Origin of the sequence: Thermanaerovibrio velox DSM 12556, from assembly GCF_000237825.1 — a bacterium.
GTDB lineage: Bacteria > Synergistota > Synergistia > Synergistales > Synergistaceae > Thermanaerovibrio > Thermanaerovibrio velox.
Window position 1 is genome coordinate 1 of record NZ_CM001377.1, and the last position, 115,343, is coordinate 115,343.

The 115,343-nt window shown below is 60.1% G+C and carries 103 protein-coding genes, 3 pseudogenes and 3 riboswitches (1 of these 109 running past the window's edge); of the genes and pseudogenes, 53 read left to right on the top strand and 53 right to left on the bottom strand.

What is annotated here, in order from left to right; genetic code table 11:
- Positions 1-661: 661 nt before the first annotated feature.
- The 22 genes and pseudogenes from dnaA to citF all read left to right on the top strand — a co-directional run bounded on the left by dnaA (position 662) and on the right by citF (position 24,113).
- Entirely contained in the window at positions 662-1,981 is a 1,320-nt protein-coding gene (gene dnaA, locus THEVEDRAFT_RS00005; protein ID WP_006582681.1) for a chromosomal replication initiator protein DnaA, read from the top strand.
- Between the two features lie 248 nt (positions 1,982-2,229).
- Positions 2,230-3,369, top strand: a complete 1,140-nt coding sequence (gene dnaN, locus THEVEDRAFT_RS00015; protein ID WP_006582682.1) for a DNA polymerase III subunit beta — start codon at positions 2,230-2,232, stop codon at positions 3,367-3,369.
- Positions 3,359-4,489: a DNA replication/repair protein RecF gene (gene recF, locus THEVEDRAFT_RS00020; protein WP_006582683.1), complete on the top strand. Its 1,131-nt coding sequence runs from the start codon at positions 3,359-3,361 to the stop codon at positions 4,487-4,489. Before dnaN ends, recF begins: the two co-directional genes overlap by 11 nt.
- A gap of 4 nt (positions 4,490-4,493) precedes the next feature.
- Positions 4,494-6,380, top strand: coding sequence for a tRNA uridine-5-carboxymethylaminomethyl(34) synthesis enzyme MnmG (mnmG, locus tag THEVEDRAFT_RS00025; protein WP_006582684.1), 1,887 nt, complete (start codon positions 4,494-4,496; stop codon positions 6,378-6,380).
- Complete coding sequence (locus THEVEDRAFT_RS00030) at positions 6,377-6,844, top strand: DciA family protein (RefSeq protein WP_006582685.1); 468 nt, start codon at positions 6,377-6,379, stop codon at positions 6,842-6,844. The genes mnmG and THEVEDRAFT_RS00030 overlap by 4 nt, the downstream gene beginning before the upstream one ends.
- Before the next feature lie 177 nt (positions 6,845-7,021).
- Positions 7,022-8,015, top strand: a pseudogene (locus THEVEDRAFT_RS00035) (NAD(P)H-dependent flavin oxidoreductase).
- Between the two features lie 135 nt (positions 8,016-8,150).
- On the top strand, positions 8,151-8,543 hold the full coding sequence (locus tag THEVEDRAFT_RS00040; protein WP_006582687.1) for a class II SORL domain-containing protein: 393 nt from the start codon (positions 8,151-8,153) through the stop codon (positions 8,541-8,543).
- A 104-nt stretch (positions 8,544-8,647) separates the two neighbouring features.
- Entirely contained in the window at positions 8,648-8,794 is a 147-nt protein-coding gene (locus THEVEDRAFT_RS09405) for a hypothetical protein (protein WP_156787066.1), read from the top strand.
- Positions 8,795-9,113: 319 nt separating this feature from the next.
- Positions 9,114-10,719, top strand: a pseudogene (locus THEVEDRAFT_RS00045) (ABC transporter substrate-binding protein).
- Between the two features lie 246 nt (positions 10,720-10,965).
- Positions 10,966-12,597 (top strand): ABC transporter substrate-binding protein, encoded by a 1,632-nt coding sequence (locus THEVEDRAFT_RS00050; protein WP_006582689.1) that lies wholly within the window; start codon positions 10,966-10,968, stop codon positions 12,595-12,597.
- A gap of 87 nt (positions 12,598-12,684) precedes the next feature.
- Positions 12,685-13,611 carry an ABC transporter permease gene (locus THEVEDRAFT_RS00055; protein ID WP_006582690.1) on the top strand — a complete coding sequence of 309 codons (927 nt, stop codon included), beginning with the start codon at positions 12,685-12,687 and terminating at the stop codon, positions 13,609-13,611.
- 12 nt (positions 13,612-13,623) lie between these two features.
- Positions 13,624-14,025: an ABC transporter permease gene (locus THEVEDRAFT_RS09625; protein ID WP_245522668.1), complete on the top strand. Its 402-nt coding sequence runs from the start codon at positions 13,624-13,626 to the stop codon at positions 14,023-14,025.
- 25 nt (positions 14,026-14,050) lie between these two features.
- Positions 14,051-14,548 (top strand): ABC transporter permease, encoded by a 498-nt coding sequence (locus tag THEVEDRAFT_RS09630; protein ID WP_245522669.1) that lies wholly within the window; start codon positions 14,051-14,053, stop codon positions 14,546-14,548.
- Between the two features lie 12 nt (positions 14,549-14,560).
- Entirely contained in the window at positions 14,561-15,556 is a 996-nt protein-coding gene (locus THEVEDRAFT_RS00065; protein ID WP_006582692.1) for an ABC transporter ATP-binding protein, read from the top strand.
- The gene (locus THEVEDRAFT_RS00070; RefSeq protein ID WP_006582693.1) at positions 15,549-16,517 is read left to right on the top strand and encodes an ABC transporter ATP-binding protein; all 969 of its coding nucleotides are present in this window, start codon (positions 15,549-15,551) and stop codon (positions 16,515-16,517) included. The genes THEVEDRAFT_RS00065 and THEVEDRAFT_RS00070 overlap by 8 nt, the downstream gene beginning before the upstream one ends.
- 171 nt (positions 16,518-16,688) lie before the next feature.
- Positions 16,689-17,402: a hypothetical protein gene (locus THEVEDRAFT_RS00075; protein ID WP_006582694.1), complete on the top strand. Its 714-nt coding sequence runs from the start codon at positions 16,689-16,691 to the stop codon at positions 17,400-17,402.
- A 168-nt stretch (positions 17,403-17,570) separates the two neighbouring features.
- Positions 17,571-17,739: riboswitch (cobalamin riboswitch) on the top strand.
- A 170-nt stretch (positions 17,740-17,909) separates the two neighbouring features.
- The gene (locus THEVEDRAFT_RS00080; RefSeq protein WP_006582695.1) at positions 17,910-19,844 is read left to right on the top strand and encodes an aconitate hydratase; all 1,935 of its coding nucleotides are present in this window, start codon (positions 17,910-17,912) and stop codon (positions 19,842-19,844) included.
- A gap of 235 nt (positions 19,845-20,079) precedes the next feature.
- Positions 20,080-20,262: a hypothetical protein gene (locus THEVEDRAFT_RS09635; protein ID WP_245522670.1), complete on the top strand. Its 183-nt coding sequence runs from the start codon at positions 20,080-20,082 to the stop codon at positions 20,260-20,262.
- Complete coding sequence (gene icd, locus THEVEDRAFT_RS00085) at positions 20,189-21,334, top strand: isocitrate dehydrogenase (NADP(+)) (protein WP_245522671.1); 1,146 nt, start codon at positions 20,189-20,191, stop codon at positions 21,332-21,334. The genes THEVEDRAFT_RS09635 and icd overlap by 74 nt, the downstream gene beginning before the upstream one ends.
- 73 nt (positions 21,335-21,407) lie before the next feature.
- On the top strand, positions 21,408-21,695 hold the full coding sequence (locus tag THEVEDRAFT_RS00090; RefSeq protein ID WP_245522741.1) for a citrate lyase acyl carrier protein: 288 nt from the start codon (positions 21,408-21,410) through the stop codon (positions 21,693-21,695).
- A complete protein-coding gene (locus THEVEDRAFT_RS00095) occupies positions 21,682-22,551 on the top strand; it encodes an HpcH/HpaI aldolase/citrate lyase family protein (RefSeq protein WP_040825051.1) in 870 nt (289 codons plus the stop codon). The genes THEVEDRAFT_RS00090 and THEVEDRAFT_RS00095 overlap by 14 nt, the downstream gene beginning before the upstream one ends.
- 5 nt (positions 22,552-22,556) lie before the next feature.
- Positions 22,557-24,113, top strand: a complete 1,557-nt coding sequence (gene citF, locus THEVEDRAFT_RS00100; protein ID WP_006582699.1) for a citrate lyase subunit alpha — start codon at positions 22,557-22,559, stop codon at positions 24,111-24,113.
- 111 nt (positions 24,114-24,224) lie between these two features.
- On the opposite strand, the gene THEVEDRAFT_RS00105 is transcribed toward citF, so the two are convergent.
- From THEVEDRAFT_RS00105 to THEVEDRAFT_RS00150, 10 genes are all read right to left on the bottom strand, one after another.
- Positions 24,225-25,097 (bottom strand): ATP-binding protein, encoded by an 873-nt coding sequence (locus THEVEDRAFT_RS00105; RefSeq protein WP_006582700.1) that lies wholly within the window; start codon positions 25,095-25,097, stop codon positions 24,225-24,227.
- A complete protein-coding gene (locus THEVEDRAFT_RS00110; protein ID WP_006582701.1) occupies positions 25,094-25,993 on the bottom strand; it encodes a 4Fe-4S binding protein in 900 nt (299 codons plus the stop codon). The genes THEVEDRAFT_RS00105 and THEVEDRAFT_RS00110 overlap by 4 nt, the downstream gene beginning before the upstream one ends.
- On the bottom strand, positions 25,981-26,367 hold the full coding sequence (locus THEVEDRAFT_RS00115) for a NifB/NifX family molybdenum-iron cluster-binding protein (protein ID WP_006582702.1): 387 nt from the start codon (positions 26,365-26,367) through the stop codon (positions 25,981-25,983). Before THEVEDRAFT_RS00115 ends, THEVEDRAFT_RS00110 begins: the two co-directional genes overlap by 13 nt.
- Complete coding sequence (locus THEVEDRAFT_RS00120) at positions 26,368-26,601, bottom strand: DUF5320 family protein (protein WP_006582703.1); 234 nt, start codon at positions 26,599-26,601, stop codon at positions 26,368-26,370.
- A gap of 146 nt (positions 26,602-26,747) precedes the next feature.
- On the bottom strand, positions 26,748-27,581 hold the full coding sequence (locus tag THEVEDRAFT_RS00125; RefSeq protein ID WP_006582704.1) for a P-loop NTPase: 834 nt from the start codon (positions 27,579-27,581) through the stop codon (positions 26,748-26,750).
- Between the two features lie 36 nt (positions 27,582-27,617).
- A complete protein-coding gene (locus tag THEVEDRAFT_RS00130; protein WP_006582705.1) occupies positions 27,618-27,944 on the bottom strand; it encodes a NifB/NifX family molybdenum-iron cluster-binding protein in 327 nt (108 codons plus the stop codon).
- A gap of 113 nt (positions 27,945-28,057) precedes the next feature.
- Positions 28,058-28,603: a Fur family transcriptional regulator gene (locus tag THEVEDRAFT_RS09035; RefSeq protein WP_006582706.1), complete on the bottom strand. Its 546-nt coding sequence runs from the start codon at positions 28,601-28,603 to the stop codon at positions 28,058-28,060.
- On the bottom strand, positions 28,593-29,042 hold the full coding sequence (locus tag THEVEDRAFT_RS00140; RefSeq protein WP_006582707.1) for an MOSC domain-containing protein: 450 nt from the start codon (positions 29,040-29,042) through the stop codon (positions 28,593-28,595). The genes THEVEDRAFT_RS09035 and THEVEDRAFT_RS00140 overlap by 11 nt, the downstream gene beginning before the upstream one ends.
- Before the next feature lie 345 nt (positions 29,043-29,387).
- Positions 29,388-30,509: a M20/M25/M40 family metallo-hydrolase gene (locus tag THEVEDRAFT_RS00145; protein WP_006582708.1), complete on the bottom strand. Its 1,122-nt coding sequence runs from the start codon at positions 30,507-30,509 to the stop codon at positions 29,388-29,390.
- 175 nt (positions 30,510-30,684) lie between these two features.
- Positions 30,685-32,226 (bottom strand): AbgT family transporter, encoded by a 1,542-nt coding sequence (locus tag THEVEDRAFT_RS00150; RefSeq protein WP_006582709.1) that lies wholly within the window; start codon positions 32,224-32,226, stop codon positions 30,685-30,687.
- 514 nt (positions 32,227-32,740) lie between these two features.
- Here THEVEDRAFT_RS00150 and rocD point away from each other — a divergent pair.
- Entirely contained in the window at positions 32,741-33,949 is a 1,209-nt protein-coding gene (gene rocD / locus THEVEDRAFT_RS00155) for an ornithine--oxo-acid transaminase (RefSeq protein ID WP_006582710.1), read from the top strand.
- Between the two features lie 200 nt (positions 33,950-34,149).
- Here rocD and THEVEDRAFT_RS00160 read toward each other — a convergent pair whose 3' ends face one another.
- Positions 34,150-35,436 (bottom strand): dicarboxylate/amino acid:cation symporter, encoded by a 1,287-nt coding sequence (locus THEVEDRAFT_RS00160; RefSeq protein ID WP_006582711.1) that lies wholly within the window; start codon positions 35,434-35,436, stop codon positions 34,150-34,152.
- A 187-nt stretch (positions 35,437-35,623) separates the two neighbouring features.
- On the opposite strand from THEVEDRAFT_RS00160, the gene THEVEDRAFT_RS00165 reads away from it, so the two are divergent.
- On the top strand, positions 35,624-37,345 hold the full coding sequence (locus THEVEDRAFT_RS00165) for a methyl-accepting chemotaxis protein (RefSeq protein WP_006582712.1): 1,722 nt from the start codon (positions 35,624-35,626) through the stop codon (positions 37,343-37,345).
- Between the two features lie 98 nt (positions 37,346-37,443).
- Here THEVEDRAFT_RS00165 and THEVEDRAFT_RS00170 read toward each other — a convergent pair whose 3' ends face one another.
- The 10 genes from THEVEDRAFT_RS00170 to THEVEDRAFT_RS00215 all read right to left on the bottom strand — a co-directional run bounded on the left by THEVEDRAFT_RS00170 (position 37,444) and on the right by THEVEDRAFT_RS00215 (position 50,146).
- Positions 37,444-38,442 carry an ABC transporter ATP-binding protein gene (locus THEVEDRAFT_RS00170; protein WP_006582713.1) on the bottom strand — a complete coding sequence of 333 codons (999 nt, stop codon included), beginning with the start codon at positions 38,440-38,442 and terminating at the stop codon, positions 37,444-37,446.
- Entirely contained in the window at positions 38,423-40,147 is a 1,725-nt protein-coding gene (locus THEVEDRAFT_RS09040; RefSeq protein WP_006582714.1) for an ABC transporter permease subunit, read from the bottom strand. Before THEVEDRAFT_RS09040 ends, THEVEDRAFT_RS00170 begins: the two co-directional genes overlap by 20 nt.
- The gene (locus tag THEVEDRAFT_RS00180) at positions 40,131-40,937 is read right to left on the bottom strand and encodes an alkaline phosphatase family protein (RefSeq protein WP_006582715.1); all 807 of its coding nucleotides are present in this window, start codon (positions 40,935-40,937) and stop codon (positions 40,131-40,133) included. Before THEVEDRAFT_RS00180 ends, THEVEDRAFT_RS09040 begins: the two co-directional genes overlap by 17 nt.
- Positions 40,924-42,009 carry an ABC transporter substrate-binding protein gene (locus THEVEDRAFT_RS00185; protein ID WP_006582716.1) on the bottom strand — a complete coding sequence of 362 codons (1,086 nt, stop codon included), beginning with the start codon at positions 42,007-42,009 and terminating at the stop codon, positions 40,924-40,926. The genes THEVEDRAFT_RS00180 and THEVEDRAFT_RS00185 overlap by 14 nt, the downstream gene beginning before the upstream one ends.
- 82 nt (positions 42,010-42,091) lie before the next feature.
- Positions 42,092-45,184 (bottom strand): efflux RND transporter permease subunit, encoded by a 3,093-nt coding sequence (locus THEVEDRAFT_RS00190; protein ID WP_006582717.1) that lies wholly within the window; start codon positions 45,182-45,184, stop codon positions 42,092-42,094.
- Positions 45,184-46,368, bottom strand: coding sequence for an efflux RND transporter periplasmic adaptor subunit (locus tag THEVEDRAFT_RS00195; protein WP_156787068.1), 1,185 nt, complete (start codon positions 46,366-46,368; stop codon positions 45,184-45,186). The genes THEVEDRAFT_RS00190 and THEVEDRAFT_RS00195 overlap by 1 nt, the downstream gene beginning before the upstream one ends.
- Positions 46,369-46,553: 185 nt before the next feature.
- Positions 46,554-47,303 carry a DUF3298 and DUF4163 domain-containing protein gene (locus THEVEDRAFT_RS00200; protein ID WP_006582719.1) on the bottom strand — a complete coding sequence of 250 codons (750 nt, stop codon included), beginning with the start codon at positions 47,301-47,303 and terminating at the stop codon, positions 46,554-46,556.
- Positions 47,304-48,593: a histidinol dehydrogenase gene (gene hisD / locus THEVEDRAFT_RS00205; RefSeq protein WP_006582720.1), complete on the bottom strand. Its 1,290-nt coding sequence runs from the start codon at positions 48,591-48,593 to the stop codon at positions 47,304-47,306.
- A 58-nt stretch (positions 48,594-48,651) separates the two neighbouring features.
- A complete protein-coding gene (locus THEVEDRAFT_RS00210; protein WP_006582721.1) occupies positions 48,652-49,578 on the bottom strand; it encodes a carbohydrate kinase family protein in 927 nt (308 codons plus the stop codon).
- A 4-nt stretch (positions 49,579-49,582) separates the two neighbouring features.
- The gene (locus THEVEDRAFT_RS00215; protein WP_006582722.1) at positions 49,583-50,146 is read right to left on the bottom strand and encodes a DsbA family oxidoreductase; all 564 of its coding nucleotides are present in this window, start codon (positions 50,144-50,146) and stop codon (positions 49,583-49,585) included.
- A gap of 499 nt (positions 50,147-50,645) precedes the next feature.
- On the opposite strand from THEVEDRAFT_RS00215, the gene THEVEDRAFT_RS00220 reads away from it, so the two are divergent.
- From THEVEDRAFT_RS00220 to THEVEDRAFT_RS00275, 13 genes are all read left to right on the top strand, one after another.
- The gene (locus tag THEVEDRAFT_RS00220; protein ID WP_006582723.1) at positions 50,646-52,193 is read left to right on the top strand and encodes a lipid II flippase MurJ; all 1,548 of its coding nucleotides are present in this window, start codon (positions 50,646-50,648) and stop codon (positions 52,191-52,193) included.
- Positions 52,194-52,433: 240 nt separating this feature from the next.
- Positions 52,434-53,414, top strand: a complete 981-nt coding sequence (locus THEVEDRAFT_RS00225; RefSeq protein WP_040825055.1) for an NAD-dependent 4,6-dehydratase LegB — start codon at positions 52,434-52,436, stop codon at positions 53,412-53,414.
- A 22-nt stretch (positions 53,415-53,436) separates the two neighbouring features.
- A complete protein-coding gene (gene neuC / locus THEVEDRAFT_RS00230; RefSeq protein ID WP_050802076.1) occupies positions 53,437-54,645 on the top strand; it encodes a UDP-N-acetylglucosamine 2-epimerase in 1,209 nt (402 codons plus the stop codon).
- Positions 54,646-54,726: 81 nt separating this feature from the next.
- Entirely contained in the window at positions 54,727-55,167 is a 441-nt protein-coding gene (locus THEVEDRAFT_RS10020) for an N-acetylneuraminate synthase family protein (protein WP_281054542.1), read from the top strand.
- A complete protein-coding gene (locus THEVEDRAFT_RS10025; RefSeq protein ID WP_281054543.1) occupies positions 55,164-55,745 on the top strand; it encodes an N-acetylneuraminate synthase family protein in 582 nt (193 codons plus the stop codon). Before THEVEDRAFT_RS10020 ends, THEVEDRAFT_RS10025 begins: the two co-directional genes overlap by 4 nt.
- Positions 55,746-55,758: 13 nt before the next feature.
- Positions 55,759-56,409: an acetyltransferase gene (locus THEVEDRAFT_RS00240; RefSeq protein ID WP_006582727.1), complete on the top strand. Its 651-nt coding sequence runs from the start codon at positions 55,759-55,761 to the stop codon at positions 56,407-56,409.
- A 52-nt stretch (positions 56,410-56,461) separates the two neighbouring features.
- Positions 56,462-57,580: an N-acetyl sugar amidotransferase gene (locus tag THEVEDRAFT_RS00245; RefSeq protein ID WP_006582728.1), complete on the top strand. Its 1,119-nt coding sequence runs from the start codon at positions 56,462-56,464 to the stop codon at positions 57,578-57,580.
- The gene (locus THEVEDRAFT_RS00250) at positions 57,580-58,647 is read left to right on the top strand and encodes a nucleotidyltransferase family protein (protein ID WP_006582729.1); all 1,068 of its coding nucleotides are present in this window, start codon (positions 57,580-57,582) and stop codon (positions 58,645-58,647) included. The genes THEVEDRAFT_RS00245 and THEVEDRAFT_RS00250 overlap by 1 nt, the downstream gene beginning before the upstream one ends.
- Before the next feature lie 44 nt (positions 58,648-58,691).
- Complete coding sequence (locus THEVEDRAFT_RS00255; RefSeq protein WP_040825057.1) at positions 58,692-59,372, top strand: acylneuraminate cytidylyltransferase family protein; 681 nt, start codon at positions 58,692-58,694, stop codon at positions 59,370-59,372.
- A 150-nt stretch (positions 59,373-59,522) separates the two neighbouring features.
- On the top strand, positions 59,523-60,845 hold the full coding sequence (locus tag THEVEDRAFT_RS00260; protein ID WP_006582731.1) for a glycosyltransferase family protein: 1,323 nt from the start codon (positions 59,523-59,525) through the stop codon (positions 60,843-60,845).
- Between the two features lie 499 nt (positions 60,846-61,344).
- Entirely contained in the window at positions 61,345-62,265 is a 921-nt protein-coding gene (locus THEVEDRAFT_RS09045) for a glycosyltransferase family protein (RefSeq protein ID WP_050802077.1), read from the top strand.
- An 85-nt stretch (positions 62,266-62,350) separates the two neighbouring features.
- Complete coding sequence (locus tag THEVEDRAFT_RS00270) at positions 62,351-63,496, top strand: DegT/DnrJ/EryC1/StrS family aminotransferase (protein WP_006582733.1); 1,146 nt, start codon at positions 62,351-62,353, stop codon at positions 63,494-63,496.
- 35 nt (positions 63,497-63,531) lie between these two features.
- Positions 63,532-64,644, top strand: a complete 1,113-nt coding sequence (locus tag THEVEDRAFT_RS00275; RefSeq protein WP_172634012.1) for a glycosyltransferase — start codon at positions 63,532-63,534, stop codon at positions 64,642-64,644.
- A 49-nt stretch (positions 64,645-64,693) separates the two neighbouring features.
- On the opposite strand, the gene THEVEDRAFT_RS00280 is transcribed toward THEVEDRAFT_RS00275, so the two are convergent.
- The 21 genes from THEVEDRAFT_RS00280 to THEVEDRAFT_RS10195 all read right to left on the bottom strand — a co-directional run bounded on the left by THEVEDRAFT_RS00280 (position 64,694) and on the right by THEVEDRAFT_RS10195 (position 87,359).
- Positions 64,694-65,335 (bottom strand): acetyltransferase, encoded by a 642-nt coding sequence (locus tag THEVEDRAFT_RS00280; protein WP_006582736.1) that lies wholly within the window; start codon positions 65,333-65,335, stop codon positions 64,694-64,696.
- Positions 65,332-65,946: a sugar transferase gene (locus tag THEVEDRAFT_RS00285; protein ID WP_006582737.1), complete on the bottom strand. Its 615-nt coding sequence runs from the start codon at positions 65,944-65,946 to the stop codon at positions 65,332-65,334. The genes THEVEDRAFT_RS00280 and THEVEDRAFT_RS00285 overlap by 4 nt, the downstream gene beginning before the upstream one ends.
- A gap of 14 nt (positions 65,947-65,960) precedes the next feature.
- On the bottom strand, positions 65,961-67,754 hold the full coding sequence (locus THEVEDRAFT_RS00290) for a polysaccharide biosynthesis protein (RefSeq protein WP_245522674.1): 1,794 nt from the start codon (positions 67,752-67,754) through the stop codon (positions 65,961-65,963).
- A gap of 198 nt (positions 67,755-67,952) precedes the next feature.
- Positions 67,953-68,723, bottom strand: a complete 771-nt coding sequence (locus tag THEVEDRAFT_RS00295; protein WP_281054544.1) for an N-acetyltransferase — start codon at positions 68,721-68,723, stop codon at positions 67,953-67,955.
- Complete coding sequence (hemB, locus tag THEVEDRAFT_RS00300) at positions 68,720-69,706, bottom strand: porphobilinogen synthase (RefSeq protein ID WP_006582740.1); 987 nt, start codon at positions 69,704-69,706, stop codon at positions 68,720-68,722. The genes THEVEDRAFT_RS00295 and hemB overlap by 4 nt, the downstream gene beginning before the upstream one ends.
- Positions 69,706-70,989: a glutamate-1-semialdehyde 2,1-aminomutase gene (gene hemL, locus THEVEDRAFT_RS00305; protein WP_006582741.1), complete on the bottom strand. Its 1,284-nt coding sequence runs from the start codon at positions 70,987-70,989 to the stop codon at positions 69,706-69,708. The genes hemB and hemL overlap by 1 nt, the downstream gene beginning before the upstream one ends.
- A gap of 122 nt (positions 70,990-71,111) precedes the next feature.
- Positions 71,112-72,569, bottom strand: a complete 1,458-nt coding sequence (gene cobA, locus THEVEDRAFT_RS00310; RefSeq protein ID WP_006582742.1) for a uroporphyrinogen-III C-methyltransferase — start codon at positions 72,567-72,569, stop codon at positions 71,112-71,114.
- Positions 72,566-73,507: a hydroxymethylbilane synthase gene (gene hemC / locus THEVEDRAFT_RS00315; RefSeq protein WP_006582743.1), complete on the bottom strand. Its 942-nt coding sequence runs from the start codon at positions 73,505-73,507 to the stop codon at positions 72,566-72,568. The genes cobA and hemC overlap by 4 nt, the downstream gene beginning before the upstream one ends.
- Positions 73,504-73,965, bottom strand: coding sequence for a precorrin-2 dehydrogenase/sirohydrochlorin ferrochelatase family protein (locus THEVEDRAFT_RS00320; RefSeq protein WP_006582744.1), 462 nt, complete (start codon positions 73,963-73,965; stop codon positions 73,504-73,506). Before THEVEDRAFT_RS00320 ends, hemC begins: the two co-directional genes overlap by 4 nt.
- Before the next feature lie 24 nt (positions 73,966-73,989).
- A complete protein-coding gene (locus THEVEDRAFT_RS00325; protein ID WP_245522675.1) occupies positions 73,990-74,844 on the bottom strand; it encodes a Rossmann-fold NAD(P)-binding domain-containing protein in 855 nt (284 codons plus the stop codon).
- Between the two features lie 11 nt (positions 74,845-74,855).
- Positions 74,856-75,776 carry a hypothetical protein gene (locus THEVEDRAFT_RS00330; protein ID WP_006582746.1) on the bottom strand — a complete coding sequence of 307 codons (921 nt, stop codon included), beginning with the start codon at positions 75,774-75,776 and terminating at the stop codon, positions 74,856-74,858.
- Positions 75,767-76,453 carry an SAM-dependent methyltransferase gene (locus THEVEDRAFT_RS00335; protein WP_006582747.1) on the bottom strand — a complete coding sequence of 229 codons (687 nt, stop codon included), beginning with the start codon at positions 76,451-76,453 and terminating at the stop codon, positions 75,767-75,769. The genes THEVEDRAFT_RS00330 and THEVEDRAFT_RS00335 overlap by 10 nt, the downstream gene beginning before the upstream one ends.
- A gap of 112 nt (positions 76,454-76,565) precedes the next feature.
- Positions 76,566-76,761, bottom strand: a riboswitch (cobalamin riboswitch).
- Positions 76,762-76,830: 69 nt separating this feature from the next.
- Positions 76,831-78,246, bottom strand: a complete 1,416-nt coding sequence (locus THEVEDRAFT_RS10030) for a precorrin-6A/cobalt-precorrin-6A reductase (RefSeq protein ID WP_040825062.1) — start codon at positions 78,244-78,246, stop codon at positions 76,831-76,833.
- Between the two features lie 4 nt (positions 78,247-78,250).
- A complete protein-coding gene (locus THEVEDRAFT_RS09525; RefSeq protein WP_006582749.1) occupies positions 78,251-79,456 on the bottom strand; it encodes a cobalamin biosynthesis protein in 1,206 nt (401 codons plus the stop codon).
- On the bottom strand, positions 79,453-80,238 hold the full coding sequence (cobM, locus tag THEVEDRAFT_RS00355; RefSeq protein ID WP_156787069.1) for a precorrin-4 C(11)-methyltransferase: 786 nt from the start codon (positions 80,236-80,238) through the stop codon (positions 79,453-79,455). The genes THEVEDRAFT_RS09525 and cobM overlap by 4 nt, the downstream gene beginning before the upstream one ends.
- Entirely contained in the window at positions 80,235-81,494 is a 1,260-nt protein-coding gene (cbiT, locus tag THEVEDRAFT_RS00360) for a precorrin-6Y C5,15-methyltransferase (decarboxylating) subunit CbiT (protein ID WP_006582751.1), read from the bottom strand. Before cbiT ends, cobM begins: the two co-directional genes overlap by 4 nt.
- Before the next feature lie 3 nt (positions 81,495-81,497).
- Positions 81,498-82,580, bottom strand: a complete 1,083-nt coding sequence (gene cbiD, locus THEVEDRAFT_RS00365) for a cobalt-precorrin-5B (C(1))-methyltransferase CbiD (RefSeq protein WP_006582752.1) — start codon at positions 82,578-82,580, stop codon at positions 81,498-81,500.
- Positions 82,580-83,539 carry an ABC transporter substrate-binding protein gene (locus tag THEVEDRAFT_RS00370; RefSeq protein WP_156787165.1) on the bottom strand — a complete coding sequence of 320 codons (960 nt, stop codon included), beginning with the start codon at positions 83,537-83,539 and terminating at the stop codon, positions 82,580-82,582. Before THEVEDRAFT_RS00370 ends, cbiD begins: the two co-directional genes overlap by 1 nt.
- A 108-nt stretch (positions 83,540-83,647) precedes the next feature.
- A complete protein-coding gene (locus tag THEVEDRAFT_RS00375) occupies positions 83,648-84,505 on the bottom strand; it encodes a sirohydrochlorin cobaltochelatase (protein ID WP_245522676.1) in 858 nt (285 codons plus the stop codon).
- A gap of 161 nt (positions 84,506-84,666) precedes the next feature.
- Complete coding sequence (locus THEVEDRAFT_RS00380) at positions 84,667-85,302, bottom strand: precorrin-8X methylmutase (RefSeq protein ID WP_006582755.1); 636 nt, start codon at positions 85,300-85,302, stop codon at positions 84,667-84,669.
- A 103-nt stretch (positions 85,303-85,405) separates the two neighbouring features.
- Positions 85,406-85,573: riboswitch (cobalamin riboswitch) on the bottom strand.
- 10 nt (positions 85,574-85,583) lie between these two features.
- Positions 85,584-87,359 (bottom strand): metal ABC transporter solute-binding protein, Zn/Mn family, encoded by a 1,776-nt coding sequence (locus tag THEVEDRAFT_RS10195; protein WP_006582756.1) that lies wholly within the window; start codon positions 87,357-87,359, stop codon positions 85,584-85,586.
- A 286-nt stretch (positions 87,360-87,645) separates the two neighbouring features.
- On the opposite strand from THEVEDRAFT_RS10195, the gene THEVEDRAFT_RS00390 reads away from it, so the two are divergent.
- From THEVEDRAFT_RS00390 to dapF, 9 genes and pseudogenes are all read left to right on the top strand, one after another.
- Positions 87,646-88,776: an ABC transporter substrate-binding protein gene (locus THEVEDRAFT_RS00390; RefSeq protein WP_006582757.1), complete on the top strand. Its 1,131-nt coding sequence runs from the start codon at positions 87,646-87,648 to the stop codon at positions 88,774-88,776.
- Entirely contained in the window at positions 88,773-90,452 is a 1,680-nt protein-coding gene (locus THEVEDRAFT_RS00395; protein ID WP_245522677.1) for a GAF domain-containing protein, read from the top strand. Before THEVEDRAFT_RS00390 ends, THEVEDRAFT_RS00395 begins: the two co-directional genes overlap by 4 nt.
- Positions 90,424-90,936, top strand: a complete 513-nt coding sequence (locus tag THEVEDRAFT_RS09655; protein ID WP_245522678.1) for an HD-GYP domain-containing protein — start codon at positions 90,424-90,426, stop codon at positions 90,934-90,936. The genes THEVEDRAFT_RS00395 and THEVEDRAFT_RS09655 overlap by 29 nt, the downstream gene beginning before the upstream one ends.
- Positions 90,937-91,080: 144 nt before the next feature.
- The gene (speE, locus tag THEVEDRAFT_RS00400) at positions 91,081-91,926 is read left to right on the top strand and encodes a polyamine aminopropyltransferase (protein ID WP_006582759.1); all 846 of its coding nucleotides are present in this window, start codon (positions 91,081-91,083) and stop codon (positions 91,924-91,926) included.
- 19 nt (positions 91,927-91,945) lie between these two features.
- Positions 91,946-93,205 (top strand): annotated as a pseudogene (locus THEVEDRAFT_RS09660) (cobyrinic acid a,c-diamide synthase CobB); the annotation flags it as partial.
- 274 nt (positions 93,206-93,479) lie between these two features.
- Complete coding sequence (locus THEVEDRAFT_RS09665; protein WP_281054545.1) at positions 93,480-94,430, top strand: cobyric acid synthase; 951 nt, start codon at positions 93,480-93,482, stop codon at positions 94,428-94,430.
- A complete protein-coding gene (locus THEVEDRAFT_RS10035; RefSeq protein WP_050802080.1) occupies positions 94,384-94,857 on the top strand; it encodes a cobyric acid synthase in 474 nt (157 codons plus the stop codon). Before THEVEDRAFT_RS09665 ends, THEVEDRAFT_RS10035 begins: the two co-directional genes overlap by 47 nt.
- A complete protein-coding gene (locus THEVEDRAFT_RS00415; protein ID WP_006582760.1) occupies positions 94,850-95,266 on the top strand; it encodes a translation initiation factor in 417 nt (138 codons plus the stop codon). Before THEVEDRAFT_RS10035 ends, THEVEDRAFT_RS00415 begins: the two co-directional genes overlap by 8 nt.
- A 3-nt stretch (positions 95,267-95,269) precedes the next feature.
- Positions 95,270-96,118: a diaminopimelate epimerase gene (dapF, locus tag THEVEDRAFT_RS00420; protein WP_245522679.1), complete on the top strand. Its 849-nt coding sequence runs from the start codon at positions 95,270-95,272 to the stop codon at positions 96,116-96,118.
- A gap of 4 nt (positions 96,119-96,122) precedes the next feature.
- On the opposite strand, the gene THEVEDRAFT_RS00425 is transcribed toward dapF, so the two are convergent.
- Positions 96,123-97,136 (bottom strand): potassium channel family protein, encoded by a 1,014-nt coding sequence (locus THEVEDRAFT_RS00425; protein ID WP_006582762.1) that lies wholly within the window; start codon positions 97,134-97,136, stop codon positions 96,123-96,125.
- 95 nt (positions 97,137-97,231) lie between these two features.
- Between THEVEDRAFT_RS00425 and xth the strand changes: the two genes are divergently transcribed.
- From xth to THEVEDRAFT_RS00440, 3 genes are read left to right on the top strand one after another with little or no spacing between them, the layout of a single operon-like run.
- A complete protein-coding gene (gene xth / locus THEVEDRAFT_RS00430) occupies positions 97,232-98,011 on the top strand; it encodes an exodeoxyribonuclease III (RefSeq protein WP_281054546.1) in 780 nt (259 codons plus the stop codon).
- Positions 98,008-98,886, top strand: a complete 879-nt coding sequence (locus THEVEDRAFT_RS00435) for a GHMP family kinase ATP-binding protein (protein WP_006582764.1) — start codon at positions 98,008-98,010, stop codon at positions 98,884-98,886. The genes xth and THEVEDRAFT_RS00435 overlap by 4 nt, the downstream gene beginning before the upstream one ends.
- Positions 98,849-99,313, top strand: coding sequence for a DUF4234 domain-containing protein (locus tag THEVEDRAFT_RS00440; RefSeq protein ID WP_245522680.1), 465 nt, complete (start codon positions 98,849-98,851; stop codon positions 99,311-99,313). Before THEVEDRAFT_RS00435 ends, THEVEDRAFT_RS00440 begins: the two co-directional genes overlap by 38 nt.
- Before the next feature lie 118 nt (positions 99,314-99,431).
- On the opposite strand, the gene THEVEDRAFT_RS00445 is transcribed toward THEVEDRAFT_RS00440, so the two are convergent.
- The 8 genes from THEVEDRAFT_RS00445 to THEVEDRAFT_RS00480 form a co-directional block, all read right to left on the bottom strand.
- Positions 99,432-100,274, bottom strand: a complete 843-nt coding sequence (locus THEVEDRAFT_RS00445) for a transglycosylase SLT domain-containing protein (protein ID WP_006582766.1) — start codon at positions 100,272-100,274, stop codon at positions 99,432-99,434.
- A 227-nt stretch (positions 100,275-100,501) separates the two neighbouring features.
- Positions 100,502-102,250, bottom strand: coding sequence for a sensor histidine kinase (locus THEVEDRAFT_RS00450; protein WP_006582767.1), 1,749 nt, complete (start codon positions 102,248-102,250; stop codon positions 100,502-100,504).
- Between the two features lie 4 nt (positions 102,251-102,254).
- Positions 102,255-102,941 (bottom strand): response regulator transcription factor, encoded by a 687-nt coding sequence (locus THEVEDRAFT_RS00455; RefSeq protein ID WP_006582768.1) that lies wholly within the window; start codon positions 102,939-102,941, stop codon positions 102,255-102,257.
- Entirely contained in the window at positions 102,938-103,633 is a 696-nt protein-coding gene (phoU, locus tag THEVEDRAFT_RS00460) for a phosphate signaling complex protein PhoU (RefSeq protein WP_006582769.1), read from the bottom strand. The genes THEVEDRAFT_RS00455 and phoU overlap by 4 nt, the downstream gene beginning before the upstream one ends.
- Before the next feature lie 15 nt (positions 103,634-103,648).
- A complete protein-coding gene (pstB, locus tag THEVEDRAFT_RS00465) occupies positions 103,649-104,452 on the bottom strand; it encodes a phosphate ABC transporter ATP-binding protein PstB (RefSeq protein ID WP_006582770.1) in 804 nt (267 codons plus the stop codon).
- Positions 104,449-105,309: a phosphate ABC transporter permease PstA gene (pstA, locus tag THEVEDRAFT_RS00470; RefSeq protein WP_006582771.1), complete on the bottom strand. Its 861-nt coding sequence runs from the start codon at positions 105,307-105,309 to the stop codon at positions 104,449-104,451. The genes pstB and pstA overlap by 4 nt, the downstream gene beginning before the upstream one ends.
- Positions 105,306-106,175, bottom strand: coding sequence for a phosphate ABC transporter permease subunit PstC (gene pstC / locus THEVEDRAFT_RS00475; RefSeq protein ID WP_006582772.1), 870 nt, complete (start codon positions 106,173-106,175; stop codon positions 105,306-105,308). The genes pstA and pstC overlap by 4 nt, the downstream gene beginning before the upstream one ends.
- A 112-nt stretch (positions 106,176-106,287) precedes the next feature.
- Positions 106,288-107,115: a phosphate ABC transporter substrate-binding protein gene (locus THEVEDRAFT_RS00480; protein WP_050802113.1), complete on the bottom strand. Its 828-nt coding sequence runs from the start codon at positions 107,113-107,115 to the stop codon at positions 106,288-106,290.
- Positions 107,116-107,385: 270 nt separating this feature from the next.
- Here THEVEDRAFT_RS00480 and THEVEDRAFT_RS09065 point away from each other — a divergent pair, with 270 nt between their 5' ends.
- From THEVEDRAFT_RS09065 to THEVEDRAFT_RS00495, 3 genes are read left to right on the top strand one after another with little or no spacing between them, the layout of a single operon-like run.
- Positions 107,386-109,077, top strand: a complete 1,692-nt coding sequence (locus tag THEVEDRAFT_RS09065) for an HD domain-containing phosphohydrolase (protein ID WP_006582774.1) — start codon at positions 107,386-107,388, stop codon at positions 109,075-109,077.
- Between the two features lie 52 nt (positions 109,078-109,129).
- Positions 109,130-111,118: a sensor domain-containing diguanylate cyclase gene (locus THEVEDRAFT_RS00490; protein WP_006582775.1), complete on the top strand. Its 1,989-nt coding sequence runs from the start codon at positions 109,130-109,132 to the stop codon at positions 111,116-111,118.
- A 5-nt stretch (positions 111,119-111,123) separates the two neighbouring features.
- Positions 111,124-112,170: a mannose-1-phosphate guanylyltransferase gene (locus THEVEDRAFT_RS00495; protein WP_006582776.1), complete on the top strand. Its 1,047-nt coding sequence runs from the start codon at positions 111,124-111,126 to the stop codon at positions 112,168-112,170.
- A 131-nt stretch (positions 112,171-112,301) separates the two neighbouring features.
- Here THEVEDRAFT_RS00495 and pepF read toward each other — a convergent pair whose 3' ends face one another.
- A complete protein-coding gene (gene pepF / locus THEVEDRAFT_RS00500) occupies positions 112,302-114,161 on the bottom strand; it encodes an oligoendopeptidase F (protein ID WP_006582777.1) in 1,860 nt (619 codons plus the stop codon).
- Between the two features lie 204 nt (positions 114,162-114,365).
- Here pepF and THEVEDRAFT_RS00505 point away from each other — a divergent pair, with 204 nt between their 5' ends.
- Positions 114,366-115,139 carry a transporter substrate-binding domain-containing protein gene (locus THEVEDRAFT_RS00505; RefSeq protein ID WP_006582778.1) on the top strand — a complete coding sequence of 258 codons (774 nt, stop codon included), beginning with the start codon at positions 114,366-114,368 and terminating at the stop codon, positions 115,137-115,139.
- Positions 115,140-115,150: 11 nt separating this feature from the next.
- Here THEVEDRAFT_RS00505 and trpB read toward each other — a convergent pair whose 3' ends face one another.
- On the bottom strand, positions 115,151-115,343 hold the 3' portion of the coding sequence (trpB, locus tag THEVEDRAFT_RS00510; protein ID WP_006582779.1) for a tryptophan synthase subunit beta. It continues 1,016 nt past the right edge of the window; only the last 193 of its 1,209 coding nucleotides appear in the window; its start codon lies beyond the right edge, outside the window; its stop codon occupies positions 115,151-115,153.

Genomic DNA, 115,343 nt, shown 5'->3' on the forward strand with positions numbered 1-115,343 from the left:
CTTAGAAAGATATGTAAAAGGGGAAGCTGAAATCCAGGGACGTGGTCTATGGGGCTGCAGCAGAAGGAGCTCCAGGGACCAAGGCGAGGGACCTCGGCGCCCTCTATGGATCTACCGTCCCCCGCCCTGGGCTTTTTGTCCACAAAAGTTATCCACCGCGGTGGATAACTTTCCACATCTCAACGCCTCCAAATACCTTGAGCTTGGTTCGTCATCGTCAAATTGTCTAAATCCACATGATCCACATGAATCCACTGGTTGCAAGGGCTCAAGAAATCCACAAATCCAACGGCATACTGTGGAAATGTGGAAAACCACTGTGGATAATTTCGTGGTAAAATGATACGCCTTGATTCCACGTGGGTGGAAAGCGAACTTTTAGGGTAAACTTATCCACATGGGGCGGCGGTTCAATGGGCCGAAAAGCGGTGCCACATCCCCAGGATAAACCACGGCGAAAGGGCTTTGTGGATCTTGAAAGGCCGCGAACTGGGCGTTTCGATGTTATCCACAGATGGCAACATAACAACGCGGCAGCGCTTCAATCCGGCAATCAGGTCGGTCCCTTGGGGTCTTGGCCTGTGTTTTGTTTTTCGTATTTTCGTCTCATGAGATTCGTTGAAAGCAGAAGGGGCCCCAAGGCCCGGTGAGGTGAGGAGAATTGGAAGACCTTAAGGTCCTGTGGAACGAGATACTGGAGAAGGGTAAGGACGTGCTGCCCCCTGGGGCCGCGAGCACGTGGCTCAAGACGTGTCTGCCCTTGGAGATATCCGCGGGGGTGCTGGTGCTGGACGTTCCAAACGTCTTCATAAAGGAACAGATCCAGAGCCGGTTTCTCACGCCCCTAAAGGATCTCATAAGGGCGTTGGGCGTGGCGGAGGACGTGGAGCTCCGGGTGGGTTCCGAGATAAGGCCCAACGAGCAGAAGAGGGCGGAGGCGGCGGCGATGCCCCAGTCCCCCAACAGGAGCGGTTTAAACCCCAACTACGTGTTCGACACCTTCGTGGTGGGCAAGTCCAACCGGCTGGCCCATGCGGCGTCGCTGGCCGCCGCGGAGTCCCCGGGCGTTGCCTACAACCCGCTCTTCATATGGGGAGGGGTGGGGCTTGGGAAGACCCACCTGATGCACGCCATAGGGCACTACGTGTGCGACAACCAGCCGGGGGCCAAGGTGGTGTACGTGAGCTCCGAGAAGTTCACCAACGAGCTCATATCCGCCATACAGAACAACAGGACCCAGGACTTCAAGGCCAAGTACAGGAGCATCGACGTGCTCTTGATAGACGACATCCAGTTCTTGGCGGACAAGGAGAGCACCCAGGAGGAGTTCTTCCACACCTTCAACAGCCTGCACGACGCCAAGAAACAGGTGGTCATAAGCTCCGACCGACCGCCTAAGGACATACAGCGGGTGGAGGAGAGGCTGGTATCCCGGTTCGAGTGGGGGCTTGTCACGGACATACAGCCCCCGGACCTTGAAACAAGGGTGGCGATACTGCAGAAGAAGGCGGAGCTCCGGGGATATCACGTGCCCGAGGACGTCATCTTCTTCCTCGCCCAGAACATACCAAGCAACATAAGGGAGCTGGAGGGGGCGCTTAACCGAGTGGTGGCCTGTTCGGAGCTGAACGACGAGCCCATATCGGTGGAGAACGCGGCGGAGTGGCTGAAGGACATCATCCGGAACGTGATGAAAGGCCCGGTGAGCATCGACCTGATACAGCACCTGGTGGCGGAGAGCTTCGGGATCTCCGTGGATGAGCTCCTGTCAAGCAAGAGGACCTCGGACCTGGCCCTGGCAAGACAGGTGGCCATGTACCTCTGCAGGGAGCACACGGAGGCGAGCCTTCAGCAGATAGGCTACGGCTTCAACAAGAAGGACCACACCACGGTCCTCCACGCCTGCAGGAAGATAGACGAGCTGCTCAAGACGGATCTTAAGGTCAAGAGCGTTGTGGATAACGTACGGAAAAAGCTGTGATGACGCGGGGTATCCACAGTGTACAACCCTGTGGATGAAATGACATCGAAAGTGTTCCACATAGGGATTGTGGAAAAAGTGGATAACTTAGGCGATCCTTCTCTACAGGCGATCCACAGGATGAATGTGGAAAAAACTCGCTTAAATACGGGGTTTTTCAGGGTTATCCACAGTCTCCACACCCCCTACTGCTACGGCTTCTAGGTTCTTAAGAAAAAGAAAAAGCAACAGAGGAAGGGGAGGATAACTTGAAACTGGAGATAGAGAAGAGCAGCTTCATAAAGTCCTGGGGTATGGCGGAGCGATGTGCCGGAACCTCTTCAGCCAGCGCGTCCTCCAGCGTGCTCATAAGGTGCTCAAGCGGATCCGTGGAGCTCCTGGCCACGGACATGAAGACCAGCATAAAGTGTCCGGTGGAAGGGGTCCGGTCCAACGGGGACGGGGAGGCCCTGCTCCCGGTCAAGGTGCTAGGGGACCTCTTTAAGAAGTCCCCGGAGGGGACCTTCACCATAAGCCTGGAGGACGGGAAGGGGATCATGACCTCCGGAAGGAGCAGGTACCGTTTCATGACGTACCCACCGGAGGAGTTCCCGAAGATACCCTCATCCTCCGCAGCCCAGGAGATGGGTGTCATCTCCGCCCAGGACCTCAGGACCGCCATAGCTGAGGGCGCCATAGCGGCCTCCACCTCCGAGGAGTACCCACCCTACCTCTCTTGCGCCTACTTCCAGGGGGACAACGGGGCGATCCGGGTTGTTTCCACCGATTCGAGGCGTCTTGCCTACTCCAAGGTGCCCATGATGGGGGAGTCCTCGGAGGCGATGCTGCTGCCCATGAAGGCGGTGAGGGAGCTGGACCGCATGCTGGCCTCCCTGGAGGGTGAGGCGGAGGTTAGGATACTGTCCGACGGCGTCCAGGGGTACTTCGTCTGCCGGGAGTTCGAGTTCTCCATAAGGCGGGTGGAAAGCAAGTTCCCCCAGTACGAGCGGATCCTTCCGAAGTCCTGCACCACCTTCATGGAGACCTCTAGGTCCCAGCTGCTTGGGGCGCTGGAGAGGCTGGACCTGGTGGTGAGGGACTTCAACAGGATGGTGGCGGTGACCCTTTCGCCCGGCGGAGGCTGCACCCTAAGGAGCCGTTCGCCCGAGTTCGGAGAGGCGGTGGAAGAGGTGGAGGCCCTCATAGAGGGAGAACCCTTGAGGATAGCCTTCAACGTCCGGTTCCTGATCGAAGGGGTCAAGGGACTTCAGGACTCCCTGGTGCGGCTTGAGTTCAACGGTCCTGGGGGACACGTGTGCATAAAGCGCACAGGTTCCGACGGCTACCTCTACCTCCTGGCTCCGCTCGCCATAGACGAGGCGGAACTGCCGGGGGAAGATGCGATTTAAGTCGATAAAGCTGTACAACTACAGGAACCTCAAGGACCAAGCCCTGGGGCTGTCCGGGGGGCTCAATATATTCTCGGGCCCCAACGGGGCGGGCAAGACCAACCTCCTGGAGGCCTTCTGCGTTTGTTCCGGCTGGGGGGCCTTCGACAGGACCTCCCGGGTGGTGAGGATAGGAAGTCCCATGGGGGCGGTCCGATGCGAGGCGGAAGGGGAGGAGGACCTCGCCTGTGCCGTGAGGCTTTCCGGCCGGGCCTCGTTGAGGCTGAACGGTGAAAGGGCCAGCGGGTGGGACGTGAGGAGCAGGATGCCGGTGCTGGCGTTCCTGCCGGAGAACCTGACCATGGTGGAGGGGCCCCCGTCCTGCAGACGGCGCCTTATGGACCTGGTGTGCGCCATATGCTATCCCGATTACGCCAAGGCGCTCCATCGGTACGGCAGAGCTCTAAGGCAGCGGACCGCGTCCTTGAGGTCCATGAAGCGGGAGGTTTACACGCTCAGGCTCATGGCGGCGGAAGCGGCGGTCATATGGGCCTCAAGGATCTCCGTGGGTGGGCTATTGACCGAGTCGTCGGTCCGCTGGGCGGGGAAGCTGGGAATACCGGTGGAGGCGGACCTGTCCTGCCAGATGGCCGTGAGGTCCCGATGGGATGTGGGGCGTCGGCCCTTTCTGTCCCAGGAGGAGGTGTTCAACCTCATGATGGGCGGCTTGGAGGTGGAGAGGCGCCTTATGAGGCCCCCGGTGGGGCCCCACAGGGACGACCTGCGCCTTACCTCCCGTGGAAGGGAGGCCTCATGGGCCTTGAGCCGGGGACAGCGCCGAAGGCTTTCTTACGCCCTGGTCATGGGGGCCGCGGAGACGGTCCTCAGGGTGACCGGCAGGTCCCCGGTGGTGGTCCTGGACGAGGTCTTCTCGGAGCTGGACGGGGAGGGCAGGAGGTCTTTGTTCCTTGGGCTCCGGGAGCTCTCCTGTCAGGTGCTGGCCTCCACCGCGGAGGATCTGTCATCCCTGGGATTGCGGGAGTTTCTAGGCCCCGGATCCGCCGATGGATGGGCCCTTTACCGGGTGGAGGACGGTTCAGTGGCCCCTTTGCAGGAGCTAGAGCAGGAGGACTTAGGGTGATCATATGAACGCTGGGTTTGAGGATTGGTATCCCGTTGTGGTCCTGGGGGGCGGACATGGGGGCTGTGAGGCCGCCCTGGCGTCCGCCAGGATGGGGGTTCCCACGCTGCTTTTGAACATGAACCTGGAGAACACCGCCCTCATGGCGTGCAACCCCTCCATAGGGGGCCCCGCCAAGGGGCACCTCACCAGGGAGGTGGACGCCATGGGGGGCTTTCAGGCCCTGGCGGCGGACATGTCGGCCCTGCAGGTACGGTGGCTCAACACCTCCAAGGGGCCCGCGGTCAGGACCTTAAGGGTTCAGTGCGACATGTGGGACTTTCACCGGGCCTACAGGACCAAGGTGGAGTCCCAGGAGAACCTCCAGGTCCTTCAGGCGGAGGGGGTGGACATATGGGTAGAGGACGGGGCCGTGAGGGGGGTAAGGACCTCCCTTGGCAACGTCATAGGCTGCAGATCCCTGGTGCTGGCCCTTGGGACCTATACCGGCGCTGCGGTGTACGTGGGGCTCAACAGGTTTGAGGCGGGGCCCATGGGTAACCTGGGGTCCTACCGGATAGCGGAGTCCCTCAAGGGGCTTGGTCTGAGGATGGGAAGGCTCAAGACCGGTACCCCCCCTAGGATTCACAAGGACACGGTGGACTGGGGCTCCATCCCCCTGCAGGAGGGGGAAGCGGAACCCTGTGCCATGAGCATCTTCTCCGCCCCCCGGGTGGTGGAGGGGTTCAAGTGCGGCTGCACCAGGACAAGCCTCGAGACCCACAGGATAATAGAGACCTCGTTGGACAGGAGCCCCCTTTACACCGGGATGATACAGGGGAAGGGACCCAGGTACTGTCCGTCCATAGAGGACAAGGTGGTTCGTTTTCCCCATAGGGAGTCCCACCCGGTTTTCCTGGAGCCGGTGAGCCGGTGTTCCAACGAGGTGTACGTTCAGAACATGTCCACCTCCCTGCCCTACGACGTGCAGGTGAGGATGATACGGACCCTTCCGGGCTGCGAGAGGGCCCGGATACTTAAGCCCGGTTACGCCATAGAGTATTTCTTCGTGGACCCCACCCAGCTTGAGCCGTGGCTTGAGGTGAGGTCCGTGAGGGGGCTTTTCCTGGCGGGCCAGATAAACGGCACCTCCGGCTACGAGGAGGCGGCGGCACAGGGGCTCTTGGCGGGGGCGAACGGGGCGCTGTACGCCATGGATTCCGAGGACAGGTTGGTGCTGGGCCGTCACGAGGCTTACGCCGGGGTCCTGGTGGACGATCTTGTGACCAAGGGTACGTGGGAGCCCTATCGGATGCTCACCAGCCGCTGCGAGCACCGGCTGAGGTTGAGGCATGACAACCCGGACCTGAGGCTGTCCGAAAGGGCCAGGTCTTTGGGGCTTCTCGGGGACCAGGAGTGGCGGGTGGTGCTCTCCCGGAAGGCAGAGAGGGACAGGATAAGGGAGGCCTTGAGGGGGACCACGGTACATCCCACCGACCGGGTGAGGGAGCTGCTGATGTCCATAGGGTCATCGCCAATAGAGGAGCCCGTGAAGGCCATAGAGCTGGCCAGGAGGCCGGAGGTGCTGTGGGAGCACCTGTCGGAGATCACCGGCATCCCCGGGGACCTAGAGGCGGGGTACCACGTGGTGGTGGAGGAGAAGTACCGGGGTTACGTGGAACGGGAGGAGCGTCACGTGGAGAGGCTTAAAGGGCTGGAGGGGCTGCCCATACCGGATGACTTGGATTACGACCGGGTGGAGGGGTTGCTGTCCGAGAGCCGGGAGAAGCTCAAGGCGGTTCGTCCCAGGACCTTGGGGCAGGCGGGACGGATATCCGGCGTCACCCCTGCGGACCTGCAGGTGCTTTGGATGAACCTCCTTCAGCGCCGAGGGGGGGGCAAATCCAGGTGAGGTCCTTCAAGGAGGTCTTGAGTTCCTGCGGCGGGGCGGTGAGGCTTGGGCTCATGCTGGAATCCCTGAGGACCGAGTGGGCCTTCTTGGTGAGTCCCGCACTGGCCCGTCGCACCAGGCCCGTGGCCTATGAGGAGGGGGTTCTGATCGTTTCCTGCTCCAGCCCATCCGCCGAGACCGCCCTTAGGATGGAGAGGCGGGGCATACTCACCGCCCTTGGAAGGCTTGGGTACCCCATAAAGGACATAAAGGCCGTGAGGGGCGGCGGTTATCAGGAGCGTCCCATAGAGGTTAAGGTCTTCTCGGGTTCAAGGGCTAAGAGGACTGTGAGGACCGAGCCGGACCCTTTGGCGATGGAGAGGGCGGAGGAACGGCTCAAGCAGTACGTGCCGGACCCGGAGATACTGAGGGCCATGGCCCGGGCCATGGCCCTTTGGTCCAAGTCTAAGGGGCGGGGTGTTTAAGGTTTTCGGAATATTATATAATGGTCCGGTATCCCTTGGGACCGGTTTCCCCCCGGGGGTTGAGAGGGTTAGAAAAATAAACAGCGAAGGGGTTATGAGGATTTGAGTTCTTTTCCAGAACTTAGGATAGGAAAGCACAGTCCCAGGTATCCGCTGATCCAGGGTGGCATGGGGGTTATGATATCGGGGCCCAAGCTGGCTGGGGCGGTGGCGGCGTGCGGAGGGGTTGGCACCATAGCCAGCGTTGGGATTGCCTGTGAGTCCCCCTATTTTGACGGCAGGAACTACTTTGAGGCCAACCAGGAGGCGCTTAAGGACGCCCTGAGGGAGGCCAGGGCCAAGGCCCCGGATGGGGTGTTGGCGGTCAACTGCATGTGTGCCCTCACGGACTACGATACCCAGGTGAGGTCTGCGTGCGAGGGGGGGGCGGACGTGATAATATCCGGAGCGGGACTTCCCCTTAAGCTTCCGGAGCTCACGGTGGACTTCCCCGACGTGGCGTTGGTGCCCATAGTGAGCTCCCTGAAGGCGGCGGACCTCATAGTGCGTCGTTGGGAGAAGCAGTACAAGCGTCTTCCCGACGCGGTGGTTGTGGAGACCCCGCTTCACGCGGGGGGTCACCTTGGGGCCACCAGGATGGAGCACGTGACGGACCCGGTGTTCTCCCTTGAGACCGTGGTTCCTCAGATAGTTAAGTACTTCGAGGAGGAGGTTAAAGCCCCCGTGCCGGTGATAGCCGCTGGGGGGAGTCTTCGACAGGGCCGACGTGGAGAGGGCCTTCTCCCTTGGGGCCAAGGGGGTTCAGATGGGGACCAGGTTCGTGTGCAGCGAGGAGTGTGATGCGTCGGACCGGTTCAAACAGGCCTACTTGGAGGCCCGGGAGGAGGACGTGGTGGTGATCATGAGCCCCGTCGGCATACCCGGCAGGGCCTTGAGGAATCCGTTCGTGGAGCGTTACCTGGCCGGTTCCGTGGAGAGCAAGCCCTGCATAGCCCGGTGCCTCTCCCACTGCACCTACATAAAGACCCGGGAGACCTTCTGCATAGCCCAGGCCTTGGTGGATGCATACCGGGGCAACTGGGAGACCGGGCTCTTCTTCTGCGGCGATAACGTGGTGAGATGCTCGAAGATCGAGCGGGTGGAGGACATATTCCGGGAGATATTCGGTTGAGCTTCGAGGCGTTTTGAGCGGTTCCCCCTGTGGATGGTTAATCTAGGTTTACGGTTGACAGGTCCACCTCTTTCGGTTTCAATTAAAGTGCTTGGTTTAAACTAAACTGGTTTTAGTGAGGAGGGGGAACACATCATGAAGGTGTCCGATCTGGTGCAGAGCGGCGATTGGAAGGGTGAGAAGCACGTTCCGGTCATAGAGGCCCCTGAGACTGTCAAGGCGGGGGATGCGTTTGAGGTCAAGGTCTCGGTGGGCAAGGAGATACCTCATCCGAACACCACGGAGCACCACATCCGTTGGATCCAGCTGTTCTTCAAGCCCGAGGGCGCTAAGTTCCCCTACGAGGTGGGCAAGGTTAGCTTTGAGGTCCACGGTGAGTCCGTGGAGGGGGCCAACCAGGGGCCTGTTCATACCGAGCCGTTCGGGGTGTTCAAGGTCAAGGCCGGCAAGGGTGGGACCTTGGTGGCGCTGTCCTACTGCAACATCCACGGCCTTTGGGAGAGCAGCTTGGAGCTCAAGGTGGAGTAGCCCTTTTGCGGGCCTTCCTGGGCTAGGTGTCCGGTCACGGGTATGAGGGTATCCGACGGGGCCTGGAAGGCCTTGAAACCTTAAAATCAATGGGCTGAAGCGGTTTGACGGGCGGGTCTTTAAGGACCCGTCCTTTTTTTATCGTTCCGTGGGGTGTGTTCGCGTCCCCCATGGGCACCGGTGAGGCGGTGAAGGCCCGCCGGGGGCTTAGGCATCACGAGCCTGCGGGCAAAGGGGCCTTGTTCTTTTGAGGGCTTGGGGTTTTACATGGACCTCGCCTTACCGGCTGGGTCCGTTGGCGCAGCGGTCAGCTCCGTGGACCCATGGGGGTGGTTCTGTGGATGGGATGCTTTAATGTATATGATTTTAAGACTTTTCCATCTTGGATATATTGAATGTAGTACTTTTAATTTTTCTTGTCTTATAGTTGGCCGTGGTGATAGACCACGAGGGGAGGAGGCGGTGGTTTTTTAGGTATTTATGAGTTTGAATCGATGTTTTGGTGTAGTTGTGGGTTGGTTTGCCTTTAGAGAGGAGGAAGTTTTCGTGCGGAAGGTTTCTTTTCTTGTTATGTTGGCGGCTTTCTGTCTTTTCTCCCTACCGGCTTTGGCGGCGGAGAAGCCGGTTTACGGGGGAACTTTGGTTTATCGGGAGTCCGCTGACCCGCCCAAGATAGACCCTGCTTTTGCAACTGACACCACCTCGGACAGGGCTCTCAACCTGATCTTTGAGACCTTGGTTATAAACGACCCGAACGGCAAGAAGATACTTCCCGGCCTTGCGGAGTCCTGGAGCATAAACAAGGACGCCACGGTGTTCACCTTCAAGCTCCGCAAGGGTGTTAAGTTCCACAGCGTGAGCGAGGGTAAGCCCACCCTGAACAAGGGGCGTGAGATGAGGGCGGAGGACGTCAAGTACTCCTTCGAGCGTTTGGTCCGCCTTAAGACGCCCCCGGGCCTACTTCGCGGAGCAGATAAAGGGTTACAAGGCCTTCAGCGATGGCAAGGCCAAGGAATGGGCGGGCATAAAGGTGATAGACCCCTACACGGTGCAGTTCACCCTGGACTATCCGTTCGCCCCGTTCCTGTCGGTGCTGGCGTACTCGGCGTTCAGCATAGTGCCCAAGGAGGACGCGGAGAAGTGGGGCAAGGACTTCAACTTCCACCCGGTGGGGACCGGTCCTTTCGTGTTCAAGGAGTGGAAGCACGACCAGAAGTTCGTGGTGGAGCGGAACAAGGACTACTGGGGGAAGGACGCCCAGGGCAACAAGCTGCCGTACCTGGACCGGGTGGAGCTAAGGATAGTGCCGGATAACTCGGTGGCCTGGATGGAGTTCAAGAAGGGGAACATAGACATATTCCCGGCGGTTCCCAATGAGTTCTACAAGGATTGTGTGGCCCAGTACGGTCCTAAGGGGCTTCTGATGGAGAAGCCCGGGTTGGGAACTTTTTACATAGGCATGAACATGTCTAAGTCCCCCTTCAAGGACAACCAGAAGCTCCGTCAGGCCCTCAACTGGGCTATCGACAGGAAGGCCATATCTGACATGATCCTGAATGGCCGTAACAAGCCGGTTAAGGGGGTCCTTCCTCCCGGCATGCCGGGCTACAACCCGAACCTCAGGGGTTACGGTTACGATCCTGCGAAGGCCAAGAAGCTCCTGGCGGAGGCGGGTTACCCCAAGGGGCTTGAGGTGGAGTTCCAGTTCAATGCTGGCGCTGGTCACAAGTCCATATGCGAAGCGGTGCAGGCCCAGCTGTCCCAGATAGGGGTGAACGTGAAGCTGAAGGAGCTGGACTGGGGTGCCCACCTTGACACCTGCGACCGGGGGGAGACCCAGATGTTCCGGATGACCTGGGTGGTGGACTACATGGACCCGGACAACTTCCTCTTCGTGAACCTCCACTCCTCCAACGCGGGTTCCAAGGGCAACTACTCCTTCTACAAGAACCCCAAGGTGGACAAGCTGCTGGAGGCGGCCCGCAGCAACCCCAGCTGGGATCAGCGGATGAAGCTCTACCGGGAGGCGGAGCAGCTCATTGTGGACGATGCCCCCTGGATCTTCATGCTGGCCACCACTATAAGCACGGTGAGACAGGATGGCGTGAAGGGTTACGTGTTGTCCGCCATGGGGGATTACAAGACTGACTTGAAGACGGTATGGAAGTCCAAGTGATCTACTGGTTGTAGTGATTTGGGGTCGGGGTATCTCGGCCCCAAATTAATAATATTTAATCTCAGTCTCTTGTGGTACAGTTTTTTGTCCTCTGCGTTTTATCGGTATAGACATTTAATTATTATGGTTCTATAGTTTGAAAAGTGAAACACCACGTTGCGGGAGGTGGTTTATGGCTTTTGTTTCGAGGTAGGTGGGCGTCAAAAAAAATGAGTTTGAGTTGAGACTTGAGGGGAGGTTCCTTGGATGAAGCGAGGAGTATTTTTTGTAGGTTTATGTCTGATCCTTTGTCTTGCTATTCCCGCTTTTGGAGCTGAGAAGCCGGTGTATGGTGGTACCTTGGTTTACCGGGAGGCCAGTGATCCCCCTAAGGTAGATCCCGCCTTTGCGACTGACACCACGTCCGATAGGGCTCTCAACCTGATCTTTGAGACCTTGGTTGAAAACGACCCGGACGGCAAGAAGATACTCCCTGGCCTTGCGGAGTCCTGGAGCATAAACAAGGACGCCACGGTGTTCACCTTCAAGCTCCGCAAGGGTGTTAAGTTCCACAGCGTGAGCGAGGGTAAGCCCACCCTGAACAAGGGGCGCGAGGTTAGGGCGGAGGACGTCAAGTACTCCTTCGAGAGGCTTGTTAGGGTTAAGAGCCCCCGGGCCTACTTCGTGGAGCAGATAAAGGGTTACAAGGATTTCAGCGAGGGGAAGGCCAAGGAGTGGGCAGGCATAAAGGTGATAGACCCCTACACGGTGCAGTTCACCCTGGACTATCCGTTCGCCCCGTTCCTGTCGGTGCTGGCGTACTCGGCGTTCAGCATAGTGCCCAAGGAGGACGCGGAGAAGTGGGGCAAGGACTTCAGCTTCCACCCGGTGGGGACCGGTCCTTTCGTGTTCAAGGAGTGGAAGCACGACCAGAAGTTCGTGGTGGAGCGCAACAAGGATTACTGGAAGAAGGATTCTAAGGGTAACAAGCTTCCTTACCTGGACCGGGTGGAGCTGAGGATAATACCGGATCAGTCAGTGGCCTGGATGGAGTTCAAGAAGGGTAACATTGACATCTTCACCGCTGTGCCTGATGAGTTCTACAAGGATTGCGTTGCCCAGTACGGTCCCAAGGGGCTTTTCATAGAGAAGCCTTGGGTTGGTACCTACTACATAGGTATGAACATGTCTAAGCCCCCCTTCAAGGACAACCAGAAGCTCCGCCAGGCCCTCAACTGGGCTATCGACAGGGAAGCCATAAACCAGATGATTCTCAACGGCCGTCGGAAGGTCAACAAGGGAGTCCTTCCTCCCGGCATGCCGGGCTACAACCCGAACCTCAGGGGTTACGGTTACGATCCTGCGAAGGCCAAGAAGCTCCTGGCGGAGGCGGGTTACCCCAACGGGCTTGAGGTGGAGCTCCAGTTCAATGCTGGCGCTGGTCACAAGTCCATATGCGAAGCGGTGCAGGCCCAGCTGTCCCAGATAGGAGTGAACGTGAAGCTGAAGGAGCTGGACTGGGGGGCCCATCTTGACACCTGCGACCGGGGGGAGACCCAGATGTTCCGGATGGGGTGGGTGGTGGACTACATGGACCCGGACAACTTCCTCTTCGTGAACCTCCACTCCTCCAACTTCGGCTCCAAGGGTAACTACACGTTCTACAAGAACCCCAAGGTGGACAAGCTGCTGGAGGCGGCCCGCAGCAACCCCAGCTGGGATCAGCGGATGAAGCTCTACCGGGAGGCGGAGCAGCTCATCGTGGACGATGCCCCCTGGATCTTCCTCTTCGCTTACACCACCAGCCTGGTTCACCAGGATAACGTAAAGAACGTGAAGCTCCCCGCCATGGGGGACTACAAGACCGACCTTGCCACCGTATGGAAGGTGAAGAAGTAGCTTTGCTGGTACCGTAACCGGGGCCCCGGGGGCTCCTCTTGGCTCTCGGGGCCTAATCTCACTGGGCTATCCTTAGGAGGTGCGGCTTTGTTTCAGTATGTCCTAAGAAAGTTGTTGGTATCCATCCCGGTGGTATGGGGAGTGGTTACCGTGATATTCATACTTATGGCGGTGGTGCCTGGGGATCCGGCCAGGATAATGATGGGCCAGCGGGGGGATCCCGAGACGCTGGCCCGCATAAGGGCGGACCTGGGTTTGGACAAGCCCCTGACGGTTCAGTACATGGACTTCATGGGTAAGCTTGTGAGGGGGGACCTCGGCAAGTCCTACAGGACCAACGAGCCGGTTACGAAAGCCATAGGGGAGAGGTTCGGTTCCACCATGAGGCTGGCGCTGTGGGCCATGGTGGTGGCCACGATAGTTGGGGTGGCGGCGGGGATAATGTCCGCGGTCAAGCAGTATTCCCTCTTCGATTACTCCGCCATGTTCATTGCCATAGCGGGTGTTAGCGCCCCGGTGTTCTGGTTCAGTCTTCTTCTCCTTTTGGTGTTCGCTTACGGCCTTCACTGGGTTCCTGGGGTTGGTTATGGGGATGGTTCCTTCAAGTATCTGATACTTCCTGTGGTGGCATTGGGACTTAGGCCCGCGGCCATCATAGCCCGTCTTACTAGGTCCTGCATGCTGGAGGTCTTGAGCATGGACTACATAAGGACCGCCAGGGCGAAGGGGCTTTCGGAGTGGAAGGTCATAGCCAAGCACGCCCTCAAGAACGCCATGATCCCGGTGGTAACCATAGTGGGGGCGGAGATGTCGGGGCTCCTGTCCGGGGCGGTGCTCACCGAGACGGTTTTCGCCTGGCCTGGCATAGGGCGCCTTGCGGTGGAGGCCCTGGTGGCCAGGGACTTCCCCATGATAAGGGGGACCGTCATAGTTATAGCCCTCATCTTCCTGGTGGCCAACCTCATAGTGGACCTCTCCTACGGGCTTTTCGACCCGAGGATTCGCTACGACTAGGGGGTGCGGTTCGTGAGCGTGAGCGACAACGTTCAGGTTAACGTGTGCAATGCCGTGTCCGAGGAGCCGAAGCCGAGGAGTCTTTGGCACGATGCGTGGCTCAGGTTTAAGCGCAACAAGCTTGCCATGGCTGGGCTCTTCATGACCATAACGATAATCTTGGCGGCCCTCTTGGCTCCGGTCATAGCCCCCTACGATCCGGTGAAGCAGCTCATCTGGACCGAGGGGATGGACGTGCGGCTTGCGGCACCGTCCGCCAAACACATAATGGGCACGGACCTCTATGGCCGGGACATATTCAGCCGCATTCTCTACGGGGCGAGGATATCCCTTCAGATAGGCATATTCGCCACGATGGTATCCCTTTTAATAGGCATACCTATGGGTGCCATATCGGGATACGGTGGGGGGTAAGGTGGATGACGTGATCTCCTGGTTCATGAACGTCATCTACGCATTCCCGTTCCTGCTGTTCGTGATGGCGGTGGTGGCGGTCTTTAAGGACCCAGGGCTCACAACGGTTTACGTGGCCATAGGCCTTATAAGCTGGGTTACCATCGCTAGGGTGTTGAGGGCACAGTTCATGCAGCTCCGGGAGATGGAGTTCGTGGAGGCCGCCAAGGCCCTGGGGCTTCCCACCTGGAAGATCCTGTTTGGGCACATACTTCCCTCCGCCATGGCGCCGGTTATAGTCCAGGCCACCATGGGGATGGGGGGCATCATAATGATAGAGGCGGGGCTTGCGTTCCTCGGTTTCGGCGCCCAGCCCCCCACGCCGTCCTGGGGGCTCATGATATCCGAGGGACAGCAGTACCTTGCGTCGGGCAAGTGGTGGTGGTCCATATTCCCCGGCCTTGCAATCATGTACACCGTTCTGGCCTTCAACTTCCTTGGGGACGGCTTGAGGGACGCCCTGGACGTACGGATGAAGCGATAGGAGGTGCCTTAGATGCTGCTTTCGATAGAGTCCCTTAAGACCTCCTTCCATACGGATCACGGGGTGGTAAGGGCGGTAGACGGGGTCAGCTTCTCGATAAATCACGGGGAGACCCTTTGCGTGGTGGGTGAGTCCGGGTGCGGTAAGTCCGTCACCGCCCTGTCGGTTATGGGCCTTCTTCAGAAGCCCTCCGGCAGGGTGGACGGGGGCCGGATAGTTTTCGAGGGCACCAACCTTCTGGAGCTGCAGGAGCATGAGATGAGGAAGGTCCGGGGCAACTCCATATCCATGATATTCCAGGAGCCCATGACCAGCCTCAACCCGGTCTTCACCGTTGGTGACCAGATAAGGGAGCCCTTGATGCTTCACCAGGGGCTTAACAAGCAGCAGGCGGATGAGCGGGCCCTGGAGATGCTGGTGAAGGTTGGCATATCGGAGCCCAAGAAGCGGCTGGAGTCCTATCCGCATCAGATGTCCGGGGGCATGAGGCAGAGGGTGATGATAGCCATGGCCCTGGCGTGCAATCCCAAGCTGCTGATAGCCGACGAGCCCACCACCGCGCTGGACGTCACCGTTCAGGCCCAGATACTGGACCTTATGAGGAACCTGAAGAAGGACTTCGGGTCCGCCATAATGCTGATAACCCACGACCTTGGGGTGGTGGCGGAGATGGCGGACCGGGTTGTGGTCATGTACGGCGGCCAGGTGGTGGAGGAGGCCATGGTTCGGGAGGCCTTCAAGGACCCACTTCATCCCTATACCAGGGGGCTTCTGGAGTCCATCCCAAGGCTCGACGAGGACCGGGAGAAGCTGCCGGTGATACCCGGGGCCGTGCCTGACCCAAGGTACTTCCCCAAGGGATGCCGGTTCTCAAACCGTTGCTACCACTGCTCCAGCCGCTGCGTGAACGAGAACCCTCCCCTGTACCTTTTGGAGGACGGGCGCAAGACCAGGTGTTTCCTGTACGATGGGGACAAGAGGGTCAAGGGGGTAGAGAAGCATGAGTGAGCCGATACTGGAGGTGCAGGGTCTTTACAAGCACTTCCCCATCAAGAAGGGGCTTTTCCGATCCGTGGTGGGACACGTTAAGGCGGTGGACGGGGTATCCCTGAGGATACCCAAGGGCAAGACCTTGGGTTTGGTTGGTGAGTCCGGCTCCGGTAAGACCACCACCGGAAGGGCGCTGCTGCACCTCATAGAGCCCACCGGCGGCACCGTTAGGTTCCAGGGGGTTGACGTGTCCCAGAAGCTGAAAGAGGACCCCAGGTGGGTCAGGCGGTCCATGCAGATCATCTTCCAGGACCCCTACGGCAGCCTTAACCCCAGGCGGACCGTTATGGACATAGTGGGGGAGGCGCCCCTCTACCACGGGATCGTGGACAGGTCGAACCTCCAGGATTACGTGGGGCAGGTGCTGGAGATGAGCGGCCTTAAGAGGACCGACGCCATGAGGTATCCCCACGAGTTCTCCGGGGGCCAGCGGCAGCGCATAGGCATAGCCAGGGCCCTGGCGGTGAAGCCGAGCTTCATGGTTTGCGACGAGCCCGTGTCCGCCCTGGACGTGTCCATAAGAAGCCAGATATTAAACCTGCTCAAGGACCTCCGGGACCAGTTGGGGCTTACGTACCTCTTCATATCCCATGACATGTCGGTGGTCCGCCACATATCGGATCACGTGGCGGTCATGTACCTGGGCAAGCTGGTGGAGTCCGCCCCGAAGGGGGATTTCTTCAGGGAGCCCCTGCACCCGTACTCCAAGGCCCTTCTCTCCGCGATACCCCTTCCGGACCCGGAGGCCAAGAGGGACCGCATAATCCTGGAGGGGGACGTGCCGTCCCCGGTGAACCCCCCGTCGGGATGCCGGTTCCACCCCCGGTGCTCCTACGCCATGGAGAGGTGCCGTTCCGAGGAGCCCCCGTTGGCGGACGTGGGGGGGAGAGAGGTTGCCTGCTGGCTCCACTGCCGGTAGATCTGACCTTTCAGGTTGGGTTATTTCAGCTCTTTCAGCGCGGGGGACGGGGTGCCGTTCCCCGCTTTTTGCGTCCTTGCATGCGTTCCCGCCGTCCTGTGCCTTTCCTTTTACCCATTGGGGGGCTATATTAATGGCTGGACTAAAAATTATTCGAAAGGGGGCATGGGGATGAGGAGGTTTTTAGCCGTTCTGTCCGCCACCGTCTTCATAGTATTAGGTGCTTCGTCCTTTGCCTTTGGGGCCATGAGCAAGAGGGACCAGGGCGTAAGGCTTGGCATGGAGGTAAGGGCCAGGATAATGTCCGAGTCATATCACTCCAGGAGCGACCTTGCCCTTTGGAAGAGGCTGTTGAACGACCCGCCGTCGAAGTTGGAGGACCGCATAGGGGCCGGGCTCGCATTGGTGGACCGCATATTCCCCGGAGGGGACCCTTCCAGGTGGGAGGAGATAAGGGGGTTCATCGATGACTCGGGTGTTCCAAAGTCCCTTGCGGCGGCGGACGCGGTGCTCTTCACGTCTTACCTGGCGGTGAAGGCCCTGCCGGGCAACGAGGGCATGTGGCTCGCCTACGTGCTGATGGAGCCCTTCTTCCGGTCAGACCTTGCGAGGTTGGTCTACGGCAGGACCTGTCCTGTGCCGGTGGCGGAGATGATGAAGAAGATGGCCGAGGCAGGGGTTGAGCCCCCGGAGGGCTGGCCCGAGCCATTTGAGGTGGTGGGCTTCCTTCCCCTGGGGGCCCCGGTTTCTGGGTCCGTTTCCCAAGAGCAGGTGGCCCTCTACGGCATGTGGAGGATGGATCGGGAGGGAAGGATTAAGATGGACGCCAAGGACCTCGCCTGGGACCGGGAGGAAGGGGCGGTCTACAGGATATCCGGGGAATGAAAGAATATAGTTATTTGAAAAGTTAGAAATAGACAGGATAATATTGACAAAATATCTCGTATGGTGCTTGAATACCCCCAAGCCTCGCCGCTTGGGGGTTTTTAGGTTTCCGACGGCAGTTTTGTCGGGGGCCTGGGGCGGCGGGATGTTATAGGCTTTTAGATGTGTAAAACCTAAACTTCCTCGGGTGAACGGGAAGCCGGTGAAAGTCCGGCGCGGACCCGCCACTGTGAGCCTGACCTCGTGCACGTTATCCACTGGGGGCCTTTGGCCCCTGGGAAGGGGTGCTTGGGGGATGAGGGTTAGCCAGGAGACCGGCCCGGGGGAGCGGCGGGAGATGTCCGCGGAGATCGGACTTTCGCCCGGGCGCGTCCGTTGGGGCGTGGGGCCTTTTGGGGGTCCTTCGGTCCGTCCCATGCGGCATTGCACGGTTGAAAGGGGTCTTCGCTATCGAGCGAAGACCCCTTTAATTTAGGGCCTCATGGCCTTGGAAGGAGCTGGTGCACCGTGGGACTTACGTTAACCGAGAAGCTGCTTAACGGTCACTTGGTGGAGGGAGAGCCCAAGAGGGGCTCCAGGGTGGGGATAAGGATAGACCAGACCCTGACCCAGGACGCCACCGGAACCATGGCCTACCTGGAGTTTGAGGCCCTGGGGGTCCCAAGGGTTAAAACCGAGCTTTCCGTGAGCTACGTGGATCACAACATGATCCAGGAGGACTTCAAGAACCCCGATGACCATCGGTACCTGATGGACGTGGCTCGGAGGTGCGGGATCATCTTCTCCCCTCCGGGGAACGGCATATGCCACCAGCTGCACGTGGAGCGCTTTGCGGCCCCCGGTAAGACCTTGCTTGGCAGCGACTCCCACACCCCCACCTCCGGCGGGGTGGGCATGCTTGCTATAGGGGCGGGGGGCATGGACGTGGCCCTCGCCATGGCGGGGGAGCCCTTCTACCTTACCTATCCGGCGGTGGTCAAGGTCCATCTTACAGGGCAGCTCTCCCCCTTCGTGTCCGCCAAGGACGTGATACTTGAGGTCCTCCGCCGCATAGGGGTTAAGGGCGGCGTGGGGAAGGTTTTGGAGTACTGCGGCCCCGGTGTGGGGACCTTAGCGGTTCCAGACAGGGCCACCATCGCGAACATGGGGGCGGAGACCGGGGCCACCTCCTCGGTGTTCCCCAGCGACGAGGTGGCCAGGGAGTGGCTTAGGGCCCAGGGGAGGGAGCATCAGTTCGTACCCCTGGAGGCGGACCCGGACGGGGTTTACGACCAGGTGATAGAGATAGACCTTTCCAGGGTTGAGCCCTTGGTGGCCCTGCCTCATCAGCCGGACAACGTGATCCCCGTGCGCGAGGCGGCGGGGATGGAGATCCAGCAGGTGATGTTCGGTTCCTGCACCAACTCCTCACTCCGGGACCTGGAGGCGGTGGCCTACCTCCTCAGGGATATGTCGGTGCACCCGGAGGTGGACTGCGGGGTATCTCCTGGGAGCCGTCAGGTGCTTCATCACATGGCCAAGTCCGGTGCCCTTGAGTCCATCCTATCCGCGGGGGTGAGGATCCTGGAGGTGAGCTGTGGGGCCTGCATAGGCATGGGTTTCGCCCCTCCCACCGACGGGGTGTCCTTAAGGACCATAAACCGCAACTTCCTGGGCCGCTGCGGGCACAAGACCGGCAAGGTGTGTCTTGTGAGCCCCGAGACCGCCGCGGCCTCCGCGGTGGAAGGCCGTATCACGGACCCCAGGGATTTCGCGTCGAAACACTCAAAGGCCCCGTTCGTGTTCCTCCAGCCCGAGCGGTTCCACATAGAGGACCGCAGGTTCGTGATGCCCTCCGATGACCCTGAAAAGGTGGTGATCCGAAGGGGTCCCAATATAGCCCCCCTTCCTGAGATGGGGCCCATGGAGGAGGTCATATCGGGTACGGCGCTCCTCAAGGTGGGGGATGACATAACCACGGACCACATAATGCCCGCGGGGGCCAAGGTGCTCCCGTTGAGGAGCAACGTTCCCGCCATATCCAAGCACGTCTTCGAGGTTGTGGATCCCACCTTCCCGGAAAGGGCCCTTGCCGCCAAGGGGGGCTTCATAGTGGGAGGCGCCAACTACGGTCAGGGTTCCAGCCGGGAGCACGCCGCCCTTGCGCCCAGGTACCTGGGAGTAAAGGGGGTTTTGGCCAAGAGCTTCGCCAGGATCCACCTGGCTAACCTGGTCAACTTCGGGATACTGCCCCTGGTCTTCGAGGACCCGTCGGACTACCAGAGGGTAGACCAGGGGGACCAGTTGGAGATCCGGTCCCAGGACGTGGTCCCCGGCAGGGCGTTTCAGGTTTTGAACCTCACCAAGGGGTTGACCATCCGGTGTGTTACCCCGGTTGGGGAGGGGGACCTGGAGATCATAAGGGCGGGAGGCAAGCTGAACCACGTGAGGTCCAAGGGATAGGACGATAGCACCAAGGCTTCCCCGGGGGCGGCAACTTCCGGAAACGTGTAAACCCTGCCCAGATTTACCCCTTCCGGATATGGACAAGTGTTTTTAGCTGATGAACAACGCGCCTCCGCATCCGACCCCCGGGGTTTTCCCATACATGGAGTCGTCGATTTTAGTACCAATGGTTCCCGGTCGCTGGCCGCGGCACGGGTCTTAAGGTTGGCAAGGTGCAGAAGGAGGGTGAAGCATGAGGTTCGAGGGTTTGGAGCTTGAGAGGTACCGGGAGCCCCAGGAGGGAAGCAGGATCGTCTTTCGGGATGGGAAGATGGAGGTCCCGGACGATCCGGTGATACCCTATGTGGAGGGGGACGGCGATAGGGGTGGACATAACCCCGGTGATGAAGAGGGTTTTGGACCGGGCGGTTCATAAGGCCTATGGCGGGAAGAGGCGTCTTGTCTGGTGGGAGATATACGCGGGGCAGAAGGCCATGGACCTGTTCGGCACCGCAATACCCAAGGACTCCTTCACCGCCCTTAGGTACTTTCGGGTGGGCATAAAGGGGCCCCTCACCACCCCGGTGGGAGGGGGTTTCAGGAGCCTCAACGTGGCTTTTCGCCAGGAGCTGGATCTATTTGCCTGTGTGAGGCCCGTGCGCTGGTTCGACGGGGTACCCGCTCCCCTTAAGAGGCCCCAGGACGTGGATATGGTGGTTTTCCGGGAGAACACCGAGGACCTGTACGCCGGTATAGAGTGGGAGATGGGGACCGAAGAGGCCGGGAAGGTGATAAGGTTCCTCCGGGATATGGGGAAGGAGGTGCGGGAGGACTCCGGGATAGGTATAAAGCCCATATCCAAGACCGGCACGGAGAGGCTCGTCCGGATGGCCATAAGGTACGCCTTAGATAACAAGAGGAAGTCGGTCACCCTGGTTCACAAGGGGAACATAATGAAGTTCACCGAGGGGGCCTTCATGAAGTGGGGGTACGAGCTGGCCAAGAGGGAGTTTGGGGACCTCACGGTGACCGAGCAGGAGGTGATGGAGCTCCACCAGGGGGTGGTTCCGGAGGGCAAGGTGGTCATAAAGGACCGGATCGCGGACGCCATGTTCCAGCAGATACTGCTCCGGCCCTCGGAGTACCACGTGCTTGCCATGCCGAACCTTAACGGGGACTACATGTCCGACGCCCTGGCCGCATCGGTGGGTGGTCTTGGGCTGGCCCCTGGGGCCAACATGAACGACCAGGTGGCGTTCTTCGAGGCCACTCACGGCACCGCCCCCAAGTACGCCGGGCAGGACAAGGTTAACCCGGGTTCCCTGATCCTATCCGGGGTTCTCATGCTGGAGCACCTGGGGTGGCGTGAGGCGGCGGAGCTCGTGGTTAGGGGCATGGAAGGGGCCATAAGGGATGGCATCGTGACGTACGACCTGGCCCGTCAGCGTGAGGGGGCCAAGGAGGTCTCCTGCTCCGCCTTCGGGGAGGCGGTTTGCGAGAGGATGTAGGGCAGAGGCCCTAGTGGTCATATCGGGGCGTTATGGCGGGGGGGCGGGGCTTCCCCGCCGCGTTTCAATGGGGGTGTTGAGGTTGGAGGTAAGGGAGTCCAGGGCAGGGACGTTGGAGTCGTCGGACTGTCTTGTGAGCGTTTATCCGTCCGAGGGGTTGGAGGTGGTCCTCAAGGGTGTGTGCGCCCGGATGTACCCGGAGAGGACGAGGCGTATGGTGGAGGAGGCGCTGAGGGAGGCCGGCATAGTGGCTGCGGTGGAGGTTCAGGACCAGGGGGCGCTGATGGCCACCATGAGGGCCCGTCTTAGGACCGCCGTAAGGCGTGCTGTTTCGGGGGGTGGCTGCGGTGAGGCCCGTTAGGTCCATGCTTTACGTGCCGGGCAACAGCCCGGGGATGCTGCAGCACTGTCCTAGGTTTGGGGCGGACAGCGTGCTTTTGGACCTGGAGGATTCGGTGGCCCTGTCGGAGAAGGACGCAGCCCGGGACCTGGTGGTGGAGATGCTCAAGGGCTTGGACTTTGGGTCTTTGGTGGTGACCGTTAGGGTAAACGGTGCGGACAGCTGTTTTTTTGAGGAGGACCTGAGGGCAGTGGTGCCCCTCAAGCCCCATGCGGTGAGGGTTCCCAAGTGTTCGAGCCCCGAGGACGTGCTTTTGGCGGACCGGTTGATAGGCGCCATAGAGGAGGAGCACGGGATAGAGGTTGGTACGGTGAAGATCCACGCCATGCTGGAGACCGCGGAGGGTGTTGTGAGGGCCCGAGAGATAGGTGGCAGCTGCGGCAGGGTATCGGCGCTGACCCTTGGGGGTCAGGATTTGACGGCGGACATGGGGGTGAGCAAGACCCGGGAGGGTTGGGAGCTGTTCGTGGCCCGCTCCCAGGTGGCCCTTGCGGCCAGGAGCCTTGGGCTGGAGGCATTCGACACGGTGTACGCGGACGTGGAGGACCACCAGGGTCTTTACGAGGAGGCCCGTCGGGTGGTGGGTCTTGGTTTCACCGGTAAGGCGGCGATACACCCGTCCCAGATAGAGTGGATACACCGGGCCTTTGTGCCGGAGGAGGAAGAGGTTAGTCGGGCCCGTCGGATAGTGGAGGCGGCTCGTTTGGCGGAGGCGGAGGGAAGGGGAGTGGTATCGGTGGACGGCAGGATGGTGGATGCGCCGGTGGTGAGGCGGGCGCTTCACACCTTGAGCCTTTGGGAGATGCGGGAGGTATAGGGGTCATGAGGTTTGCGAGGAACTCCATAGGCCGTCTGGTGCCCGTTGAGCTGCCCGGCATGGGTGAGATTAGGCCCTACATGGGTCCCTGGAGCCGAGTGGGAGAGGAGGCGGAGCGCCGCTGTGCGCCGTTAAGGGGTACGCCCAGGGGCAAGGAGAAGGTGACCTACGACCTGAAGGAGGCCATAAGGAGGAGCGGTCTTGAGAGCGGCATGACCGTTTCGTTTCATCATCACTTGAGGAACGGTGACCGGGTTCTGTGTCCCGTGCTGGAGGCCTGCCGGGAGATGGGGATAAGGGACCTGGTGCTGGCGCCCAGTTCCCTGACGGACTCCCACGAGGAGGTGGCGGATTTCGTGAGGGATGGGGTGGTGAGGGGTATTCACACCTCTGGTGTTAGGGGAGAGGTTGGGAAGGCCATAAGCAGGGGGGAGCTGGAGGTGCCTGTGGTGATCCACAGCCACGGCGGCCGGGCCAGGGCGGTGGAGGAGGGGGGCATATCGATAGACGTGGCGTTTCTTGCAGCTCCCCTGTGCGACCGTTACGGGAACTTCACCGGAGTGATGGGTAAGTCCGCGTGCGGTTCGCTGGGTTACGCCCAGCTGGACGCCCGTTATGCCCGTCACGTGGTGGCGGTGACGGATAATCTTTCGGAGGAACCACTGGGTTACGTGTCGGTGCCCCAGTACCTGGTGGACCAGGTGTTGGTGGTGGACAGCATTGGGGATCCCCGGAAGATAGCGACTGGTGCGGCCCGGATAACCCGGAACCCCGTGGATTTAAAGATAGCGAAGGACGCGTTCAAGGTGATTTTGGCGTCGGGATTGATGGAGGATGGGATGTCCTTTCAGGTTGGGGCTGGGGGTGCGAGCCTTGCGGTGGCCCGTTACGTGAGGGATTACATGAAGGAGAAGGGGATAGTGGGCAGCTTTGGGTGCGGTGGAGTCACGGGCTACATGGCGTCGATGCTGGAGGAGGGTCTGTTCAAGGTTTTGTACGACGTGCAGAGCTTTGACGCCGCGGTGACCGGTTCTTTGGTGAGGAACCGTAACCACGTGGAGATAGACCAGTCGTGGTACGCGAACCCGTTGAACCGTGGCTGTGTGGTGCATGAGTTGGACGTGGTGGTGTTGGCGGCGCTGGACGTGGACGTGGATTTCAACGTGAACGTGCTGACCGGTCACGACGGGGTGCTGCGAGGGGCGTCTGGCGGTCATTGCGACACCGCGGCGGGTGCGAAGCTGTCGTTGGTGGTGCTGCCGTCGTTCCGGGGAGGGGTGCCCTCCATAAGGGATAGGGTTGGTGCGGTGGTGACCCCTGGGGAGACGGTGGACGCGGTTGTTACGGAGCGGGGGGTTTGCGTGAACCCCCGCAGGAAGGACCTTGAGGAGTCCTGTAGGGCCATGGGTCTTGAGGTGAAGGACATAAGGGAGCTCAAGGAAGAGGTGGAGGGTTTGACCGGTGTCCCCGAGGAGGTGGAGGTTGACAGGTCCCGGGTTGTGGCCCTGGTGGAGTACCGGGACGGTACGATCATAGACAGCGTGTTCCGGGTGGACTGTTAGGTCCTTCGGGGCAAGGTGAAAGGGTAACGGCGGGAGATAGATTGAAGCCCGGGGTGGGGAAGGGACGGGAGCTTATCCCCGGGCTTCGGCTTTTCTCGTTGGGTTTCGCGTTCACTCCCCTTGGGTGATCCTTTGTATGCCTTGCAGGATTTGGTCCACCAGTTCCTGGGGGATGGAGGACGGGATGTTTCCCATGGAGAGGTCCCTCACCACCTCTTCCTGGAAGGGAATCTCTGCCAGCACTGGTGTTCCCGTGTCTTCGCAGGCCTGCCGTATCCTATTTGAGCCCTCTTGGGAGAGGTCCCATCGGTTTATGACCACTCCGGAGGGTACCCGGAGCTGTCTTGTCACCTCCAGGAGGCGGAGCAGGTCGTGAAGGCCGCTTTTGGAGGGTTCGGTGATGATGAGCCCGAGGGATGCGCCGGTCAGGGCGGATATGGCGGGGCATGCGATGCCCGGCGGTCCGTCCAGGAGTATCCACTCCTTGCGGAGCTCGCCGGCGGACTTCCGGGCCCTCTCCCGCAGGATCTGAACCAGCCGGCCGGAGTTCTCCCCCCCGGGGTTCAGCTTTGCGTGGAACATGGGGCCGAAGGAGGTCTGGCTTTCGAAGACGTGTCCCTGCTTGGTCCGCAGGAGTTCCACCGCCCCTTTGGGGCAGAGGATGGAGCAGACGCCGCAGCCCTCGCAGGCGGTGGGGTCCACATGGGCCCCCGAGGGCGTCATCGTGATGGCCTTAAACCGGCAGTGGCGGGAGCATAGTCCGCAACCGTCGCATGGGGGGGTGTTAACCTGGGCTTTATGTCCCCCCACGAAGAGGTCCTCCCTTTGGACTACGGGCTTAAGCAGTATCCAGAGGTCCGGGGCGTCCACATCGGCGTCGCATATGACGCACCTTTCGGACAGGGCCCTTGCGAGCATGGCGGTGACGGTGGTCTTTCCGGTCCCCCCCTTTCCGCTCACCACCGCTATTTCCCGGGGTCTCATGACAAAACCCTCCTCGCCCATTCCCAGGCTGATACGGCGGCTTCCCGCCAGTGTTCGTCCAGTTCGGAGGGGGGTATGCCCTGGGCGGATCCCTCCGCCACCTTCCTAGAGAAGGGCAGCCTGGCTATGAGGGGGAGGCTTCCCAGGATGCCCTCCAGGGGAGGCTCTTCCTCCAGGATCCCGGACCGGTTGAGCACCAATCCGGTCGGTTTGCCCATGTCCTTGAGCAGCTGGGCCACCACCTCTCCGTCCGCCCTGCCGAAGGGGGTGTTCTCGGTTATGAGTATCGCCCCCTGGGCTTGGCGCAGGGCCGCCACGGTGGGACAGGCCGCCCCCGGGGGGGCGTCTATTACCACTGCCGAGCCCGTGCCCTCCGCAAGGCCAACCTCCACCGCCCGGTCTATCACCGGCACCGGATTGGGCATCCCCACCAGGAGCCGGCCTTCGAGGATCACGCCCCTGCGGTGCCTGATCACGCCCCGGTTGAGCACCCCTATGGGCCGCGGCGTCTCCGAAAGGGCCCCGTTGGGGCAGGCCATGACGCAGGCCCCGCAGCCGTGACAGAGCTCGTTGAAAGTGGGCAGGGACCTGCCGAAGCAGAGGACCCCGCCGAACCGGCAGGTCCTGGAGCATATCCCGCAGCGGGAACATCTCTCCGGGTCCACCATCGGGATCGGAAGGGTGACAGGGGTGCTGTCCATCCCGGGAGCGCCTTGGTGGTTATCCTCCTGGACCAGCAGCGCCAAGTTGGGTTCCTCGACGTCGCAGTCTATGGCGGTCACCGGGAGGTCCGGGGGGCTGCAGAGGGCCATGGAGGCGGCGAAGGAGGTCTTGCCCGCCCCTCCCTTGCCGCTCACCACCGCTATGACCATGGGGCTTGAACCTAGTGTCCGCACCCGCTGCCTCCGGGGCCGCACTCACCGGGATGTTCGTGGCCGCTGCCATGGGAACACAGGCTGGCTCCGCCGGCCAGCTTGCCCCTTAGGAGCGCCTCCACCGCGAGATCCGCGGGACCGGTCACCCCCATGTACACCTGGATCCCCTGGGCCCTGAACAGGTTGACCGCCCTTTCCCCCATGCCCCCGGTTATGATGGCTTCTATGCCCATGTCACCCAGCCACTTGGGCAGCCTGCCGGGCTCGTGCCCGGGGTTGTCAAGCATCTCCTTTTTGACCACGGTCCCCTGGTCCGCGGTTACCAACATGAACTGGGGGGCATGGCCGAAGTGGGCACACACGTTACCCCCTTCTAACGGTACGGCTATCTTCACCTAGATCTCCTCCTCCTGTTCGGTGTCTTGGGGGTTGGCTCTCACCTGCCCCTTGAGCTCCATTAGCTGGTCCTCCAGGGCCTTGAGCCTTCCCAGAATGCCCGACCCCCTGCCGTCGACCGCGCAGATACGGCGGCGCAACCTAAGCCCTCTTCCGCCTCCGCAGCACATGCCCCGTCCGCGTCCGGTCATGGGTCCGTTTCCCACGGGTCCCGTTCCGTCCATTCCTGGCATGAGAATCCCCCCGATCTATTAATGATATTGATTATCATTATATTCTTGCCCGACCGGAAATCAAGCCCCAAGGCCCATGGGAAGCCGTGGGAGATAGGAGGGCAGGAGGGACGGTGGGTTGGCCCGGGGCCTGTCCCCTATTAAGATCAAGGCTTACGCCCGAGGAAACCCTCCACCAGATCGTCCAGCACCGACTGGTTGTGGTACTCCTCCAAGAGCCCCCGGTCGGACAGGTTGGACAGCACCGGGTCTATCGGCAGGCTTGCAAAGCTTGGGACCCACCACTTTTTCGACAGCTCCTCTATCCTGCTGGGTCCGAAGAGCTGGATCCTCTGGCCGCAGTGGGGGCACAGGGCGTAGGCCATGTTCTCCACCAGTCCCAGGATGGGGACGTTCAGCATCTGGGCCATGTGCATGGCCTTTTCGACCACCATGCCCACCAGGTCCTGGGGGGATGTAACCACCACGAAGCCGTCGAGGGGCAGGCTCTGCATCACCGTCAACGGTGCGTCCGCCGTGCCCGGAGGCAGGTCCACGATGAGGGTGTCCAGGCCGTCCCACAAGACCTCCTCGTAGAACTGCTTGATGGTGTTGGATATTACAGGTCCCCTCCAGACCACCGGCTTTGTGGCGTCCTCGAGGAGCAGGTTTATGGACATCACCGATATGCCAAGGGTGGGTGACTTTGGGGGAACTATGCCAAGCGGGGAACCCGTTGGTAGCCCCTTTACCCCAAGCATGGCCGGGATGGAGGGGCCGGTGATGTCCCCGTCGAGGATCCCCACCTTCTGTCCCCTCCTGGCGAGCCCCACGGCCAGGAGGGCGGACACGGAGCTCTTGCCCACCCCGCCCTTGCCGCTCCCCACCGCCACTATCATCCCTATGCCCTTCCTCTGCCCCTTTTGGGGCATGCCGCACTTGTCCGTGGTTGAATCGCAGGTCCCCTTGCTGTTGCAGCCTTCGCACCGGCTATCTGACACTTGGTCCTTCCCCCTTGTGTTCGATGTGATCTTGGGTTACGCCAGCCTCTCCAAATCTCCCGACAGGTACAGCTTAACCGCCTCCTGAGCGGTGGCCGCACTGCAGGCGTACGCCTTGATGTCCCCCTGCCTAAGCGCCGTTACCGCATTTGGCCCCAGCTGGGGGGCTAAGACCACTTGGACCCCGTTTTCCGCCAGGAGCCCCACCGCCATGGCGGCGGCCCCGTGTTCCGACGGATCGGTCTTCAAGGCCTTGAGGAACCTGCCGTCCTCGCTGAAGAGGAGGAACCAAGGGGATCTGGCGAACCGGTCAGAGGTCTTGGAGTCCCCGGTGTTTCCTTCTGCGGCGACTGCTATGGTCATGTAACCGCCCCCTATAGGTATAGATATTCATTATCAATAACCGAGCCGATTGTACACCCCCCAGCGTAAAAGGCAAAGCCTAGGCACCACCACGGGAGATGCGGATGGGGACTCTACCCTGGCATTCCCCTTCTTCTCCTGCCGCAGCAGGTCATGTGATACCCCGCAGGTTTGGTGGGCTCCTCCTCACAGGTGGGGCATACCCCGTAGAGCTGAACCGTCTGAGGGGTTGGGGCCAAGCCCCCTCCTCTTATCCACGAGGCTATGGTGCCCTGCAGGTCCTCCCGGTCCTCCAGGTGGACGGTATTGCCGCATACCCTGCAGGTCACGTGGACGTGGATGTCCCCGTCGGGGATGTGGAACCTGGCGAACCCCTCCCCCCGGTCGAAGGAGTGCACCAGCCCCATCTCCTCCAGCACCACAAGGGTCCGATAGACCGTGGCGAACCCCACCGACGGGTCCTTGGCCTGCACCCGCTCCATTATCTGCCGGGCGTTCAGGTGCTCCCCCTGGCTTTCCAGAAGGGTCTCTATGATGAGCCTCCGCTGTTCCGTCCGGCGGCATCCCTTGTGCTTGAGGGCTTCCAGGTACTCCTCCGCCCTCAAGCGGAGCTCCTCCAGGCCCCGGGGGTCCCCGGAGCGTCCCCGCCTACCCGTCAAGGTCCCCATCCTCCAGCACCACCTTCGCCGGGGTCTTGACCCGTCCCCCCTGGAGCACCTCGAGGAAGAAGCCCTTGCTGGGCAAGAGGCACCATCCCCGGTAGTCGTAGGTGTGGGGCTCCCCGGGCTTCTTGCCCTTCTCGACCACCCGGAGCCTCACGGATCCGATCGACAGGATCTGCCCGGGCCTTATGTCCTCCCCAAGGCCCTCTACCACCAGGTTCTCCGCGAGGCTTCCCGGGGGGAACGGGAAGCCCGCCTCCCCTTGGGCGGTTAGGATGTCCTCCAGCCTCAGCAGGCTCACCTGCCTTTCCCCTATCCCGAAGTGGGAGTCCCCCTCTATGCCCTTGCCCTGGACGAACAGCGCCTCATCCACCGGCCTCTTGGGCTCCCGCCTGTCCTCGCTTACGCACACCGCCGTGAGCCTTGCAGAACTCATAGGTTAAACACCCCTTGCGTTGATCAGCGTTGAAAACTGGAAACTGTGAAAAACCGTAAAAGAACCGAAGAGGGCTGGGACAAACCGGCTCCTTCCCCCCGATGGCCCCGTAGGACTTTGGACCGGAGGATCGGTGTTTTTTTCCAGCTTCAGCTTCAGTCCTCAAGCCCTTCAGGTTCAGGACCTCTTCGGGAGATTATAGATCATGGGGGAGGGTAGATGGGCCATGGGATCCGCTGGGTTCCGCGGGGGGCAAGGGGGGAAGGCAGGACCGGTGGGTGAGAAAACGGGGTCCGGGAAGCTTGCTCCCCAGACCCCGACGTCTCGATCCTATGCCCTTTTTCCCTAGCGACCGGCGGCGAAGGACCTTACTATCTCCAGGACCAGTGCGGAAGTGTTCTCCAGGTCCTTTATGTATATGTGCTCCTCCAGCGTATGGGGCTTCCTCTCCCCTATGCCCAGGTTGACCGCGGAGATCCCCTTGGAGTTCAGTATGTTGGTGTCGCTTCCCCCGCCGGTGGAGCAGGTCTTGGGGGCAAGCCCCATCCGTTTCGCCGCCTCCTTGACCATCCGGACCGTGAGGCTCTCCTCGTCCACGTTGAAGGGCGGGTAGGCCCTGGCAACGGTGACCTCGGCGGTACCTCCCATCTCCTCCGCCGCCCGCTTGAAGCGCTCCGCCATGTGGGCGCTCTGCCGGTCCAGCTTGGCCTCGTCAAGGCTTCGGGCCTCCGCTTTTATGACCACCTCGGGGGTGACTATGTTGGTTGCCCCGCCGCCGGATATGTAGCCCACGTTTGCGGTGGTCTCGTGGTCTATCCGAAGTAGCCTCATGCCCTCGATGGCCCTGGCGGCTATCATGATGGCGCTTACCCCCTCCTCCGGGGCCACCCCCGCGTGGGCGCTCCTGCCCTTTATGACCACGTCTATCCTGTCCTGGGCGGGGCCCTTTATCACTATCTCCCCCACGTCCCCGCCGCTGTCCAGCACGTAGGCGTGCCTTGCGGTTATGAGGGAGGTGTCCAGGTTCTGGGCCCCCCTAAGCCCCCCCTCCTCCCAGACGGAGAAGACCACCTCCACGGGGCCGTGGTCCTCCTGGGACTCCTTGAGGCACCTCAGGGCCTCCAGGACCGCCGCTATGCCCGCCTTGTCGTCCGCCCCGAGCACGCTGGTGCCGTCGCTGTAGATCGCGTTGTTCTTAACGATGGGGACTATCTTCTCGCAGGGGGACACGGTGTCCATGTGGCAGCTGAAGAGCACCGGCTCCGCGTCAATGGTCCCATCGAGCCGGGCGATCACGTTGCCGGTCTGCCCCCCGATCTTGTCCCCCGCATCGTCCACCGTCACCTTAAGCCCCAGGTCCCGGAGCTTCTCCGTCAGCAGGTCCGCCAGCGCCTTCTCCTTGCCCGAGGGACTTGGCACCTTAACCAGCTCCAGGAACTCCTCCAGCAGCCTATCACGGTTGATCATGACTATACCTCCTCAAGGGATAGGGGGTTCGCGCCCTTGTGCAGGGCGGGAACCCCCTTTGCATTGCGTCACCCGGGCGATCTGATCCAGATGGGCCCAGATGCGGCCGTCTAGATTTTTGACCTCCACAAGGCATTTAGCCCCCAGGGGTCCCAAACTGCCCGGGGTGGCTTAATTATAGCCTTATTAAAGCCCCTGGTCCTATGGGGAGTCCGAGGAAGAACCAGACGATCATCAGCAATGACCACCCCACCAGGAACGCCAGGGAGTAGGGGAGCATGATGGATATGAGGGTTCCCATGCCTATGTCCTTCCGGTACTTCTGGGCAAAGGCCACGATGACCGCGAAGTAGGACATGAGGGGGGTGATGATGTTGGTGCAGGAGTCCCCGATGCGGTAGACCAGCTGGGTGAAAGCGGGGGTGTAGCCGAGGCCCATGAACATGGGGACGAACACCGGCGCCATTATGGCCCACTTGGCGGAGGCGCTGCCTATGAAGAGGTTGATGAACGCCGCCACCAGGATGAAGCCTATCATCAGGGCTATGCCGGTCATGCCGGTGGCCTTTAGGAAGTTAGCCCCCTTTACCGCCAGGATTATGCCCAGGTTGGACCACTTGAAGTAGCTCACGAACTGGGCGGCGAAGAAGGCCAGGACTATATAGCTTCCCATGGAGGACATGCCCTTGCCCATGAGGGAGGCCACCTGCTTGTCGTTCTTCACCTTGCCGGTGCAGATGCCGTAGACCACGCCGGGGATGAGGAAGCCCATGGCGATTATGGGCACCAGGGCCATCATGAAGGGGGTGTGTCCCAGGATCTTGCCCTGGTCGTCCCTCAGCACCCCGTTGGAGGGCAGAACCAGCGCCAGGATGAGGGCGGTGAAGAGGATGAGGCTGAGACCCGCCATCCGGAGCCCCCGGCGCTCCTCTTCGGTGAAGCTGGAGAGGTCGTGGTCGTCGTGGTGGTCTCCGTGGTAGGTGCCGAGCCGGGGCTCCACCACCTTCTCGGTTATCCAGGTGCCTATTATGGAGATCACGATGGTGGAGACCGCCATGAAGTAGTAGTTGTCCGTGGGGTTCACCACGTAGCCGGGCTGGAATATGCGGGCCGCCTCCTGGCTTATGCCGGAGAGCAGGGGGTCTATGGTGCCCACCAGCAGGTTGGCGCTGAAGCCCCCGGAGACCCCGGCGAAGGCCGCCGCCAGCCCCGCCAGGGGATGGCGCTTGAAGCCCAGGAACACTATGGCCCCCAGGGGCACCAGCACCACGTACCCCGCGTCGGAGGCGATGTTGGACATGACCCCGGCGAAGACCACCACGAAGGTGATGAGCTTCTTGGGGGTGCTTAGAACCAGCTTTTTAAGGCACGCCTGGATGAGCCCGGTGCCCTCCGCCACCGCCACGCCCAGCATGGCCACCAGGACGGTGCCCAAGGGGGCGAAGCCGGTGAAGTTGCTTACCGCCTCGGAGAAGATCTGCCGCAGCCCCTCCTTGGACATGAGGCTCACCGCCGCCACGGTGACCTGCTCCGCCTTGCCCTCGGAAACCCTCTCGTAGGTCACCTGGACGCCGCTGGAGGCGGCGATGCCGGATATGACCACCACCAGCACCGCCAGGATCAGGAACAGGGTCGCCGGGTGGGGCAGCTTGTTGCCCCCCTTTTCTACCACGTCCAGGAAACGGTTGAAGAAGCCCTTTCGCTGCTTGTCGCTCAAGTGCTAAACCTCCATTCTTTGGGATTTTCCCAGGTTAAGATGCTTAGGTTTATGAAGCTGATAAGACCGCTCGCCGATGGTAAATAGGCTGGTTCGAACCACCTCCTGTGTTTTGAAGGACAAATCAAATTAGGAGCATTTTTTTGCCTTTTGTGTTCCATTGGAATGGTAGCATGAATCGAACGGTTAGTGGTGTAAAATTCTTAATTTTTACTATTAAGAGCTTTCTTGAGTTTATGCTCATATATTGCTCCTTTGTATAATATATGTCGAACCTTTTGCGGTTTTCTGCGGGTTCTTGTGGCCGTAACGTTGGTCTTTTTGGGCCGTCGGGGCCCTTGTGTGGGGGCTAGGGCCCTCCCTCTTTTTTCGTTAATCAACCCGGGGCCCCGGGGGGTTGCATAGCAATATCAAATGGTATAAACTTTCCGAAGAAAAAGGTTTAATGCCCCGCCGTCCCGGATTCTCTGGTCTGTGCTAGAGGGGCTAGATGCAAAGGAGGAGGAGAAGCCAGATGTACACGTCCAAGGAACTCATGGAGATGGAGCACAAGTACGGGGCCCACAACTACCATCCCCTGGAAGTGGTGATATGCAAGGCCGAGGGGATATGGGTGGAGGACCCGGAGGGCCGCAGGTACATGGACATGCTCTCCGCTTACTCGGCGGTTAACCAGGGGCATCGGCACCCCCGAATAATAAAGGCCCTCAAGGACCAGGCGGACGTGTTGACCCTCACCTCCCGGGCCTTCTACAACGACAAGTGGCCCCTCTTCGCCAAGAAGCTGGCGGAGGTGACCGGTAAGGACATGGTGCTTCCCATGAACACCGGTGCCGAGGCGGTTGAGACCGCCATAAAGACCATGCGCAAGTGGGGTTACATGGTGAAGGGAGTGGAGGAGAACAAGGCGGAGATAATCGTCTTCGAGGAGAACTTCCACGGCCGTACCACCACCATAATCTCCTTCTCCGTAGACCCCGATGCCAGGGATTACTACGGTCCCTTCACCCCCGGCTTCGTGGTGGTGCCCTACGACGACCTGGAGGCGGTTAAGAAGGCGATAAACAAGAACACCGTGGGCATCCTGGTGGAGCCCATTCAGGGTGAGGCGGGAGTTCGGGTTCCCAGCGATGGGTTCCTCAAGGGGCTTGAGAAGCTCTGCAAGGAGAACAACGTGCTCCTGGCGGTGGACGAGGTTCAGACGGGCTTCTGCAGGACCGGCAAGACCTTTGCCTTCCAGCACGAGGACGTGGACCCGGACATAATCATCATGGGCAAGGCCTTGGGCGGCGGGGTGTTCCCCGTGTCCGCGGTGGCGGCGAACGAGAACGTGCTTGGGGTTTTCAAGCCCGGCACCCACGGCTCCACCTTCGGCGGCAACCCCCTGGCCTGTGCGGTGGCCATGGCGGCCATCGACGTGCTCATGGAGGAGAAGCTGGCGGACCGGGCGGCGGAGCTCGGCAAGTACTTCATGGACGGCCTTAAGGCCATCCAGGCCAAGACGGACAAGATAAAGCAGGTCCGGGGCAAGGGGCTCCTGATCGGCGTGGTCCTCAACGAGTCCGCCGGGAAGGCCAGGATCTACACCACCGCCCTCAAGGACCGGGGGCTCCTCTGCAAGGAGACCCACGGCTGGATCATCCGCTTCGCTCCCCCCTTGGTGATCACCAAGGAGGAGATCGACGAGGCCCTGAAGAAGATCGAAGAGGTTTTCGTCGGGTAGCTTGAGATGCCGAGCGGGAGGGCAAGATAAGCCCTCCCGCTCGGCTATTTCTATTGGGATTATGGATTCGCGCTTCCACCTCTCTAGGTAAGAGTGTCCTAGCCGGTGCTGTAGGTCACGTCGGTTCTGCCGGTTCCTGGGGAGGGAAAGCGCGCCCGTGGATTCATCCCTCTTTTGAGGTCCCCCGGGGTCTTGATCCTCTACCCCTTCCACCTGGACTGGTCCAGCTCTCCCTCCGCCTTGGCCACCATGACGGTGCCAACGATGTCGCCGGTGACGTTGAGCAGCGTGCGTCCCATGTCCATGATGGCGTCTATGCCCAATATCATCCCGTAGGCCGCGGCGGCGCCCCCGGTGAGGGAGATCCCCGCGGAGTTAAGCACCATGAGGAGCATGATGGCCCCGGAGCCCGGGACACCGGCGGTGCCTATGGCCGCCAGGGTGGCGCTAAGGATGACCATGAGCTGCTGGGATATGGTGAGGTTTTGGCCTATGCAGTTGGCCACGAAGAGCACGCAGATGCCCTGGTATATGGCGGTGCCGTTCATGTTTATGGTGGCCCCCAGGGGCAGGGAGAAGGAGTATATGCCCTTTGGAGCCCCCATCTCCTCCGCGGCCTCCATGGACACCGGAAGGGTGGCGCTGCTGCTGCGGGTGACGAAGGCGGTCAGCATGGCGTCCTTGGCGTTCCGTACGAACCATGGAAGCCCGAGCCCCACCAGCTTGAGGGATATGCCGTAGACCACCACGAAGTGGATGAGGAACGCCAGGTACATGGCCATTATGGTCATCCCCAACGGGCCCGCCGCCTTGGCTCCCTGTTGGCCGAAGGCGGTGGCCATTAGGGCGAAGACCCCGATGGGGGCGTACTCCATGGCCCACTTGGTTATCTTGTACATCGCCTCCGCCCCGCCGTCGCAGATCCGAAACATGGCCTCCCCGGAGGATTTGAGGCGCTCGTCGGAGCTGGACATGAGGACGCTCAGGGCTATGCCGAACAGGAGGGCGAAGAAGATTATCTGGAGCATCGTGCCGTTAACCATGGCGGCGACGGGGTTGTCGGGCACGATGTTGAGGAGGGTCTCCACCAGGGACGGGGCCTTGGCGGTTATGTCCACTGCCCCTTCCGCTGGAAGGTCCAACCCCGCCCCGGGCTTGAATAAGTTCCCAACCCCAAGCCCTATGGCCACCGCCACCGCGCTGGTGAGCATGTAGTATCCCACCACCTTGACCCCCACGGTGCCGAGCTTCGAGGGGGTCACGCTGGATGCCCCAACCACCAGGGAGAAGAACACCACCGGTATCACTATCATCTTAAGAAGCCTGATTAGAAGATCCCCAAGGGGCTTTATGGCCGCCATTTCAGGTCCCACCAATAGCCCCGCTCCGGCCCCGAGGACCGTTGCAAGAAGGATTCGAACCACTAGGCTGGACCGGAAGTAGAACCCAAGCAACCCTCCGGATCCGGGGTTTCCGCTGTTAGACATCCCAACACCTCCTTGAAAGTTTAGGGGACCCATGTGGTCCTCTTACTCTTTAATTATACAAAAGATACACCATTTTTTGATTAAACATTGTAGAGCTTGTTTTTGTGAATTTGTTTTGCGTGGATTTTTTACCAAGTAGTTGCGTTTCTGGTACAATGCTTTAAAAAGATGCCAGGGAGGTGGTGCCATGTCCGGAACCAGGAGGATGGGTCTTGGACTTAAGTTTCTGCTGCCCATATTCGCCCTGTTGGGGTTGTCCGCCGCGGTGTTGGTGTTCATCTCCTACCAAAGGTCCTACAGGGATGTCTATGAGGACCGGATCAAGGCGGTGAAGGACATGGTGGACTTCACCTACGGCGTCCTGGAGCACTGGAACAGCCAGGTGGAGGCGGGGAAGCTCACCAAGGAGGAGGCCATGTTCATGGCGGGGGAGGAGATATCAAAACTCCGATTCGAGGGTAAGAACTACATTTTCGGCTACGACATGGAGAACCGGGTTGCCATCCCCTTTCAGGGCAACGAGAGGGGCAAGTTCTTGGACTCCCAGGACAAGAGGGGGGTATGGGTCCAGCGGGAGCTCCGGGATATTGTAAGGTCCAGGGGTGAGGGGTTCCTAACCTATCACTGGCTCAACTCCAACACCGACAGGGTGGAGCCCAAGGTGGCCTACGTGAGGCACTTCAAGCCCTTTGAGTGGTGGTTCGGCACGGGGGTTTACGTCTACGACGTCAAGGCCAAGGCCATGAGGAGCGCCATCTACCAGGGGCTGATCCTGCTGGCCGCCATGGGTTTGATAGGTCTTTGCGTGGCCTGGCTCATGGGGCGTTTGGTGGCCCGTCCCCTGAGGGAGCTTTCCCTGGTGGCGGAGCGGGCCGGGGCGGGGGACCTGAGGATCGACAGGTCCGACCTGCCCCAGGGTAGGTCCGACGAGATCGGGGACCTCTCGGAGTCCCTTTGGTCCATGGTTTCAAACCAGCGAAAGACCTTGGCATCCCTTTCCCAGGCGGTCCAGGACGTTTCGTCCACGGCGGAGAGCCTCTCCGCCCTGAGCGAGGAGTTCAGCGCTTCGGTGGAGGAGATACGGGGGGCGGTGGGAACGGTGAAGGAGATGGCCTCTTCTGACGCCGCCAGCGCTGAGGAGACCAAGGCGGCGGTGGGGGAGGTCACCCTGGGATCCAAGGCGGTGGCAGCCGCGGCGGAGAAGGGGGCCCAGTCGGGTTCGGTTGCCCAGGGAGAGGTTGAAGAGGCGGCGGAGGGCTTCCTTGATGTCATAGGCAACGTGGAGAAAGTGGCATCCCAAGGGGAGGAGAACGCCAGGGTCATCCTGGAGCTGAGCTATTCGGTGGAGAAGATAACCGCCTTCGTGGACACCATCTCCAGGATCGCGGACCAGACGAACCTGTTGGCGTTGAACGCCGCCATAGAGGCCGCCCGGGCCGGGGAGGCTGGCAAGGGCTTCGCGGTGGTGGCGGAGGAGGTCCGCAAGCTTGCGGAGGAGTCAAACCAGGCCTCCCGTTCCATTGGGGACCTCATCGGAGAGCTTAAAGATCGGGTTCATGGGGCGGTGGGCTCCATAGAGTCCTCCGGGGAGGTGCTGAAGAAGGCCTCCCAGACCTCCGAGGGGGCCATGGACAGGCTGAAGGCCGCCACGAGCGCGGTGAGGGGGGTCATAGAGTCCCTTTCGGACCTGGCGGCGGTGTCGGAGGAGCAGTCCGCCCTGGCTTCGGAGATGGAGGTGGCGGTGGACCAAATAGTCTCCTCCACGGTCCAGATATCCTCCACCATGGATTCCGTCTACCGCTCCGTGGAGGATACCTCCAAGGGTTCTTTCGAGATAGCCCAGCAGGCGGAACGCCTCTCCACAAGGGCCAAGGATCTCAATGATCTCATGGATGCCTTCAAGCTCTGAACTCCATCAACCTTTTCTGCGTTCAACGGAAAAAAGCCCCCGGGATCCTAGGGGGCTTTTTTCGCGCTTCATCCGCCGGTTAGGGCCTCTCCGCCTCTCTAGTCTAAGGCCACCAAGTCCTCCGGTGAGCCAGCTATGCCGACCTCATCCCCTATGGAGGGCACCCTTGAACTACGTGGCGTCAAGGTTTCCACCCAAATGCTCCCATGGGCAGTACCCACCCTTATTCGGGCTATGCTCCCCCTTGGGATCACGTCCTCCACAATCCCCTTTGTTGCGCATGCGTAGCCCTCGGGGTCGATTATCCTAAGCCCCTCGGGCCTTATCATCCATTGGTGATCCCCTTGGGCCCCCAGGGCCCTTGCCAGCTCCCGAGAGAGCCGGTTGGCCCGTCCCATGAAGTCCGCCACGAAGTCCCCCTTGGGGGACCTGTAGACCTCCTGAGGGGCCCCCATCTGGACTATCTCGCCGCTCCGCATGACCGCCACGGTGTCCGCCAACTCCATGGCCTCCTCCTGATCATGGGTCACGAAGAGGGTGGTTATCCTGAGCTCCCGCTGTATGGACCTGATGTGTTCCCTGAGACGCTCTCTCACCTTAGCGTCCAATGCGGACAGGGGTTCGTCCAGCAGAAGGAGCTTTGGCCTTATGGCTAAGGCCCTTGCCAGGGCCACCCTCTGCCGTTGCCCCCCGGAGAGCTCCCAGGGCATCCTATCCTCAAGGCCCTCCAGCTCCACCATTGCTATGGCCTCCCGAACCTTCCTCCTGAGGGCGGGTCCTTTGAACCCCCGGGCGGAAAGGCCGAACGCCACGTTTTGGAAGACCGACAGGTTCGGGAAGAGGGCGTAGCTCTGAAAGACCATGCCCACGTTGCGATCTTTGGGGGGCAGGAAGGTGATGTCCCTATCCGCCAGCTTTATGGAGCCGCTGAGCACGTCCTCCAACCCCGCTACGCACCTGAGCAGCGTGGACTTGCCGCACCCCGATGGGCCTAGAAGGGCCACGCATTCCCCTTCCCTAACCCTTAGGGTTAGGTTCCTTATCACCTCCCCGTTTCCGTAGCTCTTCCGCAGGTTCTCAATTTGAAGATGCCACATTCGCTATCCTCCTGATGTTCCTTAAGAGTCTCGTCTTAACCCTCCAGGGATTGCCTCCCCTAGCTCCTCCCCTCACCGCCCTCCATGCGGCGTAGGAGAGGGCGGATGCCATGGCGAAGTGGATGATCACCATGGCGCTCATGAGGTGTCCGCTTACGCCCCGGCGGTTGAATATGTAGACCTGCATGGTCTCGAACCTGGTGCCGATCAAGATGTTAGCCAGGGCGAACTCCCCCATGAGGATGGTGAACGAAAGCAGCCCCCCGGATGCCACGCCCTTCCAGAGGTTGGGCAGTACCGCCGCCGCCAGAGCTCCCGCCTTGGAGCGTCCCAATGTCATCGCGGCCTCCATTAGTTCCCTTGGGTTAAAAGCGTCCAGGGAGGAGGATATCGCCCTGCCAACAAAGGGAAGGCAGAGGGTGGAGTAGCTGAGCAGCAGCAAAACAGGGCTGCCCCCTATGGGGGTGGAGGAGTATATGCTCAAAAGCCCCACCGAAGAGACCACCGGTGGCACCGCCAAAGGAGAAAGGCAAAGGGCCTCCAGGATCCAGGACCATCGGGGGGCGAAACACCTGGTCATCACCATGGGAGGGATGACCAGCGTCAAGGATAGGATCACCGCTCCCAGGGATACCCCAAGGGATCTTAGGATGGACAGGATGAACCTGGGATCCCCCAACAGATCCCGGTACCATATGAGGCTTAAGCCTTCGGGCAGCACCGAGGCGCCCCACCGGTAGCTGAAGGAGTGCACCAGCGTGGCCGCCAGGGGTATCAGGAGAAACCCCATGGTACCCCAGGTTATCCACCTCACGGACCAGTGTGGCAGCTCTCGGGAACCCTTGTGCAGGTATCCAGATGGGTCGTTCCTTCCGAAGGATCTTCCCCCCTTAAGCGCCAGGGCGGTGGCGGTCAGGGTTATGATCAGAAGCAGGGAGCTCATGGCGGAGGCTAAGTTGAAGTCCAGGAAGACGTCCCCCGCCACCATGGCGCTTATCCTCAGCGGAACCAGATTGCTGTTCCCAGAGGTCAGGGCGTACGCGGTGGCGTAGGCCCCCATGGCGTTGGCGAACAGGAGGCAGAAGGTGCCCCTTATGGATCCCATGAGCATCGGTATGCCCACCTTTGCCCAGAAGCGGCCGTCCGAGGCCCCTAAGGTCCTTGAAGCCTCCTTCAGATCCTGTCCCACCGCCTCCAGGGCGGGGTACAACGTCAAGATCCCCAGGGGCAGCTGGAAGTACGTGTAGAGCAGTCCAAGGCCCCTGTTGGAATACAGGTCCCAGGATATGCCAAGTCCCCTTAGAAGGATCGTAAACGCCCCCTGGGTGCCCAGTATCACGATGAACGCGAATGCCAGGGGCACCCCGGAGAAGTTGCTCACGGTGTTGCAGAAGGACAGCATCCTGTCCCTGAAGGGGCTTCTCATTATACCCATGGATGCCCCAAGGGCCAGCAGGGTACCCCAAAGGGAGGACCACAGGGATATGAGGACGGAGTTTTTGAAGCTCTGCCGGAGGAACGGGGACTCCCATATGCGTCGGTAGTTCTGCAAACCCAGTCCCTCCGGCCCCGTAAGGCTCATCCATGCGGTCCACCCAAGGGGAAGGAGCAGGAAGCCAAGGCACAGCAGGAACAGCAGGGACGAGGATGTGAGGACGTAGAACCCCTTCGAGCCCTCCCCGTGGAACTTAACTATCCTTGACATCCCTTCTCACCACCTTGAGGAATTCCAGCATCAGGGCCTTCATGTCCCGTTGTCTTTCCGTTCCCTCAAAGGCCTCCATAAGCATCCCCGGGGGCTTGGGGAAGGCCCAAAGGGGCACCGTGGTCTCATCCTCAGAGGTCCCCCCATGGAGGCCCGAGGGCATCGTGCCGTGGTCGGAGGTCACGATCGCCAAGAAACCCTGGTTCACAAGGCCCTGCAGGAAGCGGGAGATCATCTGATCGCACCTCATGACCGCCTCCACTAGCCTGTCCGAATCCCCCCCGTATAGGTGGGCGGCGTTGTCGACCCCCATGGTGTGCACCAGCGCAAGCCCCGGCCGGTGGCGCTTGATAAGCCATTCCCCGTCCTGCAGCACGTGGCTGTCCGGGTAGGCGTCGTCGAAGTAGTAGATTCCAGCGGAGATGTCCCCGGAGGGCCTATCCTGGAAGCGACCCCTTTGGCCTAAGTCCCACTGCCCAAAGAGCTCGGCGAACCAGTTGTGTGCGGCGGCGCATGTGACAAGCCCCCTCCGTCTTGCCAGGGCGAACAGGTTTTCCGGATCCCTTTTAGGCGCCCCGTGGTGGTTGCCCATCAGCCCCGTCAGCGATGGTTCTGAGCCGGTGAAGATGCAGTGGTAGAGTGGTTTGGATATAGGCGGCAGCTCCGAAGCTATGTCCTTTCTCACCCCCATGGAGCATCGCACCATGCCCTCCAGGCAGCCCATGTGCCGGGCCGCCTTAGAGGACAGTCCATCCACCAGGATTACCACAAGCCCCCTATCGGTTGACATGGATTAGCACGTTCTCCTGCCACATCCGCTGGAGCTGGGCGGTGGTGTTCTCCCAGGCCTTGAAGTCCCTTATGGGTCGGGCCTTGGCGTACTGGGACTGGGGAAGCAGCTTGCGCTTCACGTCCTCCGGCAGCTTCACCGAGGTCCTTATGGGCCTGGCGTAACCCCTGGCCAGGTTTATCTGTCCCCGGTCGCTGAGGATGAACTCCCTCGCCAGCTTCGCGGCGTTGGGGTTCTTGGCCCAGCGGTTTATTATGGTGGCGTAGCCGGATATGAGGCTGCCGTCCGAGGGTATCAGTATCTCGAACTTGCTGCGCCCCACCTTGTCGGCGTAGCTGAGGGCGTTGAAGTCCCATAAAAGCCCCACCGCCACCTCACCCTTCTCTATCATCGCTATGGAGGGGTCGCTGGTGGAGAGCCGCCCCGCCTTGGCAAGCTTGGCGAAGAAGTCCACCGCGGGCTTTATGTTGGTCTCGTCTCCCCCCAGGGCATAGGCACATGCCAAGACCGCGCTGTTAGCCTGGGCTGCCACCCCGACGTCACCAACGGTCACCTTGTAGTCCCCATTGAGCAGGTCCCTCCAGGACCTGGGAGGCACCTTTACCAGATCCTTGTTGACCAGGAACGCTATGGTCCCAGTGTAACCCACTATCCAGTGGCCTTCTTGGTCCTTGGCCCAGGCGGGGATCTCGTCCCAGTAGGAGGTCTTGTAGGGCTGTGTAACCCCCTTCTTGACCGCTATGGGGCCGAAGGCTATCCCCACGTCCCCCATGTCCGCCGTGGCGTTCTTCCCCTCCGCGGCGAACTTGGCTATCTCCTGGGCGGAGCTCATGTCCGTGTCCTGGTGCTCTATGCCGTAAAGGCCCTTGAGATCCCTCCAGGTGTCCTTCCAGTTCGCCCAGTCGTCGGGCATGCCAACGGTGTAGAGCTTCCCCTCTCGCTTTGCCTCCTTGACCAGATCCTTTGGAATATCCTTGGCCTCGGAGGTCCCAGGGTGAGCTAAAAGCACCGCCCCCATGCACAACACCGCCCCAGCTCGGGCAAAACGGGTGATAAAATTAAAAACCCCCATGTGTATCCCCTCCCTCTAGGTTTTGGGGTTCATGATATACATGGGGTGTTAAGGCTTGCTCGTGTTTTTCGTTTGTTTTCAGTTAACGGCCGTTGGCTTGAGACTCCCGGTCCTTGCGTCCCTTCCACTCCTGCCGCACCATGTATATGAGGGGCACCACGAAGAGCGCCAGCGCACCGGACATGGCCACCCCTCCGGCGGAGGCTATCCCTATGCCGTTGGTGAACTCGCTGCCCATCCCCCGGGACACCGCAAGGGGCAGCATGCCCAGCACCGCCGCCAGGGTGACCATGAGCACCGGCCGGAAGGAGTCCCTTAGGGCCGTCAGCATCAGCTCCTCCGGATCCGCCTTGGGGCTGCGGGATCTCAGGCTCCTGAACTCCTCCACCACGAGGATGGCGTTGTTCACCACGATGCCTATGAGCATCACCACTCCCAGGAGCACGAAGATGTTCATGGGGGTCCCGGTTATCCAAAGGGCCCAGAGAACCCCGGTGAGTCCCAATGGTACCGTGGTCAGGATCAGCACCGGCCACTTGAAGGATTCCAATATGGCGGAGAGGGCGAGGAAGGTAAGGATGACCGAGAGGATCCCCGCCTCCGCGAAGGCCTCGTTTGCGTCCGCCATCCGCTCGTAGTCCCCCCTGAAGGCCACCTTGTAGCCCGGGGGCAGAAGCCCTTCCGCTTCGATCGCCTGGGAGATGTTCTTCACCGCGGTTCCAAGGGGGTACCCGGGGACGAGGTCTGAGAAGAACTTGCTTGTCCTCATCTTGTCGGACCGGTATACCTTTATGGGGGACACCCTATCGGAGACCCGAGCCACCGCCGCAAGGGGGATGGTGCTTCCCCCGGGCAGGGGGATCTGGAAGCTCTCCACCTGCTGGCTTCCTGGTTCCTCCTTGAACTTGACACGGATGTCGTAGTTCTTCTCCGACGTCTTGAACACCGCCCCCTTTTCTCCCTCCAGGTTGTTCCTCATCACCGCCCCTATAGCCAGGGGGGATAATCCCATGTCCGCCAGAACTGGGCGGTTGGGTCGGACCAGGATCTCCCTCTTGCCCTCCCGGACGGAGGTGTCGGTGTCCACGAAGCCCTCCATGCCCTGGGCGTGCTTTTGGACCTCCAGGGCGATCCTGTCCAGCTCATCGAAGTCCTCTCCCATTATGTCCATCTGGATCGGGATGTTCTGGCCCCCTATGAAGGACGGCACGCTCACGGTAACCTTGGCGCCCGGGAAGGACTTCATCCTCTGGCGGACCAGGTCGAGCAGCTGAAATATGCTGAGATCCCGCTGGGTCTTCTGGGAGAAGTTGAGCAGCATCTGGGCCAGGTAAACCCCTTCCTCGTTCTCCCCTATGCCCTCCACCCGTCCTATGGTGGAGTAAACGTGGTTGAGGTGGGGAAGACCCCGGAGCATCCCTTCCGCCTCCGCAACCCGCTGGACCGTGGCGTCCAGGTTCTGCCTTGTGGGGAACTCCAGCTTAACGTAGACGTTGCCCTTGTCCACCGTTGGGGCGAAGCTGAAGCCTATCTTGGGCATCAGGGTTATGGAGTGGACGAACAGCACCGCCACCAAGATGAGCACGCCGGTGGCGAGGCCCCGCCGTTTAATCAGGTGCTTCACCATGTCCACGTACCGGTCCGCAATGCCCGAAAGGGCCTGGTTGAATCGAGCCTCCAGCCTTTCCAGCCTTCCTCCGGACGTGGCTTTTAGGAGGAAGGCGGATAGGATGGGGGTTAGGGTGAAGGATATGAATATGGACATGGCGTTCACTATCAGGGAGGTTATGGCGAAGGGCCGGAAGAACTCCCCCACGATGCTTCCCATGAGCCCTATGGGCAGCAGCACCACCACGTTGGTGCCGGCGCTTGCGAGCACCGCCACCAGCACCTCTCCGGTGCCCTCCATGGCGGCCCGCATGGGATCCTGGGTCTCCTTTAGCTTGGAGAGCACGCTCTCCAGCACCACCAGGCTGTTGGACACCAGTATCCCCACCGAGAGCCCAAGGGCCAGCAGGGTTGACGTGTTGAGCGAGTAGCCCAGGAGGTTCATGAAGAACATGGACATGAGGATGGTCAGAGGCATGCTCACCGCCACCACGATGGTGGACCTTAAGTTGTAGAGGAACAGGAACAGTATCCCCGCGGTGAGGGCTATCCCCTGAATGATGCTGGAGATGGTGCCGTTCACCGATGAGCGGATGTAGGAGCCCTCGTCGGTGACCCATACCAGCTTGGTGCCCCCCGGGATCTCCCCCTGGAGATCCCGGAAGACCTCCCGGACCCGGTCCACAAGGGCAACCGCGTTGGCGTCGGATTTCTTGACTATCTGGATGCCTATGGCCTGTTTGCCGTCCAGGAAGACCGCTTGGCGCCTTTCCTTTACGTCGAACCTTACGTCCGCCACGTCCTTCAGGTAGGTCATTGCGCCACCCCTGGAGACCAAGGGCATGGACATGAGGTCCCCAAGGCTCCGGTAGTCCCCGTCGAACCTGACGGCCTCCTCATCCTCCCCTTCCTTTATCCTCCCCGATGGCACCGTGCGAACCCCTTTGGCCAGCGCCTCGGTCACTTGATAGGATGTAAGACCCCGCTGGGCCAGCTTGAAGCGGTCCAGCAGCACGTGGAGCTCCCTCTTTGAACCTCCGGTGAGGCGAACCTCCGCCACGCCGGGCAGGGTGGAGAACCGGTCCTTAAGCTTCCGGTCCACGTAGTCGTAGAGCTCGTCTACCGGCATGTCCCCCACCAGGGCCATGGTGACCACCGGGGAGGCGTTTATGTCGAACTTCTGGATGATGGGCTTTTCCACCCCCTCCGGGAGGTCCGGCACTATGGGGTCCAGCTTCTCCCGCACGTCGTTCGCCGCGGCGTCCACGTCGGTGCCCATCTCGAACTCAAGCCCAACCACCGCCACGTTTTCCATGCAGGTGGTCTTTATGTGCTTTATCCCGTCCACCGAGGATACCGCGTCCTCTATCTTCTTCGCCACGTCGGTCTCAATGTCCCTTGGGGAAGCCCCGGGCCATATGGCCATTACGGTTATGAAGGGGGCATCCACCTTGGGCATCAGCTCCACCCCCATCTTGCGGTAGGCGTTCATGCCAAGCAGGGTGAGGGCGATCAAAAGACATCCCATGGCCACCGGGCGCCTTAGGGAGGCACTGTGAAGGGCCATCAGGGGATCCTCCTTACGATCTTAACCTTTGAGCGGTTGGACAGCATCGAGGCCCCGTCCACCGCAACCACCATCCCCTCCTTGACGTCCCCGGAGGTTATCTCGGTCCATCCGTTGGATCTTAGGGCGGTTGCCACCGGTACTTCGATGGCGGTGTCACCGCTTATGACGTAAACCGCGGGCCCTGCCTCCTTCTGCACAACCCCCTTGGAGGGGACCCCCGTGGACTTCCTGGAGCTTATGTGAACCGTCAATCTCGCCATGGCCCCGGGGACCTTGTAAGGGCTGCCCTGGGTCCTGCAGCGAACCTCAAAGGTCCTGGTGACCGGGTCCACCACGGGGGCCTTCGTGGTCACCGTGAGCTCCTCCCGGTACAGCCCCGAGGGGTCCTCCAGGGTTATCGATGTCTTCCCGGTCCACACCTTTGGGTACAGCTCCGCCGGCAGGAACGCCTGCACCTCAAGGCTTGATGGGTCGTCTATGCGCAGCACCGGCACCCCCGGGCGCCCCATCTCCCCCGGTTCCGCCATTCGCTTGCTCACCATGCCGTCCATGGGGGCGTAGACGGTGGTGTCCCGGTAGTTCTTCTCCTCTATGCCCAGCGCCGCCTGGGCCTTTCTAAGGGACGACCGGGCAGAGCTGAGCATGCTCTCCGCTGAACGAACCATCGCTCGGGCTTGCCGGTACCGGGTGAAAACGTCGTCGAACATGCTCTGGCTTATGGCCCCCTCCTTGAGAAGCTCTGCAAACCTCTGGTAGTCCAGCTCCACCCGCTCCAGATCCGCTTTAGCCCGGATGAGGGCCTCTTGGCGCTCCTCCGTGGCGAAGCTTGCGGCCTCCAGGTCCCGCTGGGCCATCTTGAGGGCCTCCTCCTGGCGCACGTTGTCGCTCTTGAACAGGGGATCCCCCCTTTTCACCCTGTCACCCTCCCGGACGTAGATCTCCAGGATGGTGCCATCCACCTTGGGGGTCACCGAGGCGTAGCGCAGGGCCCTTATGGACCCTTGGGTGGAGAAGTCATCGTTGAACTCCATGACCCGGGCTTGAGACACCGAAACGGGTATGCCCTTGGTTCCTGCCGTTTGGGTCTTTGGGTCCCCAGAAAACTTAACGGCCAGCGCAACCAACAAAAACGAGGCCGCCGCCCCGGCGGCAATCCAGGGGCTCCTCAGCTTAAAACTCATCACTTAACCCATCCCTCCGATCCTCGGATCATGCTGCAAGAAGTAGACAGACCGTTCGGTCTGTATGTTAGATGCCCCCAGGGCCCCTGTCAACGGGGCCCCGGGGGTTGAACTGCAAATGACACCTATCGCAGAGGAACGATCCCCTCCTCGTGGATGCAAGGGGCTGAGGTGGCCAAGGGAGCTCAACGGGGCTTCAGGGCGTTCTCCCTTATGAGGTCCTCCAGGTCCTTAAGGGGTATATGGAACTCCACGTCTCCGTACACCCCGGGGGTGAAACGGTACCGCTCCCAGTACACCACCAGGCTCATGGGGTTGGATTTTAGGTAAAAGGACGAGGCGTAGTCCTCCGGGGAGGGCAGGTCCTGTCCCTCGTTGAGGAGCAGCTCGTCCTTTGCCATCCTCTCCTTGGCGATGCGGTTCACCGCCTCGCCTATTCGCTTTTGCCAACCCTCCTTGAACAGCCGCTGGAGGGTGACCTTCTCGCCGGTGTTGAGGTCGTAGGTGGCGGAGGAGAGGGATGTGAATGGATGTGCCAGCTGAGGGAGGCTGATGAAGCCCCGGTTGACCACGCTGATGAAGTTGCCCTTGAGGAACGTCACCGAGGACCTGCGCTCCCCGTAGAAGGATTTTGGATCTGGGTTCGAGGTCACCCCGTAGGAGCGGACGAGCTGCATCATGTCCTCCATTGCTTTAAGCGCTTCCTGCCGAAGGGCCCGGTTTATCGACAGCTTAGCCGCCCCCTTTGCGCCCCCCTCGACCCTCGGGTACTCCACGGTTAATTTAACCCCGTTTATCTCCCGCCTAATGGTCACGCTGGATGCCCTGGGGGCTCCCTCCGCCGGGGCATGCAGCAGGTTCAGCAGCAGGGCCGCCATCAAGTACAGCAGGGCCGTGCCCTTGGCGGCGCGGTATCCACGGTTTACCTTGGTCATCTAAGATCTCCCTCCTTGAGGAACCCTCGCCAGGGCGGCCCCCCGGTGGGCCCATAGACCCTCCGCCTCGGCCAGCGTTGCCGCCGCCTGGGATAGACGCTCCGCCCCCATTGGGGTTATTCGCTGGTTGGTGAGCACCTTCAGGAAGTTCCCCACCCAAAGCCCCCCGGTGTACCGGGCCGCCCCGGCGGTGGGGAGGGTGTGGTTGGTTCCGGAGGCGTAGTCACCGAACACCTCCGCCGAGTGATCCCCTATGAAAAGGGAACCGTAGTTCCTGAGCTTGGGTATCCACAGGTCCGGGTCCTTCGCCAAGAGCTCCAGGTGCTCCGGCGCCATCCGGTTGGCCATCTCCACCGCCTCCTCCATGGATTCCGCCAAGAGCACCTCCCCGTTGTCCTCCCAGGATCTGCTTGCCACGTCCCGGGTGGGTAGGTCCTGGAGGATACGCTCCACCCTCGACGTCACACGGTCCGCCAGCTCTTCGTCGGTGGTTACCAAAACGGACCTGGCGTCCAGGTCGTGCTCCGCCTGGGCCAAGAGGTCCCATGCTATGAACTCCTCGTTGCCCATTCCCCTTTCCGCTATGACCAAGACCTCGCTGGGCCCCGCCACGAAGTCTATCCCCACCCGGCCGAAGCACTGCCGTTTCGCCTCGGTGACGTACTTGTTGCCGGGCCCCACGATCAGGTCCACGGGCCTTATGGTTTGGGTCCCTATGGCCATTGCCGCCACCGCGTGGGCCCCCCCTGCGGCGTAGACCTCGGTCACGCCGGCCCCCCAAAGGGCTCCCAGCACCGACCGGTCCGGCAAGCGGTCCCCCCGCTTCACCGGGGTGCAGGCGCATATCCGTTTAACCCCCGCCACCTTGGCGGGCACCGCCAGCATCAGCACCGTGGATATCAAGGGGTATGAGCCTCCTGGGATGTAGCAGCCGCAGGAGTCCACCGGCACCACCCGGTGTCCCAGCAGAACCCCGGGGCATATGGGGGTTTCCTCAAGCTCTGCTATGCACCCCATCTGGAGCTCCGCGAATCGGGCTATGTGATCCCTGGCGGTGTTTATGGCCGTCTTTAAATCCTCCTCCAGGGCATAGAAGGACTCCTCAAGGACATCCTCCGGGACCTTCAGCGTGTCCCCCTGGGACAGGTCATAGCGCCGGGAGCCCCTGAGCACCGCTTGGTCCCCCTCCTGGGCCACCTCTTCGATTATCCTGGCCACCTGGTCCCTCACCCCGTATAAATCCCCCCGGATGGCTTGGCGGTCTTTTACAGGAGCCTTTATGTGACGCATGTTGCCTTCCTCCTTCCGTGGATTTGGCGGATCGTTTTGTGGATGAACCGCTCGGCGCTCAGATCGATGACCCAGGCCTTGGCTGGGCCCTTAAGAGGGCCTCCACCTCCTCGCGGATGGGGAAGCTGTCCATGGTGCCCTTTCTGGTGCACGCCAGAGCTCCGGCGGCGCAGGCGAAGCGGGCGGCCTCCTCTATGTCCTTCCCCTCCGCCAGCGCCACCGCCATTCCCGCTGCGAAGGCGTCCCCCGCCCCGGAGTGGTCCTCGGTGTCCACCCGGAATGCCTGGAGGGACCTCGGTCTTGAGCCCTTGGAGTATACGATGGCCCCCAGGGGCCCAAGATGTGCCACCACCGCCTGGGCCCCCCAGTTTATGATGCGCCTTGCCCCCTCGTCGGGGTCGTCCTTTTGGGAGAGCCTCGCCAGCTCCTCCGCGTTTGGCATCACCAGGTCCACCAGGGGCCACAGCTCGTCCGGCAGATTCGCTGGGGGGTATGGGTCCAACAACACCAGGCACCCCGCTCGCTTGGCGCACCTCATCCCCTCCAGCACCGTCTCTGGTTTCAGCTCCAGCTGGAAAAGGGCGCAGTGGGCCCCCTCGAAAAGCTTACCCTGCTCGAGCACGTGCTGCGGAGATAGCATGTGGGATACCCCTGGGTATAACACCTTCCCGTATCCCCCGAAGGACAGGTTTAGGGTCACCTCAAGGGAGGTGTGCCCGCCCCTTATGACCTTAACCCCCCTTGTGTGCACCTTTTCCTGCTCCAGGTCCGTCATGACCGGCCGCTCGGAGCCGTCGGTGCCCACGGCGCTTATGAGGCTCACCTGGGCCTTCAGCCTTGCGCAGGCCACCGCTTGCCTCGCCCCCCGGCCGGAAGTGCGCTCCCTGTAATGGGATGCCTCCACCAGATGATCCACCTTTGGGTAGGAGCTGACATCTATGGATATCTCCCTGCTGGTGGCTCCGAGCACCACTACCCGTGCCAAAGCGTCACCTCCATCGGGCCGTGTGCTCTGCCAGGTCCTGTATGGTGAAGGAGGTGTCCCAGCTCAGCAGGACCGTGTCATCTCTCACAAAGGAGGGGACCACTTCCACCCCGATCTCCTCGGCCATTTTGTCGTTCCTATCCAGCTCAAGGAGTACCCCCTGGTCCTCGAAGGCCTCCGATGGGTCCTCAAGGCCCGCCTTGGCGAACTGGCCTCCGATGACCTTGGGGTCCGATATGTTGAGCCCCTCCTTGAAGAAGGAGAGGAAGAGCACCTCTTGGGCTTTGGGCCCGAAGCCCTTGGACTTGGCCCAGAGGTAAGAGGCGATGGCTTTCCTGGTGTTTGGTACCACCGATAGGTCTGCGAAGGTCGCCCCCGCGGGTTCTCCCAGGGCCCGGAGGTGCGGGATGTTGGACCACCGGCGCTTAACCCCTTCCTCCGGAACCTCCGGCAGGATCTGCCAGGGTACCCAATCCAGGGAGATCTGTGGGTAGCCCAGCTTCCGGAGGAAGCTCCAGGCCAGGTAGCAGTAGGGGCATGAGAAGTCGAAGAAGACCGCAATGGGCACTTGCTATCACCTCGTCAGTTGTTTTAAACAAGTATATTATTAAGCAGATGCGCAAAAGGCAAGGGGTGTTGGTTGGATCGGGGCCTCTTGCCTGGTGAGAGTATGCATGAACGCCATGCACCTTGGAGCGTCTATTTTGCTTTTTTGTAATAGGCTTTATAGGTTGTTTTGCAGTTGATGGATGCCGCGGTTTTACCGCATGGCACGTATATGGTCTCCTAGCGGCCTGGGGCTCGAGCGAGCCGAACGGCCCCGCCGATTGCTCGGCGTTTATTGACGTTCCAGCCTGAACATATGGTGCTGGTGGTCCCTGCGGGAGGGCACGGGGCCCAGGGCGGTTGGGTTTTCGGGGTGTTTCCGTGGTGTGGGGCAAAGGAAGCGTGCGATGCCTGGTGGAGGGCCCATGGATTCCATGGCGTGGATGTGGATTATAATGTGAATCCTGAGGTTTTGTTTTTGCAGTTTCGTGATTCAGCGCTTCCGGGGGAGTTGGTACGATTTGGGGTTTCTTAAGAGGCTTTTTAGGGCCGCAGCGGAGGAGAGGTCTTCTCGCGGGGCGGCGGTTTTGATGTTGCTCTTTAGGCTTGCAAGCAAGCCCTTCGGGTACCTGAGGATGCTTATGATGGCGTGGTTTTTCGGGGCCTCCGCTGGGATGGATGCCTACAACATGGTTATCGGTGTGTCCGGTCTTTTGAGCGGCTTCTTCGTCTCCGGCGTCCAAAGCGCGCTGATGCCAGCCATATCCAGGTGCCACAAGGAGGACGAGCCCAAGGCAAGGGACCTGATGGGCTTTTTCAACCTGGTTATCGTCCTTTTGTCTCTTTTTATAGCCGCTGTCGTTGCCCTTTATCCCGAGCCGGTGATGGGCCTTTTTGCCCCCGGTTTCTCTGGGGAGCGTCTTGCCGTGGCGGTGTCTCTCATGCCCCTAGGCGGGTCTTTCATCGTTCTAAGCGCCATCAACTCGGGGCTTGAGGCTTGGTCGGTTGGGACCGAGAGGTATGCGATGCTTCCTTTATTAGGCGCAGTTTCCAGTGCGATTTCGCTGGTCCTGATGGTTGGTTTGTTGTACTTGGGCTTTGGCATATTTGGAGCCGCGGTGTCCATGGCATCGAATTATTTCTTGCTGGCCTTGTTGAGCTGCATGGCATTGGGGGATGTGCCCCTTAGGTTCAAGAGGGTTCCCTGGGGGGAGGTCAAGGGGATATTGTCCGCCCTGCCCCCCTGTTGGATCATGATCGGGGTTTGGTCGTTGTACTCCGTGGTGGATAGGTATTTTGCGTCCCTTTTGTCCATCGGCGGCATCACCCATGTTTACTATGCGGAACTATTGTTTGGGCTTGGTGCGGGGCTGCTATGCAACCCCCTTATGGTTTACCTTTCAAAGGTGTCGAGGGATGGGGAGGAGGCCTATGGCATATCCAAGGTTCTTAGCATAGGTTTTGCGTACTTCATCCCCCTTGGTTGGTCGGCTTTTGGCGCTGCGGTGCCGGCGGTGGGGCTTTTGTTCGGTCACGGGGCGTTTTCCCCGGAGGATGCGAGGGTTACCGGTATTTGTGCTGCGATATTGTCTGTTTTTCTGCCTTTTTACGTGGCAAACGAATCTTTTTTTAGGTTGGCCCAGGCGAGGGGCTGTTTATACCGTGTGGCTTTCGTGGTGGTTCTCTCCGCGGGTTTGAACGCCTTTGTGGACTGGCTTCTCTATCGTTCTCTGGGGGCCTACGGGCTTATGCTGGCTACGGCTTCCTCCATGGTTTTGGGTTTCTTGGTCTATCCCCGGGTTCTTGAGGGAAGGTGGGTAGTTGGGGTTAAGCTGAGGTGGATGCTGCCGCAAATGCTTTTGGGTGCCGCTTGGGGCGGCGTTTTGATGCGGTTGTCTCTGGGGGCCGAGGGGTTTGGGTCGAGGGTGCTTTGCGTTTCGCTGAGCCTGCTTTGTGCGGTTATGCATCTGTTGGTATTGGATAAGCTCGGCTTTTACGGTGTGCTTCCTGCTGGCTGGAGGCCCAGGGAGCTGATGCGTTTGCTGGGTTTGGGGCGGTTGGGGGTGTAGGGAGAGATAAGTAGGATGTACATCGTATGTTAGGTACGTTACAACCCGAATCGTGCGAATTTTGATATGGGCTTGCGAATGCTTGGCGGTGATCTGGATGCGTAAGACTGACGCTTTTGTCTCGTTTTTGCCTAGGTTGGGGCAGCCCTTCGTGGTGCAGGAAAGGGCAATCCTCAAAGTGAATGGATTTGGTGATTGGATTGTTTTTCTGGTTTTTTGCGTTCGATATAGTTTGAGGGGGTGGAGTTTCTGAAGATCTTGGTTACTGGCGCGGGTGGGTTTATAGGATCCCATTTGGTGGAGGCTCTCGTCAGCAAGGGGCATGATGTGAGGGCCTTTGTCAGATACAACTCATCTAACTCCTGGGGATGGCTGGAAAGCTCGCCTTGCAGGGATCAGTTGGAGATCATTTCCGGGGACATAAGGGACTATGACATAGTGAGGTCCGCTGTAAGGGGTTGTGATATGGTGTTTCACCTTGCGGCTCTCATAGGGATACCTTACTCGTACGTATCACCATTGGCTTACGTGAGAACTAATGTGGAGGGAACATACAACGTGCTTCAAGCTTCTTTGGAGTGGCAGGTAGGCAGGGTTGTCCATACCTCTACCAGCGAGGTCTATGGAACCGCCCAGTATGTGCCTATAGACGAGTCTCATCCAGTCAACCCCCAGTCACCCTATGCGGCCACAAAATCCGGAGCAGATCAGCTGGCCATATCTTACTACCGCTCGTTTGAGCTGCCTGTTACTGTTGTGCGGCCGTTTAACACTTATGGGCCGAGACAATCTGCCAGGGCAATAATCCCAACGGTGATGTCCCAGATTTTAGAGGGTAAACGCAGCATATCATTAGGGAGCCTCTCCCCTACCAGGGATTTAACCTTCGTATCGGATACGGTGTCTGGGTTTATAGCTGCCGCTGAGTCGCCCAATGCCGTTGGGGAGGTGGTGAACCTAGGTACGGGCAGAGAGATATCCATTGGGGATCTTGTTAAGAAGATAGCTGGCGTGTTAGGGGTTGACGTTGAGGTGGTAACTGAGGAGTGTCGCGTCCGTCCACCTAAGAGTGAGGTCGAGAGGTTATGTTCAAACCCATCGAAGATGTTGTCCCTCACTGGTTGGTCTGCCAGTGTTGCTTTGGAGGATGGGCTCTGCATGACCGCCGATTGGATGAAGGAAAACCGGCGTATTTACAAGGGATACATATACAACGTTTAAAGGCTGGCCGAATTTATGGTATATGGGATACACCCGGAGAGAAGGGGAGATAGGTTTGCCTCGCAAAATTGCTGTGATGACTGGCAGCAGGGCGGAATACGGGCTTCTCTACTGGTTGATCAGGGGGATAGCGGATGATCCGGATCTGGAGCTGAAGCTTTTGGTTGCAGGTATGCATCTTTCCCCAGAGTTTGGGAACACTTGGATGGAGATTCAACGGGATGGTTTTGAGATAGCAGCAAAAGTAGAAATGCTGCTTTCCAGCGATTCTCCAGTTGGTATTGCCAAATCTACTGGTCTTGGTGTTATAGGTTTTGCAGACGCGCTGGAGCTGATTAAGCCGGACATCTTGGTGATACTTGGAGATAGGTTTGAGGCGTTGGCTGCCGCAGTTGCAGCCCACATCCTGCGTATTCCAGTGGCACACATTCACGGTGGGGAGTGTACCTATGGCGCCATGGATGATGCATTCCGCCATAGCATAACCAAATTATCGCAACTGCACTTTGTAGCAGCAGAGTCATATAGGCAGAGGGTCATCCAGATGGGAGAGCATCCGAATAGGGTCTTCTTGACTGGTTCTCCTGGACTGGATCACCTAGAGCACATCAGCTACCTTTCTGCTCAGGAATTGGAGAGCGACTTGGGCATTGGGCTGTCTCATCCGGTATTTCTTGTGACATATCACCCGGTAACTCTGCACGGTAGCCCCGAAACGGCCTTTGCGAGTCTCCTTAGGGCGCTGGATGGGTTCCCCGAGGCGTCCATTGTCTTTACTTATCCAAATGCTGATACCCATGGGCGGGTTATAGTGAGGATGCTTGAGGATTACGTGTCAAGACACCCTGAGAGGGCCAGAGCGGTGGCATCGTTAGGCCAGAGGAGGTATCTGAGTCTATTGAAGCATTGTGATGTGGTGATAGGCAACTCCTCTAGCGGCATTACGGAAGCTCCATCTTTTGGGGTTCCCACGGTAAACATAGGGGATCGCCAGAGGGGTAGGCTTAGGGCGGCTTCCGTAATAGATTGCGAGGAAGATGAGGGGGCGATCAGGGGGGCAATACAAAGGGCGCTGTCCCCTGAGTTCAGGAATTCGGCATTAAGGGCCGATAACCCCTACGGGAAGCTCGGGGCATCCAGGAGGATAATAAAGATCCTTAAGGAATTCCCCTTAGAGGGTATCCTTGAAAAGGGGTTCTTCGATCTTCCGCTAACCGCTGATTATAGATAGAGTGGGGGTTCTTGAATGCGCCATGGGGACGGCATCTATATTATAGCTGAGGCGGGGGTAAACCATAATGGCTCCTTGGATATGGCTCTGAAGCTGGTTGAAGCTGCCGCCAAGGCTGGGGCGGATGCGGTTAAATTTCAGACCTTCAAGGCCGATCGGCTTGTGCGGAGAGGGACCCCCAAGGCGGCGTATCAAATGGAGACATCTGGGGCTTACGAGGGGCAGTATGAGATGCTTCGCCGTCTAGAGCTCTCGGAGGAGGATCATTTAGTCCTGATTGAGCGATGCAGGGAGTTGAAGATGGACTTCCTCTCCAGCCCGTTTGATGATGATAGTCTGGACTTTCTGGTTGGAAGCTTGGGTTTAAGGACCATAAAGATGGGATCTGGGGAGGTTACCAATGCCCCGCTTTTGCTCAAGGCGGCTAGCATGGGAGTGGATGTAATCCTTTCAACTGGCATGAGCACCCTTGGGGAGGTGGAAGAGCCCTGGCCTGTCTTGCCTTCGGATACCTCAAGGTGAAGGATAAGCCTTCTAAGGAGGCATTGTTCAAGGCCTACAGCTCTGAGGAGGGGCAGGAGGTTTTGCGGGATAGGGTGACGCTTCTTCACTGTACAACCGAGTATCCGGCACCCCTGGAGGGGGTAAACTTGAGGTCCATGGTTACCATGAGGGAGGCATTTGGTCTTAGTGTTGGGTACTCGGATCATACTGAGGGGATAGGAATATCCTTGGCCGCGGTGGCCCTTGGGGCTGCGGTATTGGAAAAGCACTTCACGTTGGATCGTTCCCTACCGGGGCCGGATCACCGGGCTTCGTTGGAGCCGCTGGAGTTGGCCGAGCTTGTGAAGTCGGTTAGGGCTGTTCAGTTGGCCTTGGGAAGTCAGATAAAGGTGCCATCCAGTTTCGAGTGGGAAAATCGGCGTTTGGTGAGAAGGAGCGTTGTTGCAAGGCGGACCATCCAGAGAGGGGAAGTCTTTGCGGAGGACAACCTCACGTGCAAGCGCCCGGGTACTGGGTTGCCGCCTTCTGATGTGTGGCGGTTATTGGGGAAGCCCTCCTCCAGGGATTACATTGACGATGAGATGGTAGAAGATTAGTGGATTTTATCTAATGGCTTCTTCGGATCTGCTGCAGGGACTTAGGTTGATAATGCTTGGGGCGGGAGGCCATGCCTCGGTTCTCCTGGATCTTCTTTCTCGCTTGGGGCACTCCGTACATGGGGTAGTCACCCCTGAGCTTAAGGTGGGAGATAGCTGGGAGGGGGTTCCGGTTCTTGGGGATGACTCTTCTCTGGAGAGGGTCTCCGCGCATGGGGTGGGATTGATTAACGGTCTTGGGGCTAATCCAAGCTGTGATGCGAGGAACCGCCTTTACAGCAGGTTTAAGAGGCTTGGGTTTTACTTCCCTCCCTTGGTCCATCCCATGGCTGTTTTGCCCCAAAATTTGGAGCTGCCCCAGGGATGCCAAATCATGGCTGGTGCGGTGGTCCAAAAAGGGGTCGTGTTAGGGGAGAACAGCGTTATAAACACCAGAGCCAGTGTGGATCATCATTGTGTGATAGGAGATGGTGCCTTTGTAAGCCCCGGAGCCGTCCTGTGCGGAGGGGTATTGGTTGGCCGGGGGGCGTTTATAGGAGCTGGGGCTGTGGTGCTTCCCAATTTATCCGTGGGAGAAGGAGCTTTAGTGGCAGCAGGGGCTGTAGTGGTTCGAAACGTTTCTCCTGGTGCTAGGGTTATGGGGGTACCTGCGGTAGAGGGTTGATATGGGCTTGTGGAGCTTTGGTTATAATTAATCATAGTAGGAGTCAGATAAAATGAGATATTGCAAAAGATGTGTTATGCCGGACACTCGTCCTGGGATAGTGTTTGATGATGAGGGGATTTGCTGCGCCTGTAGGGCATATGAAAGGCGCAAGGATATCGACTGGGATTCCCGGTGGAGGGAGCTTGAAGCCCTTTGTGATAAATATCGCAACAAAGGTGCATTCGGCTATGACTGCATGATAGCCGTTAGCGGTGGGAAAGACAGCCATTTCCAGACTTACATAATGAAGGAAAAGCTGGGAATGACTCCCCTTTTGGTTTCCGTAGAGGATAACTTCCCGATGACAGAGGCGGGCAAGCATAACCTGAAGAACATCTCCGAGGTGTTTGGGTGTGACATCATATCTTTAAAGCCCAACATTAGGGCCCAGAAGAGAATAATGCGAACCATGTTTGAGAGGTACGGCAAGCCAACTTGGTATATAGATAGGCTTATATATACTTATCCCCTTCACATGGCAGTGAAGTTCGGAATTCCCCTTTTGGTTTATGGCGAGAACGTCAGCTACGAGTACGGGGGGCCTGGGGCCGTTGAAACACCTTCTGCGAGGGAGCGGATCTACAATGGGGTTGCCGATGCGGTTCCCGTCGAGGAGCTGCTGGATGATGTGGTAACTACGAAGGATCTCACCCTTTGTCAACCTCCGGTTAAAGATGACCTAGAAGGGCTTGAGCCCATATACCTTAGCTATTTCGTGCCGTGGAACAGCTATTCCAATTACATATTTGCGAAGTCTGTCGGATTTCACGATCTGACCCATGAATGGCATAGGACTCACAACATCGAGAACTTCGATCAGGTGGACAGCCGGGCTTATACGGTTCACTACTGGCTTAAGTATCCCAAGTTTGGGCATCAGGTAGCCACGGATTACGCCTCCAGATTTGTTAGATATGGTCTTATCAGCAGGGAAGAGGCGGTGGAATTAGTGAGAAGGCATGATCATGAGTTGGACCCCCTGGCGCTCAGGGACTTCTGTCAGTTCTGCGGGTACTCCGAAAGGGAGTTCTGGAGCATCGTGGACAAGTTCTACAACAGGGAGATCTTCGAGAAGGACAGGTTCGGACGCTGGGTACTTAAAAAACCCGTTTGGGCGGAGGGGGCCTGATGGCACTAAGGGAAACGGCTTCCGTGGAGATGGTTTGCGTATCCCCCGAGACAAACCTTCGGAGGGTTTTGGAGATAATAAACAACGAATCTTCCCAATTTGTTTTGGTGGTAGATGCTGAGAGGCGCTTGGTGGGCGTGGCCACCGATGGGGATGTTCGTCGGGCGATACTAAATGGATACGGGTTAGAGTCACCGGTTTCTCTAGTCATGAACAGATCCCCCAAGTTGGCTTTTGAGGGTGAGCATTGGTGGGTTCTCCTCAACCGGATGAGGGATTACGGCATCCATTTTTTGATTAAAGTGGATGTAGACCGAAAGGTCTTGGGGGTAGTTCACTTTGCGGACGTTGCAATGCCCAAGCGACGCTCCAACCTGGTGGTCATAATGGCTGGCGGGAGGGGGCTTAGACTGGGAGAACTGACCGCTAACTGCCCTAAGCCTATGTTGCCGATAGGTAAGAAACCAATATTAGAGATGATAATTGAGAAGCTGGCGACCCACGGATTTAGCAGGTTTTGTATATCAGTTAACTATTTAAGAGATCACATAGTAAGCTACTTTGAAGATGGGTCCAAGATGGGTGTTAATATATCTTACATACACGAGGATGAGCCCCTGGGAACCGCTGGTTCTCTGGCGTTTATAGATCCCTTACCCAGTGAACCTTGTATCGTGATGAATGGCGATATATTCACAGATCTAGATTTCGGAGCCCTTTTGGACAAACACGAGTCGTCTGGGCTTGATGGGACCGTTTGCGTTAGGGAGATAGCTTACGAAATACCCTTCGGAGTGATCGATCTGGGTAAAGAGGGGATGATAAGCACTATACGGGAAAAGCCCACTCTTTCTTACATTGCCAACGCTGGCATATATGTGTTAAATCCCGATCTTATCGGTAGTGTGCCTCGTGGCAGGGCTTACCATATGACACAGCTAATAAAGGATGCTTTGAGGAGAGGAAAGAGGTTTGGGACAATGCTGTTGGATGGGATTTGGATAGATGTGGGGCATCCAAATGACTTCGAAAGAGCGTGTGCTCTATTTGGGGCCAAAGATTCCTGATCCGAGATTAAGGGCTAGAGGGTGATTTTGCCTTGTACGGAGGTATGCGTGTATTGGGATTGATACCCGCCAGGGGTGGGTCAAAGAGGATTCCTGGAAAGAACGTTAAGCTTTTGGGGGGCAAGCCTCTCATAGCATGGACGATAGAATCTGCGATGAGGTCTCGTTACATTGACAGGGTGATATTGTCATCCGAGGACCAGGAGATCATAGAAGTGGCGTTGAAGCTGGGCTGTGAAGTTCCATTCGTGCGGCCCCAGCACCTAGCGACCGATGAGGCGAAGACCTCTGACGTGGTCATGCATGCGCTGGAGGAAATAGGGGCTGGATATGACTATTTGGTTCTTCTGCAGCCGACATCTCCCTTCCGTTCTTCGGAGGATATAGATGGTTCCATTTCTCTTTGCATTGAGTCCCGGGCTCCGTCGGTGGTTTCGGTGAGGGAGATAAGGGAGAGGCCGGATTGGATGTGTCTGCTGGATGATGCGGGGCAAGTCCGTTGTCCCCTGGCTGAATGTGGGGAATATGCGGGGCGGATGTACATACTTAACGGGGCGGTTTACGTGGTTAGCTGTCAGTGGTTTCTAGAGAACGGTGCTTTCATCGCTGACTCCACCAGGGCCTTCAAGATGCCCTGGTGGAGATCCGTTGACGTAGACACGATGGAAGACTGGTTGTTGGCAGAACTCATCTTGGACAGGTACTTGTATCTTCTGGACGGCTGAATGCTGTCTTTGTCGTGTTCAAGGCTCGACTTAATTATGATGAATGCAATTGTCCTGAGTGCAAACTGAGATACGGGCTTAGATGGTTGATATTTTGTTTGAAAGGTGCATGGGGTGAGGTGCTTTTGTTAAATAAGTGGAGGTGCTTTTATGAAAAGAAGAGTTGTGGTGTTCTATGAGCATTTCGCTAGAGAATACGATACATGCAAAATGATAAAAAATAAGCTAGAAAACACGGGCGAATTTATCGTTGAAATTTTTTCTATTGCTTTTGAGTACTGTAGTGCCCTAGCTTATGCTAGAGATAACAAAACAGATATTTTGGTCATGCCGTGGCTATATACTCTTGGTGATTATAAATTGTGCTTACCCTTTCTAGTATTTAATTCAGACATGATTATATTTAATTTGCATCACGAGCAGGTTTCTTCCCCAATGAGTGAACGTGCTAACCTAGGCAAGGATTTATTTGTAAGCAATAGGGTTTTCCATGTGGTATGGGGAGATTTATTTGAATCTAAGTTATTGAGCTTAGGCATACCTAACAATATTATATTTAAGGTGGGCTATCTTCGAGGGGATGCAGGGAGGTATTTTCATGGTGGTGAACGGAATAAAGTAAGATCAGAACTTGCTATGGAGTTTGGTTTAGACCCACAAAAACGATGGATTTTATTTGCAGAGAATAGGGACACAAAGATGATCAACAACAAAGAGTTATCGCATCTTTTGAGGATGGGGTATGATAAAGAAGATGTATTGGGATATGTAGATATAAAAATAAAATCATTAAAAAAGACTTTTGATGATTTTAGCTCTTTGCCCGATAGTTTTTTTGAAAATAATGAGATTATATATAGAATGCACCCTGGCATGCTCTTTGTGGATGAAATAAAAAAAATGAAATGGTTTAATAGAATTAAAGTCATAAATAGTTATTCAATATATAAATGGTTAAGCGCAGTTGATGTCAATGTTGTTTGGAATAGCACGTCTATTTTTGAAAGTGATGCTATGGGTGTTTTATCACTAAGATATGATCCTTTAAATTTACCCAGTAAATATCTTGCTTATGGCTTGGATTTATATCCTGTTATTTCATCAATTGGTCAAGTTGATTGCTTGCCTGGTGGTTTTGCAAATAAGGGCTGCGGTATTTATAGTAAATTCATAGGGGCTGTAGACTCTAAATCATTTGACAGACTTGTCGATTATTTTTATTTAGCGTTAAATAAGAATAATATTTGCAGAAACAATGAAATTTGCGTTTTGGATGATTTTATGATGTTTTTGACTAAAAAATATTTGTTTGAGTTGTTGGCTGGATTATTTAGTAAATTTAGGATTCTTAGTATATTTAAGTACCCAAAAACAGCTTATAAATTAAGGGATGATATTCCAAGCAACCCAATGTTACCTAGTTTAAGGTCTATTATTCATTTGTTATTTGAACTATATATTCTAAAACAATAGAACTAATCTATTCGTAGTTTTGCGATGCTCATATGCTGGCTTGTTTCTGTGTAATAATATGTGGTAGTAAAACAAGATGATGCCATGCTATGGCTATGTGAAACAAGGAGGGCGAACCCAAGGCTAGGAAGCTGATGTTTTTTGCCTGGTTGGCGTTTTTGATCTTCGCTTAGTTGCTGTTTTTTTGCTAGTTCTAATATGCTTGTGACGGGTAAGTTAGATCTTATTGAGGAGCTAGTGTTGGGTTAGGGACTCAGGTGATTCAATGGAGTTGTTGAGGTAGATTGATTCGCATTTTGGGTGCTAGCTAGACGTTTTTGCTGTAATTAGTGATTGTGGTCTTTGATTAAGCCAATAGATAAGCATAGATTATGCTTGTATGCCATATCGGGGCATCTGCGGTTAGCATGGATAGCTTTTGAGATAAAAACTTAACTATGGCTGAAGCTTGCTTTATGAAATCTAGTTATTAGGTTGGGATGAATAAAGGGGCGATATTTTGGTTAAGATACTGTTCAAGAGAACACACATGGCTTTTTTGCCAGAAATAGATGCGTATATTAAGTATTTTAACGAGATGCAATGCTTTGAGGCCTATGATTCTTTTGTTCTTGGGGAATATAGCGAAAAAGATTTTGATGTTATTTGGGAGTTTAAGGGACTAGGGGGTAGTAGGCCGAGAAATAGCGTTTTGATACATGAATATGCTTCTCTTTCAACCGGGTTGCTCCCCAAGTTTAAAAATTTATTTAAAACAAAAATAAACCCCAGGCCAGATTTAAGAGTATTCCTTAATAATGACGTTATGCATGGCTTTGGTTTTAATGATGGCGTGGAGTTTTGTTTAAGGGATATGGGAATAGACGAGAGCTTTCTCATTGCCAGGAACTCTATCAAGGATAAAGAGTATGATTTTGTTTATGTTGGTCCAGTGTCTAGAGTTAGGGGTATTGATAGATTGTTATCTTTGTTTTCAAAAAATAAACTAGGCAAGATTTGCCTAATAGGAAACGTTGATGATGGAATTTACTCATCTTATAAAAATAATAAAGACATTATTTTTGTTGGAAGAGTTCCATATAGTTGTGTCCCAGAAATAGCGGCAAAGGCTGTGTATGGTATTAATTTTATCCCAAATAAATATCCATATAACATCCAAACTTCTACTAAGTTGCTTGAATATCTAGCATTGGGTTTAAAGATTATAACTACGGACTATAAGTGGTTAAGGCTTTTTGAAAAAAATAATAAATGTAATTTTTACAAGATAAGCGATAGAGATATAGATATTAACATAGAAGGGCTAAAAAGATATAATTTTGTTATTAATTTTGAGGCAGATAGATTTATATGGAAAAATATAATACATAACTCTGGAATAGAACAAAAAATATTAAAGTTAATAAATGAAACATCCTGATTGGCGTGTAGATTTAATAAAAACGTATTAGGGATTGCATAAGCTTTAGTGTTTTAGCATATTTGTTCGTGAGGAGTGATGGCAAGTGGCTGACCCCAAAAGGATATACCTCTCCCCCCCGCACATGACCGGGGAGGAGATGGCTTACGTGGAGGAGGCGTTTAAGACCAACTGGGTGGCCCCCCTAGGGCCCCACGTGGAGGCCTTCGAACGGGAGGTGGCTGATAAGGTGGGGGTAAAGCACGCCCTGGCGCTCTCTTCCGGCACCGCGGGGATCCACCTGGGGCTTAAGTTCCTCGGGGTGGGATCTGGGGATCTGGTCTTGTGCTCCTCCCTCACCTTTGCTGCTACCGCCAACCCCATAGTCTACCTTGGGGCCACCCCGGTTTTCATCGACTCCGACCCGGATACCTGGAACATCTCCATCCCAGCCCTTGCTAGGGCGGTATCCTGGTGCTTGAGCAGCGGCATAAGGCCAAAGGCGGTCATAGCGGTGGATCTATACGGGCAGAGCGCAGACTACGATGAGATACTGAGGATATGCGGGAAGCACGGGATCTACGTGCTGGAGGACGCGGCGGAGGCTCTGGGAGCCAACTACAAGGGCAGGATGTGCGGCTCCCTGGGTAATCTTGGGGTGCTGTCCTTCAACGGCAACAAGATAATCACCACCGGCGGCGGAGGCATGCTGCTGTCCGATGATGAAGAAGCCATAGAGACCGCCCGGTTCTGGTCCACCCAGGCTAGGGATAAGGCCCCTTGGTACCAGCATAGCCAGGTGGGGTACAACTACAGGATGAGCAACGTGCTGGCTGGAATAGGCCGGGCCCAGCTTAAGGCTTTAGATGACCGGGTGGCCGCAAGACGGAGGGTCTTTGAACGCTATAGGGACGGTCTTTCTGGTTTGGAAGGCATATCCTTCATGCCCGAGGCACCCTATGGACGGAGCAACCGATGGCTCACGGTGATATTGATAGACCCCTCGTCCGGCCGCACCCCCCTTATGGTCATGGATGCACTGGCGGAGAAGGACATAGAGACCAGGCCCCTTTGGAAACCCATGCACCTGCAGCCGGTCTTCGAGGGCTGCCGCTACTTCCCCCACGAGGACGGTTTCAGCGTATCGGATCATTTGTTCCAGGTGGGGCTCTGCCTACCCTCCGGATCCAGCCTCACTGAGGAAGACCAGGAAAGGGTCATAAGCGCAGTGAAAGAGATCTGGATGGGCTGATCATCGTGCCCCGCGAAATCCTGATCGTTACTACCGTGGCGTTAACCATAGAGTCATTCCTGATCCCCTACGCGGAGGAGCTTCGCCGCAGGGGATGGACCGTATGCACCGCCGCCCAAGGGGCCATGAAATCCCCGACCATAAGAGATGCCTTTGACGCGGTCTTCGATGTGCCTTTCGCTAGGAACCCCCTGGCCATGCGCAACCTAAGAGCGGGGTTCCTGATGCGGGGAATAACAAGATCCCGCAGTTTCTCTCTGATCCACGTACACACTCCGGTGGCCTCTTTCGTCACCAGGCTTGCGCTGGGCCCCATGAGGAACAGGGGTAGGGAGAAGGGCGTTAAGATCCTCTACACCGCCCATGGCTTCCACTTTCATCCCCATGGTAAGCCGGTGACCAACTTCATTTTCGAAACCCTGGAGAGGGTGGGATCGCCGTTCACCGACGTCCTCTTCGTGATGAACCGTTATGACCTTGCCAGGGCTCGTGAGATGAGATTAGCTCCCCGGATAGAGTTCGTCCCCGGCGTGGGGGTGGACCTGTCTTTTTTCGATCCCCCCGCGGTGGGGGCTGATGAGGTGTCATGCCTGCTTGGGGAGCTTGGCATCCCAGGTGGGCTGCCTTATTTCGTTTACGTGGCAGAGTTCAACCCAGGCAAACGCCACTCGGACCTGGTGGAGGCCATGGGATTGGTCCGGCGGGACTGCTGCGTGGTCCTTGTGGGGGATGGCCGGTTGCGCTCCAATGTGGAGGCGATGGTGTCTCAAGCAGGGCTTGCTCACCGTTTTAGGTTTGCGGGCTTCAGGAGAAGGGAGGAAGTGAGGGCACTGCTTAAGGGTTCTTCCGGGCTGCTATTCCCGTCGAGCCGAGAGGGGCTGCCAAGATCGGTTATAGAGGCCATGGCCATGGGCAAGCTGGTCATAGGGGCGGACTCCAGGGGCACGGTGGACCTTCTGGAGGAGGGCCGGGGATGGCTGTACCCAGTTGGAGATGTTCCAGAGCTTGCCCGTCTCATCGAGAGGGCCCTTGATGAACCCCGTGAGGCCCAGGAAGCCGGCGAGGCCGCCAGGGATTATGTGGTGCGGAACATGGACGTGAGGAAGCTTGTTAGTTCATATGCGGATCTCTGCGAGTCGTTGATCTGATTTTGATGACGCTTGGGATGTGTGGATGCCCAAGGCCCATTGGGCTCGCTCAAGGGGCTGCCTTGTGTATAGGCCTTGCGGGACAGCCGGCCACGACGGTTTGCTCTGCCACGTCCCGTATCACCGTGCTCCCTGCCCCTACGGTGCTCCAGGGACCTATGGTCCTGCAGGGTATTACCGCGGAGCCTATGCCAACGAACGCCCCCTCTCCAATCCTTACGCCCCCCGCTAGGCTGCATCCTGGGGCTATGTGGGCGAAGTCCCCTATCACGCAGTCGTGGTCAACCTTGGCGCCGGTGTTGACTATGCAGTGGCGTCCTAGGCTTGAACCCGGTTGAACAACCGCTCCGGCAAATACGACGGTCCCTTCCCCTACCTCCACGGAGGGGTGAACGTAGGCGGTGGGGTGAACGGCCCTTATCCACTCCACGGAGAAGCCCTGTGACCTCAACCGTTCCTCGATATCCCTGCGGGCCTTGTTGTCTCCCACGGCTATCACGGCCTGGAAGGGTCTTCTTGGACTTAGGATATGCTCCGGGGCCCCAAAAACTCTGATGCCCAGCACATCCTTCCCAAAAGAGGAGGGGTAATCATCCAGCACGCCCTCTGGGGTTAGCCCCATGTCAATCAGGGTGGATATGACCACTTTCCCGTGTCCCCCAGCTCCTATCACGTATAACGGCTTTCTCACGTCTCATGCCCTCCCTTGAACTCATCAACGGTGGCCCGTCCTTGTTGGGATATCCCCTCCCGGCGGAGAACCTTCAAAAAGGTTAAAAGGATTATCTTGACATCCAAGATGAACGACATGTTGTCCACGTACCACACGTCCATCTCTAGCCGATCCTCCCATGAGACGGCGTTCCTGCCGTTCACCTGGGCCCAGCCGGTTATGCCGGGGCGTACCTCGTGACGCCTCATCTGCCGCGGAGTGTAGAGGGGAAGGTATTTCATGAGAAGCGGCCTGGGGCCCACGATGCTCATATCCCCCTTGAGGACGTTAAACAGCTCCGGGAGCTCGTCGAGACTTGTGGACCTAAGGATCCTGCCGAAGCGGGTAAGCCGTTCCTCGTCGGGCAGGGGCTTGCCGCTCGCGTCGCAAAGGTACCGCATGGTCCTGAACTTGTACATCACGAACCGCTTGCCGTTAAGCCCTGGCCTTGCCTGTTTAAACAGGACCGGGCTTCCCAGTTTAACCCTTACTAGGATTGCGGTGATCAGCATCACGGGCCACAAAAGACAAATCCCCGCCGAGGCCAGGGCCACGTCCAGGATGCGCTTGAGGAAGCGCCGGTATATCATCCTTTTGACACCCCTTAGTTCGCCACCGTGCAGTTGGGTATCAGCTCCGCCATCATGCGTCTTATGGCGATCCTATCTCCTTCCTCCGCGAGGGCCGCCAAGCGGTCTACCGCGTCGTCCAGGTGGTCTGGCACGTCGCAGCCTCGGGCGATGAAGATCTTGTTGTGGCGGGTGGCCTCGGTGTCCTCCTCGGAGGTTAGCAGTTCCTCGTACAGTTTCTCCCCCGGCCTTGCGCCGGTGAACCGGATCTCTATGTCCCTCCCAGGTTCGAACCCGGACAGCCTTATCAAGTCCTTTGCCATGTCCAATATCCTGACTGGTTCTCCCATGTCCAGCACGAACACCGCCCCATTGAGCATCATGCCCCCCGCTTGAAGCACCAGCTGGGCCGCCTCGGGGATGGTCATGAAATACCTTATCATGTTGGGGTCCGTAACGGTGACGGGGCCGCCGTTGCGGATCTGTTCCTTAAACAGGGGTATTACGCTGCCGCGGCTGCCCAGCACGTTGCCGAAGCGGACCGACACGAAGCTCTTCCCTTCACCGGCTGACATGGCACGGGACCTTACCACCATCTCCGCAAGGCGCTTGGAGGCCCCCATCACCGACGTGGGGTTGACCGCCTTGTCGGTGGAGATGTTGACCAGCACGTCGGTTTGGAACTCGAGGCACGCGTCCGCCACGTTTCGGGTGCCCAAGAGGTTGTTCAAAACCGCCTCCTCGGGACTTTGTTCCATCATGGGCACGTGCTTGTGCGCCGCCGCGTGGAAGACCACCGAGGGCTTGAACTCCCGGAATATGCTTCTGATCCGCGGCATCTGGCGCACATCCGCCACCAGGGTTTGAAAGCTTGGGGCATCGTTAAAGCGACGCAGCTCCCGTTCGAGGAGATAAAGGCTGTTCTCCCCTCGGCCCAGGAGCACCATGTGGCCGGGGTTGAAGCGCATCACCTGCCGCACCAGCTCGCTCCCTATGGAGCCCCCGGCGCCGGTTATGAGAACCGTGCGGCCCGTGAGGTAGCGTCCGATCTCCTCCAGATCCAGCTTCACCGGCTCTCGACGCAATAGATCCTCCACCTGCACGTCCCTTATGTAATCGATGGACAGCTTGCCCGACAGGATCTCCTCCAGGGAGGGTACGGTTCTGGCCTTCACCTTGGCCTGCCGGGCCGCCTCGAATACCCGGCGAATCAGAGAGCCAGGGGCGGAGGGTATGGCGATTAGCACCTCCTGGGCGCCGACCTTCCGGACCGACTGAGGCAGCTGATCCAAGGTTCCCACCACGGGGACGCCAGCGAAGGTCAAGCCCTGCTTTCTGGGGTCGTCGTCTAGGAACGCCGCGACGGTCATACGGCTTTGGGGGTTCCGCTGGATCTCCTTGGCCATGCTTACCCCGGCAGATCCGGCCCCCACTATAAGCACCGGCCTTGTCCCGTCCCCATGGTGGTTCTTTTCGTTCCGGATCCGGACCAGCATCCTGGCCCCTCCCAGGAAGATCAGCGAGAGGGCTCCGTCTATGAGCGGTATTCCCCGTGGAAGGGGCATGTTGGACGGCCCCGCAAGAAAGGACGCCGCGGAAGAGAGGACCGTAAAGGTGACGGAAAACCTTACGATGCAAAGGAGGTCCTGGGTGCTCGAATTTCTCCACGACTGGCGCCAAAGCCCGAACAACACCTCAAGCCCAGTCTTTAGTGCCAAGGAGATGAGGAGGTACGGCAAAAGGGATCCGGCGAAGGGGTGGGGAATGGGCAGGCCAAGCCGGATGGCGAACGCTGCCGCTGATGCCGCCAGCCCTATTACGAGATCCATGCATATCTTTCGAGCGTATATTAAGAGGTTTTCCCTGGTGAGCCCCATGACGACCTCCTGGACATGCCGCTTTAACCTCCCTCGTTATGAGGTGGTGAACAAAGAACAAAGCAGCAAAAAAACAACGCCCCCTTTGGATGAGGGCGAATACTATACTAACACAAAATACTGGTTTTATTTAGTTGCTCCTAATAGCCCCTATCCCTCGTAAAAACTCTGGTTCCTCAGCAGCTGCTCCGTGGGCACCGGGCGCAGCAGCTTGGCGGGCACCCCCGCAACTATGACCCCCGCGGGCACGTCCCGGGTCACCACGCTGCCCGCCGCAACCAGCGCGTCCTCCCCTATCTGGACACCCGGCAGCAGCGTGGCGTTGCCCCCTATCCTGGCCCCCCTCAAGAGCGTGGGACCGCCGAAGTGCTTCTTCCTCTCCTCCGTGCGGCCCAGGAAGTTGTCGTTCGTAAACGTCACCTCCGGGGCTATGAAGCAGTAGTCCCCTATGGAGGAGAGGGCGGTGATGTAAGCCTCGGTCTCGATCTTTACCTTCTTGCCTATGGTCACCTTGTTCTCCACGGTCACGCCCCTTCCTATTACGGACATGTCGCCTATGGTGACGTCTTCCCGAATGCTCACCAGGTCACCGACGAAAACGCACTGCTTTAGAACCGCCCCGCGGTATATGACGCAAAGGGCCCCTATGGTCACGTTCTCGCCTATTACAAGGGGAGGCAGCTCCTTGTCCGCCGTTGTGGTGGCGCTTATGGCGGAGGCGGAGGGCCTCTTCCCCAACACCGTGTTGGACCCCACCTTGGAGTTGGAGCCTATGCGCACCCCGCTGTGGATCACCACGTTGTGACCGATCTCCACGTTTGACCCTATTAGCACGTCGTCCTCTATGACCACCCCTGTGCCTATCCTGGCGCTTGGGTCCACCTGGGCGTTCGGGTTTATGTAGCGTCCCTCCATCCTCATCCCCCCTGAACGGATATCTCCCGGGCCAGCTCCGTTGCCCCATAGGTTATTATCACCGAACATCCGGCTCTGCGGACGCACTGGTGGTATTCGAGATAAGCGCTTTTATCCATGTGTCCCGCCCCAATGGCGTCCTTCAGCATGCAGTGCTCCCCGCTCACCACGTAGCCCCCTATGGGCAGCATGGTCCTATCCTTAAGGTCCCTTATTACGTCCAACGACGTTCCCGCGGGCTTAACTATCAGCAGGTCCGCACCCTCATCCTCATCCATCAGGGCGTCCCTCAAGGCCTCCAAGCGGTTGAAGTGGGGCAGCTGGTGGCTTTTCCTGTCCCCAAAGGAGGGGGCGCTCTGGGCGGCCTCCCGGAAGGGACCGTAGAAGGCGGAGGCGAACTTGGCGGCGTAGCTCCAGATGGCCACGTCCGGGAAACCATGGGATTCCAGGGCCTTCCGGACGGCGATTATACGTCCGTCCATCATGTCCGACGGGGCCACCGCGTGGGCCCCCGCCCTGGCGTGGCTCAAAGCCACCGAGGCAAGCCGCTCAAGGGTCCCGTCGTTATGGATCACCCCGTCCCTGATCACCCCGCAGTGCCCGTGGGAGGTGTACTCGCAGAGGCACACGTCGCTCACCAGGTATGCCTCTGGATACCGAGACCTCATATCCTCCAAGGCCCGCTGGACCGGCTCCGATGGGTCGTCCGCGGAACTGCCCGTATCGTCCTTGTAAGAGGGTATGCCGAACAGCAGGAACGACCTAACCCCAGACTCCAGGGCCTCCTCCACCGGGCGCTGGACCATGTCGCAGCTCCAGCGAAAGACCCCTTCCATGGACTTCACGGGCTCCGAAACCCCGTTGCCTGGCACAAGGAAGAGGGGAAGCACCAGATTGCAGGGCCTTACGTCCGTCTCCCGGAGCATCTCCCTTATCACTGGGTTTATGCGGTTCCGCCGGGGACGGGATAGGGGGAATGGAGCTCCCATCACATGTCACCCCTTAGCTCGATGAACGCTTGCAGCAATTCCCGTACCGTGGCGTCTATGACCTGGTCATCGTGGGCAAGGGAGACGAAGAAGGTCTCGTAGGCGCTTGGCGGGAAGTAGAAGCCCCGGCTCAGCATGTGGTTGAAGAACCTGGGGTACAGATCCACCCGGGTGCCCTTGACACCCTCAAGGTCCTTGGGCATGGGGCCGAAGAACAGCCCCAGGGCGGACCCAAGACGGGATACCGATACGGTGATGCCCGCCCGATGGGCCGCATCGAGTATCCCCCGCTCCAGCGCCGCCCCCTTGGACTCCAGCTCCCGGTAGGACTCCGGGGTAAGACGTTCCAGGGTGGCTATACCGCAGGCCATGGCCACCGGGTTGCCCGAAAGGGTTCCCGCCTGGTAGACCGGTCCCTCCGGAGAAAGGCGGCTCATGACATCCTCCCTCCCTCCGAAGGCCCCAACCGGCATACCGCCCCCTATGATCTTCCCAAGGCAGGTGATGTCCGGTTCTATCCCCTCCAGGTTCTGAACTCCCCCCTCCGGCACCCTGAAACCGGTTATCACCTCGTCGAATATGAGCAGTGATCCGTGGCGGAGGGTTATATCCCTAAGACCCCTTAGGAATCCCTTCTCCGGCGGCACGAGCCCCATATTGCCCCCCCAGGGCTCCACTATCACCGCCGCTATGCGCTCACCGCAGGCCCGGAAAGCCGCCTCCACCTCCTCCAGGTGGTTGTAGCGGATCACCAGCGTGTCCGCCGCACATCCCCTGGTAACCCCTGGGGACGATGGGGTGCCGAACGTCAGCGCCCCGCTGCCCGCGGAGACCAAAAGCGAATCCGAGTGCCCGTGGTAGCACCCCTCGAACTTGATTATGACGTCCCTTCCGGTAAAGCCCCTGGCCAGCCGTACCGCCCCCATCACCGCCTCGGTGCCGGAGGAGGTGAAGCGGAGCTTGCGGATGGACGGGAACTTATCCTTTATCATCTCCCCCAGCCGAGCCTCAAGGGGGGAGCATGCTCCGAAGGAGAGCCCCTCCTCCACCGCCCTGTGTACCGCATCTAAAACGTGCGGATCCCCATGCCCCAATATCATGGGGCCCCAGCTGCAAACGTAGTCCACGTACGAATTATCCTCCACGTCAAAGAGCCGGCAGCCCTTGGCGGACTTGAAGAACACCGGTTCCCCCCCCACCGCGCGGAAGGCCCTCACGGGGCTGTTCACCCCCCCTACAAGGCACCTCTTCGCCCTTTCAAAGCACTCCTTGCTGCTCACCATAAAGCACCCATCCCCCTCCTGAAACGCCTGAAATGCCCGCTTATTCCCCCGTCCCACCCAAGACGGGAGAGATGGCAACCGCCCCACAAGGGTTTAGCCCCCGCCACCGTGTCTCCCGGAGTCTAAGGGGATAGCAGGGACTTTAACGCATCCACCAAACCCTTAGAGTCCGGGGTTTTCATGGCCACCGCCCCTCCGAAAAGGTCCATACACGCCTTGGCACACTCATCCCCCCAGGCCACCGCCTTGGCCCTGCCAGGAAGGCCGCCCAAGCGCCTTGACCATTCCTCCGCCAGGGCGGCGGAGCCGAACACCACCGCCTGGGGAGGGTGATCCTCCCAGTGCTCCCTTATGAGCCCCATCCATGGGATGTCCCGGGGTTTCATCTCGTAAATGGGGATCTCCACCGGGAGGCCCCGGGCCTCCGCAACCGCCTCCACCGGTATCCTGGAGCTTCGGCGGTTACGTAGGAAGAGCACCCTCTCCCCGGGACGGATCACACCACGAAGCAGCTCCCCCAGGGACTCGCTGTTGGGCCTTTGGGGCATCAGGTCCACCCCGATTCCCGTATCCTCCATGGCCGACGCGGTGCCAGGTCCTATGGCCACGGTGGAACAGCGGATATGCCTTAGGTCCTTTATGAGATCCTTCAAGACCCGGGGGCCCCGGGGACTGGTGAAGACCAGCCAATTCGCCTCCCGCAAGCCGGCTATCACGTCCGCCTCCTGGACGGCGGTCTCCTCCTCAAGGAGGGGCAGGGTGAAGGCGTCGGCCCCAAGGCCCTCCAACTCCCTGGCGGTGGAGTAACCCTCGCCCATCGGACGGCAAACCGCCACCTGAAGCCCCTTAAGGGGCAAGGGGGCGGGCTTCAGCTCTAGATGGGCCGCCTCCCCCAACAGGATCACCGACGGACTTGCGAGCCTACCAGCTTCCCCCATGCCGATGGCCCCCTCCAGGGTGGTCCTCTCGAGGCATCCCCTTCCCCAGCCACCCCAGGACAGGATCCCACAGGGGGTCTGGGGGCTTAGACCCAGGGATGTCAGAAGCCTCAGGTTCCTTACAAGGCTGGATGCGGACATGTAGAGCACCCTGGATCCCTTGAAGCTCGCGATCCCCTCGAAATAGCCTTGAGGGTCCGTGGCATCCCCAAGCTTTCCCGTAACAAGGCATAGCCCGGAGGACACCCCCCGGTGCGTAAGGGGTATGCCTTCCGCCAGGAACCCCCCGAGGGCTGCGGTTATACCCGGGACCGCCCGCCACTCAAGTCCCGCCCGGTCCAGCGCCGCGGCTTCTTCGCCGCCTCGGCCGAACACGAAGGGGTCACCGCCTTTAAGACGGATCACCGTTTTAAACCGCCTTCCCAGATCCACCAGCAAACGGTTTATCTCCTCCTGCTCCATCCTGTGGTCCCCGCCCCGTTTGCCCGCCTCGATGAAGAGGGCCCCCTTGGGGGCCAGCAAAAGACAGTCCGGGTGGATGAGCCGGTCGTAAACCACCGCCTGGGCCCCTGAAAGTACCTGTAAGGCCTCCAGGGTGAGCCACCTGGGGGACCCGCATCCGGCTCCTACAAGCCATATCAAGCCCCGCAAACCCCCTCTCTGGCGGACCTGTTCAAGGCCCCTTGAAGGATCTCCCTCGCCTCCGGGGAGTCCTTGAGCTTGAGCCACGCCCGCTGACCAAGCGCCGCCGCGTCGTCCTCCCCATCGACCTTGTCCCGCAGCTCCACCGCCGATGCGGACGATCCGTCGGGGGAGAGTATCTCCGCCTTGAATGACATGATATCCCCATCAAGCACCGCGGAGGCCGCAACCGGCACCGCGCATCCCATGCCAAAGGCCTTGAGGAACTGCCGCTCCGCCAGGACCTCAAGCCAACTGTCTCGGTCACCGAGGCGCCTTGCCTCGTGGAAAAGCTCAGATCCCTCCGGCGCCTCCAGGGCAATCGCCCCTTGAGCTGGAGATGTGACGAAGGGGAGATCCCTGTAGGGAACCCTTATGTCTAGCCGCTCTAGCCCCGCCTTCGCCAGCACTATGGCGTCGAAACGACCTTCCTGCAGCTTGCTCAGCCGGGACTGGATGTTGCCCCGGCAACATATGACCTTGAGGTCTCCTCTCAGCCGCAAGACCTGGGCGGTTCTCCTGAGGCTTGAGGTCCCAACCACCGATCCCTCCGGGAGCTCATCAAGGGACAGGCCCTCCAGGTTTATTAAAACGTCCTCCCGGGAGCCCCTCTTAAGCACCGCTGCTATGGCCAGTCCCTTGGGCTGTTCCGACGGGACGTCCTTAAGGCTGTGTACCGCTCCATGGGCGTCCCCCAAGAGCAGCCGTTCCTCCAGGGCTTTCACGAACGCCCCAAAGCCGCCGAAACACGCCAGGTGCCGCCTACGGTCCCTATCCCCATGGGTGGCACAGGTTATGAGCTTCACCGAGTGGCCCGCCCCGGCGAGATGCCTTTTCCACATCTCCGCCTGGGCCATGGCAAGGGGGCTTGAGCGGGTGAGCAGGGTAAATCGACTCATCGCCTAAGCCTCTTCCCCTCCAGGAACGCCCGGATCAGGGACTTTAGCTTGGCCGCCCCCGAGGGGTCCATGCCGCCGCTGGATATCCCAACCCTGAAGTTCCCGTGGCTCCACTGGGCCGCCAGGGCGAAGTCCCCTAGCTCTGGCAGGGAACAGCAGCAAACAAGACACCCGGTGCCCTCCCTAAGCTCCAGCGCTAGCCTGGTCTCCTCCGGCGGAAGCGCCAGCACCGCGAACCTGAAACGCTCAAAGTCCTGACGCTGCACGGACCGTTCCTCCCCTGACACTATCCCCTTGGAGATCAGCCTGCGCATCTCGTCGCAGAAGCTCAAGGAAACCACCGTGACCGACGCACCCCCGTCCAGGAGGCTGCAGGTCTTCCTGTATCCCACGGGACCGGCTCCAACCACCAGCACCGGCTCGTCCCGCCTTAAGGCCACCATGGGGCCGAAGGTCATGTGAATACCCCCAGTTTTCTACAGCTATGATAGTGATATGACTCCATCACGGGCCCGGAGGGCGGGGAAACGCCCGGTCAGCTCCTCCCAAAGGGAGGTGCCCGCACCCTCCGCCGCTGCTTCAAGCCCCTGAAGCTCCTCCCGGTAGCCCCTAAGCCTTCGTCGGCTTATCCGGGCTATGTCTTCGATGCCCATGTACCTGTAACCTTCACCAGGAACCCCCTGGGGAGGGGAACCCATGTCCACAACCCAGGTCCCGCTTCCCGCCAGATCCTCCTCAAACAGCACCGGCAGCGGGGAGGAGGTGCATAGAAAGACCCCTTGAAAGTCCCGGGCCCTGGACCTCAGGCTTTCCCAAGGGATGCACCGGAACCCCTCCGGCGGAGCGGAGGAACGGGAGGTGCATACCACCTCTGCCCCAAAGTAGGATAGCACCTTGCAGGTCTCACGTCCCATCTCTCCCATCCCGGCCACCAGGCACGGCACACGGGGCCAATCGGGGTGCTCTTTGATTATGGACGACGCCAGGTACGGTATCGACGGGGCCCTGCCTGGGTGAAGGGTGCTCCTTAAGCGGGAGGATATCCCGAAGGCCCTCTGGAAGAGCCTGTGAAGGATTGGCCCGCAGGATGGCCTGGAGGCCTCGTAACAGTCCTTGACCTGCCTTACTATATGGAACTCCCCGACCGCGAAGCTGTTGAGGCCGAGCATGGTCCTTATGAGTCTAAGCACCACGCCCTCCTGGCGGGCAAGGACGACCCCCCCGGGCAGTCCTCCCAGGGAGTGTTCCCGAAGGACCCCGTAGAACTCGTCCCTCCAGCACGTCTTAACCCGTACCCATTCCAGGGCGTCCGGGGGAAGCGAACGCGTTACCGCCAAGACGACGGGTGTCATCGGTACCACCATAATCCCACCAGGGCCATGGAGAGGGCCTCGAAGAGCAAAAGGGTCCCCACGTGCCATATGGCCAGGGGGCGGAGCACCTCCGGCGGGAATATGCCCACCCAGTAGCCCATGTTCTGCCTTAAGACCCGGCTGAAGGTGCCTATGCAGTTCCCCGCCAGCAGGGCTAGGAGAGCCCCCTTTAGGGACAGCGCGCCGGAGGATAACGCCCCTTGGGCGGATGCCAGGGATGCGGAACTGTGCATCAGGGCGGAGGTCACCACCGCAAGGGCCGAGGGCGACACCTTGCCCTTCAGGGTCCCCAGCACCGCCGCCTCCAGGTGGGGCATGAGGAAGAACGTGAGGGCGAAGAAGCCCCAAGCCATGGGGAGGGAGCGCAAGGTGAGCCTTATTAAGCTGACCTCCTTCCCATGGGGATGTCCTTCGCAATTTGCCCCATGGCAGGAGTCCTGGGGCAAACCGAATGCGATGGGTTCCCCGGAGCCCCGGCGGAGGAGAAGAAGGAGACATAGGATGAAGCGGCAGGCGCTCCGGGTGATCAGCACTATGGAGTAGAGCAGTCCTAGGTTTCCCGCAAGCCCCACCGCCACCGGTGCGGTGGCGAGCCAGCGCTTTATGTAGGCCGGGAAGGCGAGGCACAGGGTCCCGAAGACCGCGTCATCCCGGGTTATGCGGCCCTCCCGGTGGGCGGAGGACAGGATGGCGGCCCCCAACCTGGGGCTGGCCACCGAAACCGCCATGGCGGAGAGGGCGTGGCGGTTTATCCTGCATTTGGATAGAAGGTTGCGGATGGGACGGAAAACCGCGTCCGTGATCCTCAGCCTCACCAGCGCCTCCCCCGCCAGCGCCCCCGCAAGGATGCTGGCGGTGAGCCTGGCCTCCGCAAGGAGAAGCCCTTTTATCTCCAAAGGAGCATCACCGCCAGGTAGTCGTCGGTGGGTTCCGCCGCCGCATCCCCCTCCACCGCGAACTCCCCCTCTAGCCCGACCCGATGGAGCCGGACGATCCGATCCCAAGGCCCGGAGGCGGAGATGACTAGGGGGAGATTCTCCCCAAGGGCGGAGGGCTTGTATAGGGCGGCGCACTGGCAGGCCTTAAGGGCCTTGATGATCCCTTCGATGTCTTTAGAGCCCGGCACCACCGAGAACACCTGGTCCCTCATGGCGATGAAGCGGTTGAGCCTCGCCGCCGCGGCGGAGTGGGCGGATATGCCGGGGATCAGGCGCAGCTCCGTCTCCGTAATGGAGGACAGCTCCTGGTGGAGCACATGAACCGTGGCGTAAAGGGCGGAGTCCCCTATCACCGGCATCGCCGCGATCTTTGCCCCCTCCCAAAGGTCCTTGGAGGAGGTTAGGGACTCCCTTACGCCGGCCCTTAGCTCCTCGTCGGAGCCTGTCATGGGGAAGAGGATCGGTATGGTCTTAAGCCCCTTGATTAGGTCCCGGGCCATCTGTCCCGCCACGCTCACCCTTCCCTTGGCGGACACCGGCTCGAACACCGCCTGGGCCTTGCTCAGAACGTTAAGGGCCTTCAGGGTAACCAGCTCCTTGTCCCCCGGGCCCATGCCTACGCCGTAAAGTATCAACCTGCATCCCTCCGTCCTTTTGTAGAGCGGAAGCGGAGGAGGAATGCCGCAAGTCCCCATGGTCACCGGTGAGCTAGGGGGCATTGCGCGGGGTCCCTCCCTCGAGGGCTTCCGCGGTAACTTGGAGCCGTGGGGTATCCTGGCTTGCCTTCATCCTATCCCCGCCCCTTCCCAGGGGTCTAAGTCCCCCAGTGGTAACGGCGGTCTCGTCGGGCTCACAGTGGCGGGGCCGCGCCGGCTTCTCACCGGTCTTCCCCCAGGGCTCGAAGTAGCGTTATCCTGTGCTATGCACCTGAAGATAGATAATAGAACTCAAAACCCCATAAAACAAGAAGACAGGGTTGCATTACCAGGGGTTTATGGCTAAACCATGCGGCCTAATATCCTAATATCTTAAGCGTCTCCCGCACCCCTTCTTCCAGCGAAAGCCCGGGATCGTTAGGGGGGCAGAGGAGTAAGAGGGGTATGCCCAGCTCCCCGCAGGCCCTCAGCTTGTCCGTCACTCCGGAGGCATCTCCGCTGCCCTTGGCCCCCACCGCCTTGGCTCCGCAACCCTTGAGGATCCCAACCTCCCAGTCATAACCCATGGGCCCCCAGGAACATAGGATCTCCTTTGGGGTAAGCCCCGCCGCCTTGGCCGCCTCCAGGCTCTCCACCGTGGGAAGCAGCCGAGCCAATACATAACGGCCGCCGCCTTTGAGCACCGGAACCACGCGGGGAAGCCCCCGCACGCCGAAGGATAGGAACACCGTATCACCGGGGGCTGTGAGCTCCAAAAGCCCCTGGGCCATCTCCCCGTAAGACATAACCGGCACGGCCCCTTCGGGCACATCCACCGGACGGCTTATCCTTATCAACGGTATCTTAAGTTCCTCCGCGGCGGTTCGGAAGTGGCGCCTTGCCTCCTCCGCAAAGGGGTGTGCGCAGTCCACCGCCGCCCTGAGACCCAGGGGGAGCAGCCGCCCCATGACCTCCGCCCAGTCGTCCGCGCTCCGGCGGCCCACCAGCGCAAAGGCCCCCGGGGGCACCACATGAAGCCCCGTGTCAAAGGCCACCGATACCGCCACCTTAAGCCCCAGGGAGATCAACCTCTCCGCCGCCTCCCTGCCCTCACCGGTGCCGCCCAGGATGAGCACGTCCACCCTTCCGATCCCGTCGAGGATGTCAACCCCCTCAAGACGCGATCCGTTCTCACCTGCGGCGGCGCAGCGGGGCGGCAATCCGCATCCCGTGGAGGCACCTCCGCTGCCTGGACGGACATTTATCTCGCTGGCGTAGCCCCGCATGTCCCTCCAAACCCCGTCCTTCCCCTTGGAACAGCACCCTCCGGGGAAGACGATCAAAGACCTCATGTCCACCTGGTCCGATGAGAGCTCCTCCGCCGGGATCTCCGCCACCCTCTCACCGGGCCTTGATACGTCGCGGCACACCAGGGCCGTGCGACCCTGGAACACCCGACGCACCTCCCCGAGCTTGCCCTCCCTGTCCCGGGAGACCGGGTTGTACAGCGCCACGGAAAGCCCCGATTCCGATGCCCTCTCCATGGCCCTTGCCACCGATCCCCAATCCTGAAGGTAATCCGAAAGGGATATCATGCAAAGCCCGTTTGTGTAATAGGGCCCCAATGAGCAGGCCGCCCCTTGAGCGGCGGATACGCCTGGGAATATCCGGAAGGACGGGCTTCCCTTGCCCCCGTCCTCATCCCCCCCCTCCCGGAGCCCCCAGGCCGCGTGATGTGACGCCAGCGCCGCAAGCCCGAAGAGCACCGGGTCCCCGCCGCACACCAGCGCCACCCGACTAGCCCCTTTGGGCCAGCTCCACCGCCCTCTTGACCCTCGCCTCCTCCTCTCCCATGCGGTAGGACTCCACCAGCTTGACTTCTTGGAGGTGCTTGGGCAGCAGGTCCACGTAAAGGGAGTACCCCACGATCACGTCGCACTCCTCAAGCTCCCTCAAAGCCCCCAGGGTCATGTGGTCCAGGTGCCCGGGGCCTATTCCAACCACCCCAAGGCGGCCCTTGAAGCCTATGTCTTCGAGGGACAGCGCGGCGGTCACGCCGTTGTGCACCATCCTGCCCCCAAGGGGCCGTCCCATAAGGGCGCTGCAGGGCTCCGCCACCCCGGGAAGCCCCAGGTGTCGTTCCGCCGCGGAGGCCGTCAGCGTCATGCCCATGGAGGCGTCTCGGATCTCATCGGAGCCGAAGAAGCGAACCCCGCATCCTAAGTCTTTCGCCGCCCTTGCAAGCTCCTTGGAGCTTCTCTTGCCCTCCCATGTGCCGATCTCCAACAAGGCTTCCCTGAGGAAAGGCCCCTTCGGATGGGATTTGAGGGCCTCCAGGATCCCGTCCCTTATCTCCTCCCCCTTGGCGTCCCGCCTGAACCCAACCCCGGCGCAGATGCACCGGGGAACCAGGAGGATACCCGAAGGAGAGATATCCGTGAGATCCCTCACGGTGTAGAGGACCTGGGCGGCGGAGGGGTCTTCCACCGCCTCCGCCCCCTTGGGCAGGGGAGGGGAGGGGAGCAGCGGGTCCAGCCACCACCGAAGGGACCGGTGGGTGATAAGATGCCTTATGACGGAAGACAGGTTATCCCTGTTTAATACCTTCATCCCATGCCGCCTTGCCCATCGGTCGGGGGACATGATTCGGAGCCTGTCGGTGGACGTGGTGGGTATCCATGGAGCCCCCAGGGCCTCGGATACCAGAACCGCCAGGTCTGTGCCGCCTCCGAGGTGCCCCCCCGCCACCAGGAACACCGATGAGAGGTCCTCGGTGACGCAGAGCACCGCCGGATCCTTGCCCTTGTCCTCCAATAGGCCCGACACGGCCCTCACCGCGATGGGGAGCGCCCCTACGAATAGAATGCCCTCCGCCCGGTCCCAAAGGGCCCTTGCGGCGTCTTTCGCCCCCGCGGAGGGGTCGAAGAGCTCAAAACCGGTGAGATTGGCCACCAGGGTTCCCCTCTCGGAAAGGGAGCCTGGGGCCACCACGAAGACCCTCAACCCATGCCTCCTTCCGGCCCCTCGTCATGGGCCTTCCTGTACATGTGGCTGAAGCGGGGATCGTACAGCAGGCTAGTCCCGGATTCTTCAACGCAGCGGCCTACTATGATCAGGGCCTGCCGGTTCACGTGCTCCGCCTTCATCCGCTGTCCCAGCTCGCGGAGTTTAGCGGTCCCAACCCTCTGATCCGGCCAGGTGGCCCGGTAGACCCAAGCCGCTGGGGTGTCCCCGGGAAGCCCCCCCTCCATGCAAAGCCTGGATATCTCATCCCCCATGTCGGATGACAGGAACAGGGCCAGCGTGGCTCCCGTGGAGGCGTAGACCCTAAGGTCCTCCTTGGAAGGCACTGGGGTCCTTCCGGGAAGACGGGTGCAAACTAAAGTCTGGGTGCCACCTGGAACCGTGTACTCTATGCCGAGCGCCGCGGCGGCCCCCTGCAGGCTGGATACCCCGGGCACGATCCGACACTCCACCCCGAGGGCTTTTAGCTCCCTTATCTGCTCCCCTATGGCCCCGTAGAGGCTTGGATCCCCCGTGTGGAGACGCACCACGTTAAGGCCCTTAAGGGCCCGATCCGCCATCACCCGCACCTGCTCCGCAAGGGTCATCTTGGAGGAGTCCAGCACCTCACAGCCCTCGGGGCAGCGATGGAGAAGCTCCCGGTTGATGAGGCTCCCGGCGTAAACCACAAGATGAGCCTCCGACAGCAGGCGAAGTCCCTTGACGGTTATGAGATCCGGATCCCCCGGGCCGGCACCCACTATCCACACAAGCCCCTTCAAACCACATCCCCCCATACTATGTCCACCGGATTGCCCCCCTGTACCATCCATTCTCCACCAAGACGTCGGCCCTCTCCGGGAAAGACCCGAAGGAACCCGGTCTTAAAACCCAGGGCCTCCAGCTCCTCCATGGCCTGTTGAAAGGACGAGAGCAGAAGACAGGGTATCACTATCCTTCCCCCAGGGGATAGAAGTCCCGCGGACCATCTTATTATCTCCTTGAGGTTCCCTCCATGCCCTCCAACCACCACCCGCTGGAAGGGCCCCTCCAGCTCAACCCCCCTGACCGGGGCCTCCCCGTGGATAAAGCGAACGGAACCCACGGGACACAGCCTCTCCGCGTTCCTGGAAGCGAGATCCAGGGCCTCCAGGTCCCGCTCGATGGAGAATATGCGACCTGGACCTGTAAGACGGCCCAAGTGACATGTGAGGGCCCCGGTTCCGCTTCCCACCTCCAGCACATTAGAGCCGAATAGGGGCTCCAGGAGGGAGGAGACAAAACACCGCACCGGAAACTTGGTCATGGGTATCCGGTCCTTGCGCTCCAATTCCAGGTCCTCCAGGGGACGGCGCCGGACGTCCCATTCCTTCTCGCCGAAGAAACCGCCCCGGGGGGCCTCAAACCAGCCGATGCAAAGCCTGCCGGTGTAGGGGGAGTTGGCTAACTCCTCAAGGCTCCCGCTGAACAGCTGCTCCTTGGAGGACCCCAGGTCCCAGCCAAGCCATCCGCGGACCCCCTCCTTCAAAAGCTTGGAGAGCTGGCTAAGCTGGTCCCTTACGCCGCCGCCCTCTCCGAAAAGCACGGCGCACCTGTCCTTGTCCCAAATGGTTTGCCTTATGGCCCCCTCGGCCCCCTCAAGAGGACGGCCGTGCAGGGACACCACCGGAACGTTTGCCCAGCTCTCACCTATGCGGGATGCCATGATCTGGAGGCTTGACACGCCGGGGAAGAGACGAACCCTCCCGGGGAAGGAGGCCCCTATCCGCCGGGCTATGCTGAAGAAACCGGTGTCCCCGCTGACCAGCACCCCAAGGGGCTTTGGGGCCCCCTCCAACGCGGGTATCAGCTCCTCCCCGCAGGGCAGCGGAAGCCGGAGCTGCCACTCCAGGGGGGGCAGGTGACCCGTCAACCTGGGGTCTCCCATCAGGGCCCCGCAGGACCTTATGAGGTCCCAGATCCTCTCCGGGACGTCCTGCGGGTTCCCGGAGCCCATGCCGAAGACGTTTATCTCCCTAAGCTCCTTCAGCTCGCTCAAAGCCTAAAGCCCCCTCATCGCCTCTATCATCTCCTCCAGCGGCCCAGAACGGGCCAGCTCTTGCCGGGGAAGAGAAAATGTAAGAACCGCCGCCTCCGCTCCGGATAAGGCCTTTGCCCTGTCCCTGGCCCTGCGGCATAGCTCCTCCAGGGCCATCCTGCCTTGGATCGTGGCGGCCATTAAATTGGCCGCCTGGTCTGCGGTGTTGCACTCCATTATGCGGCGAATCCAAGACGAATTCATGCCGTGAAGGGCCCCGTAGGCGCACAGGGCCTCAAGGCGGCCGTCGCTCTTGGAGCTGTGGGTGTCCATCGAACCCGCCGCCACCTTAGCCATCTTACCCACCTGGGCGATGAAGATGAGCCCCCTGAACTTTAGCTTGGCACAGGCCTCCAGCGACTTGCCCACGTAGTTGCTTACGTTAACGGTGAGACTCCCCGGAACCCCTAACGACGCGGCGAAGTCCCGTCCGTAGTTGCCCGGGGCAAGGCATACCAGATCAAAACCCTCTGCCCGGATGACCGACAGCTCGGACCTTATGGTCTCCACAACCGCGTCCTCGCTCATGGGCCGTACGACCCCGGTGGTACCTAGGATGGATATGCCCCCCTCTATGCCCAGCTTGGGGTTGAAAGTCCCCTTCGCCAGCTCCTCACCCCTAGGCACCCATACCTCCACCTGGGCCCCTATGCCCCTTGGGAGGATCTCCAACAGGTTCTCCCTTATCATCCTTAAGGGGCCCGGGTTTATGGCCTTGGCCCCCACTGGAACGGGAAGCCCCGGCCGGGTCACGGTGCCCACCCCCGGACCTCCGTCCACGGTCACCCGGTCCCCCCGGTGAAGACGAACCTTGGCAGCCACCGCCGACAGGTGGGTCACGTCAGGGTCGTCGCCGGCGTCCTTGAAAACCCATCCCTGGGCACCCCCGGGGATCCGTTCACATCCTCCCAAGGGGATGGACAGCGTGCTACCGGAGGGCAGCTTGACCTTGACCCACGAGGAAGGCCTTCCAAGGAGCCAAAGAGCGGCCCCCATGGCCGCCGCCGTGGCGGCGCTACCGGTGGTGAACCCGCATCTTAGGGACATCAGCGGACCTTCCTCCCAAGGGCCTCAAGGGACTTCAAGGCATCGTTAAGCCTTATCAGGGACGGACGAGATATGGCCCTCTCATCCACCTCAAACACGTTGCCGCGCTTAACCGCCTCCATGGGGCGGAACCGGGGGTCCTCCAAGAACTCCTTGGCACCCCCGGGGTTCATGGGCCCCCGTTGCACCAGTATCACGTCCACCTTTTGGTTGATCAGAAGAAGCCTCTCCGGCCCGAACTGAGCCACCGCGCTCCCCTTGGAAGTGGGCTTTAGGTCCTCCGCCGCGGGGTTGAGCCCCGCGGCCTCCATGAGCCGGTGCGGCCAGCTCCCGGGGACGCAGGTGGTGATATCCCTGGAGTTTACCACCAGAAACGCCCCCTTGCGGGCCTTGTAGTTGCGCCTTCTGGCGTCCTCCAGGGTTCTAAGGGCCCCCTGGAGCTTCAAACGGGCCTCCCTCTCCCTGCCGGTTATCGTTCCAAGTCGGGTTACGTAGAGCTCGAGGCCGTCGAAGGACGGGGGATCCAGCACCACCACCGGAACGAAGGGTTCAAGGCGTTCGAGCAGTCCGGGCTGCATGGACAGCTGCAGAGACCTCATGAGCACCAAGTCCGGCTTGAGGCTCAGGATGCTCTCCGGATCGGGCCTTAGGGGAAGCCTTGGAACCCCCTTAAACAGCTCTCGGTCGTCCCCGTCCGCCACGCCCACGATGCGGCCTTTGAGCCCCAGGGCCAGCAGGTTCTCCGTGTGGGCAGGGTAGAGGGAGACTATCCTCGTCGGGGGGGATCCCAAGGTCACCCTTCTCCCCATGTCATCCACCACGGATAACCGAGCTGCGTAGGCGGGTAGGGCCAAAAACACGAGGGATAGGACGAAGGAGGCGAGGAAAGGCGTTAAGAACTCCCTTCCCGTTGGGATCGGGCAGATCCCGGGGGAGTGGGATCGATCGCATCGGTACATCAAGGGTCAACACTTCCTTCCAGAGGTTTGAGCGGTCCCTGGGGGCTGCTCAAAAAAGAGCCCCCGGGGGAGGCGGTCACCTCCTGCCTCAGGGGCCCCATGTCAGGACTAGAAGCCCGCCTCCTCGGCGGCCTCCTTCAGGTGCTCCACCAGAAGGGCCCTTATCTCCGGGTTCTCCCCCAGACCCTTCAGGTGCGCCTCCGCCTTTATGCCCTCCTTGGAGAGCACGTTTATCCAAGAGTCCTCCTCGTCCCCCGCCATGTCGTTGTGGGCGTGGTCCCCCGCCACCAGCATCAGGGGCGCCAGGATCGCCCGCTTGATACCCTTGCCCTTCAACTGGGAGATCACGTCCTCCAAGGACGGTGTCCCCTCCACGGTGCCCACTACGAAGTTGGGGTGCTTCCGCTGGAGCACCGTTTGAAGCCTGGCGTAGGCCCCTTCCGCGGGATGGGGTGAACCGTGACCCATGAGGACCACTCCCCGCCGTGGGTCCTTGCCGAAGGCCCTGCCCAGGATGGCGGACACCCGCTCGTAGTCCTCGGGGGACCAAAGCAGCGGCTTGCTTAGGGCTATGCCCTCAAACCCGCTCTTGCTCCCGTGTTCCCTTAGGTAACGGAAGGCCCCCACCACCGCGGACAGGTCGTCATACTCCTCCCCGGGGATCACGTGGGTTGACAGCACCGCCACGTTCGTGTAGCCCTCTTCATGGAGCTTGGCCAGGGAGGTAATAGGATCCAGGAAGACCTTCCCCTCCTTTGCCAACTTGCGCATTATTATGCGGCTGGTGAAGGACAGCCGCACCTCTGTGCCGGGGAACGCGTCCTTCACGGACCGGAATACCGCGTCTATGGCCCTCTGTCCCTCCGGCATGGAGCTGCCGAAGGCCACCACCAGGACGGCGTTCTTCTTCTCCACCTTCTTCCCCTCCGATGCAAGGGCCCTTTGAGGGTGCGCAAAAGCCCCCATTAAGCTTAGAACAAGCGCAAGAACTGATATAAACTTCCTCATTTGACCCATCGACCTCCCGAAGTAATAAAGTTATCTACACCGTTCCGGGCGCCGATAAGCGGTGCGGCGAAGCTTCTCCAAGGGGTCCTCTGACGAGCTACCCCTTTCCGATAGCAAGGTTAGAGTCTGTCCTCCCCTTCAAGGCAGAGCCGCATTACGGCGTTGAACGCCGCGGCGCAGAGGTTGGATCCCCCCCTGGGGCCCCTTAGGGACACGCAGGGCACCCCGCTCTTGAGGAGGAGCTCCTTGCTCTCCGCGGCCCCCACGAAGCCCACCGGGAATGCCACCACGAAGAGGGGTTCGAATCCCTGTTCCACCAGCTCCAAGAGCCTGAAGAGCCCCGTGGGGGCGTTGCCGAAGGCGAAGACCCGGATGCCCATTTGAGATGCCCTGTCCACCGATGCCATGGCCCGGGTTATGCCCTCCCTGGCGCTGGCGGCGGAGGTGCACTCCTGGTGGATGAGGCATACGGGGTCCAGGTGGAGCTTGGAGAGCAGACTCCGGGAGAGCCCGGATCTTACCATGTCCACGTCGCAGAAGACCTTGGAGTCCTTGAGGGCTACCTTGGCATGTTCAAGCCAATCGGGGCTAGCGGAGACCAGGCTGCCCAGGGAGAAGTCCGCTCCGGCGTGAACCACTCGCTCCGCAATGGGCATCAAGGAGGGTTCTATGGAGTAGGATCCAAGAACCTGACGGATCAGGTACAGGCTCTTCCTCTCAATGGAGGCGGGGTTCCTGTCGTAGTTAAGAGGCATTGCACTTTCCCTCCCTTCTTCGGGGGTCTCAACCCCTGAGGTTTAGCCCCGAGGGGTACAGAGGGAAGGCGTTCCCACCGGAGGCGCCCGCCCGCGCAGGCAACCTTCCCCATCACCTCCGGCCGGTCTCCTGGCTTGCCTTCATCCTACCCCGCCCCTTCCCAGGGGTTTAAGCCCCCCAGTGGTAACGGCGGTCTCGTCGGGCTCACAGTGGCGGGGCCGCGCCGGAATCTCACCGGTCTTCCCGTTCACCGGAGGTGTCAAACAAGATTGTATAACCGTTACCCTAACGCCACGTCAAGGATCATCATGCAGATGAAGCCAAGTATTACCCCCATTGTGGCCAGATCACCGTTGTCCTCCGACTGGGACTCCGGTATCACCTCCTCCACCACCACGTATATCATGGCACCGGCGGCGAAGGACAGGGCGTAGGGCAGCCCCATCCGCATGGACTCCACCGAGAGGGCCCCTATGGCGGCGAAGATCGGCTCCACCACCGCGGAGAGCTGGCCGAAGAAGAACGCCATGGACCTGGAGAACCCGGCGCTCCTCAGGGGCATGGATACCGCAAGCCCCTCCGGCAGGTTTTGAAGCCCTATGCCAAGGGTAAGCGCCAGAGCGCCGGAAAGGGTGGCGGAGCTCGAGAGTCCCGCGGCCCCGAAGGCCACCCCGAAGGCCAGTCCCTCCGGTATGTTGTGAAGGGTTATGGCCAGCACCAGGAGGGTGGTCTTCCTCAGATGGGACTTGATGCCCTCCGGCTGGCCCCCCTTGAGGGCCGGGTGAAGGTGGGGCAGAAGCAAGTCCAGAAGCCTTAAGAAGAGCGCTCCCCCCAGGAACCCCGCGGAGGGGGGAAGCCAAGGCGTGAGCCCAAGCTCTTGGGACATCTCTATGGCGGGGGACAGCAGGGACCAGAAACTGGCGGCTATCATGACCCCGCCGGAGAAGCCCAGCATGAAGTCCAGCATCTTCCTGGATGGGTTAGCCCCGATGAAGGCCATGGCGGCACCAATGGCTGTGAGCCCCCACGTGAGGGTCCCGCCCAAAAGGGCCTGAAGGGACGGGGAAAGGGACCTGAACCAATCAAGCCCGGAGCCTGTGAGGAGAGACCAGCTTCCCATGGGGATCACCTTGTTCTCATCGAGTCCGCGAAGGCCTTGGCGGTTTGGCGCATCATCTTGAACCAGTCCGCCTCCAGCGGATCCAGCTCCACCGGCTTCACCCCCAACATCGCTGCGGCCCCTTGAGCGGAGCGTCCGAACATGGAGGGCTGCACGAACATCACCCGTATCCCTAGGCTTTGAACCTTTGACCTCAGCTTTGACAGCTCCTTGGGCCGGGCCTCCATCCCCTCCGATTCCACCGCCAGGGGGATTACGCCCCCTCTCGGCGCAGAAGTAGTTCCAGGCGGGGTGATACGCCAGCACCGCCCGGCCCTTGAAGGGCCCCAGGAGGGCCGAGATCTCCTTGTCCAGCCGGTCCATCTCCCCGAGGAGCTTCGCCAGGTTGGCGTCGTAAAAAGACCCGTTGCTTGGATCCAGGGACTTTAGACCCTCCGCCATCGAGCGGGCCATGGCCCTTCCGTTGGACAGGGAGTTCCACACGTGGGGATCGAAGGATTCCCTATGCCCCGGCTTGTCACCCTTCCCTTCGTGAGCGTGGCCATGCCCTTCAAGCTTGGAGAACTTAAGCCGCATCACCCTAACCCCATTGGCCCTCAGCTTGGGCAGAAGTGATTCCTCCAACGGCAGGCCGAGGTAGAAGATCACATCCGCCTCCGATACCGCCTTGGCGTGGCTTGGGCGCATCTCGAACGAATGGGGATCCGCCCCTTGGGGTATGAGGGTCACCACGTTGACCCGATCGCCCCCTATCCTCCTCGCCAGGTAGGACACCGGCTCAACGGGACACAGGACCGTAAGCCCTTTGACGCCCCCTTGAGCCCATGCGGGGCCCAAGGGAAGGACAAGGCCGACAAGCGGGGCAGAGAGGACCAAAGCCTGAAAAACAAGAGCAACGGAGATGAGCAGCAAACGGCGGTGCTTAACTTCCCTCATCGCCTTATCACCCTCTCTTGAAAAACTATTTTTGATTTCGTCGCGGTTCATTATAACCCATCGTACCGTCCATAAAAAACGGCCGGGTGAATTTGGTGATACATGCCAAAATCTTTAGCGCTATCAAGCCCCACCGCAGCGGTGGGATTTGGTACAATCCGAGGGGATGGATTGCGAAGGTTCGTTGTCGCTCTTCGTGAGCGTTTTCATGAATTGGGTTCGGTGCCGGCGTGGGAGAAAGGTGCGGTGATGTCGCTTGAGGCCGAGGGTTGTAGGGGGATCCCGCATGGCGGGTATGTTTAAAACGCTTAAGCTTTCCAAGCCCCTGTCCCTGGCGGCTGGGTTTGTGGCCATGTTCCTTTTAGTGCTCCTGGCCTTCAAGCTTTTGGGTCCCCGGGAGGCGGTGGTGGCCCTTTGGTTTGAGCATCAGGGGCCTGGGGCGTCTTTGTCCCGGGACGTACAGCAGTGTGCCCTCTTCGCGGTGGACTACTTCAACATAGCGGAGCGCGGCAGGGGGCTTAGGGTGAGGCCCTTGGTGGTGACCGGGATGAGCGACCGGGAGGCGGTTGATGCCATCAAGAAGGCCAAGGCCTCGGTGGTGCTGGTGGGGGCCACGTCGGGTTTCGTGTCCAGGGTGCATCCCCTGCTGGAGAGGGAGGGGATCCCCGCCATAGCCACCAACGCAAACGCCCCGGCCCTGGCGGTGGAGGGGGACCTGTTGTTCCGCTATTCTGGCCCCTCTGGGGCGGTGGAGCTTGGGGAGATGGTGCGATCGCACCTCCCGGGTTTCAAGAGGTACTTGGCGGTGCTGGACTCGTCGAACCTGGTGTACACCAAGGGGCAGCTGGATGGCTTCTCCACCGGCCTTGGGATCCCGCCTAAAAAGACCCTCATGGGTTCCCCGGGGGACCTTTACGATGCCTTCCGGCTTGAGGTGGTAGCCGGCGGGTACGACGGATTCTACCTTGCCATGCCGGCGTACTACGCGGGGGTTTTCATGGAGATCGTGGGGAACCTGAAGGGCCCTGCGCCCTGTGCGGTGGCGGGTTGGGGGGTGTCGTCGGTCAGCGCCAGCCTGGCGGGGCCCGAGTCCCTTGGGTACTCGGTGGTGTTCTCCCCGGTTGAGCTGGACATGGGGCATCCGTTCATGAGGTACCTTCAGGAGAGGATAGCGGGTCTTCCTCCGCTGCCCGCGGTGGACTCGGGATACGGGGCGGTGTCGATGGCGTTGGAGGCGGTCCTAGTGGGCCCCAAGGGCCAGGAGGGTGCCGCGGAGGCCCTCAAGGCCATGAAGACCGTTAAGACCCTTCGGGGGGAGTTCCCCGTTGACCGAGCGGGGGATGCGGTGCTTCCCCTTTATCTGGTGAGGTACGATGGCTCCGCCTGGAGGAACATGGGGGAGGTGGGGGGCCGGTGACGTCCTTCAAGAGGCTTTTCGTCCGGTGGTTTTGGTTCTTCGCCTCCCTGGGGGCCTTCATGCTGTTCCTTCAGGGGGCTTACCTCTTTAAATCCGTCCTGCGGGACCAGCAGAGGAACGCCTGGGACGCCACGGAGAACATGGCGTCGAACCTGGTGAGGTACTTGGACTCGGAGCTTGTGAAGGCCTCGTACATAGCCGCCGTGCCCTACAAGGCGGAGACCTACTTCCCGGAGGTGGAGCTGCTGGTTAGGATCCTGGAGGACCAGGTGGAGGAGTCCTTCCGGGGGAGCCTGCCCAATGGGATGCATTTAAGGGAGCTGGAGCGGCTCCGTGGTGTTTGGGAGGTGTCCGGCCTTTACAACCCGGACGGGCATCCCCAGTTCGTGACAGTCCGGGAGCTGGAGGGAAACGAGTACCTGGTGGGTATCAGGATGGACGAGAAGTCCTTGGGTTTTCACGGATCCTCGTTGGTGCTGCCGGTGCTGACGGGGGAGGACGGCAGGGTCATATGGGCGGAGAATGGGCCCTTTGGAAGGCACTTCGCACTCCTGGGCTGGGTGGATCGGGAGATGTTGAACTGTTCGTCCTGGTCAAGGGGCAGGATAGACGACGGCAGGGCCTACTGGGCCAAGTGCTTCAGGGTTCAGTCCATGAGGCTTCTTGTGGTGGTGCCCGAGGGGGAGATACTGGGAAGGGTGTTATCCGGCTCCGCGGTTCCAATCGTCATGTCCTTCATGATGTTGGGCATCCTCTTCCTCTTTTACATGCTTTGGAGGAATCAGGTGATGCCGGACGTGAGGGACATCACGGACTTCTTCAAGAAGATGGAGAAGGACCTATCGGGGCTGAGGTGTCCTGAGGAGCTCTCGCAGGTGATAGACAACCTGTCCAAGGACGTTGAAAACCGCAAGTCCCGATGCCGCCTCGAGGAGCTCCATTCGGTGCTGTCGGGTCTTGGGGCTGCCATGCGGGTGCTGTGGTCCCAGCAGGAGGAGATAAACGCCTTTGGGGAAGAGGTGGCGGCCATGAACGCCTCCCTGGCGGAGTCCAACGACATCCTTCGTAAGCGGGAGCAGATATGGGGGCAGACGCTTCAGGTGGCCAAGCTGGTCCGCTCGGGCTACCAGGCCCCCGACGAGGTGGGGCGCATAGCGGACACCATACGGGAGATGCTGTCCGCCTTCGGGGTGGTGGTGGACCGCCTGGAGGGTGACACGCTGATACCGGTGGCCTACAGCGGTTATGATGAGGGGCTTCCGCCGGAGCCGGTGAACATCCACTCGTCCCTCATAGGCCGGGCGGTGAAGGAGGGGCTCATATGGGCGGAGGACGTGAGGAAGGAACCGGGATACCTCACCCTCCACGAGGCGGTGGTGACCGAGGTGGCCATGGGGCTTTCCCACATGGGCCGTCCCGTTGGGGGGCTCACGGTGAGCTTCACCGAGAGGCGCAGGCGGGACGAAGTGATGCTGGAGACCTTGATCCCCGTGGCTTCCGTCCTGGCGGGGTTCCTTGATGCCAGCAAGTCCCGGCAGGAGATCAGGGAGTCCTACTATTACCTGTTACCTGGCCCAGAAGCTGCAGGAGATAACAGGCATATACCACAACGAGACGGAGGAGCACCTAAGCCGCATAGGGGCCTATGTGACCCGAATATCCCGGGACCTTGGTAGGACCCATCAAGAGGTGGAGGACATGGGGATCTTCGCCAGGCTCCACGACATAGGCAAGCTAAAGGTGCCCCATAACATCCTGTCCAAGCCGTCGGGGCTTACGGGGGACGAGTTCGAACTGGTCAAGCGCCATACCATTTGGGGGGCGGAGATAGTAGGCGATGCGGAGTGGCTAGCCATGGCCAGGAGGGTGTGCCTTACCCATCACGAGAAGTGGGACGGTTCCGGCTACCCCTTTGGGCTTTCGGGCCAGCAGATCCCCTGGGAGGGCCGGGTCATGGCGTTGGCGGACATATACGACGCCTTGCGGTCGAACCGATCCTACAAGAGGGGTTTTAGCCACGAGGAGGCGGTTAGGATCATATTGGTTGGAGACGGCAGGACCAGGCCGGAGCACTTCGCACCGGAGGTGCTGGAGTGGTTTAGGCAGAACCACGAGGTCATGGGCAGCATATTCGACCGCTTCAGGGACCGGGAGGAATGATGTAAAATCGAACCCCCGGAGGCGTTCCCGGGGGTGAACGGGAGGGTTGCGCCCGTGCCCCATGGAGTCGTGGGGCGTCGCGCTTTGCCTTCCCATTGGAGGACCCCAAGACAAAAAGACAAACCCCTTAAGGAGGTATACCCCATGGAAGTTCGTCCCAAGAGGCTTAACGAGATGTGGCTCTTCGAGGAGCAGACCCACAACATGAAGCTCGGGCTTCGGATGACCCAGGTTCTACGGAACATAAAGTCCCAGTACCAGGACCTTTTGGTGGTGGAGACCCCGGAGTACGGCAAGGCGATGGTCCTCGACGGGGCCATACAGGTCACCGAGCGGGATGAGTTCTGCTACCACGAGATGATGAGCCATCTGGCCCTCTGTTCCCATCCCAACCCGGAGAAGGTGCTCATAGTGGGCGGCGGCGACGGGGGCACCTTGAGGGAGGTGCTCCGCCACGACGCCGTGAAGGAGGCCTACCTGGTGGACATAGACGAGGAGGTCATAAGGGCAGCCAGGGACTTCTTCCCAACCCTGAGCTGTGCCATGGACGATCCCAGGGCCCGGGTGCTGCCCATGGACGCCCTCAAGTTCATAGAGGACAACAAGGAGACCTTTGACGTGGTCATAGTGGACAGCACGGACCCGGTGGAGTTCGCGGCGGGCCTTTTCGAGGCTCCCTTCTACGCCAACGTTCACCGGTCCCTTAGGGAGGACGGGTTCATAGTCTGTCAGACCGAGTCTCCCTTCTCGGACCCCCACGTGGTGACCGGGGCCTACGAGGCGCTCAAGCAGGTGTTCAAGGTGGTGAAGCTGGCGGTGGGCTTCATGCCCACCTATCCCACCGGGTTCTGGACCTACGGCATAGGCACCAAGGGTCTTGACCCGGCGGAGGTCCGGCGTCCCGCCCCGGAGGGCACCCGCTACTACTCCCACGACATTCACAGGGCCGCCTTCGTGCTGCCTCCGTTCCTCAAGGCCATGCTGGGGTAGCGCCGTGACCAGGGGGCTAGTGCTGGCCGCCCCCGGCAGCTCATCGGGGAAGACATCCTTGTGCGCCGCCCTGGCCTGGGCCATGAGCAGGAGGGGCGCCAACGTGCAGACCTTCAAGGTGGGGCCCGATTACATAGACCCCTCGTACCTTTCCGCCGCCTCGGGCCGGGAGTGTTGGAACTTGGACGGGTTCCTCACCCCCGGCCTTCTGCCTTGGGTATACAGGCACGCCTCCGAGGGGGCGGACATCGCCCTGGTGGAGGGGGTGATGGGGCTGTACGACGGTTTGAACCCCCAGGGGGACTTCTCCACCGCATGGGTTGCCAGGGAGCTGGGGTTGCCGGTGGTATTGGTGCTGGACTGTCTTAATTCCTCTCCCACCATGGGGGCCTTGGCCTGGGGGCTGGTGAACGCCCCGGGGGCCCCGGAGGTGAGGGGTATCATCCTTAACCGGGTGTCGGGCGCTTCCCACGGGGAGGCGGTGAGAAACTGGCTTCGTGCCTATCCACTGCCCCCGGTTCTTGGGGAGGTCCCGAGGATCGAAAAATCCCTTCCCTCCAGGCATCTTGGGCTGCGCCAGTCCTTTGAGGGGCCATACCTCATGGAGGCGGTTCGCCGGCTAGGGGAGGTTTTGGACGGGGGGTTGCTCCAGTCCCTCCACGCCCTGGCGGGGGAGCCCAAGGGTGGGCCGGTGAAGGAGCCCCTCTTGGAAGGGCCCCTGGGGCTAGGGAAGCGGGGATCCTTGCGGGTGGCTCTGGCAAAGGACCGGGCGTTCTCGTTCACCTATGCCAGTTCCTTGTACGCCCTTAGATCCATGGGGGCGGAGATAGTGCCCTTCAGCCCCATGGAGGAGGAGATACCGCAGGACGCGGCCGGTTTGGTGCTCCCCGGGGGCTATCCGGAGGAACACATGGACCGGCTTTCGTTGTCCCGCTTCATGAGATCCCTCCGATCCGCCCGGCAGGCGGGGATGCCCATATACGGCGAGTGCGGGGGGATGATGGTCCTTGGGGAGCGGATGAGCGATCCCGCGGGTCGCAGGGCCTCCATGGCGGGGCTTCTCAAGCTGGACTTCGGCTTTAAGCCCCGGCTTGACCGGTTCGGCTACGTGGAGTGCCGTCTTGAGAAGGACTGCCTCATCGGCTCCGCGGGGACCTCTTTCAGGGGGCACGAGTTCCACTACTCCTTCTGCGAGGGGCAGCAGGAGCCCCTCATGGAGGTCCGGAAGGCATCGGCCCCTCGATCCTGGCGGTGTGGGTACGGGGACATGGGACTTTTCGCATCCTACGTCCACGTGGACATGCTGGGGGAGCCTCACCTGGCGGCCCGTTTCCTCGAGGCCTGCGCCTCCTGGAGTTCTTCCCCCGGAAGGGAGGTCAAGGGGGCCCGGCAAGCCGGGAGGTCAAAGCTCGGGGAGCCCGGAAGACCCAGGGGGCGGGCTTTGATGGTGCTGGGGGCTTCCAGCGACGCGGGCAAGAGCTTTCTTGCCACAGGACTTTGCCGGGTGTTCGCAAGGCGGGGGCGTCAAGGTGAACCCGTTCAAGGCCCAGAACATGGCGCTCAACGCCTTTTCAACCCCCTGGGGAGAGATGGGGACTGCCCAGGCGGTGCAGGCGGAGGCGGCGGGGGTGGAGCCCTCGCCGCTGCACAACCCGGTTCTCTTAAAACCCATGGGGGACTCGGTGAGCCAGGTCATAGTGAAGGGGCAGGTGCTGGGGCACTGGTCCGCCGGGGAGTACCACCGGAGCCTTTCGGAGGAGCTATTCCCGCTGGCGGCGGAGGCCCTGGAGGAGCTCTTGTCCTGTTCGGACCTGGTGGTGATGGAGGGGGCGGGGAGCCCCGCGGAGATGAACTTGTACAGCCAGGACCTGGTGAACTTGAGGATGGCCCGGTTTGCCGGGGCCTTTGGCATCCTGGCGGCGGACATAGAGAGGGGGGGCGTGTTCGCGGCACTTTCCGGCACCTTGGACCTTTTGCATCCCATGGACAGGCCCATCGTGGGGGGGCTGGTGGTAAACCGCTTCAGAGGGGATGTATCGCTGTTCCATGAGGGGGTTCGGTTCCTCGAGGACCGGACCGGAAGGCCCGTGCTCGGGGTGCTTCCGCTGATGCCGGGTCTTTCGATACCTGCGGAGGACAGTTTGAACCGCCGGGACTTCGGCGAAGGGGAGCTTAGGGTGGCGGTGATATCCCTGCCAAGGATGTCCAACTTCACGGACTTCGATGCCCTCGGGGAGGACCGGTGCAGGGTCACCTTCGTCTCCCACCCGGGGGAGATAAGGGGTGCGGATCTTGTGGTGATACCCGGCACCAAGTCCACGCTGGAGGACCTCCGCTGGCTCAAGGCCAGGGGTTTCCCCGGGGCTCTGGCGGAGGCTCTAGGGGGCGGCGCCGTGGTTTGGGGCATATGCGGGGGCTACCAGATGCTGGGGCTCTCCGTGGAGGACCCGTTTGGGGTTGAGGGGGGCGGGCTCCGAGGAGGGGCTTGGGCTTCTGCCGGTTAGGACCGTGTTCATGCGGTCCAAGGTGGCCCGTCCGGCCCGTGCCGTGGTGAACGGTGGTTTCTGGCTTGATGAGATCAGGGGTGCGCAAGTTGGAGGCTATGAGATCCACGTGGGAGACACCGGGCTGGTGGATGATGGTGCTTCAGCCCCCTTCTCGATATTGGAGGGGAACGGCCCAAGGCCGGACGGGGCGTTCGGCCTTGGGGGCCGGGTCTTCGGAAGCTATCTGCACGGCCTTGGGGACGATCCGTTGTTCCGCCGGGCCCTTTTAAACCACCTGAGGCGCCTTAGGGGGCTCCCGGAGCTGTCCGGCAAGGCCCTCAGCGGAAGGGCCATGAGGGAGAGGCGTTACGATGCCCTGGCGGATTTCCTGGAGGAGCGGCTTAGGCTTGACCTGGTGGAGGAGGCGGTGTTCCGGGATGGGTAAGTCGAAGAGAGTGCCTCTGGTGGAGGCGGCGGGGGACATAAACAGCCTTGGGGAAGCCCTGCGGTCCGCGGGGCTGAAGCTGGAAGGCGGGGAGGCCCAGAAGGTGGAGTCCCCATCGGAGTCTTCTGTGCCTTCTGGGCCTTCTCGAGAGGGGACACCGAAATCCAAGGCAAAGCCCAGGTCCGCGTCCCTTTCGATCCGTAGGAAGGGGCTTGGGGGGCACCAGTGCACCGCGGTCTTGGTGAAGGGCCTTTCGGCGGAGGAGCTGGGCGGGCTTTGCAAGTCCCTAAAGACCGCCTTGGGCTGCGGCGCCCGGGTGGAGGAGGGGGAGGTTTTAGTCCAAGGGGATCAGCGGGAACGCCTTAAGGCGGTGCTCTCCCGCATGGGTTTCCGGGTAACGGGGGGATGAGCGGTGGAGGGTTTGAGGTTTGTGGAGTTCTTCAAGGTCCACGGCAACGGGAACGACTTCGTGTTCGTTGACGACCTTGGAGGCAGGGTGAGTTCCCTTGTTGCCCCGTCGGAGCTTGCGGTTAAGGTGTGCCACCGCCGGAAGGGGATAGGGGCGGACGGGGTGCTTCTGCTGCAGGACGGAGACGGGGAAGTTCAGTTCAGGATGAGGATATTCAACTCCGACGGCACCGAGGCGGACATGTGCGGCAACGGGGCCCGGTGCTTCGCCAGGATGTTGGATCGCCTTGGGCTGGAGGACCCTAAGATGAGGTTCCTCGCCGGTGTCGGGGTGGTGGAGGCCCAGGTTGATGGGTCTTTGGTGTCCCTCAAGATGGGATTCTGTCCCTTCGGGGATGGGGCTTTCTTCGGGGTCCCCGAGAGCGGCGAGGGGGTTCCTGACGGGGTGGTTATGTCCTACCTGCACGTGGGGGTGCCTCACGCGGTGCTCTTCGCCCGAAGCTGGGACATTGGGGAGGAGGAGCTTAAGGTCCTTGGAAGGCGTTACCGGCACGACGGCAGGTTCCCCAGGGGGGCTAACGTTACCTTCCTGATGCCCCTAGGCGGGGTTGACGGTTCGGGGGGGTTCTTCGCCCGCACCTATGAGCGGGGGGTGGAGGACTTGACGCTTTCATGCGGCACCGGGGCCTGCGCTTGCGCCGCGGCGCTTTTGCGCATGGGGTTTGGAAGCCCCGTTAGGATAGAGTCCCCCGGGGGGTTCAACGTGGTTGAGGTGGAGGCGGAACCCCATGGGGCCCGGTACGTGTTGACGGGCCCCGCGGAGGTGTCTGCCCGGGGGGTTTTTTACCTCTAGGGATCTATACCTGGCCGGTGAGAAGCCGCCGCAGGTCCTTCATGTGGTCCTTGAGGCACAGCACCAGGAGTTCGTCTCCCCCGTCCAGGACGTAGTCCCCCGGGGGGTTGTAGCGGGTGACCGTGTCCCTGCGGATGGCAAGGACCAGAACGTCGAGGGATCGCCTTAGGTCCGCCTGGGCCAAGGTCATCCCCACCACGGGGCTGTCGTCTGATATGACGACCTTGTCGAACTCAAGGTTTAGGCGCCTGGTGGTGTGGATCAGATCCTGCATGGCCTCTGCGGCCTTAGGCCTTGTGGCCACGTTGGCCATGGTGTGGGCTCCCGCCACCAAGGGGTTTATGACCTTGTCCGCCCCCGCCCTGTAGAGGGCGGAGGAGGACTGGTTGTCGTTGGCCCTGGCTATTATCCGGAGGTTCTTGTTCAGCGCCCGGGCGCACAGCACCACGTAGACGTTGTCCGGGTCGCTGCTCAGGGTGGCTATCAGCCCCTTGGCCCTGGTTATGCCCGCCTCCTCCAGGGCCCGTTCCTCCGTGGCGTTGCGGTTGAGCACCAGCCAGCCCCCCTCCACCGCGCTGATCACCGAGTTCTCGTCCCGCTCCAGCGCCACGAAGGGGATGCCCTCTTCGAAGAACTGCTCCGCCACCTGGCTCCCCACCCGTCCGAGCCCGCAGATTATCCAGTGGTCCTTGACGTTGCTGAGCATCCTGTTCCGCCTCCTGCCGAGAAGGGTGAGCATCTGGTCCTCTATGAAGAACCGGGTTATCTCCCCGATTGAATAGGCCATGACCCCGAAGCCAACTATTATGAGGAATACGAGGAAGATCTTGCTGCCCCATGTCAGGTTGGGGGGTGCCTCGAACCCCACGGTGGCCAGGGTGGTAACGGTGTAGAACGCCGAGTCCACCCAGGATAGCCCCATCTCGAAGTGCATGACCGCCATGCCTGTGCATATGAGAGACAGCAGGGTAAGCCCTATCACTGCTATCCGCCGTTTCCCGGTGCATCGGTGGTCCACTCTGCAGCCCTCCCCTTTGCTTTCCCCTGGAAAATAAAATAGTATGATGTGACGGGAGATTCCTGGCTGGGGGGATATGATTGTCAATTTTCAAGGTGATAACGTTCAATGTCAATTCGCTCAAGGCCAGGTATGAGGTGGTGTCCCTTCTTATGGGGAGGGAGAGGCCCCACGTGCTTTGCCTTCAGGAGACCAAGGTGCAGGACCGGGACTTCCCGGAGGATTTATTTTCGTCCAACGGTTACCGGGTCTTTTACCGGGGCATGAAGTCCTACAACGGGGTGGCCGTTGCGGTGCTGGAGGACCTTGGGGAGGTGGAGGGGCATTTCTTCGGGTTCCCCGGCGGTGGGGAGGAGACCGATGATGCCAGGCTTGCGGTGGTAAGGGTGGGTGGTATCTGGGTGGTCAACTGCTACGTGCCCCAGGGCAAGGAGGTTGAGCACCCGGACTACCTGTACAAGCTGCGGTTCTTGCAGCGCCTTAGGGATCTTGTTGGGGAGCTCAAGGTAGGAGGCGCGGAGGTCCTGGTGGTGGGGGATCTCAACGTGGCCCCCGCTCCTCTTGACGTGACCCATCCGGAGAACAAGGTTAACCACGTGTGTTTTCATCAGGACGTTCGCCGGGCCTTTGAGGAGCTGTTATCGGTGGGGCTGAGGGACCTTTTCCGTCTTCACAGGCCTGGTGAGGGGGAGTTCAGCTTCTGGGACTACCGGGTGAAGGGTGCGCTGGAGAGGAACATAGGTTGGAGGATAGACCACATATTGGGCACCGGGGGTCTTGCGGAGAGGTCCTTGGATGCGGTGGTTCTTAGGGAGTATCGGGCCATGGAGAGGCCGTCGGACCACGGCCCCGTGATGGGGGTGTTCAAGGGTTGAGGAAGGCCTTTGCGTCGCTCCGGGGAACGGTTGGGGAGTGGATTCAGGGTTGGATACTGCCCGACGGGGAGGCCTTGGTGAGCCTTGCGGTGGAGTGGCGTGGGAGGGTGACCGTGGAAGAGGGGAGAAGTCCCCGAGCCCTTCCCCCCAAGGCCCACAGGGCGCTTAAGCTGGCCCGGGAGTCCTTTGGGCTTGACGGGGCGGTGTCGGTGGAGGTGGAGAACCCCTTGAGGCCCGCGTTGGGGCTTGGTACCTCCACCATGGACGTTGGCGGGGTGCTGGCGTCCTGTGCGGTTCTTAAGGGGGTGGACCTGGGGGAGGAGGAGCTTTTCCGGCTGTGTTGTTCCGTAGAGCCCTCGGACGGCACCATGTTCCGGGGGCTTGCGCTGGTGGACCACATAAGGGGTAGGCTTATCGAGCGGCTTCCGGAGCCGCCGGACATGTGGTTAGCGGCGATGCTCCCGTACAGGACGTTGGACACCGAGGTTTACCGGAAGGACCGGGGGCTGATGAAGGCGGTGAGGGATCGGTCCCAGAGGCATGTTAAGGCCTACCAGGTGTTGAAGCGGGGCCTTGTGGAGGGGAACTGCCGCAAGGTGGCCGCGGCGGCCACCATGTCCGCCATAATTCAGCAGGCCATAATGCCGAGGGAGGAGTGGCCCCTGCTGCTTGGGGCCTGCAGGGAGTTCAAGGGGATAGGCTTGGCGGTGGCCCATTCGGGTACTGCGAGCGCGGTGATATTCAAGGATCTTAAGGGAGCCGAGGCCTGCAGGGAGTTTCTGGCTAAGCGGTGGGACCTGGGCGAGGTTAGGACCGTTAAGGCTTGCGGAGGAGGCGTTGAGGTTGGAGACTGTGGTGGTGAACCCAAGGATTAAGCGGGTGCCCCTTTTGATGATGGTGCTTTTGTCGGTGGTTACGATGGGGATATACCCCGCCTATTGGGTGTATTCCCGGCGTGATGCCTTCAACCAGATGGGCAGCGCCCATGTGGGGGACGTCCTGGGCACGGTTCCTCTGATACTTGGTTTCGTATCTTTGGGCTTTTCCTTCAAGAGCGCCATAAGCCCCATCTGGGGGAGCATGGCTGGGGGGCTTGCGTCTTTGGTTGGGGCGGTGATGATGATATTGGCCTGTTTCAGGTACCGGGAGAACCTCAGGTTCTACGTCAAGATCCGGGATGCGAGTCCCTTGGCGGCGGAATCGGTGGCCCGGTCGTGGTTTATGACGCTAATATTTGGGGCTTTGTACCTGCAGTATCACGTGAACCGCCTTTTGGACGCGGGTCTTTTGGATCCCAAGTGATGGGGCGATGGGAGCTGGGAACTGTAAGTTGTAAACTGCAAATAGGCTGATGCGCTCATGCTGAGGGGCCGCGGGCCGTGTAGCCCGCGGCTTTTTAAGTAAGAGATCGTGTGAAGGCTTACTGTGCCATGGAGGTCTTGATGTTGGCCATTTTTGTGTTCACCTTTCGGAAGTAGGCCACCGAGGATCCGCCGTAGTATCGGGCCAGGGCTTTTGGTATGGAGCCGTAGGCTTTGACGTACCGGGAGAGCAAAAGGCATCCCGCCGCGACCCCCTTCTCGGGGTCCATCATATCCTCTTTGGACTCTATGCCGTTGGCCTGCAGGAGGTCCGTGTGAACCCGCCACATGACCTGCATGATCCCCATGGCCCCCTTGGGGCTCTTGGCGGAGGGATTGAAGTGGCTCTCCGTGTGGGCCACCGCGGCGGACAGGTGAACCGGTATGCCGTACTTGGCGCTGTAGTACACCAGGGCGGTCCCCACGCGCCAGGCGGTCTTAGGGGACACCTTTGGGTTTGTTCCACGGATGTAGCGCACCACCGCGGCGACGGTCTTTTGGTCCTCGCTGGAGAAGTCCTTGAGCCTGTTGAGAGTTGAGGTGGGGTGTTTTATCCCCCAAAGCGCCAGGTCCTTCGTGTTGAGCCCCATGAGGCGAAGGGTTTCGGTTATTGACGGGTGGAAGGAAGCGGGGGCTGCCTCCAGGGTTACCATGGGTGCCCCTTGCTCGGTGGTGCACTCCTCGGGGCTTGTGCTGTCACATGCGGTGTTTAAGATGTCCTGTTCCTTGGCGTTCGAAGATGTCTTTGGGGACCCCTCTTTCCCGACCTCGGATACCACGAAGCCGGTTTTTTGGCCGTTTGTAAGGTCCTCCGCGAACCCCGGCGGAGCTAAGGCGATCACCGAGGCAACCAGGGCCAGGCAAAGTAGCCCCGCTGCCTGCCAAGTTCGTCCTAGTTTCATCAGGGATAGTCCTCCTTTTGTTTTTGATTAGTCTATGTTTTCAGCCCATTTATCACCTCCCCGTAAGATGGGGGTATTATAACCAAACCGGTTGGTGGGGCAACTTTTGTTCTATAAAATTAAAAACCGCCGGGTGTTTTAACCAAAAAACAATGCCACGGCCAACTTTCAGAATACAATAAGTCAGCCGTGGCTTCTGTTAGTAATTACTGATTTTAATGCTAATTTTATTTACTTTTAGGGAGCTCCATCAGGAATTTTGAACCCTCCCCGGGGCGGGAGCTGTTTAGCCTCACGTCTCCTCCATTTGCCCTTAGGATGCCCCTGGCTATGGCGAGCCCAAGACCGTAGCCCCCCTGGGACTGCCTCGCCCGGTGAAACTCCCCCCGCCGGAAACGCTGGAACACCGTCTCCTCCATGCCCTCCGGTATGCCAGGGCCGTTGTCCTCCACCGCCAGGGCCCAACGGTCTCCCATGTCCTGAAGCCTCACGGTAACCACGCCGCCCTCGCGGCCTTGGAACTTTTGTGCCGTGTACTTCACCGCGTTCTCAAGGAGGTTCCGCACCGCGGTGACCACATCCCTTCCGCACCGAACCGGCGCGGACGTGGGAAGCTCCATGCGGACTTCCACCGAAGGGGCTTCGGGCATCAAGGACACCTGCTCCGCCGCCTCCCGCACCAGATGGACCAGGTCCAGCTCCTCCACAGGGCCCGCTGATCCCCCTTCACACCTTGCCAGCATCAGCAGACGGTCCACCATGTCGCTGAGCCGCTCCTGCTGTTCCAGTATCCGTTTGACGAACCGCTGGTCTTCCTCGGAGGCCCCCTGGAGCAGCAGCTCCGCCGCACCCCTTATGGCGGTAAGAGGGGTTTGAAACTCGTGCCCCACGTCCGCCACGAAGTTCCGCAAGGTCTCCTCCAGCTTCACCCGCTCGCTTATGTCCTGGGCGGTGAGAACCGCTAGATCCCCCGCAGAAGCCCCCCGCACCAAGTAGGATGTATCCTTCGAACCATCCTGAACCGTAACAGTGGACTCCACCGACCGGGCACCTTTAAGGAGCGCCTCCCCAAGCTCTATCACCTCCGGGTGCCTTATGACCCCCTCCATGGGAAGTCCCTGGCAGTTTAAGGCCCTCACCAGCCTCTCCATGGCGGAGTTGCAGTATATGGCCCTCCGGTCCGTGCCAAGGAGCAGGACCCCCACGGGCATGGTCTCCACAAGACCCCTTAGGTTCCCCCTCTCCCTCCTCAACTCCTCCATGGTCCTGTTGAGCCGCCGATACATCCGCTTGAGGCTCAGGGACAGCCGCCGTATCTCCGCCGGCCCCCCGGAGGGGAACTCCGGCTCCTCTCCGGCGTCCGCCGCGTCGGCCCCTTTCGCTATGGCCAGTATCGGATCGGTCAAACGCCTCATCCACCACGCCCCTATGACCATCGCAAGCCCAAAGGAGATGGCGAAGGACAGCCAAAGACGCCTCCGGAGCGACGATAGAGCCCCGTAGAAGATGTCCTTCCTCATGGACACCCTTATCACCATGGGAGTCGCCCCGTCCAGCCGCCTTGCCTCGTAAAGGTACTCTGCACCGGTGGTGTCGCTCCGCCTTACCGCGTAGCCCTCCCCTAGTTCGAAAGCCTTGCGGATCTCCGGCCTCAACAGGTGGTTCTCCATCTTGGATACCATATCCCTGGGGACCTCGGTGTCCAGCAAGACCGTGCCGTTCCGGTCCACAAGGGTGACCCTCACCTCCGCCTTGCCGGCCCAGGCCCGCAGGGGAGCGTCCAGAGCCTTCGGGTCATCGCCGAAAGCCCGCACCGCAACCTCCGCCGCCCCCGTGAGGTTCGACAGCTGGTGCCTCACGTACTCCTCCAGGTATCCCCAGGTATCCCCAAGCACCAAAATCCAAGAAAGCCCCAGGAACGCCGCCAGAGGAAGGACCATCAGCAGCGCCGCCTGCCCCTTTATGCTCTTGAACATCCCGCTAGCCCTCCGTCATCCTGTATCCCCTGCCCCGGACGGTGCGGACCGTTACCCCTGCCCTTGCCTCCGAGAGCTTCTTCCGGAGCCTGAAGACGTGAACGTCCACGGTCCTGCTGTCACCCCCCAGGTGCCCCCATACCTTGGCTAGCACCTCCTCCTTGGTGACAAGACGACCCTGCCCCTTGATCAGCACCTCCAAGAGCCGCTGCTCCGTGGGGGATAGGTCCAGGGGTTCTCCCCGTACCAGGGTCTCTCCACCCTCTTCCACGGACAGATCCCCCATGATGCTCACCCTCGAGGACGATGCCTCCGCCGATTGATGCCGCTTGAGACGGGACCTGACCCGGGCCATGAGCTCCGGAATGGAGAATGGCTTGCGCACGTAATCGTCCGCCCCCGCCTCCAGCCCCGCCACCGCGTCCCTCTCGTCCCGCCTGGCGGTGAGCATTATCACCGGGATTTCCTTCCCGTTCCGGTCCTCCCGGATCCTGCGGCAAACCTCCCATCCGTCCATCTTCGGCAACATCACGTCCAGGATGATCAGATCCGGAAGGGCCGACAACGCCTTATCCAGCGCCTCATCCCCATCCCGAGCCCAGAGCACCCGGTAACCTTGCCTGCGAAGGGCCTCCGAAAGCACCTCCGCTATGCTCTCCTCGTCCTCCACCACGAGAATCCTAAAGCTCATCGGACACCTCCTATGGGACGCCGGAACTGGGAGGCCTTAAGTCGCTTCCCGGTGCTCATGAACAGTATGTGCTCCCCAAGGTTCGTGGCGTGATCCCCCGCCCTCTCCAGCACCCTCGCCACCTCCGCCAGGGAGGTGGCCTGAGATATGGTCGAAGGCCTCTCCAACATTATGGCCAAAAGCTCCCTCACCACCTGGCTCTGCAGGTCGTCCACCTGATCGTCTAAGGCGCAGAGCTCCTTCGCCAGCTCCTCGTCCCGGTTGAGAAAAGCCCTTATCGCCATGTCCACCATGGAGCAGACCAGATCCCCCATCCTCGGTATGTCCAGGAGGGGCTTTATCGGCTCCTGATCTGACATCTGAAGGGCCCTCTTGGCCACGCTCACCCCAAGATCCGCTATCCTCTCCAGATCAACGGTCATGTGGATGGCGCAGGACATGGTCCTAAGGTCCGCCCCAAGGGGCTGGTAGCGGGCGATGAACTCAAGACACGAGCTGTCAAGCCAAGAGGCCAGCTCATCGCTCCGGTCGTCATCCTCCAGGACCTTCCGGGCCATCTCCTGGTCCCTGTGCTGAAGAGCCCTCACACCCCCCCTCACCGATGACTCCGCCATGGCCCCCAACTTCATTATGGCGGACCTTATTATCTCCAGCTCGTCGTCCATGTGCTTCCTTGTGCTCGTCGAGTTCACCAGGGGTCCCCCTTCCTAGCCAAACCGTCCGGTTATGTAGTCCTCTGTCCTTGGGTCCTTGGGGGATGTGAAGATCTCCCTGGTGGGACCTTCCTCCACCAGCTCCCCCATCAGGAAGAAGGCGGTCCTGTCGGACACCCGGGCGGCCTGCTGCATGTTGTGGGTGACTATCACAACAGTGTACCTCTCCTTCAGCTCCCTTACCAACTCCTCGATCTTGGCGGTCCCAAGGGGATCCAGGGCGGACGTGGGCTCGTCCATCAACAGCACCTCCGGTTCCACCGCTATGGCCCTGGCTATGCAAAGCCGCTGCTGCTGACCCCCAGACAGGGCCAGGGCGGAGGAGTCCAGCTTGTCCCTCACCTCGTCCCAAAGGGCCGCCCCCCGGAGGCTCCTCTCAACTATCTCGTCCAGCTTCCTGCGGTCCCTTATGCCGTGCAGCCTGGGACCGTAGGTCACGTTCTCCCATATGGAGAAGGGGAAGGGATTGGGACGCTGGAACACCATCCCCACCCTGCGCCTGAGACCTATAACGTCAACCCACGGAGCGTATATGTCATCCCCGTCTAGGAGAATCCTGCCCTCCACCTTTACCCCCGCTATGAAGTCGTTCATCCGGTTGATGCACCTCAGGAACGTGCTCTTCCCGCAGCCCGAGGGTCCTATGAGGGCGGTCACCGACCTGGGGGGTATCTTTAGGTTTATGTCCCTAATGGCGGCCCGCCCCTCCTCATAATATAGGGACAGCTCCTGTGCCTCCAGCTTGGGGGCCTCCATATGATCCGCCGGGGCCCCATGCCCGTCCTGTCCTTGGGTCATACCTGGTTCCTCCTCCTCAATTGACTCCGCCACACCGTACCGGTCAGGGAGAATATAAGCACCACCCCTATGAGCACCAGGGCGGTCCCGTACTGTATCGGCCTTGTGGCATCTATGTTGGTCCCCGCAGTGGCCAGCACGTAAACGTGATATGGAAGCGCCATCACCGACTCAAAGGGACTCTTGGCGAAGTCGGGGGTGAAGAACACCGCCCCGGTGAAGATTATCGGTGCCGTCTCCCCCGCCACCCTGCCAAGCCCCAGTATCGCCCCGGTTATTATGGAGGGCATGGCGGATGGAAGGACCACCTTCCTTATGGTCTGCCACCTGGTGGCCCCCATGGCGAACGACGCGTCCCGAAAGTCCTTCGGCACGTTCATCAGCGCGGTCTCCGCGGCGCTTACCACCACCGGCAGCACCAGACAAGCCAGGGTCATGGAGGCGGTGAGCATGTTGGTCCCAAGCCTTAAGAAAACGCAGAAGAACGAAAGACCGAATAGACCAAACACCACCGACGGCACCCCCGCCAGACTCCTTATGGCAAGCCTCAAAGCGGAGGCCCAAAAACCCTTGGGGGAGTACTCGTTGAGGTACACCGCGGTGGCTACCCCCACGGGAAGGGCCATCAGCATGGAAAGCCCCATGAGCTGCACGGTCCCCACCAGGGGCGTGGCAATACCCCCTTCGGTCATGCCGCTCCGGGGCTTCTCGGTTATGAACTCCCAGCTCAGGGCGGAGTGGCCGTTCTTCCACAGGAACGCCACTATAAAACCCATGACACCTATGGCCCCTATCATCATGAGCCAGAGCACCAGGGAGCTCATGCGGTCCTTTAGGATCCTCGAAAAATGATTCAACCCCTGCGCCTCCCCTCAAGCCACAGGATGATGAAGTTTATCCCCATGGTGGCAAAAAGCAGTATCAACCCCATGAAAAAGAGGGCGTGATAGTGGGGGGATCCAACCGGCGTCTCTCCCATTTCCGCCGCTATGGCGGAGGTCAAGGGCCTTACCGGGTCCGTTATTGACTCCGGTATTATGGCAGCACCCCCCGCCGCCATGAGAACCACCATGGTCTCCCCCAGGGCCCTCATGATCCCCAGAAGACAGGCCTGGGCTATCCCCCGCCAGGCATAGGGGACGCACACCTTGAATATGGTCTCATGACGGGTGGCCCCAAGGGCGTATGAGGCGTCCCTCACATCCTTGGGGACCGCCATGAGAGAGTCGTCCGTTAAGGACGCCACCGTCGGAAGTATCATCACCCCAAGCAGCATGGAGGCGTTCAGCATGTTAAGGCCGCTCAAAAGCTCGAGCCTCTCCTGCATCCATGGGGCTATCACCACCATGCCCAGGAACCCCAATACCACGGATGGGAAGAACCCCAGGGCCTCCAGGAGGGGCTTGAACAACTCCCGGAGCTTGCCAGGACACACCATGGCGGTGAATATGCCAAGACCTACGCCAACCGGAAGGGCCATGAGGGCAGAAAGCCCCGTAACCCCAATGGAACCCGTGATCAGCGGCAGCATCCCGAAGGACGGCTCATCCCTGGCGGGATACCAGAGCATGCCCAAGGCCATGTCTTTAAGTGTCGTATGGGCCAGGATGGGCAGGCTCTCCTTGAGCAAGAAGACCACTATGGACAGCATAACCGCTATGCCCGCCATGGCCACGGTCCCTATGGCCGCCCGGGGTACCCGGTCCCCCCTTATCTCCCCCATTTAAAGGTACCTCCTTACCGTCGCGCTCCTGAAAGAGGGGGGCCCTGAGGCCCCCCTGGACAACTTGCGCTCGAACTTCCCCGACTCCGCAGGATCCCCAAGGCTCCTCAGCCTAGGGCTTAAGGGTTACGAAACCCTCCTTGGCCACGTACTTCTGCCCCTCCGGCCCCTTCATAAAGTCCAGGAACGCCTTAACCTCCCCGCTGGGCTCCCCGTTGGTGTACATGTATAGCTTCCTGGCGGTGGGGAACTTCCCGTTCCGAGCGTTGGTGGGGGCCCCGTCAACACCGTTTATCTTGAGGGTCTTGACAACCCGGGTGTCCACGTAGCCCAGCCCGTCGTACCCTATGGCCAGGGGGTTCTTCGCCACCGTCTGTATAACCGCCCCGGAGGACGCCACCACCAGGGCCCTGGGGGTCACCGGGGCCTTTCTCAGCACCTTCTCCTCCCAGACCTCATAGGTGCCGGAGCTGGTATCCCGGGTTATCACCACTATGGGCTTATCGGGACCGCCGACATCCTTCCAGTTCTTGATCTTGCCGGTGTAGATGTCCCTGAGCTGGTCCACCGTGAGGTCCGATATCGGGTTGGAGGGGTTGACTATGGGAACTATGCAGTCAAAGGCCACCACGTGCTCCACCGGATTGATCCCCTTGGACTTGGCCTTCTCAACCTCCTCCTTCTTCATCGCCCTGGAGGCGTTTGCTATGTGGGCTATGCCGTCTATCAGCGCCTTTATGCCGTTGCCGCTGCCGCCTCCGGAGACGGAGATCTTAACCTCCGGATGGGCCTTCATGTACGCCTCCGCCGCGGACTGGGCAAAGGGAAGTACGGTTGTAGATCCGTTCATCACTATCTCCCCCGCCATGGCACTGCCGCATAGCCCCACAAGCAGGACAACCGAAGCCAAAGCCTTGCCTAAAAACCTCACGCGAATCATCCTCCCTCTTGGTCTTAACTTCCCTTGCCTCAAGATCCTACCCCCCCACGATTGGGACCGCCTTACAGTTGTGTTAAGGATTTGTAAATTCCCCAGGATAGCCCGTTCCCCGGACCAGCTGGGGGCCAAAATCCCGTTTTTGTAACCTGCCCATATCGCTTGCGGTGGGTCAGGGCGTGTTCTTGTGGTGTTAGAATTAATATGGCTGGTGTTTCGGATGCACGGTTTATAGATAGTCATCAAGCGTTGCGGGGAGAGAGTGGATGAGATATGGAAAGGCTTCTCAAGGGAGCTATTGAAGCTTTAGGCGAACCCGTCGCCCTAGTGGACCCCTCCGGGAGGGTGGTCTTCGTTACCACCTCCCTGCAGAGGCTCATGGGCATTCCGGGGGACTCTTCGGAGGGCAGGATGTGCCAGGACCTCTTCGGAGATGACCTTTGCAGGGCCGCCCTTTGCCCCGTGCTATCAGGGGGAACCTCATGCCCCGCTTTTCAAGTGGGCTATCACAGCGGTTCCGTTGAGTGCCGGGGCATATTCGATCCCTTCGGTAAGTTCGAGGGGGTGCTGCTGTCCTTCAGCCGGAGGGACGCGGAGCTCCGAATGGCCCTTGGGGACTTGGCCTTTCAAAGGCGTCTTCTGTCCGCGGTGACCGATGACGACTCCACGGTCTTCGCCGTGTTGGACAGGTCCGGCCGGGTGGTTCACTGCAACGGCTTCGCCAGGGACCTGCTGCCAAGACAAGGCTCCCCGTTCATATGGGAGATGGTGTCCAAGGACCACGTCCAGGCCGTGAAAGACGCCTTGAGATCCGGGGGGGTCCTTCACGTTAAGGCCTTCAAGGGGGAGCAGCTCCGGCATCTGCTGCTGAAACTGGTCCTCTTGTCCGGGGGCAGGGAAAAGGAGTCGGTCCTCCTCATAGGGCACGACATCACCGACCTGGTGCTGGCAAGGCAGAACCTCGATGTGTTCCGCAGCGCCCTTGACCAGTTCGCCGAGTGGGTCTGCATAACCGACCCCTCCGGCACCATAACCTACGTGAACTCCGCCTTCGAGGAGATGTATGGTTACACCCTGAAGGAGGCTCTGGGCAAGAACCCAAGGATACTGAACCCAGGCCCTGAGGTCTATGAGGAGCACGGCATATCGAGGGAGGAGTACGAAGAGATCTTCCGTAGGCTGTGGCGGGATGTCTTGGACCCGGCGGTGGGGCGCTGGGAGGGAGAGGTTTTGAACCGCCGGAAGGACGGGTCCGTGATCTGGGTAAGGCTCATAGTGAGCGCCATAAGGGATGTGAACGGCGACATATCGGCGCTTCTAGCTATCCCGGTGGACTTGAGCGCCCTCAAGGACAAGGAGGAGCAGGTCCTCCTTGAGGCCTACAGGGCCATCATGCTCACCGCGGAGATGCGGGACGAGGAGACCGGGGAACACCTGATCCGCATAGGAAGCTACTGTCGGTTGCTCGCGGAGGCCATGGGAATGCCCGACAAGTTCTGCAAGGACATGGAGCTCTTCGCCCCCTTTCACGACATAGGCAAGGTGGGCATACCGGACAGCATACTCCTGGCCCCAAGGCGGCTTGACCCCGGGGAGTTCGAGCTAATGAAGACCCATACGGTCATGGGGTACAACATACTGAAGGACAAGAGGAGCCTGAGCGTGGCGGCGGAGATAGCCCTCTACCATCACGAGCGATGGGACGGATCCGGCTATCCCTATGGGCTCAAGGAGACCGAGATCCCCCTTTCCGCCCGGATAACCGCCGTGGCGGACGTCTACGATGCCCTGAGGAGCCGGAGGCCCTATAAAGAACCGATGGATCACCAGCGGGTGGTGGACTACATCACCGCCAACTCGGGCGTCCATTTTGACCCGTCGGTGGTGCAGGCCTTTATGGACGTACACCTGGAGATGGACCAGGTGTTCGTCCTTAACGGCGGTTCCGTGGGAGATGCGACATGATCGGCGGTTTGGCTGGCCTGTGAAGTAGGCCTCGAAGATTGGGGGTGCTGCCGTGGGTTTCCCGAACCTCAAGACCTTGATTAACGCACTTGGGAGGGCGCTGTCGCCGGAGGACGCCTGTTCGGCCCTGGCGGACTGGGCCGCCAGGGCTTTTAAGGACGGGAACCGATCGGTCTTTTTTTACGTCCCCTCCAGGTCGAATGACGGGATGCTCGTGGACGTGACCGGCAGGGCGAGGAACCAGCGTTTCGTCCCCGCCATGGACGGCCCGGTGGGGCGGGCTTTCTCCCTCGGGGAGGTGCAGGTGGAAGGCTCCCCACAGGACGGGGGTGTCACCCGCCTGGCCTGCCCCGTTAAGTGGCGGGGCCGGGTGATGGGGGTCCTTTGCGTCGTCGGCAGGCGGGGGGAGGATCTGGTTGATAATCTGGATATGGTTATAAATGCATCTGACCTGGCAGCCCCTGTGATATGGGGATTGCTCGAGGCGGAGCGTAAGGAGGACCGGCTTAAGCTTGAGAGGGTTCGGAATGCGTCGCTGGAGGACCTGTCCTACAAGAGGGGGGCTCTCATAGCGCTTCTCACGCAGCTCGGGGACGAGGTAACCGTGGAGGGGTTGTTTGACCGGACGGTGGATGGGCTTGTGGCCATGGGTTATCAAGTGGCGTCCATAGTGTCCAGGGACCGGAGAGGAGCTCCCATAAGGTTCCGGAGGAACCGCGGCAGCTCTGTCTCGGCGGAGCAGGTGGATCCGTTGATCCAGGAGGGCCGTGGTTTGGTGGGAAGGGTGATGCGGTACCTTAGGCCCTATCTCTGCGAGGATTCCCTCATAGACCCGGTGGTGGTGAGGACCGAGGAGGACATCCGGTCCGAGCTTGGGGTTCCCATAATAGGTCCTGACGGTTATCCCTGGGGGATGCTGCGGGTGGGGAAGAGGCAGCCCAGGGCGCTGAGCGTGGAGGTTGACGGGGAGATCCTCAAGGCCCTGGGGCTATTCATAGCCATGAGGATAGAGAGAAGCGAGGTCGTAGACCGTCTAGAGAGGGAGCTCAACAGGAACAGGATGCTGCATCGGCTTGTGATGTCCTTGAGGGGGGCATCGTCGCTGGAGGAGATGGCGGATGTGGTGGTGCGGGAGCTCTCGGACTCCATGGGGTACGGGGTGGTGGAGTTCTTCAAGGTGGAAGAGGAAGGTCCCGTGGAGCTTGAGATATTGGCCTCCAGCGTGACCCCTAAGGAGCTGTTGGGGGAGAAGAGCCGGGAGATAAAGCGCAGGGGCGGGGGGTTGGTGTACCGGATCCTGAGGTCCCGGCGGATGACCAACCATCGTTGGGTGGGCCCCGAGTCGGGACACCTGGCCTTGGTGGACGCGGGCACCAGGCATCAGCTGGACGTCCCGGTGTTCGCTATGGGTCAGATGAGGGGGGTTCTGCTTCTGGAGTCCCCGGATGAACCTTTCGATGGCTCCGACGAGGAGTTCTTCGAGGTCCTCTCGTGGCACCTGGGAGCCCTGCTTGAGGGGTTGGAGCACCTAAAGCTCCTGGAGCTCCAGAGCCTCAAGGACCCGTTGACGGGGCTTTGGAACCGCAAGTACCTGGACGCCCGGCTGGAGGAGGAGCTCACCCGCTCTGCCAGGTCCGGGCTTCCGGTCTGCGTGGCCATGGTGGACCTGAACAACTTCAAGGGGGTGAACGACACCTACGGGCACGAGACCGGGGATATGGTCCTAAGGGAGGTAGCCAGGGTGATCCGGGAGTCGGTCCGGTCCAGCGACGTGGTGGTCCGGTACGGGGGGGACGAGTTCGTGGTGTTCTCCCCCGGGGCAAGCCAGGCTGAGATGATGGGGCTTCTTGACCGGGTGAGCCGTGCCCTTTCGGGGATGATCCTCTGTTCCTGCGTGAGCGGGTTGTCCTTCGACTTCGGTGTGGTGTGCCTTGAGGCGGGTGAGTGCCTCATGTCCGCGGTGGCCCGGGCGGACGCGGAGATGTACAACCTAAGGCGCAGCCGAAGGCCCAATGGCGGATGTGACGACGGAAGGATGTAGATGTGATGAAGGCCCACGGGATTCTTTTGGCCGGAGGAGGGGGCACCAGGCTTTGGCCCCTGTCGCGGGGGGAGAACCCCAAGCAGTTCATGCCCCTTGGGGAGGGCCCGAGTCTCCTTGCGGATGCGTTCCGCCGGGCGTTGAGCCGGGTGCATCCCTCAAGGATGGTGGCGGTGACCTCGCAGGGCTTGGGGTGGAAGGTTAGATCCCACCTGCTGGAGACCCCGGGAGGGGAGCTCTGCCCCGTGATCGAGGAGCCTTGCAGGAGGAACACCCTGCCCGCCGTGTTGGCCGGTGTCCTGGCCCTTAGGGACAAGGGGGCCCGGGATGGGGACGTGGTCTTCGTCCTCCCCTGCGACCACGTGGTGGGAGACCAGTTGATCCTGGCGGATGCCATGGACCAGGCGGCGGAGATAGCCCTCGCGGGGTACCTTGTGACATTTGGCGTGGAGCCCGGGCATCCGGAGACCGGTTACGGTTATATAAAGACAGGGGAACCGCTTAGGGGCCTTTCCGGGCATGCGGTGGAGCGGTTCGAGGAGAAGCCCCCTTTTGAGAGGGCCAAGGCCTTTCTGGAGGAGGGGGGATACCTTTGGAACAGCGGGATGTTCTGTTTCTCCCTTGGGACCTTCATGGAGCAGCTCGAGCTGGTGGCCCCATCCCTTTGGGGCCTTGCGGGGGCAGGCCTTGCGGGGCTTTTGAATGCCTACAAGGACGTGGAGCCCCTGTCTTTCGACAAGGGGCTCCTTGAGGGGTCCCATAGGGTGGCGGTGGTGCCCCTTAAGACCCCCTGGTCCGACGTGGGCAGCTGGGACTCGGTTTACCAGGTGACGCCTAAGGACCAGGAGGGCAACGCATCGAGAGGGTCTGCCCGTTTCGAGGGCTGCCGTGGGTGCCTTGCGGTGTCCTCCCGGAGGAGGCTTGTCCTCATGGGGCTTGAGGACGTGATGGTGGTGGACGGAGAAGACGCGGTGCTGGTCATCCGCCGGGGGCTTTCCCAGCGGGTTGGGCAGGTGGCGGAGGAGGAGAAAGGGGAGAGAGCGCGTCCTTGATCCCATCGATCCCCAAAGGGGTTCTCCCCTGTGGGCGGCGAGCGGTTGCGGCGTCCATGAGATCGAACGAAGCCCCGGGGTTGTCCCCGGGGCTTCGTTGGTGCATCGGATCTCCTGATCCAGCGTGTCTGCTACCTGGCGTCCATCTCCTCCAGCTCCTTGAGCCTCCGGTCGAAGAGCCTTATGGCGTCCTCTATGGGTTTGGGAGAGCTCATGTCAACCCCCGCCTCCTTGAGGAGCTCTATGGGGTGCTTGGAGCCCCCCTTCTTAAGCATCTCAAGGTACCTGTCCCTGGCAGAGGGGTCTCCGGAGAGGACCGCGCTGCTCAAGGATATGGCGGCGGATATGCCGGTGGCGTACTGGAAAACGTAGAAGGGGCTGTAGAAATGGGGTATCCTAGCCCATTCCATCAGGAGCTTCGAATCCACGTGGAAGGCCTCCCCGTGGTAATCCCCGTTGAGCTTTTCCCACAGCTCCTTGAGCTCCTTGGGGGTCACCGGTTCCCCTTCCGCATGGCGGCGGTGGACCTCCCGCTCAAAGGAGGCGAACATGGTCTGCCTGTATAGGGTGCTCCTTATCTGATCCAGCTGGTAGTTTATAAGGTACCGCTTTTCGTTCGGGTCCTTGGCGTTCTTGATCAGGTGGTCCAGGAGGAGCATCTCGTTGAACGTGGAGGCCACCTCCGCCACGAAAATGCTGTAGTCGCTGGTGGGGTACGGCTGATTGAGGTTGCTGTAGTAGGTGTGCATGGAGTGCCCCATCTCGTGGGCCAAGGTGAACACGTCGTTCAGGGTGCCGTTGTAGTTCATGAGTATGTACGGGTGGGTGCCGTAGCTGCCCCAGGAGTAGGCCCCTCCCCGCTTGCCCTTGTTCTCCATCACGTCTATCCAGCCCTTCTCCATTCCCTCCCGGGCGATCCTTACGTACTCATCCCCCAGGGGCTTTAGGGCTTCCAAGACCAAGGCCTTGGCCTCCTGCCAGGGGATGTCCGTCTTGGGTTCATCCGCCAGAGGCACGTGAAGGTCGTAGGGCTCTATCCGCTGGAGCTTGAGGGCCTTGGCCCGGAACTTCACGTACCGGTGAAGCGGCTCAAGACGGGACTCCACGGTCCTCACCAGGTTGTGGTAGACCTCCTCCGGTATGGCATCGTCGTCCAGGGCCATGGCCAGGACCGACGGGTACTTTCGTGCCTTGGCCAAGAAAAGGCTTCCCTTGAGCATCCCGCCGAAGGTGGCCCCTAATGTGTTGGTGAACCTGCCGTAGGCGTCGTACAGGCTGTCGTACGCCTCCTTCCGCACCCGCCGGTCTTTGCTCCTTACGAACCGGTAGTAGCGCTCCTCCGACATCTCCGTTAGGTTCCCCTTTTCATCGGTTATGGGGGAGAACGTCATGTCCGCGTTGGTGAGCATGGAGAAGGCCTGATCCGGTGTCTCCAGGGCGTCCCCAGCCATCGCCAGGAGCTCTTCCTCCCTGGGGGAGAGCACGTGGGCCCTCTTCCGGGCTATCTCGGACAGGAAGAACCGGTGGTCCTTTAAGGATGGGTGTTCCATGAACTCCGATAGCCTCTTGGGGTCCATCTGGGTTATCTCCGGCACTATGAAGCTGCAGAGGGTCTCCAGCTCCGTGGACAGGGACGACACCCGATCCGCCAGGGCCTGACGCTTGGGGTCCGATGTGTCCTCATGGCTTCTCATCACCCCGTAGGCGTAGAGCTTGCCCATGGTTATGGCCAGCTGATCCTTGAGCTTCAGGCACTCCGCAAGCACCTCCGGCGATGAGCTGAGCCTTCCCTTGAAGCGCTCCACCTCCCCCATGCGGCCCTTGAGGGCCTTTAAGTCCCCCTCAAAGGCCCGTTCATTGGGGTATATGTCCTCCAGCCTCCACTTGAGCTCCACCGGCACGTCCTTCCTATCCGGAAGGCTCCCCGCCCCGGCGGAGCTGGAGAGGGTCGCTAAGAGCGCTGCGGTGATGACCACGGTCCTAGGGTTCATGACGTGAATCTCCCCCTTCCATTAAGGTTAAAATTCAAAAAAGCTTAAATCCCTTTGCACCTGGTTGAGTATGCCAAGGACTGGCCTGTAAGGCAACCCCTGAATCCGGCGTATGGGGTCCCTTGAAGTCCCGGGCCCTTTGGTGTTAGCCTGTCCGCAGGGTGCGAACCTTGGTGCACGATTACGGGCTGGGGGGTGGATAGGATGGTGAAGTCCCTGCTTAGGGCCGTTTTGCTGGCCCAGTTCGTCCTGTTTTGTGTCACGGTTTGCCCTGGCATCGGCGCGGAGAGGGTCCTTGTGGCGGCGGCGGATCCTTGGCCTCCCTACTTCAACCCCCGAAGCCAAAGGCTTGGCATGGCGGCGGAGATCGTGAGGGAGGCCCTGAGGACCCAGGGGTATCGGGTGTCGTTTAAGGTCATGCCGTGGGATGCCGCCCAGCGGGCGGTTTACGAGGGCAAGGCGGACATGCTCATAGACGCCTGGTTCACCAAGGAGAGGCAGAAGAAGTACCTGGTGAGCTCCCCTTACGCCGTAAGCCGCATAGTCTTCTTCAAGAGGAAGGACAGTTCCTTCCAGTACCGGGGGCGGGAGAGCCTCACGGGGCTTAAGGTGGGGCTCGTCAAGGGATACTCCTACGACGAGGAGTTCCTCTCCTGGGACAACTACCGGAGGGATTACGACGTGAGCTTCGTGCCCTTGGCGCTGAAGGTGGCGTCCCGAAAGCTGGACCTGGCCCTTAACGACCGTCTGGTGGGGATGCTCGAGATCTCCGAGCGGGAGCCGTGGCTTTTGGAGGTCCTTGATACTGCGGAGACGCCCCTGCGGGAGGCCACCCTTCACGTGATGGTCTCAAGGAACGTCAAGGACGGGGAAAAGATCCTGAAGGCCTTTGAGAAGGGGCTCTTGGAGATGAAGAGGAGCGGCCAGTACCGGAGGATACTGGCCGCGTACGGGGCGGAGGACGGGGCGGTCAAATGAGTTTGCGGCCCCTAGAGCCTAAGCTCCCTCATGACGGTGTCGAGGTCCTTATCCCCCCGGCCGGAGAGGTTGACCAGGATCGCTTGGTCTTCGTTGAGGGTTGGGAGGAGCTTTAAGGCGTACGCCACCGCGTGGGAGCTCTCCAGGGCGGGTATTATGCCCTCGGTCCTGGATAGGGTGAGGAAGGCCTCCAGGGCCTCCCGG

Coding starts and splice junctions, on each gene's coding strand:
- recF (WP_006582683.1), top strand. CDS start 3,359: ATGCGATTTAAGTCGATAAAGCTGTACAACTACAGGAACCTCAAGGAC.
- mnmG (WP_006582684.1), top strand. CDS start 4,494: ATGAACGCTGGGTTTGAGGATTGGTATCCCGTTGTGGTCCTGGGGGGC.
- THEVEDRAFT_RS00040 (WP_006582687.1), top strand. CDS start 8,151: ATGAAGGTGTCCGATCTGGTGCAGAGCGGCGATTGGAAGGGTGAGAAG.
- THEVEDRAFT_RS00050 (WP_006582689.1), top strand. CDS start 10,966: ATGAAGCGAGGAGTATTTTTTGTAGGTTTATGTCTGATCCTTTGTCTT.
- THEVEDRAFT_RS09630 (WP_245522669.1), top strand. CDS start 14,051: ATGAACGTCATCTACGCATTCCCGTTCCTGCTGTTCGTGATGGCGGTG.
- THEVEDRAFT_RS00065 (WP_006582692.1), top strand. CDS start 14,561: ATGCTGCTTTCGATAGAGTCCCTTAAGACCTCCTTCCATACGGATCAC.
- THEVEDRAFT_RS00070 (WP_006582693.1), top strand. CDS start 15,549: ATGAGTGAGCCGATACTGGAGGTGCAGGGTCTTTACAAGCACTTCCCC.
- THEVEDRAFT_RS00075 (WP_006582694.1), top strand. CDS start 16,689: ATGAGGAGGTTTTTAGCCGTTCTGTCCGCCACCGTCTTCATAGTATTA.
- THEVEDRAFT_RS09635 (WP_245522670.1), top strand. CDS start 20,080: ATGAGGTTCGAGGGTTTGGAGCTTGAGAGGTACCGGGAGCCCCAGGAG.
- icd (WP_245522671.1), top strand. CDS start 20,189: ATGTGGAGGGGGACGGCGATAGGGGTGGACATAACCCCGGTGATGAAG.
- citF (WP_006582699.1), top strand. CDS start 22,557: ATGAGGTTTGCGAGGAACTCCATAGGCCGTCTGGTGCCCGTTGAGCTG.
- THEVEDRAFT_RS00105 (WP_006582700.1), bottom strand. CDS start 25,097: ATGAGACCCCGGGAAATAGCGGTGGTGAGCGGAAAGGGGGGGACCGGA.
- THEVEDRAFT_RS00120 (WP_006582703.1), bottom strand. CDS start 26,601: ATGCCAGGAATGGACGGAACGGGACCCGTGGGAAACGGACCCATGACC.
- THEVEDRAFT_RS00130 (WP_006582705.1), bottom strand. CDS start 27,944: ATGACCATAGCAGTCGCCGCAGAAGGAAACACCGGGGACTCCAAGACC.
- THEVEDRAFT_RS00140 (WP_006582707.1), bottom strand. CDS start 29,042: ATGAGTTCTGCAAGGCTCACGGCGGTGTGCGTAAGCGAGGACAGGCGG.
- THEVEDRAFT_RS00145 (WP_006582708.1), bottom strand. CDS start 30,509: ATGATCAACCGTGATAGGCTGCTGGAGGAGTTCCTGGAGCTGGTTAAG.
- rocD (WP_006582710.1), top strand. CDS start 32,741: ATGTACACGTCCAAGGAACTCATGGAGATGGAGCACAAGTACGGGGCC.
- THEVEDRAFT_RS00160 (WP_006582711.1), bottom strand. CDS start 35,436: ATGTCTAACAGCGGAAACCCCGGATCCGGAGGGTTGCTTGGGTTCTAC.
- THEVEDRAFT_RS00165 (WP_006582712.1), top strand. CDS start 35,624: ATGTCCGGAACCAGGAGGATGGGTCTTGGACTTAAGTTTCTGCTGCCC.
- THEVEDRAFT_RS00170 (WP_006582713.1), bottom strand. CDS start 38,442: ATGTGGCATCTTCAAATTGAGAACCTGCGGAAGAGCTACGGAAACGGG.
- THEVEDRAFT_RS09040 (WP_006582714.1), bottom strand. CDS start 40,147: ATGTCAAGGATAGTTAAGTTCCACGGGGAGGGCTCGAAGGGGTTCTAC.
- THEVEDRAFT_RS00180 (WP_006582715.1), bottom strand. CDS start 40,937: ATGTCAACCGATAGGGGGCTTGTGGTAATCCTGGTGGATGGACTGTCC.
- THEVEDRAFT_RS00185 (WP_006582716.1), bottom strand. CDS start 42,009: ATGGGGGTTTTTAATTTTATCACCCGTTTTGCCCGAGCTGGGGCGGTG.
- THEVEDRAFT_RS00190 (WP_006582717.1), bottom strand. CDS start 45,184: ATGGCCCTTCACAGTGCCTCCCTAAGGCGCCCGGTGGCCATGGGATGT.
- THEVEDRAFT_RS00195 (WP_156787068.1), bottom strand. CDS start 46,368: ATGAGTTTTAAGCTGAGGAGCCCCTGGATTGCCGCCGGGGCGGCGGCC.
- THEVEDRAFT_RS00200 (WP_006582719.1), bottom strand. CDS start 47,303: ATGACCAAGGTAAACCGTGGATACCGCGCCGCCAAGGGCACGGCCCTG.
- hisD (WP_006582720.1), bottom strand. CDS start 48,593: ATGCGTCACATAAAGGCTCCTGTAAAAGACCGCCAAGCCATCCGGGGG.
- neuC (WP_050802076.1), top strand. CDS start 53,437: ATGGGATACACCCGGAGAGAAGGGGAGATAGGTTTGCCTCGCAAAATT.
- THEVEDRAFT_RS10020 (WP_281054542.1), top strand. CDS start 54,727: ATGGCTCTGAAGCTGGTTGAAGCTGCCGCCAAGGCTGGGGCGGATGCG.
- THEVEDRAFT_RS00240 (WP_006582727.1), top strand. CDS start 55,759: ATGGCTTCTTCGGATCTGCTGCAGGGACTTAGGTTGATAATGCTTGGG.
- THEVEDRAFT_RS00245 (WP_006582728.1), top strand. CDS start 56,462: ATGAGATATTGCAAAAGATGTGTTATGCCGGACACTCGTCCTGGGATA.
- THEVEDRAFT_RS00250 (WP_006582729.1), top strand. CDS start 57,580: ATGGCACTAAGGGAAACGGCTTCCGTGGAGATGGTTTGCGTATCCCCC.
- THEVEDRAFT_RS00255 (WP_040825057.1), top strand. CDS start 58,692: ATGCGTGTATTGGGATTGATACCCGCCAGGGGTGGGTCAAAGAGGATT.
- THEVEDRAFT_RS00260 (WP_006582731.1), top strand. CDS start 59,523: ATGAAAAGAAGAGTTGTGGTGTTCTATGAGCATTTCGCTAGAGAATAC.
- THEVEDRAFT_RS00285 (WP_006582737.1), bottom strand. CDS start 65,946: ATGATATACCGGCGCTTCCTCAAGCGCATCCTGGACGTGGCCCTGGCC.
- THEVEDRAFT_RS00290 (WP_245522674.1), bottom strand. CDS start 67,754: ATGGATCTCGTAATAGGGCTGGCGGCATCAGCGGCAGCGTTCGCCATC.
- THEVEDRAFT_RS00295 (WP_281054544.1), bottom strand. CDS start 68,723: ATGAGGATGGAGGGACGCTACATAAACCCGAACGCCCAGGTGGACCCA.
- hemB (WP_006582740.1), bottom strand. CDS start 69,706: ATGGGAGCTCCATTCCCCCTATCCCGTCCCCGGCGGAACCGCATAAAC.
- hemL (WP_006582741.1), bottom strand. CDS start 70,989: ATGGTGAGCAGCAAGGAGTGCTTTGAAAGGGCGAAGAGGTGCCTTGTA.
- hemC (WP_006582743.1), bottom strand. CDS start 73,507: ATGAGTCGATTTACCCTGCTCACCCGCTCAAGCCCCCTTGCCATGGCC.
- THEVEDRAFT_RS00320 (WP_006582744.1), bottom strand. CDS start 73,965: ATGACCTTCGGCCCCATGGTGGCCTTAAGGCGGGACGAGCCGGTGCTG.
- cbiD (WP_006582752.1), bottom strand. CDS start 82,580: ATGTCCCTAAGATGCGGGTTCACCACCGGTAGCGCCGCCACGGCGGCG.
- THEVEDRAFT_RS00370 (WP_156787165.1), bottom strand. CDS start 83,539: ATGTACCGATGCGATCGATCCCACTCCCCCGGGATCTGCCCGATCCCA.
- THEVEDRAFT_RS00375 (WP_245522676.1), bottom strand. CDS start 84,505: ATGGGGGCTTTTGCGCACCCTCAAAGGGCCCTTGCATCGGAGGGGAAG.
- THEVEDRAFT_RS00380 (WP_006582755.1), bottom strand. CDS start 85,302: ATGCCTCTTAACTACGACAGGAACCCCGCCTCCATTGAGAGGAAGAGC.
- THEVEDRAFT_RS10195 (WP_006582756.1), bottom strand. CDS start 87,359: ATGAGGGAAGTTAAGCACCGCCGTTTGCTGCTCATCTCCGTTGCTCTT.
- THEVEDRAFT_RS00390 (WP_006582757.1), top strand. CDS start 87,646: ATGGCGGGTATGTTTAAAACGCTTAAGCTTTCCAAGCCCCTGTCCCTG.
- speE (WP_006582759.1), top strand. CDS start 91,081: ATGGAAGTTCGTCCCAAGAGGCTTAACGAGATGTGGCTCTTCGAGGAG.
- THEVEDRAFT_RS09665 (WP_281054545.1), top strand. CDS start 93,480: ATGGCGCTCAACGCCTTTTCAACCCCCTGGGGAGAGATGGGGACTGCC.
- THEVEDRAFT_RS00415 (WP_006582760.1), top strand. CDS start 94,850: ATGGGTAAGTCGAAGAGAGTGCCTCTGGTGGAGGCGGCGGGGGACATA.
- THEVEDRAFT_RS00445 (WP_006582766.1), bottom strand. CDS start 100,274: ATGAAACTAGGACGAACTTGGCAGGCAGCGGGGCTACTTTGCCTGGCC.
- THEVEDRAFT_RS00450 (WP_006582767.1), bottom strand. CDS start 102,250: ATGTTCAAGAGCATAAAGGGGCAGGCGGCGCTGCTGATGGTCCTTCCT.
- THEVEDRAFT_RS00455 (WP_006582768.1), bottom strand. CDS start 102,941: ATGAGCTTTAGGATTCTCGTGGTGGAGGACGAGGAGAGCATAGCGGAG.
- pstB (WP_006582770.1), bottom strand. CDS start 104,452: ATGACCCAAGGACAGGACGGGCATGGGGCCCCGGCGGATCATATGGAG.
- pstC (WP_006582772.1), bottom strand. CDS start 106,175: ATGGGGGAGATAAGGGGGGACCGGGTACCCCGGGCGGCCATAGGGACC.
- THEVEDRAFT_RS00480 (WP_050802113.1), bottom strand. CDS start 107,115: ATGATTCGCGTGAGGTTTTTAGGCAAGGCTTTGGCTTCGGTTGTCCTG.
- THEVEDRAFT_RS09065 (WP_006582774.1), top strand. CDS start 107,386: ATGGAAAGGCTTCTCAAGGGAGCTATTGAAGCTTTAGGCGAACCCGTC.
- THEVEDRAFT_RS00495 (WP_006582776.1), top strand. CDS start 111,124: ATGAAGGCCCACGGGATTCTTTTGGCCGGAGGAGGGGGCACCAGGCTT.
- pepF (WP_006582777.1), bottom strand. CDS start 114,161: ATGAACCCTAGGACCGTGGTCATCACCGCAGCGCTCTTAGCGACCCTC.
- THEVEDRAFT_RS00505 (WP_006582778.1), top strand. CDS start 114,366: ATGGTGAAGTCCCTGCTTAGGGCCGTTTTGCTGGCCCAGTTCGTCCTG.